Below are 113,262 nucleotides of genomic sequence, written 5' to 3'. Positions count from 1 at the left end.
CCGTCCTGCCCCTCCCCACTCCAGGAAGCAGCCCTGCCACACATGTGGCGGATGTTTCGTGTCGCGCACGGGCGACACCGTGGTCCGGCCGTCCGAAGCGGCCGGACCCACGTGGGACGGATCAGGCGTGCCGTCAGAGGCCGACCACCCGGCAGCTCAGTTCGGCGAAGGCGCCCGAGTGGCGCTTCACCGGGGCCGAGTTCGCACGGGCGGCGGAGGTGTGGAAGAACCCGGACTACGTCGACGTGGTGATCCACAGCTACCGGCACCGGCTGGTCGCTGCCCCCGGTGACCCCCGGTACGCGGCGGTGCTCGAGGCCGACCGCATGGGATGACCGGCCACCCCATCAACACCGCTCACACCAGATACGTGTGCCATTCGATAGAGGCACGTGTGAGTTTAGGCGGACCCGGTAGTAGGCTTGAGCGACACGGCGGCTCGGACCCGCTCACCGTGGGTCCTCGCAGCGCCGCGACATCGAAAGTGCCCGGTTTCACGGGCGCGTGCGGCACAGCCGCGTGAGGTGGAAGGGCCCACCATGGACTTGCGTTTGACCGGCCGCACCGCTCTCGTCACCGGGGCTTCCCGGGGTATCGGGGCGGCGATCGCCGAGGTGCTTGCCGAGGAACACTGCGACCTCCACCTCGCCGCCCGCAGCGGTCCGCTCCTCGAAGAGACGGCCGCACGGCTCCGCTCCGCGCACCACGTCAAAGTGACCACCAGCGTCGTGGACCTCAGGGATCCCGGTGATCTGGCCGGGCTGGCGGCGAAGACCGCAGACGTCGACATCCTCGTGAACAACGCCGGAGACATCCCGGGCGGCACGCTCGACGCCACCACCGAGGAGAGCTGGCGTCATGGGTGGGAACTCAAGGTGTACGGCTACATCAACCTGACCCGCCTGCTGTACGCGGAGATGAAGCGGCGCGGCAGGGGCGCCGTCATCAACGTCATCGGCAACGCTGGGGAGAGCGTCGACAGCCGCTACCTGGCGGGAAGCACCGGGAACGCCGCCCTCATGGCGTTCTCACGCGCTCTCGGAGGAACCAGTCTCGCCGACGGCGTCCGCGTGGTGGGAGTCAATCCGGGCCCGGTGGCCACGGAAAGGATGGTCCAGCACCTGAAGAACGCGGCGCGGGCCACGCTGTCGGACGAGAGCAAGTACACCGAACTCACCGCCCACTACCCGCTCGGCAGGCCGGCGGAGCCGCGGGAGATCGCCGATCTCGTCGCCTTCCTGGCCTCGGACCGCTCCAGCTACACCAGTGGGACCGTCTTCACCGTGGACGGAGGGGCCACATCTGCCACGTCGCTCTACTGAGGGCGCGGGTACATACCCGGAGCTCTCAACCTTCCCGCGCTCTTTCCCGTTTGACAGGTGTCGAGCGAATAGGCGAATCATGTACGCGCAGCCGCGCGTGTGTCACACGTGTGCCGCTCGTCCGACGCGACGGCGGTCGGCCGACCTCCAGCTCCGAATATCGCGCACTGGTATGACGCTCCCCGCCGGCTGGCGCGACGTCTCTGCCTGACGCCCCTGCCGTCACCTGTCCGGAAATTGCAGTGCCGTCCGGGCGCGCGTCATCCTGATAGTCGAGGGCAGGTGCTGACGTGCACACCAGCGACGAGATCTACCACCGGGTGCTCTGGGACCCGCGCTTCGACCCCGGGCGGTTCGTGATGGGGATCGCAGAGCGCGGGGCCCCGCCGAAGCGGGTCCTGCTCGGCGACTTCGTACCGGGCGGGGAGATCCCCTGGCACCGGGTGGTGTTCTTCGAGGCGGACGGCAAGGTCGTCTGGGACCGTGCCTCCGGCATCGACCGGCTGGACGAGACCCTCGCCGGGCAGGCCGGTCCCGTGCCGGCCCCGGCACCCGGCGACATCCTCGCCGTCCCGTCGACGAACCGCACCGCCGTCGCCTGGCTGCCGCCGGCGGAGTTGTGGCCGCCGATCCAGCACATCCGCCGCGAACACGACCGCCAGATCCACCGCTGGCCGCCCCACGTCAACGTACTCTTCGGTTTCGTCCCCGAGGCCGAGTTCGCCCGGGCCCTGCCGCTGGTCACCGCGGCACTCGCCGAGACGCCGCCGTTCACCGCCCGCCTGGCAGGCGTCCACTGGTTCGGACACCGCGAGGACGCCACCGTCTGGCTCGACCCGGCCGCCGCCGACCACGAGCCCTGGGCACGGCTGCGGGAATCCCTGGAGCTCCGCTTCCCGCTCTGCGGATCGCACTCGCACGGCTTCACCCCGCACCTGTCCCTCGGCCGTACCCCGGACCCGCACGCCCTCGCCCGCAAGGCGGAGGCCCTCCTCGGCCCCATGACGGCCCGGGTCGACGAGCTTGTCCTGCTCTCCCGGCGCGGCGACGAGCCGATGCGGGTCCGGGCCCGCGTCCTGCTCGGCAGCGGGGACGTACGGACCCCGGAGAAGCCGACCCTTCCGGGCAACTCTCCGCCGTCACCGCCCGTCTAGTCAGACGCCGCACGGCGCTCGGCCAGCCCGGCCATCATGCGGAGACGTCACGAGTACGCACCCACGCCTTTCCTAGCGACGCGGGCCGAGAAGCGCTCGCCGACCCTGCCGGGGACAAGCGGGCCGCCATCGCTGGTGGTGCGCCGCCTCCTCAAAGCAGGTGACACCGTTCCCCTTCACAGTCGGCCGAACCGCTGACCAGCGAAGACGCACCTATTTTGCCCGTGAGAGGGAGGAGTTCGGGGCCGACTTCGGCACGTTGGCCCCGTCCGCGATTCAACGACGGCGCCGGACGGTTCTGGCGGGCTACGTTCGACGTCCCCGAGGGCTCCACCGAGGTCACCTGGTTCCGCGAGAAGACCATGCGCGGCATGCACCGCCGTTTCCCGGGGGCATCCCCGAGGACCGCCTAAAGCAGGCCGAGTACGAAATGGAGGAGCAGGAACCGGGCACCGTCACCATCCCCAGCACCACAGGACCATCCCCCGCACGAACGGGGAGCGGGGGGCGAGGTCTGGTCTGGTCTGGTCTGGTCTGGTCTGGTCTGGTCTGGTCTGGTCTGGTCTGGTCTGGCTAGAACATCGTGTTGTCGTTCTTGGATGTGGGTGGGATGACCTGGAGGACGTCCCAGTGCTCGACGATCTTGCCGTTTGCGTCGAAGCGGAAGATGTCAATCCCCGCGTACTCCTCGTCTGGCCAGATCTGGCGACAGTGAAGGATGACGTGGTCACCCTCGGCAAAGGCGCGCTTGTACTCGACGCGCTTGCCCGGGTACTCGGCGGCCATGCGCTCGAAGTAGTCGATGAACGCCTGCTTGCCGTCGCCGACGTGCGGGTTGTGCTGGATGTAGGTGGCGCCGGCGTACTGGTCGATGGCCTCGGCGGGGCGGCACCGGTTGAACATCAGGTCGTAGAACGCCTTGGCCGTGGCCTTGTTCTTCTCCGGGTCACTCATGACGCCACATTAGGTCTGGGGGCCGGGGGCGGCACGGTGAGTGGGTCGAGCAGGTGGTCGGAGCAGGCGGGGACGAGCAGGGCCCGGTCGGCGACCTCGGTGGGGGCATTCGGAACACTCCGGGGTCACCCGGACGAGGTGCGCGGCAGGGAAGTGGCTTGTGAGGTGTTCACCGGGCCATCGAATCACGCCCCACCACCATGATCACCGCCCCCACATCGCCGACCGTACCCGTGGCGTCACCACCGTCAGGGCCGCAGCCGCCACGTGGCACCGGAAGGCCCCTTGGCAGCACGCCGCCCAGCCGCGGAGGGGACGTCCGGTGCAGGTACGCCGCTGTCTGTTGGGCCACGGGACCTTCCCCGCTCGGGCGGGAGCAGGTCCGCCTCGGTTCCGTCGACGGTGATGCGAACTCACGACGCGCTCTCCGGCCTCGTCAAACCCCGGAGCCGGCCACTTCTTCGTCCACCTCATCTCTGTGAGGGCGCTGGCTGCACGCCTCGCCCAGGAGAAGAGAGCTCACCAGCAAGAAGTAGCAAGGCTCCGGCCCTGGAGGATGCCGAGGGCGAGTACCTCCTCCTACGCAGACGCCTGACCGTTCCGCAGCCGACTGAGCCGCTGCGTATCCAGATGCCGAGATCTCCCTCACTCACTCTCGAGAGCTTCCTGGACCTGACGGTGACCGACCTCGTCCCGCGACCAGATGCGCACGTGACGACGTGGATTCTCACGGTCCCAGCTTTCGCTGTCGAAGACTGCGACGGACTTCGACAGCCGCCATCGCGAGCCCTCCCACGAGGCTTCCGGTACTTCGACGAGTCCGTCAAGAACCTGGGCGGCCGAGGCGTCAGCAGAGCCGCCCGGCCAGGGCTTCCAGGCGGAGACGGCATCGGTGAGCGCATGGGACTCGATCAAATGAGTGATCGAGGGGGCGACGGGAAGATACGGGCTGCCGCCGTCCACATCAGTGCCGACGCTTCCATCGGTATGAATCAAGTCCCGGCACGGCTTCGACACACGCTCTCCGCACCACTCGAAATACCAGCCGCCTCGCACGGGATCCTGCCAGGCCGGCGTCTTCACGTCGAAGTGGTCATATTCCCAGCCGTAGGAGGTCTCACATCGATCCCCATCCAGAGTCCAGCTGCGCCGCACCTGGTAGCGCAAGCCGCCAAACCTCTGCTCGAAACCCAGGCATCGGATGATGAGTTCCATGGGGGCCGGCACGAGACGGCCCGCGCGGTCGTGCACTTGCCACATCTCTATCGGTACGTCGAACCCAACTGGACTCTCACGTCGGCCTGTACGGCGGAGGAGATCCTGAGCACGCTCCGACAGTTCGGAGGGATCGTCCAGGATGTGCATCCTGCACTTCTCTCCAGAGGTAGCGATCTTCAGCAAGATCGACACCTTATCGTGTTCGTTTCTGCGTACTGGGATCCACTGCCCATACCTGTCCCAGGAGCTGGGCTCGGGTCCATGATGACCTGCTGGCGGCGTCCGGCCGCGTGGAACGAGGCCGGTGTCTGGGAGCAGCTGTACATGGTGCTGCTGAGGAAGCTGCGGATCGCGAAGGCGCTGGACGAGTCGCGGGCCGTGATCGACTCCTCGCACGTCAGGGCCGCGCGGCAGGGCCCAAAAGCGGTCCCAGCCCCGTCGACCGCGCACGGCCGGGCAGCAAGCACCATCGTCGACGGCCAGGGCATTCCCGATTGCGGTGTCGTTGACCGACGGAAACCGCTCACTCACTCAGCTGATGCCGCTGCTGCGGAAGATCCCGCCGGTCACGGGCCTTGTCGGCCGGCCATGCCGACAACCCGAACCCCCTCTGGCCGCCAGCGGCTGCGACCACGACAAGTACCGCCGCCCGGTGTGGGCCCAGATCCGGCACAGCACCTTGCCGGGCGACCTGCCGCCCGTCGATGGGCGTGGCGGGACCGCGGGCATGCCCCGTTGGTGCTCGTCGGTGGGCGACGGTTCGCGGGACGTCTCGGCTGCGGCGCCGGCTGCCGTTCAGCTCGCCTTGACGTCCTGCGGCAAGGGGTGGTCGCGCCTCCCCTAGTGGTAGCGGTGCCAGGGGAACGGGGCGAGGTCGGGCTCGACCCAGCTGGTCCTGGCCTGGTCGCCGGCCAGCGTCGAGGACCGGTAGAAGCGGGTGAGCAGCCTCTTGTCGAGGAGCGCGGGGTTGTGGTCGGCGAAGGCGTCGAAGTCGGCGGTGCCGTGGTGCGCGACGTGGTGGCCGACGAGTTCGACCCAGGCGCGGCTGACGGTGGTGTTGTACTTCTGCGGGACACCCGCATAGCGGGCCGTCTCCCGGATGCCGTCGCTGATCAGGTCCACGGCTGCGGTGGTGCCGTAGCGCCGTACCGCGAGCCAGGTCAGGTGGACGTGTTGCCGGTGTCCGAAACGCTCGGCATCGGCCATTGCCTCCCCCATCAGTTCCGCGAACGGTGTGGACTGCTCCTTGGCCATCTCGGTCACGAGCCCTCCTCGATCAGTGCGTCCAGTACCGCGTGGAAACCGGCGACCGCTTCACGCGGCAGGCCGTTGAGCGCGCGGTTCTCCAGATCGGCCAAGGTCTGCCTGATCAGAGCGGCTGCCGCACGCCCGGATTCGGTGAGTTCGATGAGCACCGAGCGGCGGTCACCTGCTCGCGTGCCTCGTGTGATGTGGCCGCGGCGTTCCAGCCGATCGAGCACGCTGGTCAGCGTCGTGGGACGACTGCCCACGGCGGCGCCTAGCTGGGAGACAGTGCGGCCTCGCCCGTCGGCGAGGTTGGCGAGGGCGTTGATCTCGGAGGCGGACAGGTCGAGATCGACGAGTTCGGTGGCGATCAGTTGCAGGGTGGCGTGTGTCGCGCGCTGCAGGGCCAGCAGCGCCGACTGCACGGGCGGCACGAATTCGGACTTCACGATTTCGGATACTACGAAATCGCTACGTCTGAGGCAAACTCGCGCCGGCGACCCCAGCACGCGAGTCGGAACCGGTCGCAGCCCTGTCCTCCAGATCCTCATCAACTGCGAGCAGTTGATGCGCGAAGACCACCCGCTCACCAGGGCCGTCAGAGAGAACTTCACTCACACCATCGCCCAACGCGACGGCGGCACCAGGTCGACGTGACGTCTTCCGGCCGTCCATCACAGGCTGCCTGCTCCACGCCGCCCTGCGGCCTCCCCAGCGGTCACTGCCTGCGCAGATAGACCTGTACCGGGCTGTGCACATTCACGCGTACGCCGACAGCTGGAGGTGTTCTGTACTGCGTATGGGCTCTCCTCGGTATCCGGCATGGTCGACGCCGTCATTGACAGGCAACAGGACAACATCGAACTCGTCCGCCGACTGGCCGGGGAGGGCCACGAACCCCAGGCGACCTGGGTCGCTGAGGGACTGCTCCAGGAACTCGACGACAGGGTCGCTTGGATCCGGGCGAACCGCTTGCTGTTCGACCGCTGACTCCCGTCCGGCCACCCAGCCGACGAATTGCATCAGCCGATTGCCTGGTGTTCAGTGCGTGCTCAGGTCGTGGCAAGGGCCCTGCCAAGGCCGGATAACCTGCTTAACAGCTGCCTCGCCAGCAGCTTGCCGCCCCAGAAAGGCACAGACGACAATGGAGGGCAGAACCGCTGAAGAAGGGGGCGAAGCTGTGAGGCACGGGCTGAACTTATGGCGTCAAGGGCTCGGAGAGGTGCCAGAGTCCGTCTGGCAGCGAACCGAGCTCCGCGTGTTGATCCTCGCGGAGAACGGAATCACGACCCTCTCGCCGAAGATCGGAAAACTAGAGCGACTGAGCACGTTGGATCTGGGCCACAACGCGCTCGCTGCGGTGCCTGACGAACTGGGGGACCTGTCGGGGCTCTGCGACTGCCTCTACCTGCACGACAACCGCTTGACACAGCTTCCGCAGTCTCTGGGACATCTGACTCAACTGCGTTACCTCAACGTCGGCGAGAACCCCCTCGCTGCCCTGCCTGAAGCCATCGGCGGGATGATCAGCCTCATCGAGCTGAGAGCGCAGCACAACCGGCTGACCTCGTTGCCCGACTCGATCGGCCAGCTCCGCAAAATGCGCGAGCTCTGGCTACGCGGGAACGCCATCGAGCACCTGCCGCCATCGGCTGCTGAACTCCAGGAACTGCGTCACCTGGACCTTCGGGAGAACGCCGTCGCTGAGCTTCCCGAGGCTCTGGCCGGCCTTCCGCTCCTGCGGCAGATCGACCTGCGGAGCAATCGACTCAGCCACCTGCCGGACTGGCTCGTTCAGATGCCATCACTGGAGAAGCTGGATCTGCGGTGGAACGAGATCGATCCCTCCCTGCCAGTGCTGACCGAACTGGAGCGACAGGGATGCGTGGTCTTGACGTGAACGCGGTCCAACGCGCCAGAGCGCCGTCATTTCGCATCAACATCCACGGGCGAGTTGATCACCAACCACTGCTGAAACCCGTCAACAAACACTGTCACTGGAGATGAACGAAGCCAGGACCAACCCCACGGATGAGGGAAACAGCAGGAGTGAGCTCTCCAATTGGAGAGCTCCGTGGGGTTCACTCCCCCAACGGGTCGCCCCTGGAGTGGGACCATCCCCGCGGGCACAGGGAGCAGTTCTCCTCCGAGGAGCTCCTCGCCGCCTCGGCGGCCCCGTCCCCACGCCCGTATTCTCTACGGAGACACCGCAGGCCCCGCGTGCGCGGGCAGCGCACACCGCACATCTGGTGCCAGTAGTCCGGGTTGCCGCTGCGTGACGACACCCCACGTCGGCTCACAGAGCCTGCGGGAAGTCGAAAACCCTGCCCGGGTCGTAACGCCTCTTCAGCTCAGCCAGCCGGTGAGCTGCCGAGCCGTAGTACGCGGAGCGCCAGTTACTCAGATTTGCGTCCGCGTAGTTCTGATATGCCGCGCCCGAGGCGTACCGGCGCATCGCGGTGTGCGTGCCGTCCAGCCAGGCCGTCGCCGCCCCGGGGGCATGACCGGCGGGCCAGGATGCGGTGTACTGCGCCAGAAAGCGCGAGTTGCGGTGTATGAAGGCGGTCGCCTGTGGGGAAACGCGGTTGACGGCGCCGCCCAAGGCGGTGAGCGCGATGGAGACGGCGCCGCTGTTGCTGCTGCGTCCGTGGCGTTCGACCTGGTCCAGCAGTGACCGGATGCCGGCGGTACTCAGTGAGCGGTTGAAGAAGTCCGAGCGTGCCGCGTACGTCTCTCGCTGGAGTACGCCGGTGGGCAGCCGCCCTGGGGTTGTGCCGGGCAGGTGGCACTGGGTGGTGGGCTTCGTCGCGCAGCCGGCGTACATTCGCATGGTGTCGAGGTAGCCGCGGCGCCGCATGGTGATGCGGGAGGCGGGGCCGGGGCCGCCGGCGCGGTCCGCCAGCCGGTCGACGGCGTTCTGCAGATCGCCGTACGTGCCGAGTGAGAAGCAGCTGATGGAGACGGTGGGGGTCCGGCCGGCGACGGCGGACAGGTGCAGCGCTGACCAGATCTCGTCGGGCTGGGCGGGGCCCCACTCCTGCCAGGAGCGGAGTGCGGCGGCGGCCTTGGACCAGGGCCAGGTCATGTGCGCGGTGACGCCGTCGGCGGCCTTGTGGGTGCGGAACCGGAGTTCGGTGACGACGCCGAAATTTCCGTTTCCTGCGCCACGCAGTGCCCAGAACAGGTCGGTCTCCCGGTCCTTGGACACGTCGAGGGTCCTGCCGTCGGCGGTGACGATGCGGGCGCCGGTGAGGTTGTCGGATGTGAGCCCATAGGCACGCGAGACCACACCGTGGCCGCCCCCGAGCGCCAGGCCGGAGACGCCGACCGTGGGACAAGATCCGCCGGGAATGGTGACGCCTCGTGCGCCGAGCTGGGTGTAGACGTCGATGAGTTTGGCGCCAGCCCCGATGACGGCACTGCCGGAGCCACTACGAATGGACTTCAGCGCAGAGACGTCGATGACCAGGCGTCCGTTGCCGCTGGACCAACCGGCGTAGGAGTGCCCGCCGTTGCGGATGGCGACGGGGGTACCGTGGCGGCGTGCGAAGGCCAGGCACTCCGCGATGTCCGCGGTGTTGGCCACGTAGGCGACGGCGGCGGGGCGCAGACCGTCGAAGCGGGTGTTGTACAGCTGGCGGGCGGTGGCGTAGTCGGCATCGCCCGGACGTATCAGACCGCCCTGGAGGCCCCTGTCGAGCGCAGACCAGTCAGCGGCGCGGGGCGCGACCGCGTGGCTGCCGACTGCGGCGGATGCGGAGCCCAGGGGCCGCTGCCCGCCGGCAGCAGGGGCAGAACCGCCGCCGGGCACGGCCCTCACCTGACCACTACCCCAGCCCACCGTCCAGGCGACGGCCGCCGCATAGCCGGTACCCGCTGCAAGCAGTGCGCGCCGGTTCATGGCGGCCTCCGTTCACGATGCTCTGCTGTCGCTTAAGCAGAGTGCGAATGGGGGGTAGTGGTTCCGCTCGGTGGGCATGTGCGCTCCGGGAGTTCACGCGCAGCCTGACCGTGCTGTCTCGTAGACCCAACCGGTGCTCGCACCGGCGAGGAACCCGGTCGAGGCGGGCGAGCCGGAGCGCGGGGAGCAGGCGCTCGGGTTGTCTCCGGCGACGGGCCGCTCCCTGCGGGTGCGTAGAGCAGGACACCCCCGAGTTCCACGGTTCTTGGACCGGGGACCATCCCCGCGAGCGCAGGGAGGAGAAATGGGCGTCCCCCACACTCACCACCCCCTCACAGCACCGCGAACGAGCACTCCGCCGCCTCGAAGATGTCGGTGTCGGGCCAGAAGGCGATGGTGGTCCCCCTTGTGGTGGCCGGTCCTGCGCTGGTGGGTGCGGTGAGCGCGACGCCGCGCGCGTACTCCTGAACCCATTGCCCCCCTCGCGCCGCACCTCGGCTGTCAGCCGGCTCAACAAGGCATTGATGACACAGGGCCCGACGCCGAAGAGGATCACGGCCGCAGCGTGGCTGCCGTCTGGCTCCGCACCGGGGTGCATTTGGGTCAGTAGGGCTTCAAGGCCGGGACGGCCAGTGTCCCCGGCGGCCTCAACGGGGACACCTGGTCCGTCGTCGGCGACACGAAAACCACCGTCGGACGTGAGCGTGACATCGACGGTCGCTGGCACGCCGGGCCAGTACTTCGTTCACTTGCCCGTCCGACGATTTCGCTGCCGTTCAGGAAGCGCGGCTGGGTCGGTCCCTTGAATGCGCCGCCAGCCGCAGGGAATTCTCCGGGGCGATGAGGCGGGGTCGCCTTCGTACGCGTGCTGTTTGCCAGGGCCCTGGGATTCCTCGGCACGTCGAGCGGGCCCGGGCGCATCCGCCCCGGCCCGCTCGATTTCTATCGGGTTGGTGTCAGGCGATGTGCTGGACGGTGGCCCAGGTGGTTCCGCCCCATACGTACCGGTGTGGATGTGGAGGCTGCCGTCGGCCCAGATGGCGGTGAGGTCGGCGACCAGCGGACTACGCAGCGGAGGCCACCAAGCGGGCTTGCGTTTGATCGAAACGCACGCACCTACACTCTGAGCGTCGATACCCTGCACACCTGCTACGTGCTGGCAGGGACCACGCCGGTCTTGGTCCACAATGCAAGCTGCCGTTTAGGGTTCACGGATCTCGGTGCGGAGATCGATTCCAGTCCCCAGTTGGACTCGTATACGGACCAGGCTCTGCACACGGTCACCGCATACCGCACGTGATGTAGCACGCGCATCCAGACGCATCGAAACCCACACACAGTGTTTTCACCGAAACCGATCAGGCAAACGTTCTCGGATTGATCGACGAGGGGTGGAAGAAGCGAGGCGCTCCCGACCCCAGCGACCGCGCGAGGTATGTCGTACCCATGGGCAGAGCAATCGGGACCGCTGGCGAGAAGAATCTCCGAATAGTGGTCGTCCCGGGAACTACCAGAGCGATTACCGCATTCCCGCAGATGTGATCACCGTCATTCTGAAGTCCTGAGGGAGTAGAGAATTGATCTGGCGCCCAAGGTCTGAACAGGGATGGGTAGTAGAGTGTCGCGTCCAGGGAGAGAAGAAATCCTTCCTGGTGTGCGAGGAATGCGACACCGTCTGGGTGGACAGGAAGCCCACAAGTGATCCTCCATTCCAAATCCTCGAAGAGTACATGGCCCGATACAACGTGAGTCCGCTCTGGGCCAACCTTGAGCGCATCGAAGTCGATTCAAAAGGCCAGTGACGCGGCTCCTCTAGAAGATTAGCCCGGTTCGATCATCGAACCGGGCAAGGGGGTCAGAAACCACAGCAAGGGGCACCGGCGAACGTGGTTCACCGGTGCCCCTTGCTGTTCACGCGCTGCGTCTGACGATCTCCTCGTAGATGTGCTCGGTCTCGGGTTCGATGCTGACGTCGAGTCGGCGGTTGAGGGTGAGGAGAGCTTCGTAGGCGATGTGGACGGCTCCCCGGTTACCGGCCTGGTTCTCGACGAGCATCCAGTCCTGATAGAGAAGTTCGGCGCTGTCGTCGATGTCGAGGCCCTGCCAGATGACGCGACGGGCTGCGTCGAGGTCGGGGCGGGCTCCCTGGCGGTGCCAGATGGCGAGGGTGTGGACAGTGTCGGTGATGCGGACGAGCATCCGACCGACGACCCCGAAGTGGTGATCGCCGAGTTCGACTATGAGGGCCTGTACCCCGCCACCGGCCGCACCTTTCGTACCGCCAACATCCAGGTCCTGCTCGGGACGGCCTGATCGCCAAAACCCGCGGCTACCACGACCACCTCACCTTCGCCGCGGCGGACGGACGCGCGAGCCAGCTGCTCGCCGCGCTGGACCAGCATGCCTGACGCATGCATGACGAGAGGTCAGGCCGCCGCCGACAGAAAGCATGCAGTCCGCAATCACGCTGGGACGGCAGCCCGGCGACGACAGGGACCTAGACCTGCCCGGGATCGGGCCTTGGGGCACCGCCGCCGCCGTTCTCCAACCCCGGGCCGCTGTGGAGTGCATATCGGCGGGAGAAAATACGGTGCGCGCCGACCGCGCAGTGGCCAGACTCGCGGGCATGGCTGCGATCACGCGAATCAACCCCGAGCAGTTGCACAAGACGCCCGGCTACCACCACATCACCGTGGTGGAGGCCGGCCGAACGGCGTACCTGGCGGGGCAGTGCCCACTTGACCGGAACGGTGACCTCGTCGGCCCCGGTTCCCTCGAGGCGCAGGTCGACCAGGTTGTCGCGAATGCGATCGCCGCACTGACAGCGGTGAGTGCCCAGCCGCAGCACGTGGTGCGGTCAGTGATCTACGTACAGAGCGGCGACAGAGATGTTCTGGGAGCCGCGTGGCGTCGGCTGACCGAGTCTTCACTCGGCCCCGCGTTCACCACCGCCAGCACGCTCCTGGGCGTCGCACAGTTGGGCTTCTCAGGGCAGCTCATCGAGGTGGATCTCACCGTTGCACTACCCGACTGAGTCTCCACGCCCACATACCGAACAGCACGGAGCAATGCGCGCGCCGGCCACGTACGCACTGCCCGCCCGGGCGGCCGTCCAGTAGGCACGCTGGGACCACGCCCGCGCGAGCAGGGAGCAGGGAGCAGGGAGCAGCAACTTCTTCCAGCTCCGTGGGGAGACCTCTCCCTCCTGGTGTCAAACCGTGCTGCAGGCGCTGCGCAGTACCCTTGCGCTTGCGGCGGCGGTGGGGCCTGAGCAGCCTGGTGCCGAGGGTAGCCGCGTCGGTGATCGTGAGTGTCTTGCCGACGGCGGCTTTGGCGCCGGATTCCTTCCATGCCTTGCAGTCGCTTCGGTTTGCGGTGAGGGGCCAGCCGACAACGACCACCAGCGGTGCGTCTGTCGTGCCGACAAGCAGTGACCTCCGACTTCCGTCCGGGCCGGACCGCGGAAACCCAGAGCAGGCGGCCTCTGTCGTCGGTGAGCGCGATCACGAGCAGGCCGTGGCATGTGTGCTTGCGGAGTAGTTCTTCCCGTTCGCTGTTCCGATGCGCCGCCGGGTGCGTATCAGGGAGCCGTCCAGCAGCATGATTCCGCCACGCTTCCGGGCAATCTTCTTCAGCGCGCGATCCAGGCGGGGGCCCGGGCGGCCAGCGGCCGACGACCTCCCGCACCCAGCGGGTGACGGTGGTGCGGTGCACCCCGATTCCGTCGATCAGATCGCCGGGCCGCTGGTCGCAGCGCAGCACCGCCAGCGCGATCCCCGCGATCCTTCCTGCGGGCAGGGGGCCCGCCACCGCAAGCCGATCTTCTCGCAGTGACTGCTTTCAGGGTGGCGAGATAGTTCATAGTGGCGCTCGATAGCGGCAGGCCGGCGGTGCAGACAAGGTCGTCAGTTCCCTCGGCGGAACTGTTGTTCTTCTTTACACCAAACTCAACTGCCCCTGAGAGACCGCCGGTTGCGGCCGACCGCCTCAATCCCAACGTGACTACCGGCGAGCCGTGATCCGCTCCCGTTCGGACATCCCCGCTCGCTCCCCGTGATCTGGTGGCGTATCCACACGGCCACGGATCGTAAGCGGACCGTCGTGACAGGCGCAGCAGAACCCGAGAAGGCCTCGGGGGGCGCTCGACGAGGAGATCCGGGCGCCGGGATCAGGTGCGGCGGCCGGCAAAGAGTTCGAGGTGTGCGCAGTTGGGGCAGCGGTAGGCGTCGATCTGCCAGGCGGGCTTGCCCATGCGCTTGGCGCCGCCGAAGGGGCCTCGTTCGAGGGCGCCTTGTATCCAGCGAGCGTAGCCACGGGAGCTCTGGCCGGCATCCTCGACGAAGCCGGGCTCGAGGCCGACGGTGCCGCAGTGAGTGCACCGGAAGGAGTTCGTCACGACCGGAGCTTAAGCCCGCACTGCGCACCTTCGGCAGCCAGGGGCACTGGTTCTTGGCGGCCTTGCGCTGGAGGTACGAGGCGACGGCGCAGCCGGTCGAGGCCGACGGGCACCTGGGAGAAGGTCTTCACCGCCCTGCTCGCCCAGGCCGACGATGCGGGCGACCTCAACCGGGTCGTCGCGGTCGACTCCACCATCGTCCGAGCCCACCAGCACGCCGCCGGAGCCCGTCAACCGGGCCCCGTCCGGCGAGCCGGACGACCATGCCCTCGGACGCTCCCGCGGTGGACTGACCACCAAGATCCACCTGGCTGCGGGCAGCCACTGCCGTCCGCTTGCCTTCGTCATCAGGCTCGACCAGGCAAGTGACGCACCCGCCTTCCCCCCCCGTTACCGTCTTCGTGGCCCGCGATGGGGCTACCGGCCTTCGGGTCCGGCATGACTTCCCCCCTGTTGCGGTTGAGGATCCGGGGGGGGTGTCACCGGGCCCGGAGGCATCGACGGACCGCTGATGAGGGGCTTGAGCACCGGCTTCACCCGAGCCGGAAGAGCTCTCCGTAACGTGGATGTGGCAGCTCGATGCCGAGGCAAGGCCGGACGAAAGCGTGATGGAGGGGCCTGCACGTCATCGACACCGGCGACATCGACGTCTTCCTCGGCCTGGACGTCGGCAAGGGCGAACACCACTCCACCGCCGTCACCCCGGCCGGCAAGAAAGCCTTCGACAAGCGCCTGGCCAATACCGAACCCAAGCTCCGCGAGCTGTTCGCGAAACTCCAGGCCAAGCACGGAACGGTGCTGGTCGTGGTCGACCAGCCGGCCTCGATCGGAGCCCTGCCGCTGGTCGTCGCCCGGGACATGGGCTGCCCCGGCGCCTACCTACCGGGGCTGACGATGCGGCGGATCGCCGACCTCTACCCAGGCGAGGCCAAGACCGACGCGAAGGACGCGTTCATCATCGCGAACGCCGCCCGGGCGATGCCACACACGCTGCGAGCGATCGACGGCGAGGACGAGACGATCGCCGAGCTGGAGATGATCGTCGGCTTCGACGACGACCTCGCTGGCGAGGCCACCCGGGTCGCGAACCGGCTGCACGGCCTGCTGACCCAGATCCATCCCTCGCTGGAACGAGTCCTGGGACCGCGGTTGCAGCACCCGGCCGTCCTCACGCTGCTCGAGCGGTTCGGGTCACCGGCCCAGATCCGCAAGGCCGGACGACGACGCCTGGTCACCCTGCTGCGGCCGAAGGCGCCAAGGATGGCCGAACGGCTGGTCGAGGAGATCTTCGCCGCCCTGGACGAGCAGACCGTGACGGCCCCGGGGTCGGAGGCGGCCGCGCTGATCGTCCCGAGCCTGGCCGCTTCGCTGACGGCCGTGCTTGACCCGCGGAAGCTGCTGGCCGGGCGGATCGAGGAACTACTGGAGGACCACCCTCTTTCGAAGGTCCTGACCTCGATGCCGGGAGTCGGAGTCAGGACCGGAGCCCGCATCCTGATCGAGGTCGGCGACGGCAGCACCTTCCCGACCGCCGGCCACCTGGCCGCCTACGCCGCACTCGCCCCCGCCACCCGCAGCTCGAGCTCATCGATCCGCGGTGAACAACCGTCCCGGAGGGGAAGCAAGCAGGTCAAACGGGCTTTCTCCCTCTCCGCGTTCGCCGCCCTGGGCGACCCGGCATCGCGGGCCTACTACGACGAGAAGATCGCCCAGGGAAAGCACCACACCCAGGCCCTGCTCTGCCTCGCCCGGCGCCGGGCCGACGTCCTGTTCGCGATGCTCCGCGACGGAACCTTCTACGAACCGCAGCCCGTTCGGGCCGTTGCCCCGCCGACCTAGACCATGGTCAGGAGGTGATCCGTGGGGACATAGTCGATCTTCCAGTCGGCATAGACCCCGCAGAACCCGTCCTTGGTGCATCGCAGGCCCACGGTCACCCAGCGGACCGATCCGTCGTCGCCGAGCGAGAACGCGACCGCGGCCTCGAACTCCTCGCGCCCGCACGGGCAGCCAGCCGCACCAGGCTCGTCATCCTCCCAGGACTCCTCATTCCAGTACTCCTCGCTGTCCGCGATGAAAGCGCGGCTCCCACAGGCAGAACACTCCCGTTCCGCTCCGGACGCATTGACCAGCATGAAGAACACTCGGCCGCCGCAGCCCTCTCAGACGGAAGGAGCAATCCTCACCGGGCGGCCGTCGACCGCATTCCGTAGGAACGTCGCGAGCTCCGCGGGGACACCCTCGCCAACCTGATCATCAGCATGCACGGACACATCGTTCCAGACGCCCCGAACCCACACCCGACCTGCTTGACCAAAGACATAGGGGCACCCCCCAGGCGTGGCCCGCCTGCGGGTACCCCGGGGGGCGCCGGCCCAGAACTGCAACGGCGATGGTCCTGGCCGACAAGGCGCATTCGTCCTGCGCGATCCGCACCCGTCTCCGTCGGCGCGGGATCCGGGCGGTGATCCCACAGCCCGCCGACCAGGCCGCCCATCGCAAACGGCTCGGCAGGCTGGGAGGCCGTCCACCACCCGCGGGTGCGGAGAGCGTGTTGACAGCTGGTTCGCCGGGGTAGCGGGCGGAGCCAGCTCCAGCCCGGCGACGTCAGCCCTCGGCCGCAGGGGCCAGGGGCCTCGCCGCATGCGAGTTCATCTTCAAGGTGCTCTGCCTGGGGGCGGGACCACACGGATCAAACGCCCGTCATACGGCCGCGCCTCGTTCCCGCTGCTGCGGATCCTCGTCCTCGCACAGCCACCGTGATCCGTCCTCAGCTGAACCAGAGCAAAGCCAGCCACACGGCTTCGGCGGATTCGGCTCTCTGATCAGAAATCCGCATCAACTCCGTAGGTGCGGACAGCCAGCACACGGTCAATGGGATCCACCAGCTCCTGGTGGGCGATGGCCAGGAGCTGGGGCGGTACTTCGCCCGCGAGTAGCCCGGTTACATACGCGAGGGCATTCGTCGGGGAGAGCCTGGCCACCCTCCGGCGAAGGGCACGGACAGCGGCCATGCGCCCGCCCGCCGCTTCAGCTGCCATCCGTAGCTCGTCATGGAGATCATCCACTGCAGTGCGGACGGGCAGCCCTCGGATACGACCACGGTAGTCGTCCTGCCACGCCCCCTCGACCTCGGCAAGGACTCCAATCGAGTGCAGCCCGCCGTCGACGCGGTCGACCAGATAAGGACCGTGTCCCACGAGCATCGCCGCTGCATCGCGCGTTCGCACGTACTCCTCGGACTGCACATAGACCTTCCAGACGAGCTCGTGCTCGTCTACGCGCACGACCACGCTGCGCGGGAACTGCTCGACACCAGCGGCAACCCGCGCCTGATGGCCACGCTCCAGTTCATCCTCAACGATGCGCACCGCGTCATCCCGTTCGATCACAACCGCAGCATCGCCCAGCACGTCAGCCCGCCACCAGCGGATTTCCCCACCACTCTGCTCTCTCACGCGCAGGAGCCGAGAATGAGTTCGTCCTACGGAGATTGAACTCGTGGTGTCGTTGCCTTGATCTCAGTGAAGGTGGACCGTTCTCACCGAAGATTGCCTGCTGTGGTGTTGTCTCGACGAAGCCTGATCGAGATATCCGGCTGGGAGCCTGGTGCCGTGGAAGACTCCATAGACCAAGCGCCTCGTCAATCGATCGCTGACGCCGGCTCTCCGGCCTGGCACGTGAGGGCAGCTGCAGGGCGACGGCTGGCGGCGGTGCCTCGGATCGAGAGTGTCGCCGGTGTCCTGCACCGTCTCCTCCTGGACGCTCAGGACACCGGAGTGACCTCTGATACTGCTGCGGCTCTGTTGGCTCGGAGGGATCTGGCCGGCCTACGTGCTGTGCTCGCGGCCCGTGCAGTGGCGTCTGACGACGGGACGGCTGATCAGCTCGCTGCGGAGCTTGACTGTGACCCGCGCTGGGCGACCGGAGAGAGCCGCGTCGAGCTGATCACGCAACTCCGAACGCTGACGTCGGATACAGACTCAGATGTCCGCAACGAGGCCCTGTGGCGGCTTTCGTGTCTGCGCTGATCAGGCGGGTGGGCACTGGCCAATCTTGGTCAACGACGTTCGATGAGACAGGGCAGTCGTGCCGTTGCTCATCTGGGTCTGATGGTCAGGCCCGTCTCGGTGAGGCGGCCATCCATGAGGATGAGGTGTTCGGGGGTGGTGAAGGCGACGTTGGAGAGCCGGCCGCGTCGCAGATGGGACCAGATCCCTTCGACGGGGTTGAGGTCGGGCGCGTAGGGCGGCAGGTAGTAGATGGTAGCCAGTCCCGCGAGTCGGCGAACTTCCCCAGGCCGACCCCTTGTTGACGTTGAGGGTTGCCCCAGGTGAGTACGATCGGGCCGCCGAGCTGCTGGTGGGCTTCGCGTCCCGCCACCGTCGGGGTCAGGGATTCCCTCAAAGGTGCTGCACTCTTGTCGTTTCGTTGGATGGACGTGGTGTTGTGGCTGTCGGCGCGGAAGGAGAGCGCAGGAGGTCACGCCAGTCGGCAGGCCAATTGGCCAGCGCGAGGATGCCCATGATGAGCAGGTGGGTCGGCGCGGCCCAGCTCTCCACCGCCGGGTCATGGTTGACGATGTGAGTAGTCGCCGCGCCGGTGAGCACGAACATCAGCGTCGTGGCACTCAGGAAGCGTGCTCTCCGGTTGGGGATCACGAGCAGGACGGCGGCGACACCTTCCAGGGCTCCGACCACGAAGCGCATCCAGGACGGGTAACCCCAGTCGACGAACTTCGCGGAGTACGCCGAGCTGAATACCGTGTCGCCTGGCCAGTACTTGGTCACGGCGCCCAGCGCGAACTCAAAGGCCAGGAACCAGTACAGACCGGCCATGAGGCGTTTCTGCATTTCTTCTCCTTCAGGGGGTGGGCAGGGTGATCCCTCCTCACGGCGATTGCGCTGCCGCCGGAGTCGTGCTTTCGGGGGTCAGCCCCGCAGGGTGGCGATTGCCTTCTCGATGCGTCGTCGGCGCGTCTCGGGCTTCTTCGCGCTCTCGATGGCGTGCACATGCTCGCGCTTGCGGCTGTACGCGAGATTGTCGTAGGCGGCGCGGGCGACCGGGTCGTCGTCCAGCGCCTGGGCGAAGTCCGCAGGCTCGACGACAACGCGCGGCTCGGTGTCGAGCTCCACTTCGACCTCGACCTCGTCGCCGATCGCCACACCCGCGGCCTGCCGGTTGGCATTGCTGAGGCCGAGCAAGTGGCGGCCGCGCAGCAGGGCGACCCGGCTCTTCCAGGAATGCCCGTTGACGGTGATCGTCACCGGGGGCCGCGCGCCTCCGCCGAGTGCTGCTACCACCTCGGAGGGAACTTCCAGACCCCGCATGGGCTCGGGGGGGCTCAACGTTGGCCAGAAACTTCATGATCTTCTCCTGTTCGTCCTGCCGGTTCACCTTGGATCCCGCCCGCCCGGCTCGGATCTCGGCTACTCCGCGTAGGGCTGGTCGGTTCCCTGGGCGCTGTAGCCGAGACTCCAGATGTAGCCTTCCGGGTCGGCGAAGGTGCCGCCGTACCCGCCCCACGGCAGAGCACCGGCGGGCTTGAGGACCGTGGCGCCGGCCTTCTGGGCTTCCGCCATGATCTCGTCGACCCGCGTCTCGCTGCGTACGACGTAGGTCAGAACCAGTCCGCTGAAGCCGCTGCCCTCCTGGTCCGTGCCCACCTGGTCGGCCAGGCCTTCGCGGCTGTAGAAGCCGACGGGCGAGGCGCCGTCCGATGCGAAGAACACCGAGATACCGAAGTCGCTCCGGATCTTCCAGCCGAGCCCCTCGGTGTAGAACTGCTTGACCCGGTCCATGTCCCGGACGCCAAGAAGGATCGAGCTGACGTGCGCTTTCATGCCTTGCTCCCTGCACTGGAGATGGAGACGTTGCCGGACATTCGGGCCGATGCCCGGATGTCACATCGGCGAGTGCTCGCCGGTCACACGGGATGGCAGGGGCGGGGTCAGGACAGCGTGGGGGCGGGCGACGCGACAGCCTCCCAGGCGAAACCGTCCGGGTCGGTGAAGGTGTCGCCAGTGCTCCCGAGGACGATGCGGTGCGAGCCGGTGCCGTCGACGGGGACGCCGAGGTCCTTGGCCAGGGCGCGGCGCTTGTACAGCGCCAGCTTGACGGGGCTGGACTGGCCGGCTGCGAACTCGACGTACTTGCTGCCGACGCCCTTGGACACGGTCAGGCCCCGGTCGACGTAGAACTGCTTGGTGGCCTTCACGGCCTCGACGCCGAGCAGCAGGACGATCTCGTCGATCGTGCGGGTGTCGGGGCCGTTGTTCCTCTTCGCCGAGGTCGCGATCTTCCAGATCGTCCCGTCCGGGGCCTGGACGACGCCGCCGTAGCCCCACAGCGACTTCGCGGCGGGCTTCAGGACCGTGGCACCGGCGGCCACGGCGGCGCCGACGAAGCCGTCGACGGTGGCCGGCCCGGACACCGTGAGGCCCAGAGTGAAGCCACGGAATCCGGTGGTGTGCGCCTCGGACGCCCGCAGGCGGATGTACGTGTCGACGCCGAAGGCGCTGTAGAAGCGGCGGGCGACCTCGGGGTCGGCCACCTCGAGGGTGACGGACGCGAGGGACATGTGGGCTGCGGTGGAAGTGGTGGTTGCCATGACCATCACGCTAGGGGCCTCGCGGCGGCCGGTGCTTCTCGATTCCTGATCGGTCTCGCGGGACATGCTTCGCCACGCACGCCGCCATGCCCCTCATCGTGATCGCCGACCCGGCATCGCGGGCCGTACCCGCGGCATCAACCATCGTCAGGCGCCGCAGCCGCGATCTGGCGCCGGGAGGCGGCAGCGGGTCCATTGCTCCTACTGGCGCACGCTGGCCGAACGCCCTTTGAATGAGCGTAAGTTGGTTATACGCCCACAGGTTCGCCGTTTCTTCTGTGACCGACCGCGGTGCCGCAGGCGGACCTTCGTAGAGCAGGTTCGGGGTCTGAGCGAGCGTCACCGTCGCGCCAGCCTCGGGCTGAAGCAGTGGCTGCGGGCGGTCCCGGTCGAGCTCGGAGGTCGGGCCGGCGAACGCCTGTGCCGCGCGATCAACGTACGGGCCGGACGCACCCGTCTGCTCGGACTGCTGGAGGCTCCGACGGTGCCAGCGAGGGCGCCACGGGTTCTCGGGGTGGACGAGTTCGCCTTCCGCAGGGGCAGGAACTACGGCACAGTGCTGGTGGACATCGAGGCCGGCCGTGTGGTGGACGTGCTGCCGGACCGCACCTCGGCGACCCTCGCCGCCTGGCTGCGCGAGCACCCGGGAGTAGAGGTCGTCTGCCGGGACCGAGCCAGCGCCCACACCAAGGCGGTCGAGGAGGCCGCGCCGAACGCCATCGAGGTCGCGGATCGTTGGCATCTGCTGCAAAACCTGGCCACCGCAGTCGAGAAGACCTGCCATCAGCACCGCTCCTGCCTGCGCAAACACGTCGATCAGGAGGAACCGGCCCCCGAGCCCCCGGCGATCGACATGCCCGCTCCCGCGCTGCCCCGGACCCCGATCGTCGAGCGCACCCGGGACCGCCACGCCGACGTCCACCGGCTGCTGGAGCGCGGATGGACGATCAGCGCCATCGCACGTCACCTCGGCCTCGCCCGGAAGACCGTCCGCCGCTTCAAGACCACCCCACTGGACGAGCTACTCGCCTCCGCAAGGGACTTCGGAGTCCACAAGGGCAGACTCTTGGAGCCGTTCAAGGCCTACCTGAGCAGCAGGTTCACCGCCGGCTGCACCAGCGGCACCCAGCTGTTCCGGGAGGTCCGCGATCGCGGGTACGGTGGCAACGTCCAGGCCGTACGGCGCCACGTGGCCAAGCTCCGTGAGGGAACGGCCGAACCGGTCCGCTCCGACCTCCCCAGCCCCCGCCGGATCACCTCGTGGATCATGCGTCCGCGCGAGACGCTCACGGATCAGGAGATGGACAGACTACTGGACGTCAAGATCGCCTGTCCGGACATCGCCCGTGCCTGTGACCTGGCCCGATGCTTCCATGATCTCCTCGGTAAACGCCGCGGCAAGCTCCTGCTGGAGTGGATCCGCCAGGCCGAGTAGGACGGCCCCGCACCGGTGCGCTCCTTCGCCGGCTTCCTCCGCCAGGACCTCGCTGCCGTCACCGCCGGCCTCACCCTGGAATGGAGCTCCGGGAAGGTCGAGGGCAACGTCAACCGCATCAAAACGGTCAAGAGAGCCATGCACGGCCGAGCGTCATTCCGGTCCTCCGGATACGCGTCCCTACCCGGTCGTGATCTCCGTTGTCAGAGCACCGCTCTCAGGCTCCATCCGTGAAACTGTGGCAGTGGACGCGACCGAAGAGACCTCCAGCCAACAGCTGCCCCTGCCTCCAAGACCTGTTCTGCCGGACATGGCCGCAGCACGCAGTCGCGGGCTGACCGAGGCCGTCGAGGCAGGCTGGGAGTCCCTACGACTCAGCCGGCGGTGGAGGCAGGCAGTACATCAGGTCCGCTCGCCCGGGCGCCCGTATCCGGGCATCGTCCCACTGATGGAGGCTGCTGCCGCCCAACCACGACTCCGGCGGCTGTACCCGTTCACCAGCCATTTCACCCTGCTCTTCAGCAGCTCCATCAGCTACCCCTGGAGCGTGCAGGCCGGATCGATCGAGCCCCTGCACAACGGACGCTTCAAGGTTCGCCGACGCTCTTCCTCCGCCGTGATCGGCGAGGTCGACACCGCCGAAGAGGCCGTGACCCTTGTGCTTGAACTCCTGCCCGACGACTCCGATCCTGCCGTCAGTGCATCCGCAGACGAACACGCGTGACGACGCGCGGCCATAGCCGTCGACACCAGCGCCCGAGGTCATTCACGGAACTGCGGTCAGAGCCGTTCAAGGCTCTGACCGCGATTCCGTGAAGGGCTCGGCGTGACAAAAGTCTTGACCGGCTACTGGATCATGGCTAGATGGGGAGACCGAAGGCCAGTCTACGAACGGGGTGGGGATGGGCGTCAGCGATCTGGTGCGCGCCGAGCTGGCGCGGCACGACTGGACCGCGCTGAGCTGCGCCTGCGGTGACTCGGCAGAGCACTTGCCGCTGGTGTTCGAGACGCTTCTGACCGCCGAGAGCCCCCAGGACGCTCGCGGCTACGACCTGTCCGGGCATGTCGAGTACAGCTGCATCATCGCCGAGTGCACCGGTCCAGCGATCGGTGTCATCCTTGCGGCACTGGCGGGTGAGGTTTCGCCGGCGGTCAAGAGTGAGTTCCTGGAGACGCTGCTGTGTGCAGCCTACGGTTCGGGTTACGCCGACGCGTCGCCTTCGGCGCGTGCGAAGGACGAGTTCCGGGCGATGGTGCGGGAGGGCTTCTGGCTACTCATGCAGGCCGGTCTCACCGGCAGTGCGCAGGATGCCGAGACGGTGGCCGACCTCTGCGAGTATTACGACCTCGGTGATCAGAAGTCGGCGCACTACCAGGCGCTGCTGCGAGAGCGCGTACGAGCGAAGACCAAGCGCCGAGTGGCGCGCCGATAGCGGGGCGGGTCAGTTCCGGAGCAGGACGCGGATGTGCGGAGCAGTCGGAACGAGGCCCGGCCGTACATGGCTCTCTTGATCGTTTTGGCCCGGTTGACGTTGCCCTCGACCTTCCCGGAGCTCCATTCGAGAGTGAGGCCGGCAGTCACGGCGTTGAAGTCTTGGCGGAGGAAGCCGGCGAACGAGCGGACCGGGGCCGAAGACGCCGGGCAAGTCGGAGCGCGGGGCGCAGAACCAGGCGACGGCGTCGGACGAGATCAGGGCCGTGGTCTGGAGGTCTCCAGCCATTCCGTGGTCGGAGCTGGGCGGATTACGCCCCATGGCGCCCATGGTTCAAGCACCCCGCCCCGTCGTCGTGGGCGTATGACTTCAGGACTCCGGCAGCACGGCAGTGCCCACCACGAAGGCTGGGCCGTCCGGGTGTGGCTGTGTGGCGGCTCCGACCCAGGGGTCGATCGGAGCCGCCACAGAGCGCCCGCGATAAACGCGGTGCGGACCGTCGAGACATCGGGGCCGTCTGAGGAGGAGGGGGCGACCTTCGATGTTCTGTTCGGGCCCGGCGGGGCTCCTTCAGTAAATATATATACCGTCGAGTAAGCAAGGGCATGAAAATTTTCATGCCAAACGATCACGCAGAGACCGGAACCCTGCCCAGCCGTCTCGGTCGGTTCAGTGGGTCTCAGTCGGTCTCAGTCGTCCAGGAAGAAATCGTGCTGCTCAGCCGCGTGCTCGTACTTCTCCAGCCGAGTCTGCGTACGCTCCGGGTCCGCGTCCGCCATGGCCTGGAGGATGCCCGCCGACAGCAGCCCCGGTGCCGCGTACGAGTCGAAGACGAGCCGCGAGCCCGTGCCCGCGGTGAACACCTCGTCGGCCTCGTCGGCCAGCGGCCCGAGCCCGAGGTCCGTGATCAGCGCGACGCGCAGTCCGACACCGCGGGCGGCACGCACGACGGCGAGGGTCTCCTTGGCGTGTCGCGGCATCGCGAAGGCCAGTACCCACGTGCCGCCCGCCTCGCGTGCCTGGAGCAGCCCGTCGTACGCGACGCTGCCACCCCGCGTCACCACCCGGACGTCGGGGTGGATGCGCCGCGCGGCGTACGCGAAGTACTCGGCGAGGGAGACCGAGATCCGCAGGCCGACGACCGTCAGGGGGACGGACCGGGCCAGCTCTCGGCCCATGGCCACGATCCGGTCGGGATCGGCGAGGGTGCGCCGCAGGGACGTCAGGTTCTCGATCTCGGCGTCGATCGCGGACTGGAGCTCATTACGGTGCTGCTCCTCCCCCTCGCCGGGCGCACCGGCGACCGCGCTGAGCGCGATGGGCTGGAGGGCCTCCCGGAGGGCGGGGTAACCGCTGAATCCCAGCGAGGAGGCGAACCGGGTCACGGACGGCTGGCTGACCCCCACGCGCTCCGCGAGCTCGGTGATGGACAGGAACGCCGCCTCGGTGAGGTGATCGGTCAAGAACTGGGCGATACGCCGCTGCGCGGGAGACAGCCGGTGCCCGCCGAACAGCGCCCGCACCCGCTCGGCGGGAGAGGCCGCCTCGGCCTCGGACGCGCGCCTGCCAGGCGTGATCGCGGCTGCCTGTGCGCGCGCCTGCTGCCCGGATGCCACGGGGTGTCTCCTTCTCATCTCGCTGCCACCCAAGATAGTTCACCCGCGCCTCGCCCCCACGAGCCCGAAGCACCGGCCCGCCGGCACCGCGCCGTGACGCGACAGCAAGACCCCGGCACGCGCGTCCAGGAACACATCCCCGGACTCCGAACTCCTTGCGGTCCAGCCTCTAAAGCGGACAGTTGGTCCGAAAGACTGATCACCGACGACAGCGGAGACCCGGCACGACGTTCCGTGACATCGGCTGCAAGGCGCTCCGCATCAAGGGCCGGACCCGAAGGCCTGTGTTCTAAGGACGGTCCAGGCGGCTGAAGCCCGCCTGGAGAGTGTGGAAGGTGACGGACGCACCGCCGAGGTACTCGGCCTTCTCGCGGAGCTGGTCGACGACCTCTGGGCTCGGCTGCCCGTACACGTCGATCGAGCGCATCCGGACCAGCGCGCCGAACGCGCGGAACTTCGGCCCACCGAGCTCCAGGTGCCGCGCCATCGACGCGGAGTCGGGATGCACGGCGACGACACTCATCACGGACTCGGCCTCGTCGAGATAGAAGTGGTACGCCATGAGTTGCGGCTGGCACTCCGCCACGAACGCCGCCAGGTCCCGCATGCCGTCCCTGGCCTCTTCGATCCTGCCTTCCAGGATCGAAGAACGGTCGATGTAGAAGAGGGGTTCCGTCATGGCCCGAAGCTAGCGCGCGGTCTTCTCCCGGCCCGCGCGACGCGCTCCGCACCCTTGTGATCGATTCGCCTGCCCCGTCCGCGGCGCCGCACGAGCAGCTGAGTCGAGCGGACGAGCTCGTCAGCCGGCGCGTCGGTTCGCGGAGAGCAGCCACATCCAGCGGCGGCGCTCCGTGACCACGGTCGCGGCGGCCAGTACGGTCACGAGCACTGATGCCCAAGCGGGCCAGACGGACCAGGAGCAGATGACGGCAACGACCAGCTGGAGCAGCACCAGCAGGATCGTGACCCATCCCGGCACAGCGACGATCACTTGGGCCTTGTCCCCCGGGGTGGACAGGAGAGTCGGAAGGCCGATCAGAACCACCACGGACAGGGCGGCGAGCAGCCATGACTGCTCGGCCAGCGCCCAGGGTGCGGCCACCCAGGCGATGAGTTCGGTGGCGAACCTCAGGGCAGACGCGGTGCGGTCATCGGGTCGTCCCGCGTCCGCGCCTCCGTCGGCGACGTTCTCATTCGTCATCACCTGCGGACGATCTCATGCCACCTCCCCTACTGGACAAGGGGGTTTCGTCAACCGGGGCGGCCGTCAGCGCAAGGCACCACGGGTGAGCACCCGGCTCGACAGTCCGGGCGAGATGTGTGCGGCGGTTTGTCGGCTTCTGGGGGCCGTCCCAGCTCGGATTTCCCGTCGACGCCCAGCGGCCTTGCCGGACGAGTGTGCGGCCGGGCCGGTGCGGCCTGGTGAACCCGCCCGCCCGCGGACCATACTGAGCAGGCCCCTGATCACCCCAATGAACGGTTCCATGGCCAAGAACAGCATTCCATCGACCACGGCCCCCGTCACCGCATGGCTCGGGCGCGGGCGTCATCTCGGGCCCGAGGCGGAGCGGGACGTCCGGCGTAACCTGATCGCGCTCAAGGCGGCCCGGGTCATCGACGACTTCCTGGACCTCGACCCCGTCGAGGCGGCCCGCTCCACCGATCTGTTCCCTCGGGACGAGTCCGCCGACCCCGGCCCGTCGGCCCGCCGCCTCTTCGAGGCCCGCTGGCGCGTGGCCGAGGGCGTCACCGTACGCGCTCAGCTGACCACGTACGAGGCCGAGTCCCGTCGTACCGAGCGCGACGGCACCCCCTGGGTCCTCGCCGCCGAGGCGGAGCAGGCATGGGAAGCGGGCTGGCCCTCACCCGTCACCATGTTCTGGCCCGACAGCGACCAGATCCCCTGGGACCACGGGAAGGTGCCCGGCGTGCGTCTGCGGACGGCGAACCACCTGCCCAAGGACGACGGCGAGTTGCGGCGCCTGCTGCGGGACTGCACGCAGCAGAGCTGGTTCATCCATGTCGTGGTGCACGAGGCGATGACGCCGGACGTACTGGGGAGGCAACCGGTCACGTCGTTTCTGCCACCGAGCCTCAAGCACCGGGTCGTCGAGCACCGGGCGACGCCGGATCAGGCGCTGATCGCCGACTTCGCGATGAAGCGTGAGCTGGGCGTGGGGCTACCGCGTGGCGGTGCCGTCATCCTGCCCCCGACGCCGCAGATGCCGGAGTACGACGCGGAGCGCTTCACCGTTCGCGATGTGTTCCTGGACGGCACGGAGCCGACCGAACTCCTCTCAAAGATCATGGAGTTCAGCTCGCTGCCACGGCAGCTGCCGACCGACGCCGAGCGGGCCCTGACACGGCTGCGCCAAGGCTGGCACCTGCTCACCCAGGACGAGGAGCTGGTCCACGCACGGGCCATGGTCACCCAGTACGCCAAGGCGCTTGAAGCCATGACGGCGTCCTGCAACCTGTATCAGGAGGCGGCCGAGGCGGCGCTCGCCGCGCTGGCCGAAGCAACCGGCGGCGACCATCCGCCCCGGACGGCCACACCGACGGCAGCCAAGGAGGACGCCTCCCCCATCAAGAGCCTCACGAAGACACTGAATGTCTTCCGGCGCCCGAACCGATAGAGCCGGCGGGGAGATCCGGTGGCGTCCGCTGACCCGGCCCGTGGGGTTTGCGGGTGGGCGAGCGGCACGACGACGGCCAGGCACGCGAGCGCAGTCGCACGACGCGCCGGGCCGGTGATACGTGCCCGCTGCCCTCAGCGCGCCGCCGGTCCGGACTCCTCGGTCAGAAGTGCGAGCCGGCTCGCTGTGCGGTCGACGTCGGTGGGAAGGCCGTCGCCGCCGAGGGCCTCGGCCAGCGACGTACGGCCGATCAGCGTGAGGTGGACATCGCGGTCGCACAGCACGTCGACGAGGTTGGCGAAGCGCTGGGCGGCGTCACGACCGGCCTCGGTGAGGCGGGGCAGCCCTGAGAGCACCCAGCGCGGATGGGCCTCGGCGAGCGTGAGGTAGTCGATAGTCGAGTTCGGCCGGTCACACAGGTCGGTGAAGTCGAACCAGACCAAGTCGTCCCGTACGGCGAGGGCCTCGACGGTCCCATGGCTGACCGGCACCGGCCGCCGCTCCTCCGGCCGCGGCGGGGCCGGCGTCAGAGTCGGCGTCGGCGTCGGCGTCGGCGTCGGTGAAGGCGTCGGCGTCGGCGAAGGCACCGGGGCCGCGCCGAGCGCCTTGAGGTCACCGCTGTGCCGGAGGTACCGGCCCGCGGCGAATCCGGTGCGCCCGCGGGAGGCAGCCCCGGCGATGCGGTAGTCGGGGCCGCTGGTGAGGCCGACGATGTCCAGGGAGCGTTCGAGGAGCGCGATGGTCGGCTCGAACAGCGGGTGGAACACCGGGTTGGGCAGCAGGCCGGACGGCGGGTAGTTGGAGGTGGCCAGCAGCGTCGTGCCGCGCTCCATGAGCGAGCTGACCACCCGGCCCATCAGCATGGCGTCACCCGCGTCGTGCACGTGGAACTCGTCGAAGTACAGGAACCGGCAGTCCCCGAGCAGTTCGGCCACCGCGAGCTCGCCCGCCCGCGACTCGTCGCGATGCCGGGCGTAGGCGGCGTGGAACTGGCGGAAGAACTCGTGGAAGTGCAGCCGTCGCTTCTCCTCGACGCGGACGGTCTCGAACAGTGTGTCGGACAGCCAGCTCTTGCCGCGGCCGACCGATCCCCACAGGTACACCCCGCGCACCGGCTCGGTCGCGGCCCGGCCGAACCAGCGCCGTCGGCCGCCACGCTCCAGCGCCTCGCCCATCTCGGCGAGGCGTGTGGCGACCGCCCGCTGTCCGGCGTCCAGCACCAGGCCGTCTCGTTCCGCCGCCTGCTCGAACCGCTCCACCACGCCCCGCCCCCTGGCACGATCACTCCCGTTGTCGGCAGATCATCATGTCCATGATCCACTCGGCCACACTACGCCCCTCTTGATCATCTTGATCGATAGGAGGACGAACGGCCCGGGATACGGAATGAGTTGGGTGATGGCGCTCGACAACCAGGCGGCCGGTGCCCCGCACGTATTCTGGGCCGGCCAGTCAGGGGCGCCCTGCACCAGCGGGCCTACGCCGCGGCCGCACCATCTCACACCGCGAGGCATCGGCGAACATGCGGACGGCCGAACACCGGGCACGTGTCCTCACGGGAGGAAGGTGACTGCAGGGAAGGCCGGGGACGGTCCGTCGAGCAGGTGCCTGTGGCGGTGGCGCAGGTGCTCGTCGAAGAACGCGAGAGGGTAGGCCTGCTGGATCTTGACCGCCTGGTCGGGATCGAGGGTGCCGATCACGCCCTGGAGCTTCTGGCCGCTCCAGCCGAACAGCTTCGCCACCTGCGGAAACAGCGCCTCGTCGTCGCCGTAGGAGATGTGGGCGGCGCCCTGGGCCTGGAGGTTCAGACGCCAGCCCCGCAAGTGCGACCAGAACGCGGCGACCTGCGGATGGGTGGTGCGGGTGAACTCGGCGGACATCATCATGAACGGCCTGTCCAGGTCGCCGGTCAGCGGCGGGTTCATCTGCATCGGGCCGTCGAGGCTCAGCCCGGCCCGGATGCGCTCGTCGGCGAGCGTGGCGCAGGCGGTGGCCGTCCCGCCCTTCGACCAGCCGAACGCTCCCATGCGCCGGGGGTCGAGGGAGCCGAGCAGCCCGGTCGGCAGTTCCCGCCGGTCGGCATCCGGGTTGCATCCGGCGGCGAGCTGTTCGACGCAGTCGAGAACGAAGCGCAGGTCCGCCGCGAAGTCCCCGGGCAGTGTCGGTGCCTTCCGGTCGTAGAGCGGTACGGTGACCCGGCCGTCCGGGAAGACGGTGTACGTGTCGTACGGGTGAGCGACCGTCACCACCGCGTATCCATGGCTGGCGAGCTCCTGGACCACGATGGTGTGGTCGCCCTGGTGGCTGTGCGCACCGTGCGAGAACACGACGACGGGCAGCCGCCGGTTCGACCGCCGCACCGGAGCGCCCACGTGGCCGGAGGTGAACGGCGCCCGAGGGGCCAGGGCGCTGAACCCCACGTCGGCGAGGAACGCCTCAAGGGCACCGGCCGGCATCCAGGGCGCCACCGGGTACCGCTCGACGTCCCGGGCGGGGTACCAGACGGTGGCCATCAGCTCGCGGAAGCGGCCGGGACCCGCGATGTCGTCCGGCCGTGCCCCGTCGACGAGGCGCAGTTCGACCCTGCCCACCGGGTACGGTCCGGTCGGCGCGGGCAGCACGAGCCGCGTCGAGGCGGCGTCCGCGGCCGGTTGCGCCCAGGCGGGGCCGGCAACTGCGGCCAGTGGCACGGCGGCCCCGGCGGCCAGCGCAGCCCCCAGCATGCGACGGCGCGTCATGCCCTTCCGGCTGATGAACGGTGTGATGGTCATGGCCCTCCCTGGCTCAACGGATCGTCAACCACGCTGTGACGACCGGTCCGTGAATGCACCAGAACGGTTCCACGAGCCCCTCCCCCACGGCATCAGCCCACCGGATACACCTTCAGGACGGGCATCAACCCACGGGTCTACTACCCGGGTCGCACGACCAGGGAGGGATGGCTTCCCCAGGATGTCCGGCGCTGCTGAGCGCCTGCGAAACCGTCGGAGCCGCCACGAGCCCGTGCCACACACCCGGTGCGGGGAGAGGGTGCCCGCGCCCGTACGGTGGCCGTCATGACGATCAACCGTCCGGGACTGCCGGAGGACCTTCCGCCCGCCGAGCGGCTGTGGGCCCGCTGGGCCCTGCTCGCCGCGCTCGGGGCGACCACCGCCGACGAACGCCGCCCCAGCGCGCACTGCACCGGTCGCTGGATCGACGACGACGGGCTCCACTGGGACGACGCCGGCTGCACCTGGTGGGTGATGTCGAGCATGGGCGAAGGCCGTTACGTGCTGTACGGCGAGGACGAGTCGAGCGGCGTGAAATGGCACGAGCCGCCGGTCGACATGCTCGCCGGTGGCCCGGCGTGGCTGCCGTGGGACGAGCTGCGCGACCGGCTGTCCGGCTACGAGCTCGGCTGCGTCTACTGGTACGAGAACGGGATCTGGGCCCGCGCGCCCTACCCGGACACCCTCGACGACGACGGCCTGGATTGTGGAATGGGCGCGCTGGCCGACCGTGCGGAGGCGGTGGAGCTGCTGGCCGAGCGCCTCGCGCCGGTGGACGGCGGGCCCGACGCCGACTCTTTCCTCGCCCAGGCGGAGGCCGGCCGGCTCCTGGACATGGACGCGCTCCTGGCGCAGGTGCGCGACCCGGACGACGAAGAGCCGGACACGTCCGCCGTGGCCCGCGCCCTCGTTCGCTCCGGCCTGGCGGGCGAGAGTATCACCGGCTGACCCGGAACCGGCGCCGTCGGCCCCGTTGGCACCGCGGGCGCCACACGTGCCGTGCCGGCCGGCGAAGCGTCGCTCCGAGCATGGCCTCGTGCCCTTCATGCTCCACGGGCCGGGAACTCGGGTGTGACCGGGACCGGGGTGGAGCTAGCGTGGCGGCCTCGTACATCGTGGATAAGGGGGGTGCGGTGCTGGTCATGCCCGGTCGGCGGACGTCGACGATGGAATTGTTGGCCGGTGAGGCGGCGCGGCGGGGGATGGAAGTCGTGGCGGCGGAGGAGACCGGTACGGCGGTGGGACCGGCGTACTGGTACGGCGGTCCGGTCGCGGGGGCACGGTTGGCCGGTCGGCTCGGGTTCGCGTTGCTCGAACCGGCGGACGACTGGCTCCCCCGGCTGCCGGAGGAGTTCACCGGGCGGGAGGTCCGTGCGGCGACCCTCGCGGACGCGTGGGCGGTCGATCGGCCGACGTTCGTCAAGCCGCCGAGGGACAAGTCCTTCGCGGCGGACGTCTACGCCGATGGCTCCCGGTTGCCCACCGATCTGGACCCGGCGACGCCGGTGCTGCTCTCCGAGGTGGTGACGTTCGCTGCCGAGTACCGACTGTTCCTGCTGGACGGGCGGGTCGCCGCGGGCAGTCGGTACGCGGTGTTCGGCCGGCTTGACCCCCGCCCGCTCGACAGGCACGGGGCGGTCGCCGGGGAGATCGCCGAGTTCGTCGACCGCCTGCTCGCCGGGGCCGGACCCGCCCTGCCGAGCGCCGTCGTCGTGGACGTAGGACAGGTGGTCGATCCGTACCGTCCGGGCCACCGGTGGGCCGTGGTGGAGGCCAACATGGCGTGGTTCTCCCACGCGTACGCCGCCGACCCGGCGCGCGTGCTGGACGTGGTGCTGCGGGCGGCGGGGCCGCGTGGGGCGGTGCAACCGGAGGATCTGCCCTTCGTGCGGCACGGCGCCCCCTCGATGACCTGAGTCGGAGGGCAGTGCGCCGGGCTCCCGCGGGATCGTCACGCGTGATCGCTCGTCCGCCGGACGTCAGGCTCGAGCCTGCGGGGCGGACGGGTCCCGGCGCCTGGCGTGTCCGCGACGCGCGACGGTCACCGGGCGCCGGCGGGACGCGGTCGCGGCAGGGCCCTCGTGTGGTCGTCGGCGGGGTAAGGCCCGGGCCTCGCATGATCGTCGGCCGGGATGGGGTGGGGCCTCGCCCGATCGTCGGCCGGGGTGAGGTGGGGCCTCGTGTTGCGCCGTACCGGCGGTCCGGGCGGACAGCGGTCAAGGCGGCGGGGCGAGCTCCTCGCGGGAGGGAAGGGCGCCCATCGCCCAGCGGATCGTCCCCGTCAATGCCTGCCCGGACAGGCGTACGAGATCCTCCGGGAGGTACGGAGCCACCTGCAGGCCCAGCATCGAGCGGGCCCACGGCGGCAGCAGACGGACCGCGTTCGTGGCGAGTACGGCGTAGGGCCCACGGGCGACCCAGGGAAGCGGAGGCTCGCGGAGTACGAAGCGGGCCGCGTCCCGGGCCTGGGGCGTGGCCCGCAGTTCGGGCCGGTAGAGCGCCAGCCGGGCCGCGAGGGCCGCGCGGTCGCGGGGCGGATCGGGAACGCCCAGGGCGCGGGCGACCAGAGCCGTGTCGGCGATGTACGCGTCGCAGCCGGCGCCGTCCAGGGGGCGGGCCCCGAAGCGCTGGTGTGCGCGCAGGAAGCTGTCGACCTCCGCCACGTGCACCCAGCACAGCAGGTGCGGGTCGGCGGCATGGTAGGGCTCCCCGGCGGGGGTGGTGCCCCTGATCCGCTCGTGCACCTCGCGGACGTGGTCCACGGCGCGCTGGGCGTCCTCGGCGGTGCCGTAGGTGGTGAAGGCGAGGAAGGTACTGGTGCGCTGCAGGCGGCCCCAGGGATCGCCCCGGAAACCGGAGTGGGCGGCGACCGCGGCCATCGCGCGCGGGTGCAAGGACTGCAGGAGGAGCGCGCTCAGGCCGCCGATGAACATCGACGCGTCCCCGTGGACGGTGCGGATCGGCCGCTCGGGGCCGAACCAGCGCGGACCGGGGGCGCCGTGAATACGGGCCCGGTTCTGCGCTCCCGCGGGCCCGGCGACGTGGCTGAACAGGCTGGAGCCGACCCGCTCACGCAGGCCGTGGCCCGACTTCTCGGACATGCTCATGCTTCCATCCTGCCGCGCGGCCCGGGCGGGACGGGAGTCCCCGGTCCGCGGGGGGGGCGCGGCACGGGGTGGTGCAGCGGTGACCGGGCGCCCCACGAGCGGGTCGGCGGTGCCCTCGACCGGCACGATGCATCCTGGACCTATGGACAGCGCCCCGATAGTCGTCCACCAGCCCTCCCCCACGGGAGGCCGGCGCGTCACCGCACGCGGGGAGATCCTGGGCCTGGCGTACAGCGATGAGGACGTCATCGAGTTCCGGCGCGCCGGCCTCCCGGACGCCGAATATCTCCTCGACGACCCGGCCTGGGTGACATGGCGGGGCGGCCGGGCGCACGAGTACGAGGCAGCGTGAACGCCACCGGCGCGGAGCGCGAGCGCATGGGCCGCCGCCTCACCGCGGGCCACCGGCAGCTGATCTCTGCGGCCCTCGCGGGCTGGTGGACCGAGCGGAATGGGCCTGGGCGGCGCGCCGGACCCTGCCCAAGACGCAGTCCATGCCGAGCACGCGTGAAGCGCTCCGTTCGCGGCCGCGCGGCGGTGCTCAGTACGAGTGGTCGACCGTGATGTCGGCCGGCAGGCGCAGAATGCCTTCATGCAGATCCGGATCGAAGCCACCGACCTTCCGGGCCGTACTTGTGGTGCCGCCCCGAACTTCCCCGGCTACAGCAACATCCACGTCGCCGTCGCACCGCGCGACCGTGGAGGAGAGCTGCTCGATCCGCACCCCGGCGACGCCGTGTCGGCGACGTGGACGCTGGACTGCACGGCGACGGCGACCGACGCGGGCGTGGACATCAAGGGGCCGTACATCCAGGGCGACCCAGGAGCTCGCTTCGTCTACCTGTCCTGGGGCACCGTGGACGAAGCGGGGACCTTCACCATGTTCCGCCGGGCCAAGCTCATGCTCGACGCGATCGCCCCGGACACCGCCACCGCCGCGATGAGCTCCGGGCGACTCCTGGCACGCCTCCGTCTCACCGACGGCCGCGGCCAACCTCTGTGCGCGCGGGTCCTGCCACCACACATCGACTGGTCCGCCGCGTCGGCGGTCTGAGCTGCCGGATTCTCGCGGGCACGCCGACCACCGTCGCCGGTGGCACGGGCAGACGGGGCAGCCCGTCTTGCGTTCACCGGCCCCCGACGATTACCGACTCCTGGAGTCGAGCAGGAGGTCGGACGGTGCGAGGGTACGCACGACGTCGAACTCGTTCCCCTCGGGATCGGCCATGACCACCCAGCTCCGGCCGGAACCCTGCCCCACGTCCACCGTCGTGGCGCCGAGACCGACCAGTCTGTCCACCTCTTGGTCGGTGGTGCCGTCGATCGGGCTGACGTCGAGGTGAAGCCGGTTCTTGACGGTCTTTCCCTCGGGTACCTGGATGAACACCACAGTGGGCGGCATCTGGCGGGCTCGGACCTTCTCGACCGTCGGCACCCAAGAGCCGATCTCGACTTGTCCCTCCGCCCGCTCGATCACCTCGAAGTCCAGGACTTCACACCAGAAGGCCGCGAGACCCTCGGGGTCGTGGCAGTCGACGACCAACTCGGTGAACCTGCTTGTCATGTCTCTCCTCGGAGTTGTCCCGTAATTGATCTCGCCGGATGAGTGAACGGATGGGTGAACGGTCCGGAAGCGCGCGCGAACGGGTGGGAATCGAGAGTCGTCATGGCAGTGACGGCTCAGCACCGATGCCGTCGATCACAGTGGAGACCGGGGTGTGCAGGATGCCGTCGAACGCGTCCAGGACGGGGGTGTGCAGGAAGGTGTTCTGCAGCCGGATGCGGCCGGGGGCCGATTCCGCGGCCTTCGTGCACGCCTGTCGAAGCCCGGTGACACTGAGCCCGAGGCCGGCCGCGGCGAAGGCGGCTTCGACGCTGCCCGGTTCGGGCGGCTGCAGTGCGGTGGGCTCGATGGTGAAGCCGAAGCGCGCCTGCTCGTCACGGGCCATGTCCGCAGTGTGTCCGCCGGAGCTGGTCAGGCCGAGGGCGAAGTAGTCGTCGCCGAGGACGCCGCTCAGGTGCTGCCCCATCGGGAAGCCGGTGAGGTGGCCGCCGAAGGAGATCGGCGCTTTCTGGATGTGGGCGTTGTGGGCCACCAGCACCATGCGTGTTCCGGGCTCGGCGAGCTCCAGGTGCCACAGGACGGACTCGGCCATGTAGACGTCCCGGGCAGAGGTGTCGGCGGTCAGCCCGTTCCCGGCGAACAGGCCGGCCATGGCCCGGAATCCGTAGTCGGCCCGGCAGGCGCCTTCGAGGCGGTGCAGGGCGATGTCATAGCTGCACCCGTCGCCTCGGGCGACGTACAGCGGTTCGACCGCTCGGAATCGGATGAGCAGGCGTGTCAGGGTCGAGGTGAGGGCGTCCTGATCGGCGGCGGGCAGGCGGGTCCACGCGGGAGCGGCAGCAGCCGCGGAGGCGCCGGCGAACGATGCGGCGATCCGCATCGCCTCCTGGACGAGCGGCAGGGTGTCGGGGTCGACCTCACGCAGATAGTCGGCGACCGGGGCCAGGGCGGGCAGCAGGGATCCACCGGCGGCCGGTACGTCGATGCCGGCGAAGCGAACTGGTGCCGAGGCGGTGTGGTTGTGCCGACGGATCCAGCGCAGCGGTCCGTCGACGCCCACGGGGATCGCCGCGGCGAGGTGAGACTTCAGTTCGTCTTCCGTACCCTCGCCCTGGCCCCAGGCATCGAGTGGGAAGCCTTCGCTGAACCCGTATTCGAAGGCCAGGACGGTGAAGCCGCAGCGCTCGACCAGGAACCGCACGAGGCGCTGACGCAGGCGGACGAACTCGTCGATGAAATGGGAGTGTTCGCCGATCGCGACGACACGCGCACCGCCGATGACGCCGCGCAGCGGCTCAAGGTCGTCGAGCGGTGCCTCCGCATCGAGGTGGGTGAGCGGGATCGCATGGTCGCCGAGCCACTCGGCGAACGGGTCGGAGCGGGTCTCAGCCGGCATGCCGATGACTCGATTCTCTTGTCGGGAAGGTGAAGTGATGGGTCGATGGAGGGGATGGGCGTGAGCGGCACCTTGTGCAGGGGGCAACCACCTGAGTACGGCGGCCGAGCGGCTGGTACCACGTGAGCCGTTGGCCGCCCCCTATTCCTGTGCGGGGACCGCCTTCTCCAGGTCGTCGATGCTGCCGGACATGAGAGTGCGGATGTGGGCGGAGATGTGCTCCGCGGGCCAGTCCCACCAGGCCACCGCCAGCAGCCGGGCGATGTCCTCGTCGCGGTAGCGCGTGCGGATGAGACGGGCGGGGTTTCCGCCGACGATGCCGTAGTCGGGTACGTCCGAGGTGACCACGGCGCCCGTGGCGATGATCGCGCCGTGGCCGATGCGTACGCCCGGCATCACCGTGGCGCCGTGGCCGAACCAGACGTCATTGCCGACGACGGTGTCGCCGCGGTCGGGCAGGCCGGTCAGCAGGTCGAAGTGCTCGGACCACGCACCGCCCATGGTGGGGAAGGGGAAGGTCGAAGGTCCGTCCATGCGGTGGTTGGCGCCGTTCATGATGAACCGCACCCCGGTGCCGAGCGCGCAGAACCTCCCGATGACCAGCTTCTCCGGACCGTAGTGGTAGAGCACGTTGCGCGTCTCGAACGCGGTCGGGTCGTCCGGGTCGTCGTAGTACGAGTACTCCCCGACCTCGATCAGGGGCGAGGTGACCAGCGGTTTCAGCTGGACCACCCGCGGCTGGCCCGGCAGGGGATGCAGCACGGTCGGGTCGGCGGGAACGAGTGCCTTCACGGATGTCTCCTCGTCGAATGGCTGCCGGATGGGCCCACAGGCGAGCCTGGCGGGAACGTCAGGGCGGGACGGCGGACGCCCGTACGGCCTGAACGTTCTCCTTCCCGACGTGCCCAGCCTGGTCGCAGGCGGGCACCGGCGACAACGGCCGGTCGAGTAATGTGCGTTAACCTCTCGCTTAACCACGAAGAGAGCACGCGGAGCGAGCGTGCGGAGAGAGCGAGCGGGCGTGGAGCTGCGCGACATCGAGATCTTCCTGACCTTGGCCGAGGAACTGCATTTCGGCCGGACCGCAGAGCGGCTGCACGTGACGCCCGCCCGCGTCAGTCAGGCGATCAAGAAGCAGGAACGCCGTATCGGCGCCGACCTGTTCGTGCGCAACAACCGGTCCGTGACGATGACGCCGATCGGCCGGCAGCTCTCCACAGAACTGCTGCCGATGTACCGCGGCCTGCACGAAGCCGTGGAGCGCGCCATCCGCGCGGCCGGCGGAAGGACCGAAGTGCTGCGCCTGGGCATGCTCTCCAGCAACGTCCAGGATTTCCGGCCGCTGCTCGACGCGTTCGCCGACCGGCACCCCACGTGCGACGTCCAGGTCCGCTACGTCGGATTCGGTGACCCGTTCGGTCCGCTGCGCGCCGGCGAGGTCGATGTCCAGATCGCGTGGCTGCCGGTCAGGGAGGCCGATCTCACCGTCGGGCCGGTCGTCAGGGTCGAGCCCGTCGTTCTCGCCGTCGGAGCCGGGCACCGGCTGGCACGGCGGGAGAAGGTGTCGTACGAGGACCTGGCCGGCGAAGTCGTCATCGGCGGAGGCAAACCCGACTACTGGCGCGAGGCCCTCACGCCCAGCCACACCCCCAGCGGGCGTCCGATCCGGGTGGGCCCGACCGTCGCCACCGAGACCGCGATGATTCCCATCCTGTCCCATGGCGAGGCCGTCGCGTTCGTGCACTCCCACGCCAGCCGGTCCTACTCCCGTGCCGACCTCGTGTACGTCCCCGTCCACGACGCTCCTCTGGCCCGTTGGGCGCTGCTGTGGCGTACCGCCACCGAAACCGAGCTGATTCGCTCCTTCGCACACGTCGGCCGACTGGTCGGACCGAGCGGTCCCTGACGACCGCGCTCTCCCCCGACCGACCTCGCTGGCGAGTTGCTGGGCACGCTCACCGAGCGGCCGACCCCGAGGTGGGTCAGCGGGCGATGAAAGGCTCGGTCAGGTGCGGTGTCGCGAGGTAGAGGGTGTCGGCGTTCCTGCGGCGAAGCACGTGCTCCCTCGACGCCCGTGCCTGCGCGGGGTTCGTCTCGTGGGCGTAGGCCAGTTCCGGGTGGAGCAGCTGGATCGCGTGCACGAGCAGGTCACCGGTGACGGCGACCAGTTCTCGCCCGTACTCGACGAGCACGCTCTGGTGCCCGGGCGTGTGACCGGGCGTGGCGAGCACGCGCTCGCCGCTGCGCAGTGAGGTCTCACCGTCGAGGAGCCGTAGCTGATCGGTCTTGCGGAGCGGGTCGATCACGCTGGATCGCAGCTGCGGGTTGACCTTCTCGATCGCGTCGAGCTCGGCTTGCTGCAGCAGGTATGCGGCGTTCGGGAAGAAGGGGCGCGCCTGCTCGCCGCCGACGACAGCCCAGCCGACGTGGTCGGTGTGGAGGTGGGTGAGCACCACGGTGTCCACTTCGGACGGTTCGATACCTGCGGCGGCCAGCGAAGCCGGGAGCGCTCCGGGTACGGGCGCCCAGGAGGCCGCCGGGCCGTCGGCCGGGCCGATTCCCGCGTCGACCAGCGTGACGCCCCGGTCGCCGCGGATCGCGAACGCACGGAACTGGAGCCACCAGCGCCCGTCGGGGTCGAGCGCCGCGGGATCGAGCTCATCGGCCGCCGCCCACTGCTCGGTGGTGGCGTCGGGGAACGCCTCCGACCTGGAGGAGAAGAAGGGGCCCGCACCGTCGGCGAGCGCAATGACGGTGTAGGGGCCGACGTGGAGGGAAGGGGGCACCCCGCCGATCGTGCCACCGGCGGACGCCCCCGACCAGAAGGGGGACCGTACCGTTTCTGCGCGGGACGGGAATCTCGCGGGGGTACGCATCGAAATGGGCCAGTCACCGAACAACTGATCCGCCGACGGAGCGAGTTGCGGGATGACCGTCCGTCACCGGCTACCGCCGCCGTACGGGAACGAGGCGCAGGAACGCGTGAAGGACGGCGTCGGTCGTGTCCTGCGCCGGCTCGTCGCTCACATGGGTCAGGAGGCGGGCCAGGACCCTCAACAGCTGCGGTGAGGCCATCACCCGGGGGTGGAGGATCGGACGGTAGCCGAACCGGGAGAAGACCAGATCGCCCGCGAGGTTCCCCAGGCGGTAGTAGCGCGCCCACCGGCGCCGGATCTCGGCCGGGTACTGGTGCAACGCGTGCTCCCGGCGCGGCCCGGCCGGCCGGGCCAGAGCCAGGGCGATGATCTCCGCAGCCACCTCGGCGGCCTCCATCGCCTGGGCGATGCCCTCGCCGCTCCACGGGCTGACCATGCCGGCACTGTCACCCACGAGGAGCAGGCCCCGACGGTACTGCGGATGCCGGTTCAGTCCCATCGGCAGCGGCGCGCTGCGCAGCGGGGAATCGGCGCTCCCTTCGTGCAGGCCCCACTCCTCGGGGAGGCGGGGCAGCCAGTGTTCCAGCGTCGCCCGCAGGTCCACGGGGCGGCGTCGCCGCTGCTGCGGCAGGGCGCCGAGGCCCACGTTGACGCGGCCGTCCCCCAGGGGGAACACCCATCCGTAACCGGGCAGATCGAGTCCGGTGCCGGGACTGCGCAGGTCGGCCCACAGCTCCAGGTATGGGTCGTGGGTGCGGGTCTCGCTGCGGTAGTACCGGCGGGCGGCAGCCGCCACAGGCCGCTTCGCGTCCCGTTCGAACCCGAGGCCGAGGGCCGTGCGGGCCGAGGCACCGTCGGCCGCGACCACCAACGGGGCCAGGTAGCGGACCGGTTCCGCCTCGGGCCCGCGGGTGGCGGTCACGCCGATGACGTGCCCGGCCCGGTCCGTCAGCGGGCCCGTCACTTTGACGTGCGTGCGCAGGCGCGCCCCGGTGGCGCTCGCGTGCGTGGCGAGGAGGTCGTCGAAGTCGTGCCGACTCCGGGTGAGCCCGAAGTCGGGGAGGGCGCCCAGGCGTGGCCAGTCCAGCTCCGCCTGGTGTCCGTCGCAGACCCAGCGCATCCCTTTGTTCCGCATCCAGCCCGGCGCGTCGATGTCGATGCCCAGGCGCACCAACTGGTGCACGGCGCGCGGGGTCAGCCCGTCGCCGCACACCTTCTCCCGGGGGAAGCCGCTCTTCTCCAGGAGCAGCACGTCCACACCGGCCCGCGCCAGGTGCACGGCGGCGGCGGAGCCCGCCGGCCCCGCCCCCACCACGATGACCTGCGCCTCCTCGTCCCTCACGCCTTCAGATCCCCCACGGCCGTCGTCACGGCCGCCACCCTCGTCACTGTTGGTGATCACTCCCCTACTATGCCCCTCGACGGGCATCGGCAGTCCGTGCCGCGCGGCCGAGACGGCCGCCGGCTCGCTTCGGCGAGCGGGGGCGCACGCTCGGACTCCGGCGCGGGACGGGCGGGATCTCGGAGGCGCGTCGTCGAGGAGACGTGGAGTGCCGGGTCAGGCGGTGGGCGGTGAGACGAAGACCCGTTCCAGCAGGTCGTGCAGGGTGTCCCGGTCCTGGCTGTCGAGTCTGTCCAGGCCCTCTTGCGTGGTGCGCATCTTCGCGCGGATCGCGTCGGTGACGCGCTCGCCCTCGGCCGTGAGGGTGACGTACTTGACGCGCCGGTCGGCGGCGCCGGCCTCGCGGCGCACCAGGCCGCGCTTCTCCAGCCGGTCGATGATCCCGGTCATGTTGGAGGCGTCGCAGGTCATGGTCTCGGCCAGGGCGCGCATCGCGGCGGGTCCCCGGCGCAGCACGGTCAGGGCCTTGCCCTGGCTCGCCGTGAGGTTCTCACTCGCCGCCGCGACGGTGAAATCGCCGTAGTAGACGCCGAGCGACACGGAGAGCAGCTCCATGAGCTGGGCCGTGTCGGCGCGGGGAGCTTCTGTCATGTGGACCACTCTAACCGGAGATACTTGACTACCTCAAGCAATGCCCTCTACGGTCCTGTCATTGCATGAAGTTCTCAAGCATCTAGGTTGTCAAGCAGTTGCCCCGAGGAGCATCCCAGTGACCGTCACCGAGTCCCCCGCCTCCCGCGCGGCCGAGATCCTCTCCCGGCCCGTCGCGCTGAATGGCCTGACCGTCCCGAACCGCATCGCGATGGCTCCCATGACGCGCATGTTCTCCCCCGGCGGCGTGCCCGGCGAGGACGTGCGGTCGTACTACGCCCGCCGCGCCGCCGCCGGCGTGGGCCTCATCGTCACCGAGGGCACCTACGTCGGCCACGAGTCGGCCGGGCAGAGCGACCGTGTTCCGCGCTTCCACGGCGAGGAGCAGCTGGCGGGATGGGCGAAGGTCGCCGAGGCCGTGCACGCCGCGGGCGGCACGATCGTGCCGCAGCTGTGGCACATCGGCATGGTCCGCGAGCAGGGCCAGGCCCCCTACCCCGACGCCCCGGCGATGGGCCCCTCCGGCATCCGCACCGACGGCACCGAGGGCACGGGCAAGGCCATGACCCAGAGCGATCTGGACGACGTCATCGGCGCCTTCGCCGAGGCCGCCGCGGCCGCCGAGCGCATCGGCTTCGACGGCATCGAACTGCACGGTGCCCACGGCTACCTCCTCGACCAGTTCCTGTGGGCGGGGACGAATCGCCGTACCGACGCCTACGGCGGCGACCCCGTGGCCCGTACGAAGTTCGCGGCCGAGATCGTGGCCGCGGTCCGCGAGTCGGTCTCGCCCGAGTTCCCGGTCATCTTCCGCTACTCGCAGTGGAAGCAGGACGCCTACGACGCGCGGCTCGCCGAGACCCCGGAGGAGCTGGAGGCGATCCTGACCCCGCTGGCCTCGGCCGGCGTCGACGCGTTCCACGCCTCCACCCGCCGCCACTGGATACCCGAGTTCGAAGGGTCCGACCTCAACCTGGCGGGCTGGACCAAGAAGCTCACCGGCAGGCCCACGATCACCGTCGGCTCGGTCGGCCTCGACGGCGACTTCATCCACGCGTTCGCCGGCCAGGGCGCCCCTGTCCAGAGCATCGACGACCTCCTCGACCGCCTGGAGCGCGACGAGTTCGACATGGTCGCCGTCGGCCGTGCGCTGCTCCAGGACCCGGAGTGGGCGGCGAAGGTCCTGGCGGGGCGTACCGACGAGCTCAAGCCGTACGACGCGGCTGCCGTGAAGACGCTCAGCTAGCCTCGAACCCTCGATTCGGATTCGGTTCGCCGACGGAGCCGGCGAACCGAATCGCTTTCCGCGCAGGCGGCGGAGCACACCGTGTCCTGGCTGACAACGGCCGGGAGACGCCCCCGTCACCCAGCGGATGGCAGTCGTGACTGCCGGCAATTGCTTCTGGTGGCCGGGCGTCAGGTGCCTCTGGTCGGTGGTGTCTACCTCGTCCCCCGGATGCCCGCCGAAGAACTCGACCGGCTTCTCGCGACCGATCCGTATGTCCTCAAGGGTGTCGCCACGCACAGCGTTGTGGAGTTCACCCCGCTGCTGGTCGCGGCCGGCTTGGAGGACCTCAAGTCCCAGGAGTGAGCGCATTCATGGCCCGCTCCACTGTGTTGCGCTCCCTTTAGGAGACCCCGTCCATGACCGGCTCGGACCTGTGCTTTCCCTCAGTACTCGAACCCGCGCCGACAGCGGGTGGCAGGCGAACATGCCACACTGGGAAAAGGTGCGGCACACGGCCATTCCCGTAATCCGGGCACCGTTTCGTCCAAGCCGCCGCTGCTTCGCACCTCCTACGAAGTGCACAGCGACACTCACGGCTTCCCCTAAATCGCCGCGCGAGTCGGAACGTCTCCTCCTCCCATGCCCGCTGTCGCCCGCGCATTCCTCTTCCGGCTCGCTCGAAGGAGGTGCGTTCCATGTCCAGGACCATGCGATTCCGCCGACTGGTGGCAGGTGCCGCCGCGTCCGGCCTGCTGGCGGGCGGTGCCGCGCTCGGGATGTCCGGCTCGGCAGCGGCCGCTCCCGCCCCGGCGTCCGTCGCCACGACTGTCGTAACCGGTGACCACGGCGACGGGCACGGCCATCACGACCGGTGCGAGTGGAAGAAGGGCCACTGGGAGAAGACGTGGGTCAAGGGTCACTGGGAGAAGAAGCGGGTCAGGCACGACGCCTGGCACCAGGACCGGCACGACCACCACGGTAAGTCGCACCACGGCCACTGGGAGCACACCAAGGCCTACAAGTGGGTCTATGTTCCCGGGCACTGGGAGCACGTCTGGGTGAAGGGCCACTGGGACTGCCACCACCGGTGACACGGTTGCCGACAGGGGCCCTGCCGACGGCGGCCGGTTCGGTGGTTGGGTCGTCGCTGAAGTGGGACGCTGAAGAGAAGGGTCTGCCGACGAGTCTCGGGAGGGCCACATGGGACGCGACGTCCCGGCGCTGGAGTTCACCCGTGACGACCGTCGCCGGTTCCGGAACAAGATGCACACGTGCCTCGACGTGTTCGCTCAGATGCTGAGGGAGTCACGGTTCGACTTCGAGCGGCCGCAGGTCGGGTTGGAGATCGAACTGAACCTCGTGGACGAAGCGGCGGAGCCCGCCATGCGCAGCTCTGACGTCCTCGAGGCGCTGGCCGACCCGTCCTGGTCGACCGAGCTGGGGCAGTTCAATCTGGAGATCAACATCGATCCGCGACAGCTCACCGCAGGCGGCCCCGGATCCTGGGAAGAGGAGATCCGGAACGCGCTCAACCACGCCGAGGAGAAAGCTGCGGCGATCGGGGCGCATCTGGTCATGATCGGAATTCTGCCGACGCTGGAACTGAAGGACGTGGGTGCGGCGGCGCTTTCCGAGAATCCGCGGTACCACCTGCTGAATGAGCAGATCTTCGCCGCACGCGGCGAGGACCTGTTGATCTCGGTGGACGGCGTGGAGAGGTTGCGCACCTACGCGGACACGATCACGCCGGAGGCGGCGTGTACCAGCACTCAGTTCCACCTGCAGGTGTCGCCGGACGAATTCGCGGACTACTGGAACGCCGCGCAGGCCGTCGCCGGGGTACAGGTGGCCCTGGCCGCGAACTCCCCGTTCCTGTTCTCCAAGGAACTGTGGCGCGAGACCCGCATTCCGCTCTTCGAGCAGGCCACCGACACTCGGCCGGAAGAGATCAAGGTGCAGGGAGTCCGCCCCCGGGTGTGGTTCGGCGAGAGGTGGATCACCAGTGTCTTCGATCTCTTCGAGGAGAATGCGCGGTACTTCCCGGCATTGCTGCCGCTCTGCGAGGACGAGGACCCCCAGGAGACGCTCGACCAGGGAGGGATTCCCGATCTTGCCGAGCTCACCCTCCACAACGGGACGGTCTACCGATGGAACCGCCCCGTCTATGCCGTCGTCGACGGCGTACCGCACTTGCGGGTGGAGAACCGCGTACTGCCCGCAGGTCCCACGGTGGCCGACGTGCTGTCGAACGGCGCCTTCTACTACGGCCTGGTCCGCGCCCTGGTCGACGAGGACCGACCGGTCTGGTCGCGGATGTCGTTCTCGGCGGCCGAGGACAATCTGTACGCCGCGGCCCGGCACGGAATCGACGCGCAGCTGTACTGGCCAGGGATGGGTGAGGTCCCCGCGACCGAACTGGTACTGCGCCGTCTGCTGCCGCTTGCGGAACGTGGGCTGGAGCGGTGGGGTATGGACAGCACCTGGCGAGAGCCGCTCCTGGGGATCATCGAGCAGCGCTGCGTCAGCGGCCGGAACGGCGCGGTATGGCAGTCGGAGATGTTCCACCACATCCAGGACATCGACCACCTGAACCGGCATCAGGCGCTGCGGCGGATGACGCAGCAGTACCTCGACTACATGCACATGAACGCTCCCGCGCACACATGGCCGGTGGACTGAGCAGGGCGCCCATCCTCGGACAGCGGTACGGCCGGACACCACGAGCGGTGTCCGGCCGTACCCGCGGGTTTCAGGGCTCGGTCAGTGGTGGGTCGCCAGGCTGTGCGCGATGCCCGCCGCGACCGTGATCACGTTGGTCAGAGGCTCCGCACAGGGGTTGGGGCGACGTCCCGAGCAGACCTGGACCGGGATGCTGCGGTCGGCCGTCGAGCCGTCGCCGACCTGCCCGTTGGCGTTGGAGCCCCAGCCGAGGGCCGTGAGGTCCGATGCCACGGCGAGGGTGTGCTCGCTGCCGGCGGCGATGTCGAACACGCCGGTGAGGAGGCTGGTGCAGGGTGCGGTCTGGCCGAGGGCGCAGGCCCGTACGGGGATCGGGTTCTGCTGGTGGTTGAAGGTGCCGTCGCCGAGCTGACCCTTGCGGTTGTCACCCCAGCCGACGACCCCTTCCTGGCTCTGGAGCGACAGGAGCGCGACGCTGTGGTCGCCGCCCGCGGCGATCTGGTTCACGCCGGTGAGGAAGGTGCCGCAGGGGGCGGTCTGACCCGGTGCGCACACCTGGACGGGCGTGTTGGTGCCGGTCGCCGTGCCGTCGCCGAGCTGGCCGAAGAAGTTGTGGCCCCAGCCGCGAACCGTTCCGTCGGTCAGCAGCGCGAGGCTGTGGCTGCCGCCGCCCGCCACGCTCCCGGCCGTGCCGGTGAGGGCGACCTGGACGGGGATCGACTTCTGGAAGTCGTCACTGCCGTCGCCGAGCTGGCCGGAGGAGTTCAGACCCCAGCTGCTGACGGTCCCGCCGGAGTGCACGGCCAGGCTGTGCCAGGAGCCGCCGTCGAGGCTGGTGACGCCGGTGAGGAAGGTGGAGCAGGGCGCGCTCTGGGCCCGGGCACACACCTGGACGGGCGTGTTCCGGTTGGTCGTGGTGCCGTCGCCGAGCTGGCCGTACTCGTTGTCGCCCCAGGCGACGACGCTTCCGTCGGCGCGCAGCGCCAGGTTGTGGAATGCGCCGGAAGCAACCGCGACGACGTCGGTGAGGAAGGCCGTGCAGGGGGCGGTCCGGCCGGGTGCACAGACCTGGACAGGCCGGGTGCTGCCGGTGTTCGTACCGTCCCCGAGCTGACCGTCACTGTTGAGCCCCCACGTCCACACCGTGCCGTCGGCGCGCAGCGCCACGCTGTGGTTGACGCCGCCGTCGATGCCGATCACCCGCCGGATGCGTGCGGTGCGGACCGGGAAGGAGCTGTCGGTGGTGTTCCCGTCGCCCAACTGTCCTGTGTTGTCGGCGCCCCAGCCGACGACGGGGCCGGGGATGATGGCGGCCTGGGCGTCCGCCATCAGGCCCGTGGTCATCAGGAGCGCGGCGCCGCAGACGGTCGCGGCGCGTCTGAGTGCGGATGTACTGGGGCGTGGGAATCGCATCGACCGTCCTCGGGTGTGGGTGTCACGGCCCCCCGGCCCACGAGCATGACCCGGCGCTCCGGAGTCTCACGCCCGACACGCGCCCACCTGCGCCCGACGTCACCTGGCCGGTCGCGCCGGCCCACTCCACCACCCGCGTACTCACTGTGGTCCGCAAGACGTCCGGGCACACACCCGGGTCCCGTCACGCGTCCCGAACCTCGCACGCGCGCGGGCACCCTCCTGGCCGGAGGGTGCCCGCACATGCCGTTCGGAGTGGCTCAGCCGGAGATCTCGGCCGGCTCCACCTTGGCCGCCTCGGCGGCCGTGGCGTCGCCGTCCGTGGTCGGCACCGGCTGCCGGTCCGTGCCGGCCCGGCGGCGGACGGCCAGGACGTAGACCACGGTGAGCAGGGCCAGCCAGACCACGCCGACCTCGAGCGCCACGCGGGTGCTCTCGTGAACGCCGAGCAGGACCAGCACCGCCGCCATGAAGACCAGCGTGATGATCTGGCCGTAGGGCCAGAACGGGGCCGGGAACTTCAGGGCCGCGGTCTCCTCGGCGGACATCCCGCGACGGGCCTTGACGTGGGTCAGCATGATCATCACCCAGACGAAGACCGTGGCGAACGTGGCGATCGAGGAGATGATCAGGAAGATCTCGCCGGGCACGACCGCGTTCATCACGACGCCGAGGAGCAGGGCGCCGATCATGACGAGGGTGGTCACCCAGGGCACGCCGTTCGGGGTGGTGCGGCGCATGGCGGCGGGGCCGTGGCCGCGCTCGGCGAGCCCGTACATGGTGCGGCCCGCGGCGAAGATGTCGCTGTTGATGGCGGACAGGGCCGCGGTGAGGACGACGACGTTGAGGACCGCGGCCGCGGACTTGAGGCCGACGCCGGCGAAGATCTGCACGAACGGGCTGCCCGAGTCGCTGATCTGCTGCCACGGGGTGATCGACATGATCACGGCGAGCGTCAGGACGTAGAACAGGATGATGCGCAGCGGGATGGAGTTCACGGCGCCCGGGATGGTCTTCTCCGGGGACTCCGCCTCGCCCGCCGTGACGCCGATGATCTCGGTGCCGCCGAAGGCGAACATGACGATGGCGAACGAGATCACGAAGCCGTCGATGCCGCCGGCGAAGAATCCGCCGTTGGCCCACAGGTTGTCGATGCCGACGTGGCCGTGGCCGCTGCCGAAGCCGAACGCGATGACCACGATGCCGACGATGATCATCGCGACGATGGCGACGATCTTCACGAGCGAGAGCCAGAACTCCAGCTCACCGAAGACCTTGACGCTGACGAGGTTGAGCGTGCCGACGATGAGGACGGCGGCCAACACCCAGATCCAGCGGGGCACGTCGGGGAACCAGAAGCCCATGTACACACCGATGGCGGTGACGTCGGCGACAGCCACGATGACCATCTCGAAGGCGTACGTCCAGCCCGTGACGAAGCCGGCGAGCGGGCCGAGGTACCGGCTCGCGTACTCGCCGAAGGAGCCGGCGCAGGGGGACGCCACCGCCATCTCGCCGAGCGACCTGAGGACCAGGAAGACGGCCGCGCCGCCGATCAGGTAGGCGAGCAGGACGGCCGGGCCACCCGCCTGGATGGACCCCGAGGAGCCGTAGAAAAGCCCGGTGCCGATCGCTGATCCGAGCGCGATGAAGCGGATGTGCCGTGAGTTGAGCCCGCGGCTCAGGCCGGCTTTTTCGGTACGCAAACGAGTTCTCCCTCTGGGGCGGGGGGCCGGAGGACGTGCCGGAGGATCTTGTGGGGTGGGTCGCCTCGCGGCGCCGACCTGCCGTCGAAGCTGTCGACGGCGATCGCCAGCTTGTATATTCCTGTCTATACAGGTGCGTCAAGAGGTGGTCCGATGAACGAACACAAGCCGTCGCCCCGAACGTCCTCCAGCGCCTCCCCCGCCGTCGGCCGGGCGCTCGACATTCTGGTATACCTTGCCGGTCGGCCCGGACTCGTACAGGCCGCCACCCTCGCCCGTGACCTGGGCATTCCCCGCTCGTCCGCCTACCACATCCTGACCGTCCTCGCGGACCGCGGCTTCGTCACGTACGTACCGTCGGAGCAGGCGTACGGGCTCGGGGTGTCCTCCTTCGAGGTCGGCTCGGCGTACCTGCGCCACGAGCCCCTGGAGCGGCTCGCCCGGCCGATCCTGCGCTCCGTCGCGAGCCGTCTGGGCCAGACCGTGCACCTCGGGATCCTGCACGGCGCCGAGACGGTATACCTGCTCAAGGAGCGGCCCCCGGCCCGGGCCGGGGACATCGACATCGCACTCGTGACGGATGTCGGCGTGCGGCTTCCCGCCCATCTGACCGCCAACGGGCGCGCCATCCTCGCCCACACCTCCGAGGCCCAGCTGCGGGCGCTGTTCTCCCGCCCGGGCGATCTGACCACCCGTACCGGCCGGGGCCCGCGCTCGCTTCCGGAACTCACCGGCGAGCTGGCCCGGGAGCGGGAGCGGGGCTGGTCGCAGGAGATCGAGATGGTCTCGCAGGGGTTCTGCTCGATGGGGGTGGCGGCGTTCGACCACAACGAGCGGCCCGTCGCCGCGATCAGCACCACCTGGCGCCGCCATCACGGCCGGCACGACACCGAGGAGGTGCGGGAGGCGCTGGCGCAGGGGGCGGCGCGGCTGACGGCGGCGGTGTCGGGGCACACGCCGACCACGGCGACGGGCGCGGCCACGGGGGCGGGCGGGGCCACAGCGACGGGCAGGACCACTGGGACGGGCACGGCCACAGCGACGGGCGCGGCCACAGCGACGGGCGCGGCCACAGCGACGGGCGCGGCCACAGCGACGGGCGCGGCCACCGGGACGGGCACAGCCACAGCGACGGGCGCAGCCACGGGGACACAGCCCGCCGGCTGAGCCGGGTCAGTGAGTGGCGAAGGCGCCTTCCAGGCGGTAGCGCGAGCCCGGGTGCAGCAGGCGGGCGATGCTCACGAGCACGTCGCGCGACCACGTGCGGCGCTGGATCAGCAGGCACGGCTCGCCGGGCGCGACGTCGAGGATCGCGCACTCCTCCGGTGACGCCAGGACGGCCTCGACGATGTGCTCGCCCCGGCCGAGCGGCGCGACCTTCGACAGGAAGGTGTACGGGGTCTGCAGCGTGAAGTCCTGGTCCAGGTAGCCGGGGGCGAAGGCCGGGTTCACGTAACGGTCCTCCAGCTGGAGCGGCACCCCGTCCTCCAGGTGCACGACCTGGGAGCGGAAGACCGGCTCCCCCTCGCCGAGCCCCAGGTGCGCCGCGATGCGGTTGTCGGCCGGCTCCTCGCCCAGGGACAGCACACGGGCCCCGTAGCGGTGGCCGCGGCTCTGCACCTCGTCGGCGATGTTGTGGACCTCGAGCAGCGCGGAGCTGGCCTTCTGCTGCGCGACGAAGCTGCCCACGCCCATGACGCGCCGGATGACGCCCTCGGCGGCGAGCTCGCGCAGCGCGCGGTTGACGGTCATGCGGGACAGGCCGAGGGCGTCGACGAACTGGCTCTCGGAGGGCAGGGCGTCGTCCGGGTTCCAGTGGCCGTTCCTGATCTGGCGCTCGACCAGCTCCTTGACGCGCTGGTACGCGGGGGCGGATCCGCCCGCGCCCTGCGCGTACCACCGGGCCAGCTCCGCCGGGTCCACGGCCACGCCACCCACCGTCCTCGCCATCCACTCCCCCTGCGTCAGCCCGCTCCTGCCTGCTCCTGCCTGCATCGAAATCCTATGGCAGGGGTTTTCCGCGCGTACGGGCCGATGGTCCCTCGTCGGGTCCTTCACCGGGAAGCGTCTCGGATCCGAGAAATGCCGGCGCCGCCGCTGGTTCGGGGGCCGGCGGTCGCGTGTCATGACGGTGCACAACCGCTCGATCCCCCTGAGGAGCAGACATGACCAGCCCTTCCCACGAAACGCCGGGCGTCGTCCGGGCCCCGCGCGGCACCGAGCTCAACACCCTCGGCTGGCAGCAGGAGGGCGCCCTTCGGATGCTCATGAACAATCTCGACCCCGAGGTCGCCGAGCACCCCGAGGACCTCGTCGTCTACGGCGGCACCGGGAAGGCCGCCCGCAACCACGAGGCGTACGCAGCGATCGTGCGCACGCTCAAGACCCTGAAGGACGACGAGACCCTCCTCGTGCAGTCCGGCAAGCCGGTCGGTGTGATGCGCACGAACGAGTGGGCGCCCCGTGTGCTCCTCGCCAACTCCAACCTCGTGGGCGACTGGGCCAACTGGGAGGAGTTCCGCAAGCTGGAGGCCGAGGGCCTGACCATGTACGGCCAGATGACGGCCGGTTCGTGGATCTACATCGGTTCGCAGGGCATTCTGCAGGGCACGTACGAGACCTTCGGCGCCGTCGCCCGCAAGAAGTTCGACGGCACGCTCGCGGGCACCATCACGCTGACGGCCGGCATGGGCGGCATGGGTGGCGCCCAGCCGCTGGCCGTGACGATGAACGACGGTGTCGCGATCTGCGTCGACGTCGACGAGACGCGCATCGACCGCCGTATCGGCACCCGCTACCTGGACGTCAAGGCCGACAACCTCGACCACGCCCTGGAGCTGGCCGTCCAGGCCCGCGACGAGCGTCGCGGCCTGTCCATCGGTGTCGTCGGCAACGCCGCCGAGATCTTCCCGGAGCTGCTCCGTCGCGAGGCCCCGATCGACATCGTGACCGACCAGACGTCGGCGCACGACCCGCTGGCCTACCTGCCCGTCGGCATCTCGGTCGAGGACTGGCACAAGGAGCGCGAGGCGGACCCGGCCGGCTTCACCGAGAAGTCCCGCCGGTCGATGCGCCTGCACGTCGAGGCCATGGTCGGCTTCCTGGACAAGGGCGCCGAGGTCTTCGACTACGGCAACTCGATCCGCGACGAGGCCCGCAAGGCCGGCTACGACCGTGCCTTCGCCTTCCCCGGCTTCGTCCCGGCGCACATCCGTCCCCTGTTCGAGGAGGGCCTCGGCCCGTTCCGCTGGGCCGCCCTGTCCGGCGACCCCGAGGACATCGCGAAGACGGACAAGGCGATCAAGGAGCTGTTCCCGGAGAACAAGCACCTGCACCGCTGGCTGGACATGGCCGGCGAGCGCGTCTCGTTCGAGGGCCTGCCCGCGCGCATCTGCTGGCTCGGCTACGGCGAGCGTCACCTGGCCGGCCTCAAGTTCAACGAGATGGTCGCGAGCGGCGAGCTCTCCGCCCCGGTCGCCATCGGGCGCGACCACCTGGACTCCGGCTCGGTCGCCTCCCCGTACCGCGAGACCGAGTCGATGCTCGACGGCTCGGACGCGATCGCCGACTGGCCGCTGCTCAACGCCCTCGTGAACACCTCCTCGGGTGCCTCCTGGGTCTCCATCCACCACGGCGGCGGCGTCGGCATGGGCCGCTCCATCCACGCCGGCCAGGTCTGCATCGCGGACGGCACCGAGCTGGCCGCGAAGAAGCTCGAGCGCGTCCTGACGAACGACCCCGGTATGGGCGTCATCCGCCACGTGGACGCCGGTTACGAGTACGCCGCCTCGGTCGCCAAGGAGCGCGGTGTGCGTGTCCCCATGACGGAGTCCGAGGGCCACTCGGCATGAGCACGTATCCGGAGACCGCTCCTGCGGTCACCGTCGTCCCGGCCCGGCCCTGGTCGGGCCGGGACGACGGGCCCGGCGCGGAGAACCTGCGCTGGCACCATGCCGTCGAGCTCGATCCCGAGCTGACGGAGCCGGGTGACCTCGCCTTCGTGGGGTTCGCCAGTGACGAGGGTGTACGACGTAACAAGGGGCGTCCGGGCGCCGCGCAGGGTCCTGCCGCCCTGCGCCGGGCCCTCGCCTCGATGGCGCTGCCCAAGCCGCTGCGGGCGCTGGACGCCGGTGACGTGACCGTCGCCGGGGACGCTCTGGAGGCCGGTCAGGAGCGCCTCGGCGCGGCGGTCGCGCAGCTCGTCGACCGGGGGCACCCGGTGGTCGTGCTCGGCGGCGGTCACGAGGTCGCCTTCGGCACGTACAGCGGTCTGGAGCAGACGCGGGCCGTGCGGGCCGGCGGGCGGCTCGGGGTGCTGAACCTCGACGCGCACTTCGATCTGCGCGAGGACGTGCGGCCCAGTTCGGGCACGCCGTTCCTGCAGATGGCGCAGAGCGAGGCGCGGCACGGCCGTGACCTCAACTACTGGGTGCTCGGCATCAGTCAGGCCGGAAACACCCAGGCGCTGTTCCACACCGCCGAGTCGCTCGGGGTGCGGTACCTGCAGGACAGCGAGTGCGGTCTGCTGGACGTGGCGCGGGTCGATTCGTTCGTCGAGGAGTTCCTCGCGAGCTGCGATCTCGTCCATCTGACGATCGACCTCGACGTGCTGCCGGCGGCCGTGGCCCCCGGGGTCAGCGCGCCCGCCGCGTACGGTATGCCGATGGAGGTCGTCGAGCGGGTGTGCGCGCGGGTCGCGCGCAGCGGCAAGCTCGTGGTCGTCGATGTCGCCGAGCTCAATCCGGAGTTCGACGTCGACCAGCGCACGGCGCGGGCCGGTGCCCGTCTCGTGCACCGGATGGCCACCACCTGGGCGTGACGCCCACCCCCCGAACAGGCCGCCAGGTCGCCCGGCATGCGAAAGCCGCGGCCTGGCGGCCGCGGCTTTCCCGCCGTGATCGGATCAGCGCAGGTCCGTGAGGGCGACCACCGCGAGAACCCCGTCGACCGCGATGTCGGCGGGGTCCTCGTCGTCGTGGAGCAGGACCGCGTCGAGCCGGTCGAGCCGGACCGACTCCTGGTCCAGGGTCGCGGAGCCGTCGAGGACGATCGCGAACACACGCGTCCCGGGCACCGGGTGCAGCACTGTGCGGCCGCGCTCGATGGACACCTCGGCCTTCGCGTCGGTGCGGCGGACCATCACGTTGAAGTCGACGATGGGGCCGTCGAGCAGCCGGCAGTCGGTGGTGGCGTCGCCGGAGAAGGCCAGGGGCGTGTAGCGGGTGTCGACGACGTGTTCCGTGCCGTCGACGGTGAGAGCCATGCCGGGTCCCTCCACGACGGTGATGACGCGGTCGACGCCGTCGAACGCGGAGAAGGGGCCGCTGGTCGCGACGTCGGCGACGCTGATGCGCCAGACGAAGTCGTCGGTGCCGGCCCCCTGCGGGTGGGCCAGGACCTCGGTGGTGATGCCGCCGCCGTTCTTCCACGGTGCGGGGGTCCGCTCGTGTGCGCGCAGGATCTGAGGTGCCATGAGAGGGAGGTGGTCCTTCCTGTTCCGGGTGGGTGGGTGCGGTGGGGGAAAGCACCGTAGGGGAAGACGCGGTGGGAAAACGCGATCTCCTCCCCCGCGGCCGAGAGGCTGCGGGAGAGGAGGGTGTCACGTCTTCGGGCCGGGCTAGCGCTCGGGGGTGTGGCGTGTTTCGAGGGCGGCCTCGGTGAAGACCCGGTATCCGGCCTCGGGGTCGTAGCCGTGGATCTCGCGGGTGTCGAGGGCGGCCATGTAGGCCAGGACGTCCTTGCTGACGACCTGTCCGGGGACGAGCACGGGGAAGCCGGGCGGGTAGGGGGTGACGAACGTCGCGGAGACGACCGTGCGGCCCTGGGCCATCGCGTCGGTGATCTCCTGTGTGGACAGGTGCTCGCACTCGGTGTCGTCGTAGGCGAGGAAGAACGCGGAGCGCATGTCGCCCTCGGGGGTGTGCGGGCTCGGCCGGAACACCGGGTGGAACGCGCTGAAGTCGGGCAGCGCCGCGGAGCCCGTGCCGAGTCCGGAGACGACGCCGTGGTGCACGGCGAGGTCGTGCGGGCTCATCTCGCCGACGCGCTCCTCCAGGTCCTCGGCGATGCGCACGAGCACCTCGATGAGGTAGGCGACGGAGCTGCGGGTGGTGCCGATGTTCGTCATGAACAGCAGCGTGTTGCGGGTCGTCTTGTTGACCTGCACGCCGTGGCGGTCCATCAGGAGGTCGTGCTTGAAGGTGTCGCCGTCGATGCCGGTGCGCCCGATGTGCAGGGTGGCGCGGGTGGGATCGAGGACGAACTCGTCCTCCTCCCAGGCCCGTTCCATCCGGGCGAGCCCGGCCGGGAGCGGCTGTTCGATGCCGGAGGAGCGGAAGCGCGGCGGGATCAGCTCGGGCGTGGTGAGGATGTGCAGGTAGCGGCTGAGCAGCGGGTGCTGGTCGACGGCGTCGCGGAGCACCCCGGCCTGTTCGAGCTGCTTCTGGACCAGGGCGTAGCCCTCCAGGACGGCCTGACGGCGTCCGAGGTCCATGGAGGCGAGGATCTGGTAGTTCGGCGAGGTCGAGGTGTGCGTCATGTACGCCTCGTGGAACACCTCGGCGACCTTGTGCCGGAAGTCCTGGTCGAAGACGTGGACCATGGAGCCCTGGCGCAGCGAGGTGAGCGTCTTGTGCGTGGACTGCGTGGCGTAGACGCGGACGCGGACCTGCTCGGGGTCGGGCATGAGCCGGGTGGTGGCGAGGGTCTCGTCGTCCGGGTCGTCGCCGAGGCTCGCGCGGTGGGCGGCGTACGTGTCGGCGTACGCGGGGTCGCGGTAGCGGTCGGTGAGGGTGCGGGCGGAGGCCATCGCGGTGCGCCGGCGGTAGACGGGGTGGAAGCGCGCGAAGGCGAACCACGCCTCGTCCCACAGGAACGCCAGATCCGGCTTGAGGGCCAGGCACTCCTCCATCACGCGCGAGGGGTTGTAGACGATGCCGTCGAAGGTGCAGTTGGTGAGCATCAGCAGCTTGACGCGGTGCAGGACGCCCTCGCGCTGGAGCATCAGCAGCTTGCGCTTGATCTCCTCGACGGGGACGGCGCCGTACATGCCGTACTCGTCGAGGGGGTAGGCGTCGAGGTAGACGACGTGGGCGCCGGCGAGCACGAGTCCGTAGTGGTGGGACTTGTGGCAGTTGCGGTCCACGAGCACGATGTCGCCGGGGCGCACCATCGCCTGCACGACGATCTTGTTGGCGGTCGAGGTGCCGTTGGTGACGAAGTAGGTCTGGCGGGCGCCGAAGGCCTCGGCGGCCAGGTCCTGGGCCTTGCGCAGCGGGCCTGTGGGGGCGAGCAGGGAGTCCAGGCCGCCGGAGGTGGCGGAGGTCTCGGCGAGGAAGATGTTGAGGCCGTAGAAGTCGGCGATCTCCGGGATCCAGGGCGAGTTGAGCACCGAGGCGCCGCGCGAGATGGGCAGGGCGTGGAAGACGCCGGTGGGCTTGCGACTGTGGGCGCGCAGCGCGGTGAAGAACGGGGCGCGGTGGCGCTCGGTGATGCCGTGCAGGATCGACAGGTGCAGTTCGAGCAGGCCCTCGCGGGCGTGGAAGACGCGCCGGAAGCGGCGGCTGAGGCGGCCCGCGGTGGACTCGACGGCCCGCTCGGACACGAGGTAGAGGTCGAGTTCGGGGCGCAGGGCCAGGAGGCGGTCGCCGAGGGCGCGGACCTGGTCGTCGCTGTCGCCGGGGGTGGCGGCGGGGGCGTCGGCGGACTCGTCGAAGAAGCGGCGTACGACGCTGAGGTCGTGGCGGGAGCGGTCGGTGAACCGGTCGCGGATGACGACGGCCTGGAGGCTGGAGTTGACCAGCGAGGTGATGACCGCGTCCTCGAAGCTGGGGGCGACGACGATCTCGTAGACGAACTCGTCGTCGGGGCGGCGCAGTCGGCGCAGTTCGGCGCGGAGCGCCTGCTCCTCGGCGGCGTCGAGATCGCCGACGACGAGGACCTCGAAGTACGGGGTGGAGGGCGCGGGTGTGGTGTACGGCGCCTCGGGGCTCTCGTCGGCGCAGCCGCTCGGGGTGGCGGCGGTGTGCGGGGCGGTGCCGCGGTGCCGGTGGCCCGCCAGGGCGCGGTCGAGTTCGTCGGCGCGCTGGGCGAGGTGCCGGTACTCCCCCTGGTCGTGGAGTGTGCCGAGTTCCTTCAGGGCGGCTGTGCCGGGGAAGGCCCAGCAGTGCTCGATGGGAGTCAGGAGGCGGATGAGCTCCTGGAGGCCCGCGGTGGTGTGCGGGCGGTTCCCGCTCTGCGTGGCGAGGCGGTGGGTGAGGTCTGTCAGTGAGCTCCAGGCGTCGGCGCGCAGTTGCCCGACGCTGTTGTGCACCGTGGCGGTCGGCAGGTCATTCACCGGGAAAGGGCTCCTTCTGAGGGCTGCCCGGCCCGCCGCGGACGGGGAGGGCACAAGGGGCGAGGCGTGCGCGGCAGCGGTCTGCCTCACCTCCCGGGTCCCGCGGGACCCGGGAGGTGTACGGGACGGGCGTCCGGGTCAGACGAGGGCGCCGGTCACGGACTCGGCGGCGGCCAGGGCGCGGCCGGAGGCCACGTACTGGACGGCCTCCTCGATCTCCGGGGCGAGCCAGCGGTCGGTGCCGGGGCCCTCGACGGTCGCACGCAGACCGTCGCGCACGGCCGCGGTGGCCGGGGCGGGGGTCAGCGGGGCTCGCAGGTCCAGGGCGCGGGCGGCGGTGTAGAGCTCGACGGCCAGGACGCGGCCGAGGCCGTCGATGGAGCGGCGCAGCTTGCGGGCGGCCGCCCAGCCCATGGACACGTGGTCCTCCTGCATGGCGCTGGAGGGGATCGAGTCCACGGAGGCCGGGGCGGCGAGCCGCTTCAGCTCGGAGACGATCGCGGCCTGGGTGTACTGGGCGATCATGTGGCCGGAGTCCACGCCCGGGTCGTCGGCCAGGAAGGCGTTCAGACCGCGGTTGCGGGCCGGGTCGAGGAAGCGGTCGGTGCGGCGCTCGGAGATCGAGGCGACGTCGGCGACCGTGATCGCGAGGAAGTCGAGCACCGCGGCGACGGGGGCGCCGTGGAAGTTGCCGTTGCTCTCGACGCGGCCGTCGAGGGTGACGACCGGGTTGTCGACGGCGCTGGCCAGCTCGCGGGAGGCGATGAGCTCGGCGTGGGTGAGGGTGTCACGGGCGGTGCCGTGGACCTGCGGGGTGCAGCGCAGCGAGTAGGCGTCCTGGACGTAGGTGCAGTCCGGGCCGGCGTGGCTGGCGATGATCGCCGAGTCGGCGAGCAGGGAGCGCAGGTTGCCGGCGCTGTCGCCCTGGCCGGGGTGCGGGCGCATGGCCTGCAGGTCGGCGGCGAACACGGCGTCGGTGCCGAGCTGGCCCTCGACGCTCATGGCGGCGGCGATGTCGGCGGTGCGCAGCAGGCGGCGCAGGTCGTGGGCGGCGAGAACGAGCATGCCGAGCATGCCGTCGGTGCCGTTGATGAGGGCGAGGCCCTCCTTCTCCTCCAGGACGACCGGGGTGATGCCGGCGGCGGCGAGGGCCTCGGCGGCGGGCTTGCGCTCACCGTCGGCGGTGCGGACGACGCCCTCGCCCATGACGGCGAGCGCGCAGTGCGCGAGGGGGGCCAGGTCGCCGGAGCAGCCGAGCGAGCCGTACTCGTGGACGACCGGGGTGATGCCGGCGTTCAGGAGCGCGGCGTAGGCCTCGGCGGTCTCGGTGCGGACGCCGGTGCGGCCGGTGGCGAGGGTGGACAGGCGCAGCAGCATGAGGGCGCGGACGACCTCGCGCTCGACCTCGGGGCCGGAGCCTGCGGCGTGCGAGCGCACGAGGCTGCGCTGGAGCTGCGTGCGCAGCTCGTTGGGGATGTGGCGGGTGGCCAGGGCACCGAAGCCGGTGGAGACGCCGTAGTGGGGCTTGACGTCGTCGGCGAGGGCCTGGATGACCTCGCGACTGCGAGCGATCTCCTTGAGGGCCTCGGGCGAGAGGGTCACCTGGGCACCGTGACGGGCAACGGACACAACTTCGTCGGCGGAGAGGGCACCGACTCCAACAACAACTGTCATGTACCTATGAAGCCGCAGGCAGAGGGCGTTCGTCAGCCCTGGGACAGGTGTTGTGTCTGGGATCCAAGACGTCGAGTCTGTGATCCCAGACAGATGGTTTGAGCCATGTCTGGTCTAGTCTCGGCCCATGAGCATCGTCCCGGCCGCCGCCCAGGTCCTGGCCGTCCTGCGTTATCTGGCCCGCCAGGCCGCGCCCGTGCCCGCGGCCGCCATCAGCCGTGACGTGGGGCTGCCGCGCTCGACGACGTACCACCTGCTCGACACGCTCGCGGCGGACGGTTTTGTGGTGCATCTGCCGGAGGAGCGGCGCTACGGCCTCGGGGTGAGCGCCTTCGAGCTCGCGTCCGGGTACGAGCGGCAGGCGCCCTTCCAGCGGCTCGCGCGCGCCCCGCTCGCCTCGCTCGTGGACCGCACGGGGCACAACGCGAACCTGGCGGTGCTGCACGGACGCGAGGTCATCTACGTGATCGAGGAGCGCGCCCCCGGCCGTCCGCCCCTGGTCAGTGAGGTCGGCGTGCGGCTGCCGGCCACTCTGACGGCGAGCGGCCGGGCCGTCCTCGCGCTGCTTCCGCCCGCCCAGGTACGGGCGCTCTTCCCCGACCGGTCGGCGTTCGTGCAGCGGCACGGCGCGGGTCCCGCGACGCTGACCGCGCTACGCGCTCTGCTGACCCAGGCGCGGCGGCGCGGGTACGCGACGGAGGAGGGCGAGGTGACGCCCGGCCTGTCCTCGATCGCCGCGCCCGTGCTCGACCACCACGCGCATCCGATCGCAGGTGTCTCGGTGACCTTCCCGGACGAGGCGGTCGACGAGACGGAGCGGCAGCGGATCGCGGGTCACGTGGCGCAGACGGCCCGGGAGCTGACCCGCCGGGTGGGCGGCGCCGCGCCCGCGCCGGGTGGGCCAGCGCCGGGTGCGCCAGCGCCGGGTGCGCCAGCGCCGGGTGCGCCCGCCATGTAGGTCGGCGAGCTGGTGGCGGACGCGGTGCGGGCGGGTGCGGGCTACGAGGTGGGGACGCCGACCTGTGCCCATGCCTTGAGTACCGCCTGGATCTCGTCGCCTTCGCCGTACAGAGAGCGCGCGGTCGCTGCGGTGAGGCGGGCGAAGTCCGCGAACTGGGCGTCCACGGCGAGTTCGCCGCCGGACAGGGTGGCGTACCAGATCTGCCCGGCCCGCTCCCAGGCGTTCCCGCCGAGAGCCGTGGCCGCCAGGTAGAAGGCGCGGTTGGGGATGCCGGAGTTGATGTGTACGCCGCCGTTGTCCCGGCTGGTACGCACGTACTGGTCCATGGTGGCCGGCTGCGGGTCCTTGCCGAGCAGGTCGTCGTCGTACGCCGTACCGGGGGCCTTCAGGGAACGCAGGGCCTCGCCACTGACACCTGGCCCGAACAGTCCGGCGCCGACGAGCCAGTCGGCCTGGTCGGCGCTCTGGCCCAGCGCGTACTGCTTCACCAGGGACCCGAACACGTCGGAGACCGACTCGTTCAGGGCTCCGGACTGACCGAAGTACTCCAGGTTGGCGGTGTACTGCGTGACGCCGTGGGTCAGTTCGTGGCCGATGACGTCGACGGAGACGGTGAAGTCGAGGAAGAGCTCGCCGTCACCGTCACCGAAGACCATCCGCTCGCCGTTCCAGAAGGCGTTGTCGTACTTGTCGCCGTAGTGCACGGTCGCGTCCAGGGGCAGCCCGGAGTCGTCGATCGAGTGCCTCCCGAACGCCTTCAGGTACAGCTCGAACGTCGCACCGAGACCGGCATGCGCACGGTTGACGGTGGCGTCGCTGGAGGACGGGTCGCTCTCCGCGTGAACCTTGACGCCGGGAAGCGTCACGGTGTGCCGGGCGTCGTAGATGGTGCGGTCAGGCTTCTCGGAGGGCGTGCCGGCGGGGGCTTCAGCGCCGCGGACCGCGGTGATGCGGCGCCGGGTGCGCATCATGCCGTCGTGCTCCAGAGTGCGCCGCGCGGGCTCGTACACCATGGGGTCTTCGGCTTGCGCGAGCCTGTCGAGGATGTAGGGCGGCACGATGGTGCAGAACACCGATGGATTCTTCATGGACCCAAGTTGGCACACCGTAATCGACTGATAGCGCATCGTAGTCCTGTTGGCGATTTGGCGTCGCCCTCCGGCCGGGAACCGATGAGCGGGTGCCTGCAACTCGCGGCAAGGCACAGCCGAAGCCCGGCATGCGCCCTGCCCCGCTCGGCCTGGACGCCCGACCACCGGGCAGGCGGGGGGAAAGGAAAGGATTGAAGAAATATGTAGATCGGTCTACCGTTCCCTCATGGGACTGAAGGGCGCCGAGACGCGGGACCGAATGCTGGACGCGACACAGGAGTTGCTCGAGACCGGGGGCTACCTCGGCGCCGGACTCAACCAGGTGATCGCGGCCAGCGGCACGCCTCGCGGCTCGTTGTACTTCCACTTCCCCGGCGGCAAGGACCAGTTGGTCGGCGAGTCCGTCCGGCGCGCAGGACGCATGATCGGCGACGCCCTGGAGGGTTTGGCCGATTCCAGCACGTCGGTGGCGGAGTTCGTCGACGCCGTGCTGCGGCAGTTGGGCGACCGGCTGGAGGAGTCGGGGTGGCACAAGGGGTGCCCGGTGGCCACCGTCGCGCTGGAGACGGCCTCCACCAACGACCCATTGCAGGAAGCCTGCTCCGAGGTCTACAGCTCATGGGCGGCGACCCTGCGCGCACGACTGGCGGGCCGCCCGGACGCCGACGACCTCGCAGTCATGATCCTCGCCCTCGTGGAGGGGGCACTCCTGCTGGCCCGGACGCACCGCAGCAGGGAGCCTCTGGACAGGGTCGCCCGCCAAATCGGCGCCCTGCTGAGCTGACATGGCCCGCCGCAACCGGCGGGCTCTTTACTGGCCCAAAAATATGTAGACCGATCTATTTAGGAGTGCCCATGGATGCGATCGTCTTCGGCGCAACCGGCTTCATCGGCCGCGCCCTCGTCGCCGAGCTGCTCACTCGTGGGCAGCGGGTGGCAGCGGCCGTACGGAACGACACCCTCACCCCCTGGCTGACCTCCCGGGGCGTTGACACCGGCGGGCTCGACATCGTCGCCGCCGACATCACACGACCGCTGGCGGGACTGCCCGAGGTCCGCGACGTCTACAACGCCGCCGGTCGCTTCGCCTTCGGGCTGGGCGAGCAGGAGGCGCGAGCGACCAACGTCACCGGGGCGCTCAACGTGCTCGAATGGGCTGCCACACTGCCCCGGCTGCGGCGGCTGGTACACATCAGCGGGTACCGGGTGAGCGGGGGCGACGCCCACCCCGACTACGCCAGGCTGGGAGCCTACGAGGCGTCGAAGCACGAGGGTGATCTCGCGGTACGCGCCCGGGCGCAAGCACTGTCGGTCCCGCTGACCATCGCCAATCCCAGCACCGTGATCGGGGCGGGCCAGCACATCGGCCTGGCCGCCCTTGTCGAGGACCTGTGGAACGGTCGGCTCCCCGCGCTGCCCGGGGGCCCCGACACCTTCCTGCCCGTCGTCACGCTCGACTACTTCGTGCGGTTTCTTGCGGAGACCCCCGCATCGCCCGCGGGTGAGCACTACTGGGTGCTGGACGACACCACCCCCCTCCTGCCCGAGCTGATCGGCACGATCGCCGACCACATGGGCGTGCGGGCACCTCGCCGGACTGTTCCCGCCGGCCTGATCCGGCGTCTGCCGCGCAGGTTGACCGGCGCCGACCCCGAGACCCTGTCGTTCCTGTCGGCCGACCGCTACCCGACAGCCTCCGCCCACGCCTTCGCGTCGAGCGCCGGCCTGGAGATGCCGCCGGCCGCCGATGCTCTGCGCGCGTGGGCCGACGACCTGGTGGCCGCCCGCTTCGGTGCCGCATCGCCCTGGCTCAGCCCGTACGGCTTCCACGACGTGTCCGGCAGCCCGACCTGGGTGACCGGAGATCGGCACAGCCCCACCCACGTCCTGCTGCACGGATTGCCGATGAACGCCGACCTCTGGGCGCCCCTCGCCGCCGACCTCCCCGGCCCGATCCTGGCCCCCGACCTGCCGGGCCTGGGGCGCTCGGCCGCCACGACCCAGCCGGTTGACGCGTGGCTGGCCGACCTGCTGAGGCCGGTGCAGACCCGCCCCGCACTGGTCGCACACTCCCTGGCCTGCGGACCCGCGCTCCGCTTCGCCGTCGACCATCCGGACCGCATCAGCAGACTCGTCCTCATTGCGCCGTCATTCCTGCAAGCACCCGCCCCGCGTCTGGCCCGCTCGGTCCTGGCCGCACCGATCATGCGCCGCATGCCCGCCGCACGACTGGCTCAGTCGCTCGGCGTCCCCGAAGGGCCAGAAGTCCAGAGCGCCGCAGCGGACCTGCGTCGCCCCGGGGTGGCCCGCCGGGTGGCCACGGCCCTACGCACGGACGCCGCCGACCGCCGGCAGTTGCGGGAACTGCTGGACCGGGTGAACGTCCCGGTCCAGATCGTCGTGGGCTCGACCGACCCGCTGGTCACGGCCGTTGACTTCCCGGTGGCCGAGATCGCCGGGGCGGGGCACTATCCCCAGCTGACGCATCCCGCACAGGTCGCGCACCTCCTCGACGCTGCCTCCGCTCCCACCGGCGGATGACTCCAGCGCGGGGACGCAGTATCAACAGCCGACTCCCCTGGCTGAGTACGCGCCCTCTCACAATCACCCCTCCCCGGGAGCACATTCCAGATCGGCCCGAAGACTCCGTCGGCACCGGGTAGCCCTCTGGCTTGTCGAACGGCGCGGCAATCGCAGCGGTGCCCGCCAGGGCGCCGCTCGTCTCGTCCCGGGCGATCCGGCAGTCAGCCGTTCTGAGGCGGTGCTGTGTGTGTCCTCGGCAGATTGGTTAACAGGGTCGCCGCCGACTGCTGGGAGCGGCAGCGCAGGTGCGCCTTGCAGTAGTCACTGTGCGCGCATCCAGGGGCCTCATGAACCTGCATCGGCAGCCATCCGCTCCACCCACTCGCGCACGGTCACGGCACGCTCTATGCGGTTGACGATGTCCTTCTTGAAGGCAGTGTCCAAGGTCTCCGGAAGTTCGTCGAAGGTGTCGGGAAGGACATCGAGCAGACCCCGGATCTGTTCGCCGGTCCTGACTGTCAGCAGCTGCTGGCACCTCCACTGCAGTGGCACCTCGGGACGGTGCGTGAGCCGCTGCACGATCGTAGGAAACAAGTAATGGGTCGCCTCTGCGGCAAGGTGCTCTTGGAGCCAGTCGACCGGGAGGCGCTGGCTGAAGCCGTGCAGGGCGGCCTCTTGGGCCAGGCCCAGGAGTTGAGCGGTGTCGACGGCTCGGACGGTGCGGGGAAGGGTAGGAGTCACGTCGAGATGATCCCAGGAAGCCTCTGTGGGGCCGAGAGGTCACCTGGGCCGACCGGAAGGCGATCCAGCGAAGGGCAGGACCCAGACTGCCTCGAACGCCTCAGAAGGTAAGTCCCTCGGGGTCATGGCCTTCGCATTCCGAGACGGGCACCTCGGCTGTGATCCCGAAGCAGCTGTCATCAAAGCGGTCTGCGCAGCGAGCCCGCTGTCACTCGGCGAGGGAGGCACCGGCGATCGGGGTCAGCTCAGGCCCTTCGAGCTCGACCAGCCGGACCACCCAGCCGTCGGCGTCGACCTCGAAGTGGAACCAGATGGCTTCCTCGTCCTGGAGGCAGCGTGTGGACGTCACGTAATTCCGCTCTGCCGGGCATGTTGTGATGGCGGAACCCGTACGTGGTGTACGGCTGCGGCCTAGGGTCATGGCCATGGAGTCCCTTCCACCGAACCCGATACGCACCCAGACGCTCCGCAGGCCGGGACAACGGGTAGCCCTGTTCATGGTGGGGAGTCTTTTTGCGCTGTTGAGTGCTGGGGCGCTGATCAGCGGGGCCGTTGCCGCGGATCCCGTCGGCATGGTGATGTACACCGCGATCAGCGCAGGTGGTGTCTGGATTGCGTTGCGCGGCTGCGTCATGGGCGTGCGGATCGACTCCACGGGTCTCACCGAGCGTGGCCTGGGACGCTCGAAGGTCGTTCCATGGTGTGTGATCGGCGCGGTCGGCACCGGTGATGGCCCTGGACTCGCTCCGGCACAGGCTCCCGGATTGGTCCTCAAGAACGGCAAGCGGGTGGGACTGGGTGCCCTCGCTTCGTACTCCAGCCGTACGGTCGATGCCGACTTCGCCCTGATCAAGTCCCTGCACGCCCTGCACGTCACCGGCTGCCCCAACTGTGCGTGATTGCTGCGCAGGGCGTCGTACCGCCGGTACCTAGCCATAGTCGCGTGTACGAAGGTTGAGCGGCCGCAGCCGCACGGAGTTCAGGAACCGGTCCGATGCTCGTAGGAGGATCCGGGTGCGGAGTAGATCGAGTCTGACTCTGTCGCAGCCAGCACGCTTGAGGAGTTTGCCTCTGGTGACCTGGCCTCCACCCCAGCCTGAACTCCAGCTGCTCGAGGGGTATCGCCGAGGTAAGCCCAAAAGGGGCCATGGAATATGATCTTGAAGCCGTGCCGACGCGACGCGTCACCCGTTCGGCTCGGGTTCGTTGATGGCGATGGTTGTCGTCTGGAGCCCGGGGTGGCTAGGGCTAGTGACATCGATCGAGCGAACGGCGTATCCGCCATTCCAACGGCTGATCACCGCGCACGAGCTGCATCTGTTCTTCTCGCCGACTCGCGATGAGCTGGAGTGGGCCGCCGACCGTACGGACAGCGGTGATCATCTGCTGGCTCTGCTGCTGATGCTGATGCTGATGCTGATGCTGATGCTGATGCTGATGCTGATGCTGATGCTGAAGGCATATCAGCGGATGGGGTGCTGTGCGAAGGTGGGGGACATTCCGGAGGCCGTGTCGGAGTTCGTGCGGCGGGCGGTGGAGCTGCCGGAGGGCACGCCGGCGGCGTGCCGGGCGGCGAAGACCATGAAGAACCCCGGGGCCTGGTCCGGCAGCGGGTTGGCGTGGCCTACGACCAGAGCAGGGCCCGGCGGATCGCCGAGGAGTCGATCCGCAAGGAGGCCGAGTCGAAGAACCGGCGACAGCACGACGCTGTTCAACCGGCTCAAGAAGCCTGCCCAGGGCCCGACCTGGTCCCGCTTCAAGAGCCTGGCTAAGCGGCTGGAATGGGTGGACGGGCTCGGCGATACGGGCGTGTGGACGGACGGTATCGCGGCGGGGTAGATCACCAACTTCGCCGGGAAGGCGGACGCGACCGACGTGTCGGAGCTGCGGGACTACGAGCCCGTCAAGCGCCTCGCTCTGGTGGCGTGCCTGGCGCACAAGGCGCGGATGCGGGTCCGTGACGACCTGGCGACGATGTTCTGACCGCCGAGGTCCGGATGGTCTTGGAGGGCCTGGACAACAGGCGACGGCCGACGAGGTCGTGCGGCGGCTGGAGGGCAGGGTTTCCCCGGCGTTCCTCGCCCTGGCCAGGGCCCAGGCGGTGCAGGCGGGTGGCCTGGGCACGGTCACCAAGGCCGTGGAGGGCTTCGGTGGTTTCGCGGGGCAGTACGAGCAGATCGAGAAGGTCTCCGCCCATCACGCCAACATCTGGGAGGTGCTGCTGTACGGGCAGATCGGCCAGGACCGGGCGGTGATGTTCGACCTGGCCGGGGGAGCTGGAATGCAAAGCCACATCGGAGGACGCACGTCCTGGCCGCGCTCGCGCACGCCCGGCGGCACCAGAGGGCTCGCGGCGCGTACGTCAGCGCCCTGGGCTAGGACGGCCGTGCCGTGGACGTCTCCTTCGCCACGCAGAACTGGCAGAAGGACGTGGCCGACAAGACGCGGCCGGGGACAGTTCGTCCGCAAGCACTTCGAGGCGATGCTCTCACCGCCCTCGCGGAGGAGCTGTGGACCGGCGACGTGGCCGTGGCGGGCTCGGAGGAATACGCGGACTGGTCCCAGCAGCTGCCGACCTGGGAGACCGCACAGGAGAAGCTGGACGCCTGCCTGGTGGAAGTCGGCCTGTGCGGGGAGGGCGAGGCCGACGGGTTCGACGCGTAGTTCTTCCACCGGCAGCTGGAGGACAGGCTGCGCGATGCCGCCGCGGCGTCGGATGCCGGCTACCCGGACAACGAGGGCCTCGTCATCGACACCGAGACGGGCATCCCGTCGCTCAAGGCGCACCGGGCGGACGCGCAGCGGCCGTCCGCGAAGCGGCTGGAGGAGGAGATCAAGGCCCGGATGCCGGCACGGTCCCTGATGGGGATCGTGGCCCGGACCGCGTACTGGAGTGGTGGCGCCGTTCGAGATCGTGCGGCAGCTGCTCGACGGGGGCTGGACGATCGAGCCGGAGGACTTGGCCCACATCTCTCCGTACCTGACCGAGCACATCAACCGGTTCGGCGAGTACTCCACCCACGAACTCGCCGTCCAGCCCGACGCCTACGACCCGAAGCTCGACGTCGACCTCACCCCGCTGCGCGAGCAGGACCTCACCACCGCCGCTCTCGGCCGGGCCGCCTGAACAGCGCGGCCCCGGCTGGCGAGATCAGGAGGAGATGTGGGCGCACCCGACACGTCAGGCCGTTCGTTGCGCCCACGGGCCGGGCGTTGGCGCCCGCAGGTCACCAGGGGATGACGCCGTCGTCTTCGAAGAATGAGCCGGTCGGGCCGTCGTCGGGAAGCGTGGCGAGCCGGATCGCGGTGGCTGCGCCCTGCTCGGGGGTGCGGGATCCGTAGAAGCCGGTGAAGTCGGTCGCGACCAGGCCCGGGCAGGCGGCGTTGATCAGGATGTTCGTACCGGCGAACTGCCGGGCGTACTGCACGGTGATGGCGTTGAGGTACGACTTCGACGGTGCGTAGGCCGCCATGATGGGGCCGATCTCGATGTTCGGGTCCGCCTGCCGGGTCAGGGAGGCGACGCCGCTGGAGACGTTGACGATACGCGGCGACGTGGAGCGCCGCAGCAGCGGCAGCAGCGCGTTGGTCACCCGGATGACGCCGAGGACGTTGGTCTCCAAGACCCTGCGGACCACGTCGAGGTCGAGCGCGGTCGGGTCCTGCACCCACCCCGGGCCGGACTCTCCCGAGATCCCGGCGTTGTTGACCAGGACGTCCAGGCGCCCGGCCTGCCGTTCGATCAGTTCCGCGGCATCGGTGACACTGTGGTCGCTGGTCACCTCCAGCGGCACCCCGAACGCGTCCACCCCGGCGGCGCGCAGCTTCTCCACGGCGGTCTCGAGCCGGGCCTCGTCCCGGGCTCCCACGCCCACGCGGTATCCGAGGGCACCCAGACCGCTCGCGATCTCGTACCCGATTCCCTTGTTCGCGCCGGTCACCAGCGCAATCTTCGTTTCGCTCACGGATTGATGCTCACTCACCCGACGGCAATGCGGCCAACACCGATAGGGCATCCAGTGATACTCGTGGGGTATCACCGGGGAGTACGCTCCGGGCATGGACACCCTGGAGACCCGCGAGCTGAGGTACTTCGTGGCCGTCGCCGAGGAACTGCACTTCGGCCGCGCCGCAGAGCGGCTCGGCATCGCCCAGCCACCGCTGTCCCGGGCGATCCAGCAGCTCGAACGGCGCCTCGGCGTCTCGCTACTGGACCGCAACCGCCGCGGAGTCTCGCTGACCGGCGCCGGAGAGGTCCTGCTGCACGAGGGTCGCGCCGCCCTGCACGCGACCACCGCCGCCGTACGCCGCACCCGTCGCGCCGGTGGCGCCGATCATCCGGGTGACGCACGCGATCGCCTGGTGCTGGCGGTCAAGGCCGCCGCGTCTCAAGAACTGCTGCGGAAGCTTCTCGACGCCTACGCGGCCCAGCCCGACGCCGCCGAGATCGAAGTGCTGCCATGCGGTATCGGCGAACAGGAAATACTGCTGCGCGACGGCCGCGCCGACGTGGCACTCATGCAGACGCCGTTCAACTCCCTCGCCGGGTTCGACAGCGAGGAACTACTGACCGAGGGACGGATTGCCGTCCTGCCCGCCGTGCACCCTCTCGCCAGGCACAAGACCTTGTCCCTGGCCGACGTCACCGACATCCCTGATCTTCCGCTCGCCCGCTGGCCCCGCAACGGCGCCTACGCTCCCGGCCCCGGCCCCGAGATCCGCGACCAGACCCAACTGGCCCAGCTGATCGCCCTCGGACGCACCGCGGCCATCTGCCCCGAGTCGTCCCACACCTGGCTGTGGGCCGAACACGCCGCCGTCCCCCTCACCGACGCGCCCCCCGTCATCACCCACATAGCCTGGCCCCCGCACAGCCGCTCCCGCGCCCTCGCCCAGCTGATCCGCACGGCCACCCAGCTATGACCCCGGGGAGTAGACCTGCACACACGGAAGGGCAGCCTGCACCTGATTGAGCGGGGCATCGACACCCCGGCACCTTGAGCGCCTTGGCGAGGCGGGGCGCGAGGCGGAAGCGGGCGGTGTGGTACTGGACGGCCACTTTGCCCTTGCTGGTCCGGCACGGTGAGCCCGCGGGGGGGGGTGCCGCAGGCGGACATCGGGCGACGGAAGCGGTACGGCGAGACCTTCGGTCGACGTGATTCGCTCAGCCGGTTTCGGATGTCTTTCGAGGGCGGGTGGAGTAGATCTTGTGCCAGTACTCGGCCGAGCGGACCAGGTCGTCCATGACGTGGAGGAGGAACTGGCTCGTGTTTTCCAGTCGAGCGCCGGCGGGGGTGGTGGCGCCGAGTTTCTGGGCACCGGTTGCGCAAGCCTCGGCGATCTGGGTCTGGTTGTGCGCGCTGGCCATGATGGATTGGAACACCACGTCGTCTTCGATGGCATAGCGTTCGGCACGACTGTGGGGGTCGCGTTCGCGTTGGACGAGTGCCTGGTTCTCCAGGTAGCCGATGGCCTTGGAGATGGAGGCGGGGCTGACGTGCAGGCGTCGCACGAGTTCCGCGGAGGTGAGGCTGCCGCTGTCGGTGGTGAAGAGCGCGGCGAGCACCTTGGCCATCATCTGCGGGAGCCCGGCCTGAATCATCAGTTCTACGCTCTGCGCGCCCACCTCGTCCACGAGTCGTGGATCGCGCCCGCCGAGGTCGGTCCTGCCCGGTGACGTCGTCGGCGCAGTGGTCCTGCCCTGACGCGCGTGCCGTGTGCCGGCTTGGTGGGCCGCCTCGGCGTGGTAGCCGCGCGGCCCGCCGTTGCGCACCACCTCGCGGGTGACGGTCGAGGTCGGCCGGCCGATGCGGCGGCCGATCGCGGCGTAGGTCAGCCCCTCGCGCAGGCCCGCGGCGATCTGCCGCCGGTCCTGGAGGGTGAGTCTGTCACCAGGCATCGGGCGTCCTCCGCTCTTGTCGTCGGAGCCAGCTTAATGCAACGCGACACGTTGCATTAGCTGACACACGCCATGCAACGATTTACTCCATCTACCTGCGAATACTCCGTTGCTTCACGCCAGAGTGATTGACGCTCTAATGCATGCAACGTAATTTTTGCAGAACTGTGAAGGCCAGGAGTTCATCGACGGAAGCGAAACCCATGCCTACCGACCTCGATCACCCCGCGCTCACGGCGACCGCCGTACGCAAGGCGTACGGCGACCACGCGGTGCTGAGCGGCATCGACCTCGACATCCCTGCGGGATCGGTCTTCGCGCTACTCGGCCCCAATGGCGCGGGCAAGACCACCATGGTGCAGATCCTGTCCACACTCATCCGCGCCGACGCCGGGGAGATGCGGGTCGCCGGCCACGACGTGGTCCGCGATCCGGACGCGGTCCGCGCCGCGATCGGAGTCACCGGCCAGTTCTCCGCGGTCGACGGCTTCCTCACCGGCGAGGAGAACCTGCTACTGATGGCCGACCTGCACCATCTGCCCCGCCAGGAACGGCGGCAGTGCGCCACCGACCTGCTCGCGCGGTTCGACCTGGTGGACGCGGCCCGCAAGCCGGCGGTGACGTACTCCGGCGGGATGCGCCGACGCCTGGACCTCGCGATGACGCTGGTCGGCCGGCCCCGGGTGATCTTCCTCGACGAGCCGACCACCGGGCTCGACCCGCGCAGCAGGCGGACCATGTGGGAGATCATCCGCGGGCTGGTGACCGACGAAGGCGTCACGATCTTCCTCACCACCCAGTACCTCGAGGAGGCCGACCAGCTCGCCGACCGGATCGCGGTGTTGCACCGGGGAAAGATCGTCGCCCAAGGCACGGCAGAGGAGCTCAAGCAACAGGTCGGCGGCGGTCACATCACCCTGCGGTTCACCGACGCACGCGGCCACGACTACGCGGCCCAGGCCCTGGACGTGGTGTCCCGCGACGATGAGGCACTCACCCTGCAGGTCGCCGGCCAGGGCGACGTCCGGTCTTTGCGCGCACTCCTTGACTGGCTCGACCGCGCCTCACTCACCGTGGAAGAACTCCAGGTCCACACCCCCGACCTCGACGACGTCTTCTTCGCACTGACGGGCAACCCCGTCGCGGAACAGGAGATCGCCCGATGAGCACCGCCACCCACGCCTTCACCGACTCGGCAACCATGCTGCGCCGCCAGTTGCGGCACATGCTGCGCTACCCGACGCTCACCCTCACCGCCGCCGGAGTCCCGGTGGTCTTCCTGCTGCTCTTCGTCTACGTCCTCGGCGGCATCCTCGGCAGCGGCCTCGGCGGGCCGTCGGGCGGCCGGGACACCTACGTGAACTACGTCGTCCCCGGCGTCATCCTGATGACCGCGGCCACCGCGGCCCAGGGCACCGCGATCTCGGTGGCCATCGACATGACCGAGGGCATCGTCGCCCGGTTCCGCACCATGGCCATCGCCCGGGTCTCGGTGCTCACCGGCCACGTGCTGGGCAGCCTGGCCCAGACCCTGCTGAGCATGACCATCGTCACCGGCGTCGCACTCCTGGTGGGCTTCGAGCCCACCGCGGACTTCGGTGAATGGCTCGCCGTGATCGGCATGCTCGTACTGATCATCTTCGCGCTCACCTGGCTGGCGGTCGCGCTGGCCATGGCGGCCAAGAGCGTCGCGGCCGCGAGCAACATGCTGACGCCACTGATGATCCTGCCGATGATGGGCAGCGGGTTCGTCCCCACCGACTCGATGCCCGCCGGGCTCAAATGGTTCGCCGACTACCAGCCGTTCACCCCGTTCATCGAGACCCTGCGCGGGCTGCTGATGGGCACCCCGATCGGCAACAACGCGGTTCTCAGCATCGGCTGGTGCGCCCTGATCGCCCTGGGCGGCTACCTGTGGGCCAAGAAGCTCTACAACCGCGAGCCCACCCAGTGAGCGGCGCAGTTGCCGGTGACCAGCAGCAGCTCTCCTCGGCCGCGGCGGCCGAGCGGTCTGCACGCCGTCACGAGCATCCTTTGATGGTCACGGGCCACCGAGATCTGCGACGCGGCGCCAGTTTCTCCATACGTGAATCAGACCATTACGGTGCCGGCTCGGGGTCGGATGCTCGGTCGATGAAACCCGGAAGTCCTCATCGTGTCTGCGTGCGTGATCGGTCGGCGGCGCCGGCAGATGCGCGGGGATGGGGCACGACGACCACCAGTTCCAGGTCGAGCCGGGCGTCCACTCCGACCGCACGCACGCCCCTTTGACTTCGATCACTGGATCAGACCACGACGATGCCCAGGGCAGGGAAACGGGACGCGTCCAACTACCCGGGACCTACTTTGCGGCTGGTGTCTGAGCCAGGACACCGGGGACGACAACGCCACGAACACGCGGAGGGCTGAACCCACAGGTCCAGCCCTCCGCCATGACAGGGGCGAGGCCCTGGCTGCAACTTGTCAGGGAGGCGACCCGGGCCCGCCCCGACAAGCTACCGACACCCCCACGCCAGGCCCCTTGGACACTCCGCCCAGACCCACCAGGTCACCCAATCAATGGTTCCCAGTCTCGCCGGAGAACACCGGCCACGGTCGAGTACGTCACCGCCACGAACGAAATACATCCGGCTCCCGTTCATACCGGAGCAGTGGCTCTCGTATGACCCGAAGAAATCAGGCGGCCTGACCTGCGGTTAGATCGCTACTTTGCGGCTCGCCGTGGCTTCGGTAGCCCCAGGCCGTAAACAGCAGCATCATCCCGGCCAGCAGCCCGAACGCCCCACCAATGACCAGTCCCGACTCCGGGGCGAACACCGCGTACGGGACGCCTTCCTCGTCGATCAACGGGGTACCGCCGGCCCACCGCTGGTCGTTGACGGTCAGGCCCACCGTCGCGGCAATCACGTGCTCACGGCCCCGGTGGTCCACCGCCTCCCGTACGCCCCGTCGGGCCAGCAGCCGCGTCTACCAGTCTTCCCCGGCCGGACCACCCAGCCGCAGGTGCGCGCCCTCCGAAGCCGTAACCCGCTCCAGCGCGGCCTGGCGGGAGACGGCGTTCTTCGCGTCGATCTCGGCCCCGATTCTTCGCCACCTTGGCCGTGGCGCGGGCCCGCCGTTCCTCCAGCTCGCGATCCTGCTTCTCCTTCTCCACCAGGAAGACGTCCTCGGCGGCGGCGTACTGCGGTGCCGTCCACACCTGCTCCAGCTGCCGCAGCAGCGGGTAGCGGAGCCTGGTGCGCAGGGTGTGCGGGGCGACCTTGGCGGTGAACACCCCTCGACCACCCGTACCCCGTTGTCCGTCGTGGCCAGCCGTAAGGAGGGCACCGTGCCCGACCACGGTGGGCGGGGCTGGTCGCTGAACCAGCAGGACGTGCCGTCCTCGCGCATACGCATGGTGCGGGCGGTGATGTCGGCCACTGAGATCGGGGAGAGCTGGGCCTCCAGCGCCATCCGCCAGACCCCGGCCGGGTCGGTGGCCAGTACGTCCGCCGTCGAGGGGCTCATGCGCGACCAGCTGGCCGCGTACCGGGTCGCGGAAGGGGACCAGCCGTCCGGTGCCCGTACCTCCAGCTCGGCATGGGCGCCCGCGTCGTGACGGACCCTCAAGCCGCACTCGCGTCCGAAGCCGACGACGTCGAGCGCCACTCCTGCCGCGCTGTCACGCATCGTCAGGTTCACACTGCCTCTCGCGCTCCGGCGCGGTCGCAGGGACTTATCACACCGGCCGGTTCACGAAGGTGCCCCGGTTCGCGAAACTCCTGCGCGTGCCCACCCCCTCCGACCGCGACCCCGGCCAGCCGTGGCGGCCCGGCACCCCAGTGCCTGCACCCATCGACCCGGACACCCCGACCGCGGACATCCACATCGGGTACGCAAGATAGCTTGGCATGAGACGTGTCCACGCGTGATTGTCTCGCCCCGACTGGGGCCGAGTGTCGCGAGGTCATCTTTGGTGAGGGGACCGTGTCTCATTCAGAATCGGGGTTTTCTGCCGACAGATTGTCGCTTCCCTGTTCATCCTGGGTCGCGAGGGCGTCAATGGCCCGGGCGATCGTCTCATCGAACTCGCTCTGGCGCTCGGCGACTTCCTGCAAGTCGATCCCGTTGCGCACATCCTCGGCAGGTCTGCGGGTCGGTGCGTCCAGCCGCAACTCCGCCGGGAACGGTGGCAGTCCGGCCAGCAGCGTCGCCAAGCCCGGGTCCTCCAAAGTGGCGAGTGACTCCAACTCCATCGTCTTGGCGAGAATCCGCCGCAGCTCGATCTCAATGACCCCCAGGTCGAGGGTCTCGCCGGCTACCTCGACGACCCAGGAGCCGCTGTCAACTCTCCGCATCGGCGGTTGTGGAAAGGGTGTCAGCCCACCGGCTTCCATTTCTTCGGCCGTGAAGCGGGGCTGCTCGCCCGTCCACGCGTCAAGGCGCTCGTCGAAGTGTTCGCTGGCGTCCCGGACCTTCCGGTCCAGGAGAGGTGATGCGTCGTCCACACCCAGTAGAACGCGCAGACACTCCCAGCGGTACTTGCGCCGGTCGTAGGCATCCTGTTTGGGCCCGGCCTTCTTCGGCCGGTCGTTGTCCAGTCCGACGGGCTTGAGCATCTTCGAGACCTTGGCACTGAACATCAGGAAGGTCTCCAGCGGGATCCAGACCAATGGGTCCGGCGGCGTTTGGCCTGCCCGCATTCGGATCTCCAGCAGCGCGACCTGCGCGTATCGGATGTCTCGCGCCAGCCAGGTCAGGTAAACCCGCTGTGCCCATTCGTCCCAGATCAACTTCTCAGTCACAGCGACCATCCTCCACTCGTTCAGTGCGCGGCGGCATTCGATTTGCGTCGCCGGACGCTGCAGGTCTATCTGCTTGGCAGCACGCGGACCCTGGTCTCCGTGGTGGACGTCAGTTCCCGCCGCAAGGCGGTGATCTCGTCGTGCTGGGCGGCGAGGCGGGAGAGCGCTTGTGCTCGGAAGTTTCGGAGATCACCGACTTCGGCGTTCCTCCTGCCAAGGCGTTCGCGCAGGCTGGCGACCTCGGCCTTGAGCCCCTCGATCTGGGCGAGCCGCGGGTCGGGGCGATGTCCGGCATCCTGGGCAGCGGTCCGCTGGCGGTCGAACTCGGCTTTCAGATGCGGATAGGCGCGGTAGAGGGTCGCTCGTGGCACTCCCGCGAGGGTGCACAGGCTCTTGACGTCGCACTTCAGGCCTTCTGGGACGGGTCCGGCAAGGAGCTGTTGCATTGCTGCCCGAATCCTGGCCTCGGCTTCGTTCTGGCGTTCCTGCGTCATCGGGCGGGGTCCTCCTCAGCGTGTCCGGCGGTGTCGATCTCGGCGACGATGCGGGTGGCACGGTCGAACGCGGCCTGGGCTCGTGCCCGTTCGGGCTTGGAGAGTCTGGGGTTGCCCAGGAAGACGGCTTGGGTGTTCTTGGCATGGTCGGCCCAGATCTGCCGGTGCTGGGGGTGGTGGGTGGCCTGCGGGCAGCGCGCCGAGTCACACATCCCCATGAGGGGTTCGTCGGCGTCCGGGGTGCTGGCGAGTTTCAGGCACAACGCCTTCCCCGGGTCGGAGAACCAGCAGTAGTTACCGATGCCCATGTGCAGAGTCTTCGCCTTCGCCTTGAGGACACGCTCGACGCGGCGGTCGTCGATGACGGTGACCGGCCCGGCGTCGTGCCGTTCCAGGATCTGGTCGACGGTCTTGAAGGCGACGATGAGGTCGCGGGCACCCTGGCCGCTGGGCAGGATCCCGCGCTGGTAGTCCTCGTAAGCGGCGACGGTCAGCCGTAGATGTTCGGCTTCTTCCTCGGTGGCGACTTCGGCGGCGAAGGCAGCCTGGTGTCCGCCAGGGCGGGCGGCATAGCCCTCGGCCGTGGCGACACTGACATGCTTGAGGTGCAGTTTCACGGCCATCAGTCCGTGCGGGCGCTGGGCGATGGACATCGCGAGCGTGCGCCGCAGAGCTCGGGGGTTGACCGGGCCGTCGGGGATGGGCTCCAGGCCGAGCCGCTGTCCGTACTCGCCGTTCACCCATGCGCGCAGGGCGGTATAGCGGCTGTTGCTGTTGTTGGATGCCTTGGCGAACAGCCGCTCACCCGGGGCGGCGCCAGTGAGGGCTTCGGCGGTGGCGATGGCCCGGTGCACGTCTTCGGTGACCACCCACGCGTCCTCGGTCCCGCCGAATGCCTCGCCCTTGATGCGGCGGGAGACCAAGCGGTAGCGGGTGCCGCCGCCGGGCCGCTGTTCCTGCTGGCGGCAGCCGCTCGTCAGTTCCGCCAGCTCCGAGGAACGCATCCCGGAAAGCGCCGAGGTGAGGAAGTAGGCAGCCGAGGTGACGGCATGGACCGTGGCGTCCAGTTGGTGCCGGGCCATCGGCAGGGCCCAGGGCACCAGTGTGCCGTCATCGTGCCGGGACACCAGGGCCGCATCGCGGCACCAGGGCTGTTCAAGGCCGCACTCACTCACCCACCGTTCCAGTTCGGGACGGAGCCTCTCCAGGTCCCTGCGGTGCCCCATGGCCCCCGCCGCCTGAACGACGAGCGGATGCCACGACATGTGCAGGAGCGGGTCGCCCGGGTCCCATCCACGCTTCAAGCGCTGAGTGACGGTCGCTTCAGCGGCCCGTGCAGCGGGAAGCCCGGTCTCTCGCCGTCGCTCGATGACCTCGCGCAGGCCATCGACCTCAGTGACCAGCAGGCCCCGCCGCGAGGCGGCCTCATGCTGGTCGGCGGCGCGGGCCGCGGCCGCCTCGGCCACCAGCTGTGGGCCGATTGTCTCCAGCAAGTACAGACAGTTCGCCAGCAGAGGTCGCAGCAGGTTGTCCGGGACCGGCGGCACCCGGTTCTCGTCGCTGCGTACATATCCCGTGACCTCGTCCGCGCTGCGGCCCGGCCACGGGGCGAAGCCCGGCTGGTAGCAATCGCTGAGGATCTCTGCATAGAGGACGAGGAACTGCGGGATGCGGACCATCGCCACCGTGGTCGCAGGCGACAGCAGCCGGTCAGGGTCGGTGGCACTGCGCGAGGCAGCCGCGAGATGGGCGTCGCAGTGATGCTGGCGGACCTTCGACAGCGAGGTGACGCCAGCCGCGGTGAGGTGGTTGAACCACAGGGCCAGGTGCTTGAGTTCGGACCAGACAGAGTTCGGGTTCAGTGGAGTGCGGAACGCCTGCGGCAAGACGGCCACGTCCGGATGGAGCGGGGCCATCCGCGCCATCAGGTACTCGCGGGCAACCTGCCGCCAGCGGGGGTTGATGATGGCGGTGAAGTCCAGGATCTTGCGGTGTGCGGTCATCACCACCGGGGCGTCGGCGAGGCCGGTCAGGTCCCAGACATCCTGGTCGAATACGGGCCGGGGGCTGCCGGGCTCGCGCCGCAGGCCGGCGGTCTCGATGACCGGCAGACCGTGGAAGGGGCGCCGCCCGGCCAGGGCCGGGGAAGCGGCATGGGCGGTGGTCACTGGGGCTGTTCCTCCAGGTGCAGCGGCAAGAAGGCGTCGGTCTCGGCGCTCTGCCGGGTGGCGGCCTCGATGGCGGCCGGGCCGAACCGGGGCAGGACGTCCTCGTCCAGGCGGGCCGTGTATGGACCGAAGATCCGCAGGAACTGCGCGGTGGTCATCTGCTGGGCCTGCCGGGAGAAGTACTCCTTGAGCCGGAGCAGGTTGGGCAGGTGGCGGGGTGCGAACGCGGCGAGCGGACACAGCAGACACACCCAGGGCCGGGCCGGACACAAGGTTCCCGCCGGGGCGTGCGGACCGTTGAGCGGGCTGGCGCACGCGGCGACGAACATGTCCTGCTCACCGGAGAGCAGAGCCTTGATGGCCGCCGCGTCCAGACCGGCGTCCTCGACCAGGCTCGGGAAGTCTGCGGCGAACGCGGCAGCGTCCTCACTGCTGATCACGACCGGCGGGGCGGCCTTGCGGCGCACATCGCCCTGGGCCTGTTCGATAACGCCCTCCAGCGCGTCCAACTGGGCCGGGGTGTGAGAGCTGAGGTAGTGATCTCCCTCGACGCGGGCGCTGTGGTTGGGGTCGATCGTCGTGCGTCCGGTCCAGGCCGCGCGGTCGCGCCGGTGGTGGCAGGTAGCCCTGACCCGGCCGCCGTGCACCGGAAGGGGCTGCCCGTCGTCACCGAGTACGCCCGAGGACTCCATCCAGACCCGGCGCTGGCGCTGGCCGCGAGGGCGGTCGAAGATCCTGCCCTGCCCTCTCCCGAGCCCGTCACAGCCCACATAGATCCACAGACGACCAGCCAAATCCCCGGCGTGCTCACGTAGTTGGGCCGAGTGCTCCAGCCAGCGGTCCAGCAACCGCACGGCATCACGGGACAGGTTGAGCGCCTCGTTCCCGGTGCGCCCCTTGCGGTAGGAGAGCAGGACCGTGTTCGCCGAAGTCCGGGTGATGTCGTCGAGTCGCAGGGCATCGATGCCGTCAGGGACGATGCCCGTGCGCATCGCGAACAGCGTGAGGTAGGCGAACGCCGTCTCCGAGGCCGGGAACAGCGCCGCCTCGACCGCCGCGCACTGGGCCCGGTCAACACCGGCGCCTCTGCCGAACCGCTCGACGGCCCTTCTCGCCTCCGCGGGGCCCGCGTGGAGCCAGAGCCAGGCGAGGTTGTCGAAGGTGACGCCGTGTACGGACGGATCGGCGCCCCGGCCGGCTGCCTCCAGCGCCTGACGGTGGGCGCGGCGGGCCGCCGCGATCTGATTGGTGCAGGAGGCTTCAAGCCGCCGCCATTCACCGTCGCTGTAGGGCTGGTTGGGTCGGCTTTTCTCCACCTTGTTGATCCGCCGCCCGGCCAGGTGACGGCCGATCCCCGGGTCCAGTCCTCCAGCTGTCTCCTGGAAGGCGTTCAGCACCACGCGGATGCGCCGCTCGCGGTGGTAGTCGCAGGTCAGCCAGTACTGGACCAGCGTGGCCGGGGTCAGATCGGCAAGACCGCCCGTGACTCCCAAGGCGTCGAGGTCGCGCGCCATCCGGCGCATCGTCGTCATGTACTGCCTGGCCACCGAGCGGGTCCGGATTGGCCCGTGCGGATGCGTGGCCGCCACCAGCCCGACGGCCAGGTCCGCGGCCAGCTGCTGGTTCGGCAGATCGTGCAGGACACCGTGGTGGATGACGCCGTCCGGCAAAGTGAAGAGCACCGCCAAGGGCTGCTGGATCTCGGCCGGCATCAGACCTCGCCCTCGAACTCGGCGACCGCGTCGGCATCCACACCCAAGGCTCCTCCGGCAGCCGCGTAGGCGTCCCGGTAGATCCGCTGGGTGTCGAGCAGATGCAAATACGCCTGAGTGGTGGCGGCACTCGTATGCCCCAACAAATCACGCAGCACCAGCAGCGGATCGGCCTTGGTCAGATAGAGCGCCAGGGCGTCGTCGCCCGTGTCCACGACGAGCTGGGCAGCCTGCTGGTAGTAGCCGCGCACCAGCCGCTCCAAGGTGGCCATCGCGAAGGTGTGCCTGGTGACATGGGGATGGACATGTGGGAAAGAAGGCTCAAAGCGGTCCCGGATCCGCTGCGCGGTCCGGCGCAGAACGGTCGCCCAGTCGACGAATGGCTTCCCGCCGGCCTGCACCGCCAGCAGCGCACTGCCTCCGCCGGGTGCCACCAGCCGCAGCCGCTCGGCCGGGGTGAGGCTGTGCCAGCGCCGTCGCATTCCGTTGATCAGCGCGCCGTCGTGAGTCGGCGCCTCGACGAACAGCGGATCACGAGGCCGCCACCACGAACCCTCCGCCGCCGCGGCCCGCTCCCAGCCGATGTAGTCGTGAACCCGGGCCAGATCGTCGTAGTCGATCCACGTGGAGCGGCCCTTTCTGCCCTTCGCCGTCGGCGGGGCGAGCACCAGCGGCACCGGCACCGCCGTGCGGCGGCGCGGCAGCGGCGGCACCTCGTAGACCGTCAGATGCGTGAACTCCTGCGACCGCAGTCCACTGGACAGCGCCAGGCCGATCACGGCCGCGTTGCGACCGGTCTCCCGTCCCCGGAACGAGACGTCCCGCTCGCCCGCCGGGTCGTTGCCCGCCAGGGCATGCATCAGCAGGTCCGCGTACGGCTTCTCCAGGTATTTGCGCGTCGCATGCGCGTTGCCCGTACGCACCGTCGCCAAATTCCTGGTGACCTCCACGCGCGCACCATCCGGGCGGGTCATCGACTGCCGCGCGTAGGAGAACGGGACCGTCGGCGCGTACCCCTCCGCCGCCGCCCACTGATAGAAGGACGAGAGCGTCTTGACCGCCAGATTCCAGCTCGCCGGGCTCAGCCGCACCTCCAGCGGCCCGGACAGCCGGTACTCGGCGTACATCGACAACGCATCCCGAAGCCGCTGCCGGTCGGCGAAGACCGGAATCCTGCGAGCGTCGAGGAACTCCGCCCAGCCTTTGAGAGCCTGGGCGTACGTCCTCCACGACTTCGGTGACGGCGCCCCGCTGACCGGTAACTCCCGGAGCCAGAGGTTCATCACCGTCGTCGGCCGCGGCCCCGCAGAGTCCTCGAAGCAAAGGTCCTCGTCAATGAGGACGGGCATGGCCTCCCGGATGAGCGGCCGGTCGCACAGGCCCCACTCTTCCCACCCGGCGGAACTGAAGTAATGAAGGATCACGGATCGAACCTGGAGTGAGACACGAGACAGAGCAAGAGCTAACACTCATACGAGGGACGGAACTTCACCCTCACGAGACACGCTCAAAGCGCAGAGCTAACGCAAGGGGTTCCAGCCTCACCCAGGAGCTCCAGTCGCAGCTCGACGCGCTCGCCGGACACGGCATCCTCCGGGACAAGATCTTCTCCGAGAAGATCAGCCCACGCGTGCGGGTACGCACACAGTTCAAAGCCGCGCTCGCCGCCGCGAGGGAGATCAAGGCCCACGCCCCGCACCGCCGGGTGATCTTCACGGTGAACGAAATGAAGAGGCTGGGGCGCGGACGCCGCAGAGCCGACCGCTCTCGCCAACCACCTGACCGCCCACGGCCTGGTCCTGGAGATGCTCACCGGGCCTCTCCAGGGGATGTACGCCCCCAGCGGGCCGGGACGCCTGCTGTTCGGGTTCTTCGCCGCGATGACGGAGCCCGAGCGGGAGAACATCTGGGAATCCACCCCCGAAGGGCTCGACGCCGCAGCCCCGTCGAGGCGGCGCACGCCGACTTCGCCGCTCCAGCAGCTTGACCGCAGCACCGTGTAGACACTCAGCCCTTCACACCACCAGGGCGACCACGAGAACCCGGCCTTCACGGCTTCGAGATCATTCCATGGCCCCTTTTGGGCTTCCCTCGGCGATACCCCATCGACAGGCCGGCGACGACAGCGTCCCGGTCGCCGGAGCCCCTGCCCTCTCGGGTGAAGTGAGCCTTCCGGCGCCCTCACACGGTGGGCGCCGGAAGGCAGTGGGGCATCTCTTGTGTGGCCTTCGGGTCAGCGGAAGGTGACGGAGGCGCCGCCCGCCGGGGTGGTGACGGAGGCCGGGCAGAGGAAGCTGCCCGAGGTGCGGGTGGCGGTGAAGGCACGGTTGACGTACTTGCGGGTCGTTCCGTCACGGTCCCAGACCAGGGAAGTGGCCCGGTAGCGGCAGCTGATGAACGACTGCTGGCCGGTGATGTCGATCATGTCGGTGCGCGCGGTGGCGGTGGCGTCGTCGAAGGTGAAGGCGGGGTTGTTGTTGAGGGTGGCGGTGATCCCGCCGTCGCAGGTGAGGTTGCCGCCGGGGCGGTTGACGGTGGCCCGGTCGACAGTCAGGGCGCTGGGCGGGGCGGCGCTGGTGTTCGCGCCGGTCCACGTACAGGTGCTGCCGGCGACCACGATGACGCCGTCGGCCTTGAGTTCGGCGGTCGGGCCAGTCGTGGTAGCGGTGGCGGTGACCGTGCCCGCGACGACCGTCGCGAGGGTCAGGGCAGCGATGCCGGTGTAGCGGGAGATGTGCCTCATGTCGCTCCTCCTTGCCACGTCCTTGTGGCGTATGGGGGGCAAGGCCGGGAAGCCTCGCGGGAGAAGTGCGGGAGAGATCTCGTACGGCGACACGTCCGGCGGCAGGCGGTTTCCCCCGGGGATCGCGACGCGCAAGGAGCGTGCCATGGGGGTCTTGAAATGTCATGACCACGCCAATCATTTGCCGGATTCCGGCGCGGCGCCGGAACCCGTACACGGGATCCGCGATCCCTCGCCTCCGAGCCGGCGCCACAGGACGTCCTGTGCCGGCTGGACGATGACCCGAGTCGGCAGCTGCAAACACGCCGGGGAGCACAGGAGCGGATCCAAGCCATCGCTCAGCGGCAAGACTCACCGAACAGACACGTCATCACTTATGACGGCCGCATTGCCACCCGATCACCTTGACCAAAGACATAGGGGCACCCCCCGGCACGTCGCGCTCGCGTCGCGTCGCGTCGAGCAGGGGAAGAAGCCCATGTCGGTCGTGGTGACGGCAGGGCAGCGTGGGGATTCGCCGCAGTTCGAGCCGGTGCTGGAGAAGGTCCGCGTGCCTCGTATTGGGCCGGGCCGGCCACGCGTCCGCCCCGATCGCGTGCGGGCGGACAAGGCGTACGCCTCGCACCGGCATCGTGCCTACCTGCGCCGCCGCGGGATCCGCTGCACCATCCCGGACAAGGCCGATCGGGCACGCAACCGCCGAAAGCTCGGTTCCCGCGACGGCCGGCCACCGCGTTTCGACCGGGCCGACTACCGCGAGCGCCATGCGGTCGAGTGCGGGATCAACCGCTCAAAAGACATCGCGCCGTCGCCACGCGATACGACAAGCTCGCCGTCCGCTACGAGGCGACCGTGCTGGTCGCAGCTCTCAACGAATGGCTTTGATCGGAGGTGGCCTTCCCGTACTCGTTCACCAGTCCCGGCCGGAGGTCAGCTCCTCCGCATCCGCGGACGTGAACCCGTATGCCGACGCGACGAAGCAGAACTCGTCACAGATCCACTCACGCGCAACCGTCTCGATCTCGCTCCCGGCCGCCACGAACTCCCTTTCCAGCAGGTTGAACTCCTCCGTCGAAGCCTGGGTGAGTGCATACAGGCTCTCCAGATCCGACGGCTGCTCGGCCTTCCTGACCCGCGCGGCCGCGTTCTTCCACAGCCACGGCATCGACCGCATCGAGCGGGTTCTGACCGACAACGCCTGGGCCTACCGCAAGGGCCTGGCCTGGAAGGCAGTCCTGGCCGACCTCGGCGCCACGGGCAAGCTGACCCGCGCCTACCGGCCGCAGACCAACGGCAAGGTCGAACGCTTCAACCGCACCCTGCTCGACGAATGGGCCTACCTACGGCCCTACAGCAGTAACGCCGAGCGCAGCGAGGCCCTGGCAGACTTCCTCCACACCTACAACCACCACCGCTGCCACACCGCACTCGACGGCCACCCGCCCATCAGCCGCGTCAACAACGCTGCGGGTCAATACACCTAGCGCCCGAGCAGACGGTTCCAGAGGCCGGGCTTCTTCTCCTCCGCGGGGCGGGCGGGCCGGACTTCGAGCGACCAGTCGCCGTCCCCTTTGACGACCGCCAGGACCAGGGGCCCCTCGGGGAGCACCCGTGCGTCTTTCGGGTGCCGGCCCGTCTCGCTCGCCAGCGTGTCCGGGTACGGGGCGGGGGCTCCGGGGCGACGCGGCTTGTGGCCCTCGATGCGCAGCCACCCGACCCCCTCCGCCGAGCGAATTCGGGAGACCAGCTCGCCCGCGGGCCCGGTGTGGAGCAGGACGTCGGAGCCCCGCCCGGTGGCCCCCTCGCCGAGCGCGCGCACCATGCTGAGGGGCCGGATCACGACCACCCACTCGTCCCGGCTGTCGCACTGGACGCGGAAGCGCAGGGGGTACAGGCTGTCGCACCACATCACCCTCCGGTCGAACCGGTGGGGCGGGAAGCTTCTGCCGAGGTGGACGGCCTCCCTGCCGTTCCAGTCGAGGGAGTCCATCCAGAAGATGCCCGAGCCCGTCCTGGCGACGTCGACCAGGACGTAACCGGGCGGAGGCGTCTCCTCCATGGCGAACTTGGCGTCGCCCCTGCCGACGTACACGATGTCCTCGAACTCCCCGCCGAGGATCCCTGCGGCCGCGGCCGTCCCGGCGGACAGGGCCGTTCCGGCGGACGGAGCGGGTGAGGGGGCGATCAGCCCCGCCCACCGTCCGTCGTCCGCGAGGTCGATCCGGCGCGGGGGCCGGGCGCGGTCCTCCCCCCGCGCGTCGGCCCCGGACCCGGCCGACGCGCCGTCCGAGGCGGAGCCCGTACCCCTGCCCGAACCCCGGTGCGTACCCGTATGCGTGCCCGAACCCGAATCGGGTCCCGCACCGGCGTCCGGCCCCGTGCCCGGACTCGACCCCGAACCTGTGTCCGGCCCCGGGCCCGACGACTTGCCGACGGCTCCGTGCGGGATCTCCAGCGGGACCGGTCCGGTCTGCCCTGACTGTCCGGGGGCCGGCAGGTCCTCCCCCTTGCTGATCTGCGTCACGGCGTCATGCTGGCACGCGCCGCCCGGCCTGCCCAGGGCTTTCGACACACGCCCTGAGACCCCTTTCGAGATACGTCTTCACACGTTCGTACTCGCGTATCCGGGCGCGGACCGACAGGCGACCCGAGGAGACGTCCGCCACCGCGCCGCTACCGTCGCGCACCCGCCACCGCTGGCGGGTTCCCCCCTGCGGCCGGGCAAGCCGCACGCGAACCGACCGCTTCCGTGCTTTCCCTTTCCCCGGGATGGCAGCATGCACCGAAGCGCTCTCCCGGCTGGGTGGGATCGTTTCGTAGGGAACAGGGATCAGGAAACAGGGAACAGGGGGCACGATGAACGCGCAGACCGGGCCGTCCGCTCCTACCCCGGCCCGGGACGAACAGGCCACGCCTCCGCTCGACGCCTCCCTGCGCGGTGTACTGCCGGCGGATCCCGGCCTCCTCGGCCGCAGTCCCGAACTGCGTGCCCTGAAGGACTTCCTGGTCGAGGGGGCGGCCCACGGAGCGACCCGCGTGGTGTGCGGGGAGGCCGGTGCCGGCAAGTCGACATTGCTGGAAGCCACCGTGCGCGCGGCGACGGCCACCGGTATGCGCGTGCTGCGCTGTGCCGGCACCCGGGGCGCGACCCCGCCCGACCTGTCCGGCCTGCTCCAGATCGTCTGGCCGGTGCTGGCGGCCCCGCTCCGGTCACCGGCCGCCGCGCCGCTCGACGCCGTGGAGAAGGTGCTGGTCGACGGTGCCCCCGCGCCGGGCGGGCGGGCGTGGCTGTCCTTCGCCGTTCTCGACGTACTGGTGTCGGTCAGCCGCGCGGGGCAGCCCCTCCTGGTCGCCGTCGACGACTGGGACGCGCTGGACGAACCCAGCCGGGAGGTGCTGACGTTCGTCGCCAGGCGGACCGGCGGTCATCCGCTGGCCCTGCTGATCACGGCCCGTCCGCACCGCTTGCCCCCGGCCCCCCTGGCGGGCCTTCCCACGCTGCCGCTCGGCCCACTCCCCCCGGCCGAATCCGCCCTGCTGCTGGCGTCGCGGCGTCCCGGCCTGGACGCGCAGACCGTGCGCGAACTGCTGGCGACCGCGGCCGGCAATCCCTTGGCGCTGCTGGAACTCCCCCTCCCGTCCGAGGACTCGACGCCCGCCACGCCCGCCTCGTCCGACCGGCTGGCCGCCGCCCTGGCCCCCGGAGCCGCGCGACTGCCCCAGGAGACCCGGGACCTGCTGCTGGTGGCCGCGCTGCACCCTGCGGGAGACCTCCCGCTGCTCCTGTCGGCCGCGTCGCGGATCGGAGGCACCGCGCCGGACTTCACGGCTCTGGAGCCCGCGGAACACGCGGGTCTCGTGGCGGTCGACGACGGCATGCGGCTGCGCTTCAGCCACCCTGCGACGGCGGGCGCTGTCGTCCACGGGACCGACCCGTGGCGCTGCCGAGCCGCGCACTCGGCCCTGGCGGACGTCCTGGCCCCCGGCTCGGTGCCGATGCTGTGGCACCGGTCCCAGGCGGTGCAGGGGTACGACGCGGAGCTGGCCGGCCGTCTGGAAGCGGTGCACGGCCAGGCGCTGGAACAGTGCGAGCCACCGCTGGCCGTCCGACTGCTGCGACGGGCGGCCGAGCTGCATCCGGCGCCCGCGGACCGGGGTCGCTGTGCCCTGCGGGCCGCCCAGCTCGCAGAGGTCCTCGGGTTGGATTGCGTGGCACGGGCGATGGCGCACCGCGCGCTGCGCCAGCCGCTGGGCCCCCTGGGCACCCTGTGCGCCGAGGCCCTGACACGGACCGGGAAAGGCGACGGGCAGCCGTCGGCCGACCCGGCAACCTGGCCCGCTCCCAGCGGTGCCGCCGAGCAGGAGAACGCACTGGAGCTCGCCCGGATCTCGGAGGCCGCGGTCGCGGGCGACGACGAGCGCGCCGCGGCACTGCTGGCCTTCCTCGACGGGATGCCGGACCGCACGGACGACCCCAGGCTGCTGCACGCGATGGCCACGGTGGGCTCGGTCCGCCGGGCCGCGACCGTCCTCGCGGGCGTGTCGGCCGTCCGGCACCTGGCCGACATGCCCGTACGCGACCTCGAACGCCTCGGTGAGGCCGCGCTGCAGGCGGGGGACCCGCTGCGGGCGCTTGACCTGTTCCGGCAGGCGGAGCGTCGCCATCGCTTCCACGGCCTGGCCGGCGAGCTGCCCCGGGTGCTGCTGAGGCTGGGGCTCGCGCACCTGGCCAGGGGCGAATGGGGTCAGGGCGAGCACGCGTTCCGGCGGTGCGCGGAGCTCGCCGAGGGGGTGTACGGCCAGGACCACCATGATGCGGCCGCCCGTCTTCTGGAGGATCTCGTACGGGCTCTGCGTAGCGGTGGCACAGTCCGCCCGGGCGATCCCGGTGATCTGGCGGCGGCCAGGCGCTCGATGCGTTCGATCGACGCGGTTCTCGCGGTCGGCAGGGCCTGGGCCCTGGTGGAGTGCGGCAGGTCCGCGGCCGCGCTTACGGCGTTGTCGGCGCTCCTCACGGACCCACGCACCCGCGCGACCGCCCTGTTCGCGCTGGTGCCGTTCGCGGAGGCCGCCGAGGCCGAGAACGCCTCCGAGGAGGCGCTCGCGACGCTCGACCGGCTCGAAGCGGAGCTGGGCGCGCAGTGCCCGGCTGTGGTCGCCCTCCGGTTCGCGGTGGCCCGGGCCGTCCTCGCGGACGACCAGGACGCCCACGCACTGTTCGAGCGGGCCTTCACCGAGGACCTGTCCCGCCAGCCGTTCCTGGAGGCGCCACTCCGGCTGGCCCACGGCCGGTGGCTGCGGCGCCGGCGGCAGTTCGCCGACTCCCGTGCCACCCTGCGCCAGGCGGCGGCCGGCTACACCATGCTGGGTGCCGAGGCACGCGCTCCGCGGATCGTCGCGGAGCTGCGGGCCTCCGGGGAGCGAACCGAGGACGGTGCCCCGGGCGCGCCTCGGCAGGATGCGGCCCGCGCCCTGCTCTCCGCACGGGAACTGCGGATCGCCGAGCTCGCGGGTCGCGGCCTGTCCAACCGTGAGATCGGCGAACAGCTCGGTCTCGCGTCGCGGACCATCGGGGCGTACCTCTACCGCATCTTCCCCAGGCTGGGCGTGACAGGGCGGGCGCAGCTCGCCGAGGTGCTGAGGACCGTCATGCGCGCTGAGTGACCGTCATGAGCGCTGAGTGACCGTCATGAGCGCTGAGTGACCGTCACGCGCACTGAGGAAGCGTCACGCGCCCTGACGGAGGCGACCGGCCGGACCCTCCCGTCAGTCGGTGCCGATCCTCGCGGCGAGCTGTGCGCGGGAGGAGACGTCCAGTTTCGGGAAGATCTGGTAGAGGTGAGAGGCGACCGTACGGGGTGACAGGCGCAGCTGTTCCCCGATGGCCCTGTTGGTCAGGCCGCGGGCGGCCAGGCGCGCGATGGCGAGCTGCTGCGGTGTCAGCACGCGGGAGATGTCGTCCCCGGCGGAGTGCTCGTCCGCCGACCGGCCCGTCGCCCTCAGTTCGGAGGCCGACTGTTCCGCGCGGGACAGGGCTCCCAGGGACCGGAAGACCGACTCGGCCGTGGCCAGCGGAGTGCGGGACTCTGTGACGCGCCGACGGCGCCTGAGCCAGGCTCCGTAGGCGAACTGGGTCATGCCGTGCAGCAGCGGCCAGACCTCGGCCCCGGGCCCCAGCGCGCGGCGGTAGCGGGCCTCCGCCTCGTCGTCCGGTGCGAGGACCGCGTCGGCGTACGCCAGAATCCGTTCCGGCAATGGGGCGCACCCCGCCTCCGTCAGGGACGCGACGTGGTCGACGACGGTCCTGGCATCGGCCTGCTCCCCGGCAGGCAGTGCCGCCTCCGCCAGGAAGGCCAGTCCCCAGAACTGCTCGAAGGCGTACGGCGTCGTCGGGTCGGCGAACAGGGAGCGGAGCCGGGCGTACGCCTCGGCGTACCGGCCCGTCCCCGACGCAGAGACCGCACGAGCCAGGACGGCCAGGCTCAACTGCCGGTTCTGGCCGAGGCCCAGGGAGGACTCCTCGACCTCAGCGGCGTACTCCAGAGCCCTGTCGTGGTCGTCTCGCAGCGCCGCGACGATGCCCAGCATTCCGGTGGCCCGCGCCACCCAGTCGGGCTGCGCCGTCCGCTCGGCGATCCTCCGGCTCTCCTCGGCCAGCGACTGGGCCGTGTGCCACTCGGTACCGAGCCAGATCTGGCACATCGTCCTCGGTACGAGCGTCAGCGGCAGCTGTCCGTACCGGCCCGCGGCGCGGAACGCCGCCTCAACCTCTTCGAGGAGCGGCTCCGCCCGGTCGAACTCGGAGGTGAGGGTGGTCACCTGGGAGAGCAGGCTCCGCTCCTCGAGGTCGGACCGTCCGGGGACCGGGTGCGGAACCGTCAGGTGGGGCACCTTCAGAGGGTCGATCAGCGCCATCACGGTGAGATACCACGCGTCCCGGGGGCCGGCCCGCAGGTCCTCGACCGCCCGTACGACCAGGCGGCGTTCGCCGGGCCCGACCTGCTGCCACCGGCATCTGCGCGCCGCCGCGAGCAGCAGTTTCTGGGCGAGTGCGGAATCCTGCGCGGCGACCTCGCGTGCCGCCTCGCACAGTTCGGCGATCCGCTCCCGGCCGGCCGCGCTGCTGCCCGGCAGCAGATCGTGCACCCGCAACAGCAGGGCACGTCCGAACGCGCCCAGTTCGGTCGGGTCGACCCCTCGCACGTATCGCAGCGCCTGGTCCACCAGACCGTGGTCGCCGGCGAGTTCGGCAGCCTGCAGCAGCCGTGCGGCCCGGCGTTCCGGGTCCGGGGAGAGACGGGCCGCGCTTTCCAGAGCGGCAAGGGCCACGAGCACAGCGCTGCCCGAACGGGGGCCGGCCGCCAACGGCTCAAGCCGCCGCGCGAGTTCTTCGTCGGGACCCGCCGCACACTGGGCCGCGTGCCAGGCCGCGTGGGGGGAACTGGTGAGACTCCGCCCGAGCGCGGCGTGTGCGGCCATGCGCCGGGCCGCCGACTCGAGACGCAGTACGGCCGGACGTATCAGCGGCTCGGGGAAGCGGAGGCGGTGCTCTTCCTCGGAGGCTTCGGCGGACTCAGGGGCTGCGGTGGGCGCAGGGGCTGCGGCGGGCTCGGCGGTTCGGCTGGCTTCGGGAACTGTGGCGCGGTCGTCCGCGGCTCGGCCGGCTCCGGGAACTGTGGCGGGCTCGTCGCCACCTCGGCCGACTCCGGGACCCGTGGCGGGCTCGCCGGCGGCTTGGCGGGCTTCGGGACCTGTGGTGCGCTCGTCGGCGGCTCGGCGGGCTTCGGGACCTGTGGTGCGCTCGTCGGCGGCTCGGCGGGCTTCGGGACCTTTGGCGCGGTCGTCCGCAGCTCGGCCGACTCCGGAACCCGTGGCGGGCTCGTCGGCGCCGCCTCGGCCAGCTCCGGGACCCGCGGCGCTCTCAAGGGACTCAACGGCTCCAGTGAACTCAAGAGTCTCATCTGCTCCGACCGCTCCGGCGGCCTCCACGACCAGCCCGCGGGCCGCCGCCTCGGCCAGCCCGGCGCGGGCCGCGTCGGCGCTGCCGAGCAGCAGCGTGCTCACGCTCAGAATGTCCCGGGTCACCGGCGAGACGCTCAGCGCCGCAGTGAGCAGCACGGTGCGGGCGGGAGCCGACAGCGCCTCCCAGTCCTCCGCGTACGCCTCGGCCAGACGAGGCGTCGCGGGCAGCATGCCGAAGCCCGCCGCCTCCCCGAGATGGCCTCCGTCCAGGGATAGCTCGACGAGCGCTAGCGGGTTTCCTCGCGCCACGGTGAGAACAAGCTGTTCCTCGGCGTGTGCCGTGACCCGTCCGGTGCGTGCGACGAGAGCGCGGGCCTGGGGATCGGGCAGGCTCCCGAGCGTCACCGGCTGCGCGTGCGGACTCGGCCGGACGCCGGGTCTGGCGCGCTCGGCGACGATCAGCCCCACCTGTGTCCCGCCGCAGAGCCCGGCCAGGGCTCGCAGAGTGTCACCGCTCGCGGTATCCAGCCGGTCGAGGTCGTCCACGCACAACAGAACCGGCTGCGGCATCGCAGTCAGCAGGCGCAGCACCGCTGCGGCCAGCTCTACGGGTGCCGGCGTGGGCAGGCAGCCTCCGAACCCGGTTTCCAGTACGGCACGTTCGCGGTCCGGCAGGTCGCTGAGGCGGGGCAGGACGGGGCGCAGGAGGTGGTGCAGCGCGGCAAGCGGCAGACCCCGCTCGGCGGGTGCCCACACCGTCGACAGCACGCCTACGCCCTGCCGCGCGGCCTCTGTCGCGGCGAAGCGCAGGAGGGTGGACCTGCCCGTGCCGGGAGCGCCGCTCAGGTGGAGCGCGCGCCCCCCGTCGCGGGACAGGGCCTCCAGCATTGCGGCCACCAGGATCCGTTCCCGCTCACGGCCGACCAGGACGACGTCGTCCGGACCAACGCCGACCGAGCCGGTGTGCGCTCTCATTCCGTGCCCCCTGGTGCCGACTCGCGTCCCACGCGTGCGCCGACCATCGGCGCACCTGCTCATCTTCTCCCCCGCTCAGCCGTCCGTTCGCTCGTCCGGGATCCGGTGCTCATACCGGCGGCCTCGCAGAGGTCGCGGACACTGATGTCGGCTCCGAAGCGCAGGCGGCTGAAGACCCAGTCGATCGGGTGGCACTCCCGCGCATCGGACAGCTCCACGACGGGGGGCGCGGTCGTGGGGTGTCCTGCATCGGCGAGCCGCCAGGCTCCGCCGAGGTGGCGCGTCAGGATCTCGCCGACGTAGCAGCCGAAGGCGACGAGGGATTCCGCCATGTCCTCGCCGGTCACACCTTCGGCCCGAAAGCCGTCGACGATGTCCTCCACCAGATCGATGCTTTCGGGACTGTAGTCCAGCTCCGCACCGCTGATGTCGGCCGCGGCCGCGACGATGGCGGCGGCGCGTCGGGGCGCGTCACCGGGCTCCAGAGGGGGGTTCAGGTGCACCTGCATGTCGGTCCTCGGGCTGTTGCCGTCAATGGTGTCGAGGCTAACCGCACAACCCCGGCCCGGGCATGTCTCTGCACATGTCGATACGCAACCCGATCGCACACGGCCGGGGCGAAGGCCGCCCATGACATGTGTGTGCAGTCGATCGGCTGATGCTGCCGGGCGGCCACTCTGTCAGGTCCGGACGTTCCCGGAACCGGCTCGGGCCACGCTTCCGCTCCCTCCATGTTCAGCTCGCCGAAGTGGCCACCCCGACACGCCATTCCGCCGACACGGTGGCCGAGGACAACGGCCCGGCGGACGCCGATTCGCTCAGCGGCAACAGCCCATGAGCCTGCTGGGGGTGCCACCGAAGTCGAGGGTGAGCGCCTCACGGGAACACATGTCTCACCACCGGATCTCCCTGACAAGTGTCCGGGCAGCCTCGCGCGAGTCACCGCCTTGACAGGTGACGCACGCCCGTGTCAATCTCGCGTCACCGGTCAGAGCAGTTACTTCTCGTTAAGGAAACCCCATGGCAGTCGTACGGTTCCACCTCGTCTCCGCGCTCAGCCCGAAGGACGTACTGGGGGTGCTGACCGACTTCAGCCCCGCACGCGCCCAGGCCTGGCCCACGATCGACGCCGAGCACTTCGAGGTCCACGAGCTGGGTGACACCTGGGCCGAGGTCACCGAGGGCACCGCCGCCGCATGGGAGCGCGCGCGCTACGAGTGGGAGCCGGACGGCGACACGGTCACCATCACCACCCTCGACTCCAAGCTGTTCGGAGCCGGCGGCGGCTGGGTCTTCCGGATGACCCCCGAGGGCGACGGCACCCGAGTCGATGTCGAGCTGACGCGGGAACCGAGCACAGTCAAGGGCAAGATGCTCGCCGCACTGCTCCCCCTCGCCGCTCCCGCTTCCCTGCGCAAGTCCTTCGCGGGCCCCCTGCAGGCGAAGTGACGCGCTCCCGGCTCCTGATCCGCCGAGGAGGCGGGACGTAGAGCACCTCGACGGCCGGCATGGCTGGAGCGCACAGTCCGTTCGGCACGGCTCGCACCTCAAGGACGATGGAACCCGGAGTTCGCAGGGTGCGGGCGAACAGCAACGGCAGTTCCGTCCAGTACCGTTCGGCCGCCGGGTTGTAGAAGGCGGTGCCGGACTGGGTACAGCCGTGGCGCGCACCCCCGTAGACCTCGCACCGATGCCCGATCCCGGCGGCGGCGAGCGCCCGCCGCAGGCGCCGGACCCACTTCATCGGCTATCGAAGGGGCCACGTCGGCGTGCGCGAGGTAGAGCTCGGTCGGTGATCCGGTCGGCGAGCAGGTGCGGGGGTCAGGCGCCTCGCCGGTCAGCCGACCACCGTGGAAGCCCACCACGCGGCCACCCCGGCCCGGAAGCGTGCCGGCCGCGTGCAGCGAGCCGGGTCCCATGCAGTACCTGGTGACGCCCACAGCCCGATCCGCGACCAGCAGCGATTCGGCGCACCACGCGAGCCAGGCCCCCGACGTCACGCCCCGCGAGCTCGGGTGAGGGACTCGGGCAGCGGGACGACCTCCCCACAGTGTCGGGGCGGCCCTCCATGTCGATGAACTCAGGCTGCTCCACCACCGGCGTGCGCCCGTGCCGGTAGAAGATGTTCGGGACAAGAACGGCGTAGCCGGAGACCGCCGACCGGTCGGCTATCGCCTTGAGATGCGAGCGCACCCGTACCCGTACTGGACATGAGCACTCCTCCTCACACCCCGAGGACGAGACTGACGTGAACGACTTCCGCCCTTGACGCCGAAGCCGTCTGAGGTGCTCGGGCTGGGCCCGACCGCGAGCACCGCTGCCCAGCAGGCCGCCCTCAAACTGGTCACAGCCCACGAGGGCGCGATCACCAAGCTGAGCGACGACGTCTGGCACCACGCGGAGTTGTCGCTGCGCGAGTGACAGGCCGCCTCGCCGAAGGCGGCTACGACGCCCTCGCCCCTTCGTGGACTGACGCTCCTTCAACATCACGGTGCCGTTCTGGAACACCACCGGGCGTTGAGCCACCTTGAGGTCGACTTACCGACCCAGCTGACCCGCTTGCGCGCCCCCGGGGGCCCCGTAGAGCGACGGAACCGGCCACCGACACCGCCGGCATCAGCCTGCGGGCTCCGACCGCCGCACTGCCGTCCGCCGGCCGGCTTTCTCAAGACGACCGGGCAGAGCTGGCCACCAAAGGGCGTGACCCGGCCGATGGCCCCAGTGGTGGCGACCGAGCAGCTGGGCAGGCACCACAGGCCCCGCTCTCCCGCCCGCGACCTGATACCAGGGCTCGTCCCTCCGGCAGCTCCCCCGTATCCGTGGACGTGATCCCCAGGTCCACGGATGCGGGGGATTTCGCGGTGCCGGAGGTTTCCGCGTTCCGCCCCGCGCGTGCGGATCCCGTATCGGTGACGCCGGCCGAACCACAGGTGCTACAGGAGGGCCACTCGCAGGGGTGGCGCCCGGCAGCACCGGCAGCACATTGGCTTACGTCACACGCTCCGTGGCCCGTGCAGCGCATCGCAGCGCCGTCGAATGCCCGCCCCTCGCCCCCACCTCTGACCGTCAAGTGACCGATGTGCGGGTTCCGTCCCTGGCGAAGAGTGGAAGGCGCAGACTTCGTAGCACGGAGGGGAACTCCTGTCATGTATCATGATCAGTCGTCACTGCGGGCGCGTCCGCTACCCGAGCACGTGCCTTCGCTGCTCCTGGACATCGACCAGATGCTCGACGAATTCACTCGGCTGCCCATGCAGGCGGAGTTCCGGTTCGACCCGGACATGCCCGCGGTGATCACCGTCGAGTTCCTGGCGGAACGAGGGCCGAGTCTCAGCTGGCGTATCGGCCGCGAACTGCTGTACCGCGGCCTGACGGCGATGAGCGGTTGCGGCGATGTGCGGATGTGGCCGACGCTGCCCGGCGAACGGCCGTCGTCCTGGCTTCTCCTCGAATCGCAGGAGGTGGAGGCCCTGTTCGAACTGCCCACCACGCCGCTCGCGAAGTGGCTCGACTCCACCTACCGGGTCACGTCGGCCGAGGCGGAGATGGACGGCCTGAACTGGGACGGGTTCCTCCTGGAGCTGCTCGACAGTCCGGGGACGACACCGTCCGAATGAGTCTGGGCGGGCAGGGAGTTACGACTTGCCTCCCTCGGCGTCACCTGTCAGAGTGGTGACGCATAGGGTTACCGTTGCCGGATCGGTGCGCGGCGTCATCACACGTGTGCGACCGCTCCCGATGACAAACGCTGTGCGAGCAGGCCGCGCGTGCGGCGGACGAAGAGGAATGACGTGAAGAGCAGCAACCCGATCTTCTCCCGCTGGGGCGCCGCCCGGGACGCCGCCTCCACACGCCACCCGGTGGGCGCCACGGCCGCAGGCCGGCCCGGGAACGACTACCTGACCAACCCTTACGCCCCCGGCACCGGACCGGACACGGACGCGCGAGTCGTCCAGACCACGATGACGTTGGACGATGTCGTCGTCCGCACCGCGACGACGCTCGGCACCGTGGCCCTGACGGCCGTACTGTCCTGGCTCCTGCTGCCGGTGGACGAGGCGAACATCGGCCGTTCGTACGGCATCGCGTTGGGCGCCGCCGTCGTCGCCTTCGCCCTGTCGATGATCCAGGCCTTCAGGCGGACGCCGTCACCGGCGCTGATCCTCGGGTACGCGGCGTTCGAGGGTGTCTTCCTCGGTGTGATCTCCAGCGCGACCTCGACGTACATCGCACCGGGCGTGGTTGTTCAGGCGGTTCTCGGCACCTTCGCCGTGTCCGCCGGGGTGCTCGTCGCCTACCGGATGCGCTGGATCCGGGTCGACCGGAGGTTCGTCGGGTTCGTCGCCGCCGCGGCGGCGGGATTCCTGCTCCTCCTGGCCGCCGACCTCCTCTTCTCCGCCTTCGGCGCAGGGAACGGCCTCGGCTTCCACAGCGGCGGCCTCGGCATCGTCTTCGGCGGGATCGGGGTCCTGCTCGGCGCGTGCTTCCTCGCCCTGGACTTCAAGCAGGTGGAGGACGCCGTCGCCTACGGAGCACCCCGCGAGGAGGCGTGGCTGGCCGCCTTCGGTCTCACCGCAACGCTGGTGTGGATCTACCTGGAAGTGCTGCGGGTGCTGACCATCTTCAGCAGCGACAACTGAGTTCTCCGGCGTCGGAGGGGGCGTGCGCGGATGCGCATGCCCCCTCCGACGTGTGTCCTTCCGTGGACCCGCCGGACTGAACCCCGCACTCCCTGCTGCGACACCGAGCGGCTACCGCCCGGACGGGACTGCCAGCATCGCCCGCGACTTCTTCTGCGACCGCTGCGGCTTTGAAGGGCTCCTGCTCGTCGGGCGCCTTTGCGAACGCTGCACACTCGCCGACACGCTCGCCTGTCTCCTCGATGACGGCACTGGTCACGTCGCTGCTTCCCTGAAACCACTGGCCACCTCCCCGATGCGGCTGGACCGGCCCAAGAGCTGACCGATCTGGCTTCGCAACCCCAACCCCAACGTCGTCCGTTTCCTCCAAGTTCTGGCCACAGGCAAGATCCGCTCACCCACGATGGGCTGCGCCAGGAAGCGCCCAGGAGAACCGTCGCTCACTTGCGTGATCTGCTAATGGACAGCGGCGTCCTGCCACGCGTCGACCGGCAGCTCGTGCTCTACCAGCGCTGGCTGACCAAACGGCTCGCCGTCACCGAGGGCCCCGAACAGCGCGTCGGCCCCTTCAGCGCTTCGCCACTTGCCACCAGATGCGATGCCTGCGCAGCAAGGCGGAGAAGGGGCCTCCAGGACGCTCCCAGACCAACCAGACAAAACAGGAGATCGCCCAGGCCGGTGCCTTCCTCACCTGGCTCACCGACCGGGCCTGCACCATCGAACACGGTCAGCAGGCCGACCTCGACGCCTGGCACACCGAATAGCCGGCCACCCGGCGCCCGGCCCAGACGTTCCAGCGCTGGTGCATGCAGACGGTCCGGATGCCCCGCCTGACCCTGCCGTCCCGGGTCATCAACCAGGACCAAGCGCCTCTGCACTAGCACCACCGACTCGCCATTCTCCGGCGGGTCCTCAACAACGACTCCCGGCCCCTGCGGGCCCGGGCCGTCGCCGCGCTCGTTCTCCTCTACGCGCAGCCCGTCACTCCCCGCATCGTCCGCCTCACCGTCGACGACGTCACCGACGGCAATGGGTGGCGGGCGGGCGTGCGTCGCCACGTCCCTGTCCCGCATCAGGCCGCCAGCCGCCCCGCCCCGGCAATCAGTACGGCAAGCAGACGCTGACATTCCTCGGGGCAGCACGTGTACCGAGAGGACCCTCACGATGGCGCGGAACCACCACTCCCCCCATCGGACCACCACCCGCACCCGTCGCGGCCGTTTCCTGCACCTGAACGACGGGGCCGTTCAAGAGCTCGGCCACCGCCTCACGCGCGATGACCAGCCGCTCCGGACCGGCTTGCGCCTCACCGAGCTCGGTCAGGATCCGATCAGCGGAAACCCAACGATTCCGTTCGATAGGACAACGGGTTCTCAGAGGCCCCGTGTCGTTGAGGGTCGGGTGGTGATGCGGAGCCGGGGCCGCCCGCTCATGGAGTGCGCGGGCCGTGCCGAGCGGTCGAGGGCGCCTGCGGCGACGCTTCGCTGTGCCGCGTACTCAAGGCGCCCGCATTCCCGTGGTCGGAATCTGCGAGCGTGCGTCTGTTCAGAGGAGTTCTGCGAGGCCGAAGCTGAGCAGCCCCGCGGCAAAGGATCCGAGAAAGGTCCAGAATGCGGTCCGGCCGAACGGGAGGGCTCGGACCGCGACATTGAATTGCTGGCTCTTCTCTATCCCCCCGGGGGAAGGGCGTCGCCCGGTGATGAGGATCAGCCCTCCGCCCACAAACATGCCGAGAGCGATGAAATTGATGGCGGCGCCCCCTGCCCACGACGCGGCATTCGACTCCATGTAGATGGTGCCATTGTCCCGGACCTCTATCCGGTCACCTGGCTGCGCCTCGTCGCTGGCGAGCTCGTGCTCCGGGTCGAAGTCCGAGCCGTCGGCGGCGCTGAATTCTCCCCAGCACCGTCGGATCTCGTGCCGGTCGTCGGCTTCACGGTCACGGTCGCTGTACGAGACGTCCACCCGGCAGTCGGCTACGGTCAGGGTTCCTCCCGTACCGGCCAGGCCCACCGCAGTGGCGAGGGTCTGGACCCCATACACGCCTATGAGTACGCCAAAGAGGGCCATGGCCAGACCTATGGCACGGGTGGTGATTCGAGACATGGTGCAGGAGAATACAGCGCGCGCAAGGAAGCGGAACCACCGCCTCCGCCCGTCTCACCTGCGCATAGGGCGCTGGCCGAGCCAGAGGGGTGCCGGTGTCGCCGCGGTTGACAGGCTTGCCCACGGGCCCTGAGCTGCGCGAACGGGACATGTCCGGTTTGGGGGCCCTACCTCCCGCAGGACTTGCGGTGCACCCCTCGATCCACCGGTTCAGGCAACGCTTCAGCCGCCCTGCAGTGCAACCCGCCTCCGGCTCTGCAGGCGAGGGGCGCTGGTCGGTCAGGTGGGTAGTTCCCACACAGCCGCTTCGAGTCTGGCCTGGCCGCCGTTTCCGGTGCCGGGTGTGAGAACCCGACTCGGCCAGCGGCGACGTCTGCGTGCGTTGTCCGAGGTTTGCGTTCAGGAGGTCGACGCACTTTTGGCGGTCGGGAGCCCCTGGACCGTTGAACGCGACGATCGTATTGCCGACGTAGGTCCTGGGATCGCAGCTGAGCCGGCAGGCCAGTCCGAGGTCCCCCAGCGGTGCCCGCTGCGGCAGGAGAGGATCCAGGAACCAGCCCGTCGTCGGGCTCCTGCTTTTAGGCGCGAGATCGCGAGCTCAACTCGCTTTGAACATCAGTCAGTCGGCGAAGGTGCCGACCAGCCGCTGCGGGGTGATCCTGACGACCACCCGCACCACCTCCGGCGGCAATTCCAGGTACTCCTCGCCGGCGCCGGGCCCCTCGTACTGCTCGGCCAGGGCGACGGCCAGCTTCCGGCCCAGGTCCTCGACCACCGTCGCGGCACCGCGTACCTCCAGGTATCGCAGCGGGTCAGCCCGGTCGTAGACCGTCAGGCTGACCCGCGCGTCGCGCTCCACGTTGGTGACCTTGCGGCGGCCGGCGGCCGAAGAGAGCAGCAGGTCATCGCCGTCCCGGGCGACCCAGACCACCGAGGTCTGCGGGCTGCCATCGGGGTTAACGGTGGCCAGCACCGCGGGATTCACATCGTCAAGAAGCCTGCAGGCGGCATCGTTCAACTTGATCGTCACGCCCGCGACCCTAGCCAGGCCGCCAAGCGGTGTCGACCAAGATATCCCGTGCCGATGCGCACGCTGGACACCCCTACCGACCAAGATCGCGAACCGCAAGACCCAGGCTCATCTCATTCCGAAACGATCAGTTATTGGTTGTTGTCGTTCCGATCTTGAGGGGCGCGCGTCGAACGGGAGTCTCGATCGGGTGATCGCTGCTGGCCACGGGCATGAAGGCAGGGCCTCTTAGTAGCTCGGGGTTGCTCAGTCAACCGAGATCCAGGAGACGCGTCGATGACCCTGCTCATGACGCGCCGCCTTGCCCCGCCACACCCTGGGCGGAGGTGACCTGGCCCGGCTGCCGCTCGGCCGGCTGGCCCCGTGCCAGTCGGCACTCGCTGCTGGCCGACCTGGTCGCGGACCCGCACCAGTGTCCCGGAGACCTCCTGCTGTCCGCCCTGGCCGTCGTACGTGACGAGGTGGGAACCGGCCCTCCGAGGAGGACATGGTGGGCACGGCCTTGATGCTGGTTGCCCCGGGCCACGCCTCCTGTGCGACGCGATGCCCGGCCGGGCGCCCGCCCTATGACCTTCGGACACGGCATTCACCAACCGTCTCGCCGCCACACCGGCCCACCTGGAGGCGACCGTCACCTACGGCGCCTGCTCCCCCGCATCCGCGAGCTGGAACTCGCCCGCCGGGTGGACTCGTTGGAGTGGATCAGCTCCGGCATCATCCGCGGCATGCCCTTCTTTCGCCCCGTTACCGCGTCGGCTGGCGGGAACCATCGCGCGCAAAAGCGTCCCGGCCCGCGCCACAGGGCGCGGACCGGGACGGAATGGAGGGATAGACGCGTCAGACGGTCCGGGTACTCATGGTGGTGCGGCCTTTCTCAGGTCAGACGTCGTCGCCGCCCCGGTCAGTGCCGGGACGGGGAGACGCAGCGGAAGCTGGAGGCGGCGGCCGGGTCGCCGAGGCCGGTGTAGCGGGACACCTTGGGGTAGCTGCACAGGTCGCGGGTGACCTGCTCGCCTTCGGCGTTGATCAGGGTGGCGGGCAGCGTCTTGGGGGCCTTGCCCTGCTCGACCCAGGCGGTCAGGGCGCCCAGGTCGTCGGTCGTGCCGTCGCCCTGGTTCAGGCCGCAGTGGACCGTGCCCGGGGCAAGGAAGAGACGGTAGAAGTCGTCGACCCGCTTGACTCCGCCCATCTCCCGCTCAACCCGCTGGCGGTACTGGACGGTGCCCTGGGCGGGGATGAACTGGTCGGCCTGGCCGTGCCAGGTCAGCAGCTTGCCGCCGGACCTGCGGAAGGCGGACAGGTCGGGCTCGTCCGTGCCGATGATCTCGCCGTACTCGGCCTCGGACTGCTTGAAGAGCTGCGCGAACTGGCTGTAGGTGACCTTCGAGAGGTCGAAGGACGGATCCTTCGCCACCCAGAGCCTGACCCAGTCGGCGGGCACCGGGAACGGCGCTCCCGTCACGTTGCCGTCGGCGTCGGGCGTGTTGATGCCCGCCAGACCCGCCAGGTCGGCTCCGATCGGGACGCCGGGCCACAGCTTCTCGCCGGAGGTGGTGCGCGGGCCGTCCCAGATCTTGCGCACCACGGCCGCGTCGGCCGCCGTGATCGTCAGCTCCCTGCCTTCGCACACGACCTTGGTGCCGATCAGGCGGCGGGGGTCGAAGTCGCAGCGGGCCGGGTCGTTGACCAGGCCGTCCTTGACGCCGTCGAGCGGGTCGCACGCCTTGACGGCGGCGCCGGTGAAGGCGGCGAACTCGCAGCCGGTCGGGTAGGTCTTCTCGTTGTTCATGACCACCTGCGGCCACAGAGTGGCGACCTCGTACTCGGCCCAGCTGATGGCGGGCGCCTTGGCGAGAATGCCGTCGTAGTCGTCGGGGTAGCGCTGGGCTTCCATGTAGCCCTGGCGCCCACCGGTGGAGCAGCCGTTGAAGTACGAGTAGGAGGCGCGCCTGCCGTAGACCCCGTCGACGACCGCCTTGCCGACGACCGCCGCCTCGTGCTGGGAGCGGGAGGCGAAGTTCTTCAGCAGTGCGGTGTTGACCTGCCCTTCGCCGTTCAGCGCCCAGCTCGTGTCGAGGACGTCGCCGACACCGCCGTCCGTCGTGGTCACCGCGTAGCCGTTCTTGACCGCGGTCCCCATACCGACACCGTTGTCCCCGACGCTGTACGCGGCGCCGCCGAGCGCCTGGAAACGGCCGTTCCAGCCCTTCTCGGGCAGCCAGGTCTGCACCTTCGCCCGGTCGCCGTCACCCGGGTGAGTGAGGGTGACCGTCACCTCGCAGAAGGCCGGTACATCGGTGACCGTACCCCCCAGGATCCCGGTGCCGTGGATGGTGCCGCCCGCCTGGCGGACTGCCGTCACGGACTCCACCTTCGTGCCGGCCGGGGCCTTCACGGAAGGCGTCGAGCAGGCGAGCGGCTCGGCGGCGGGGCTGGTCGGGGTCTCCGCCGAGGCAGTCGGCAGGTACACCGCCGCGGCGAGCGGCACACCGGCCGCGAGGACAGTCAGAAGTTTCTTCATTGTTTTCCCACCCGAGAAGTAGATACGTGCCCAGAAGGAGGTGTGTGCATGGCTTCGGTAACACATGCGCACGACGCATAGCGGGGATAGCGGCTGTACATTGACACCGCTCAAGCAGGTGACGAAAGGAGATTCATCGCCTTCAGGCTTCCGATGGGACACTCGCCCTCGGCCTGGTGCCACTCTGCTCGGGGTGCACACACACCCACAACAGTCACGTGACGGTCCGCTCCGGGAGTCCTCGGCCGGGCCGCGGACAGGACGTGCTAGGTCATTCGACGGTGCCGGGGTCCCGGCGGCGAGGTGGGCGCAGTGCACCGGCACGAGCATCGACATCGGCACTGGCGCCGGCGCCAGCACCCCCAGCCCCAGCCCCAGCCCCAGCCCCAGCACGCTCCTCCCCGAGCCACCGGGAATGGTGCCGATCCGCCCACGACCGGCTGACATAGCCGGTGCGCATGCCCAGTCTCGCCTCCGGGTCCTCGAACGCCCTGCGCATGTGCCCGAGCACGACGAAGGTGATCGCCCAGGCCACGAGGTCGTGGACGAAGATCGCGCTGGTGCGGGAGATGAACGGCAGCAGTCCCATGAACCACATCAGCAGGCCGGTGAACATCATCACCAGCACCGCGCCCGCGATCCAGCCCGCGTAGAGCTTCTGACCCGCGTTGAACTTGCCCGCCGGGCGCGCCTCCGGCGAGGTCCGACGTCGGCGCACGGCCCGCATCCACTGCCGGTCGTACGCCGCGAAGCGGTTCAGCCTGCGCAGGTCCGCACGGAACTCGGCGGAGAGGAGCCCGAGCAGGAAGGGCAGCGGCAGCGAGATGCCCGACCACTCGTGGACCGTGACCATCAGGTGGCGCCGGCCGACGAGCAGGGCCAGTGGACCGAAGTACAGGCAGGCGGCGGAGAGCAGGCAGGCCAGCATCAGATAGCCGGTGGCCCGGTGGACCAGGCGTTCGGCGGTACTGAAGCGGCGTACTCGCCCGGAGGGGTCAGGCCGCGTCGCTGTGTCGGCCTTCGCCGTCGAGCCAGCCGTCGACCGCATAGCCACGCTCCTCCCAGTAGCCGGGGACGACCGCGTCGGTGACCGAGATGCCGGACAGCCACTTGGCCGACTTGTAGAAGTACATGGGGGCCACGAACAGGCGGACCGGTCCGCCGTGCGCGTGGGTGATGGGTTTGTCCTGCATGTCCAGTGCCACCAGGACGTCCGAGCGGCGGGCCTGTTCCAGAGTGAGGCTCTCGGTGTAGGCGCCGTCGAAGCAGGTGAAGCGGATGGCCGCGCCCGGGGAACGTACTCCGGCGGCGTCGAGGATGTCCGCCAGCCTCACGCCCTCGAAGGGCGTCCGGTCCACGCGCCACCCGTCGGTGCACACGACGTCGTGGACGACCCGGGTCTGGGGCATCGCGCGCAGTTCGTCGAGCGTGTAGGTCCTGGGGCGCTCCACGAGTCCGTCGACCCGCAGTTCGTAGTTCGTCCGGTCCTTGTGCGGGACCGAGCCGACGACGCTGTAGTACCGGAAGCCGCTCGGGTCGGGCAGCAGACCTGTCAGGCCTGTCGGGTCGACCTGGGAGGCGCCGGCCACAGCCTTCTCCCAGCCGCGCTGGAGAGAGGGCGCGACCGCGAGCCCCGCGGCGCCTGCGGCGAGCATGCCGAGCATCGCCCGGCGCCCCACCGGTGCACCCTCGGCACTCCGTTTCGGCTTTTCTGTCATGGCCAGTGCGCTCCTTCAGTCCACATTCACAATCCAGGTCCACGGTCCACGGTCCACACGTGTGAACAGCGCCGAACCATCATGACATCGTCACCCGTTTAACTGGTGACGATGGTGGCATGCGACACCTGTCGTGTCAACGAAGCACAGGCGGGCAACACCATGAGGAACTGCGAGACACACACACCTCGGTCACGACCTCCGGGGAGGCGACCTGCTACGCTGCGAGTGACGTTGACCGTGTATCGAGGAGTCGCAGACGTGGTGGGTGACGACGACATCTCCGGGTGAGACCCGGATGTGACGGCCACCGGCCGGTGCTCAGGAGCGCCGCCGAAGTGGTCCGTTTCGTCGTACCCCCTTTTCCCACGTCTGCCCGGGGCAGAGGTCCATGCTCTCTGCCCTCAGTTCCTTCGAGGTGCCCCATGTCCGACACCGCCATCGTCTGCTCGAACCTCTCCTTCACCTGGCCGGACGACACCCCGGTCTTCGCCGACCTGTCCTTCACCATGGCCACCGGCCGTACGGGCCTCGTCGCCCCCAACGGCTCCGGCAAGAGCACGCTGCTCAAGCTGATCGCCGGTGAACTCAAGCCCACCACAGGCTCGGTGTCGGTCGGCGGCACGCTCGGCTACCTCCCGCAGACCCTCCCCTTGACCGCTGACCTCACGGTCGCCGAGGTGCTCGGCATCGCCGAGGTGATCCGCGCCCTGGACGCCGTGGAGTCCGGCGATGTCGGCGAGGAGCACTTCACCACCATCGGCGACGACTGGGACATCGAGGAGCGCACGCGCGCACAGCTCGACCGGCTGGGTCTCGCCGGCCTCGCCCTGGACCGCAGCCTGAGCACGCTCAGCGGCGGCCAGGTCGTCTCGCTCGGCCTCGCCGCGCAACTGCTCAAGCGCCCCGCCGTCCTGCTGCTCGACGAGCCCACCAACAACCTCGACCTCCAGGCCCGGCACAAGCTGTACGACGTACTGGGGGACTTCAACGGCACGTTGCTCCTCGTCAGCCACGACCGTGCGCTGCTCGACCGCATGGAGCGGATCGCCGAGCTCGGGAGCGATGAACTCCGTTTCTACGGGGGCAACTTCACCGAGTACGAGGAGGCCGTGCGAGCCGAGCAGGAGGTCGCGGAGAAAAACGTCCGCAACGCCGAGCAGGAGCTGAAGCGGGAGAAGCGGGAGATGCAGCAGGCCCGTGAACGTGCTGATCGCCGCGCGAGCAACGCCGCCAAGAACCTCAAGAACGCCGGGCTGCCCCGTATCTTCGCCGGCAACATGAAGCGCGGCGCGCAGGAGGCCGCGGGCCGGGCCGGCCAGATGCACTCGGCTCGGGTCAGCGAGGCGAAGGCGCGTCTCGACGAGGCCGGACGTGCCCTGCGCAACGAGCAGCGCCTCACCCTGGACCTGCCCGACACCCAGGTGCCCGCCGGACGCAACCTCTTCCTCGGCGAGGGGATGCAGGTCCGCCTCGGCGACAGTCCGGTGTTCGCGGAGGGCGGCGTCGACCTGACCGTCCGGGGCCCCGAACGCATTGCGCTGACCGGTCCCAACGGCGCCGGCAAGACCACCCTGATGCGTCTGATCACCGGCGAACTCGCCCCGGACGGCGGGGAGATCAAGCGCAGCGACGGCCGGATCGCCTACCTCTCGCAGCGCCTGGACACGCTGGACCTGGACCGCAGCGTGGCGGAGAACTTCGCCGCGTTCGCCCCCGAGCGGCCCGAGGCGGAGCGGATGAACCTGCTCGCCCGTTTCCTCTTCCGGGGCGCCCGGGCACACCTGCCCGTCGGCGTACTCTCCGGCGGCGAACGCCTCCGCGCCACTCTGGCCTGCGTCCTGTGCGCCGAGCCGGCCCCCCATCTGCTGCTCCTCGACGAGCCGACCAACAACCTCGACCTGATCAGCGCGGGCCAGCTGGAGAGCGCCCTCAACTCCTACCAGGGCGCGTTCATGGTGGTCAGCCACGACGAGCGGTTCCTCGCCGAGATCGGGGTGAACCGCTGGCTGCGGCTGGCCGACGGCACACTCAAGGAGACGGGAGCCCCTGGGGTGTGAGCCGCCGGCGTGTGAAGCGGCCCGCGCCGAGGCGACCCCGCCCCGCGGGCCGACCATCGATCACGTTGGACGGTCCCCCATGCCCCAGCCCGCTCTCCTCGCCCACGATCTCGTACGCGATCTGGGCGGCCGTCGCGTCCTCGACGGCATCTCCCTGACCGCCTCCCCCGGCCACCGCATCGGCCTGATCGGGGAGAACGGCGTCGGCAAGTCCACCCTGCTGCGGGTGCTCGCCGGCGTGGACGAACCCGACGCGGGAAGCGTCACCCGCCCCGCCGACCTGGGCTTCCTCCACCAGGAGATGCCGTACGACTCCGATTCGACCATCGCCGCAGTGCTGGACGAGGCGTTGCGCGAGGCTCGCGAGGACCTCGCCGAGCTGGACCGGCTCGGCGAGGAACTCTCCCGCGTCCCGGACGGCGGCCCCGGCCATCAGGAACTCCTCGACGCCTACGGCAGGCGCCTTGAGCTGGCCCAGGATCGGGAGTCCTGGGACGCCGACCGCCGGGCGGCCCTCGTGCTTGACGGGCTGGGTCTGGGCGCGTTCGGACACCACCGCACGCTCGGCTCGCTGTCCGGCGGGCAGCGCGGCCGACTGTCCCTTGCCGCCCTGCTCGTACGACGCCCGTCGGCGCTGCTCCTCGACGAACCGACCAACCACCTCGACGACGGCGCCGCCGCCTTCCTGGAGGACCAAGTCCGCGGCCTGCCCGGGACCGTGGTGATCGCCAGCCACGACCGGGCCTTCCTCGACTCCGTCTGCACCGACCTGATCGGCCTCGACCCGGCGGTGGACGGCCCGGTCCGCTACGGGGGCAACTACAGCGCCTATCTCGGTGAGAAGCGCGCCGAGCGGGAACGCTGGGAACGGCGATACGCCGAGGAGCAGCAGGAGCTGGAGGAACTTCGTACCTCGGCCGGCATGACCGCGCACCGGGTCGCACCGGACCGGGGCCGCACCGACAACGAGAAGATGGGCTACGGGCACCGGGCGGGCCGGGTGCAGAACCAGATCTCCCGCCGGGTACGCAACGCCACGCGGCGACTGGAGGAGCTGGAACGCACCCGGGTCGCCGAGCCGCCGCGCCCACTGCGGTTCGCGGCCGGGGAGCTGGCGGCGTGTGCGGAGGAGGACGGGCAGCCCTTGGTGTCCCTGCGGGAGGTACGGGTGCCCGGCCGGCTCGCTCTCGACGCGCTGGAGGTGTCGGCGGCCGACCGGCTGCTGGTCACGGGCGGCAACGGAGCAGGCAAGTCCACGCTGCTCGCCGTACTCGCCGGGGGTCTCGCCGCCGAGGGCGAGGTGCGCAGGCGGCGCGGACTGACGGTGGGCCTGCTGACCCAGGACACCGTGTTCGGCCGGCCTGACCGCACGGTCCGTGACACGTACGAGCTGTCGCTGGGCCCGGCGCGGGCCGAGAAGGTGCCGCTGGGCTCGCTCGGGCTGCTGGGCGAGGCGGACCTGGACAAGGCCGTCGGCCGACTGTCCGTCGGGCAGCGCCGGCGGCTCGCGCTGGCCCTCCTGGTCGCCCGCCCGCCGCAACTGCTGCTGCTCGACGAACCCACCAACCACCTCTCCCCCGCCCTCTGCGACGAACTGGAGGCCGCCCTCGGCACTGGACCCGGCGCGATCGTCCTCGCGAGCCACGACCGGTGGCTGCGCCGACGGTGGCAGGGCCGCGAGGTCCGCCTTGACGCAGCGATCCGCCTTGACGCAGGACACGGACAAGGGGAGGACACTACGGCGGCCCGTTCCCTGCCCTGACCCCAACGGACCGGGTGTGACCACGCCTGACCAGGCAACACCGCCTGAAATGGTGACGATCCTTGCACTCCCCGTCAGTCACCTGTCAAGATGGTGATGTGAACCTTGATCATGTTTTCGTATGCGGGCACCCGGTCCTCGATTTCGCGGCCACCCTCCGCGCGCGGCGCTCGACCCGGTTCGAGATGTTCGTGACGCCGGAGCGGCTGAACGCCTGGTACCTGGAATCCGGACTCGTGGACACGATCACGCCCGGCGACGAGGACGACGTCCGGGCCGCGACCACCGTCCGCGAGGCCGTCTACCGGCTGGTCACCAACCGCCGTCTCGACGAGGAGTTCGACCGCGAGGCGCTCGCCGTGGTCAACGGCGCCGCGCGCAAGACACCGGTGACACCGCAGCTCACCATGGCCGGTCGGCACAACGAGGGGACCCCCGAGCAGGCCCTGGCGACCGTCGCACGGCAGGCCGTCGAACTGCTCAGCGGCCCCGACGTCCCCCTGCTGAAGGAGTGCGGCAACCCGGAGTGCACGCGGGTCTACATCGACCGTTCCCGGGGCATGCGGCGGCAGTGGTGCGGCATGGAGTCCTGCGGCAACAAGATCAAGGCTGCCGCCTACCGCGCCCGGAAGAAGACCGCGCCCGCCGCGCCCGTGCGATGACCCTCTGACCCCGGCAACGGCTGCCGGGGTCTCGGAGGTACGTGGCTCGATGGCCGCGGTGGGCGAACATGTCGCCCGAGCTCGGATGGCCACGACGTCCTCGCAGAGGCACGGGTGGTCCGTCTCCGTGTCGGCCGGCAGCGTCACGGACACCCCCTGCCCCTGGGTCATGGCTCGCCGCAGAGCGGCCAGAAGCCGTTGCGGGGGCGGTAGCGGCAGGACCTCCATGACGCGCCGGAGTCGTGGCTCCAGCCACCACAACTGGTGCCCGACATGTTCCACACGGAGCGTCATCCGGCAGTCCGTTCGGCGGGAACCTCGCTGCGCAGACACATCGGCGCCTATCGTGAAGGGTGAACATGCCCGGCGGACCGTCCGGCGTCGACACCTATCTACACGGGACCCTCGGCATGGGTAGCATGCGCAACGTCATCCATTTCGAGGGAGTGAACGGTTGTGACCAGCCAATCAGCCTCCACGCTCCGGTCGCGGTACGTGGAACAAGCCGCGTCGGACCTGGAGGAGAACCGCCGGCGACAGCAACAGCTGGCGGAACAGCTCGAGAGGTTGAAGCAGGAGGAAGCCCTCCTGTCGGACATCCTGCACCTCGCCGAGCGGTACGAGGGCTTCGCGGACGCGTCACGCCTGCCCGAGCAGTTGCAGGACGAGCCCGTGGCCGCAAAGGCTCCCTCCGAGGCCCGTTCGCGCCGCTCGGCACCGGCCAAGACCGCTTCATCGGGCGGCACGGCGAAGGCCGCCGCGAAGGGGAAGTCGCACCAGCCGCTGCTCGGTGACCTCCTGTCCGGTCTGCTCGCCGGCCACGAGGAGCCGCGCCCGGCGAAGGAGCTGCGGGACGAGCTCCTGGCGAAGTACCCGGACCGCAACCCGACACCGCAGGTGGTGCGGAACACCCTCGAAGCCCTCGTGGCCAAGGGACGCATCCGGCGTCACAAGCAGGAGCGTTCGGTCATGTACACCCTCGTGGAGCCGGGTACGGCGGGCCGCACCGACTGATCCGTCCGACGAGTTCGGCCGGCGCCTAGATCCTGGAAGGCCTCACCCGTCGCCCGTACGGCCCCGACTCCCCCGCTCATCTCGCGGCAGCCCGCACACGGGCAGCATCCGGCGGGCGGGCGGCATCGGCGTGGACGTCGGCGCAGACTTCAGTGGACGTCGGCGCAGACTTCGGCGCGGGCGTCGGCGCAGACGTCGGCGCGGTCGAGATCCTCGTCGCCCGGAGCGACACGGGCAGAGGGCGACGAGATGCGGCGTACCCGCGCAGCTCGCCCGGCCGCGGCAGCCAGGCGAGCGCGACAGCGTCCACGACACCCGGGGAGCACACCCCGTAGACATGGACCGGCCGAGCAGGCCGTTCGCTTCACTCACATGTGTACCGCGCGCCCGCTCAGTCCCGCCACATGTTGTCGAACGCGGCGTCCTCGATGTCCCGCCGCAGCCGCACGGCCTCCAGTCGCGTCACCGCGTCGCCGACGGCTGCCACCACCGTCGTGACCGATTCCCCGGTGGGGCTTTCACAGGCTTCCGGCCGCGCGTCCCCGATCCTCGCGGCCGCCATCAGTGCGGCGAGGACGGGCTCGCCGGAAGCCCGGCGTTCCTCTGCGCGGGTGCGGTGCGGCGAGTCCGCCGGCGCGGTCCGCCCGGAAAGCAGGTGGAAGCCATGGCGCCGGGGGCTCGCGAGGAGCCCGGCCCGCCCGAGGTCGTCGGCATAGGCCGCGGCGAGCTCCCTGCCGCGGCGCCACAGCCACTGCTCCACCGTCTCGTGCGGTTCCCGTCGGGCCAGCGAGGCGACCGCCTGGTCCAGCATCCGGTCGCCCGTCGCCACCCGAGGGCCGGGCACCATACGGTCGCCCTCCAAGGTCGCCGCCCCGCTCTCCAGGAGATCGATCGCCTCGGCCCCCGCGAGCGCGAGGGACAGGTCGCCCTGCTCCACTCCCTCGTCGGTCGGCAGTCCCAGGGCGATGAGGGCGAGATCGCGTGCGGTGGTCATGCGCGTCTCCCTTTCTCCAGCAGGCGCAGCCACACCTCGCTGATGGTGGGGAAGGCAGGCACGGCATGCCATAGGCGCTCGACGGGCACTTCCCCGGTGATGGCCACGGTGGCCGAGTACAGCAGTTCGCCGACGCCAGGGCCGACGAAGGTGGCGCCCACGACGACTCGGCGGTCCCGGTCGACGAGGATCCGGGCCTTGCCCCGGTAGTCGGGGCGGTGTTGGAGGGCGCCTGCGAGGTGGCCGATGTCGTAGTCGATGACGTCGACGGCGCGGCCGGTGCGCTCGGCCTCACGGACGGTCAGGCCCACGGAGGCGACCTCGGGGTCGGTGAACACGACACCCGCGACGGCCTCGACGTCGGCCGTACTGGTGTGCGGGGACCATCGACCGGTGTCGAGTTGCTCGCCCCGGGCACGGGCTGCGATCACGGCACCGGCGATACGGGCCTGGTACTTGCCCTGATGTGTGAACAGTGCCCGGCGGTTGACGTCGCCGACGGCGTACAGCCAGTTCCCCGGGACGGCGGTGACGGTCAGGCTGTCGTCGGTGGTGAGCCAGTCCCCGGGGGCGAGACCCACGGCGCCGAGCCCGATGTCTGCGGAGCGCGGGGCCCGGCCGGTAGCGAAGAGGATCTCGTCGGCGGTGAGTTCGTCGCCGTCCGACAGGGTGATCCTGACCTCGCCGCCGCGCACCCGCTCCGCGGCGACGACGGAGGCGTGGAAACGTACGTCCGCGCCGGCCTCCCGAAGACGCTGGCCGACCAGTTCTCCGGCGAAGGGTTCCATACGGGGCAGCAGTCCCTCCCCACGGGCGAGCAGGGTCACCCGGCTGCCCAGGGCCTGCCAGGCGGTGGCCATTTCGACGCCCACCGCGCCGGCGCCCACGATCACGAGGCGTCGCGGCGGCCGCTCGGCGCTGGTCGCCTCCCGACTGGTCCAGGGCCGCAGGACGTCGATTCCCGGCAGGTCGGGCAGAGCCGCGCGGCTGCCGGTGCAGACGGCGACGGCGTGCCGGGCCCTGAGACGGACGGTGTCGCCGCCCGGTGTCTCCACCGACACCTCACGGACCCCGACCAGGCGTCCGTGGCCGCGCAGCAGCTCGATGCCGGCCGACCTGACCCATGCGACCTGGTCGTCGTCCTTCCACTCGGCGGACATACGATCGCGGTGCGCCAGAACGGCCGCGGCGTCCAGCGGGTTCCCGACGGCGGGGTCGAGTCCCGGAACACTCATGGCGTCCGCGCGGAGCAGGGCGGGACGCAGCAGCGCCTTGCTGGGTTCACACGCCCAGTACGAGCACTCTCCGCCGACCAGTTCGCTCTCGACGATCACGGTGCTGAGGCCCGCGGCGGTGGTGCGGTCCGCGACGTTCTCGCCGACCGGACCGGCGCCGATCACGATGACGTCGTAGGTGCGAGGGTTCTCGGTCGTCAATGTGCCCTCCGGAGAATGGCTACCGGTCGAATGATGGGGTCAACTCCCGTGTCCAGCACCGAAAGCTCAGCGGTCGGAGACGCGGCGGGTGGCCACACGGAGGAACCACTCGATACCGTCGGAGTCCTTGAAGGCGGCGAAGGTGCCGTGGCCGGCGCGCCCGGGGCGCCGCAGGCCGGATGCTCGGTGGACGTCACCGGCATGACGGAAGGCTCCGGTCTCGTCGCGGAACGGGCCGGGATGTGTCCGAGGGCCCGAGGCCCTTGAGGCGGTCCCCCGCCGTCACAGAAAGCTCGAAGCCGACGGGCCGTACCCCGCCAGCGCCACGCTCGCCGCCCAGGCCCACACCTGCGCGCCGTCGGGCCATGCCCGCTCCTCTGCGCTTCCGGATGCCTGAGGCGGCCACTCATCGGCGGCGGCGACCAGGTCCGGGGCGGAACGGCGACACATGGCTGTCCCTGCGTATGTGTGGTTCACGGAGACCATGTCCTGCCCTCGATCTCGGTTCGGCTGGCGGGTGCGAGGAAGGGGGGTGCGGGCCCCGTGCCGGGGGATGCACGGGACCCGCGGTCACGGGGTCAGGCAGCGGCGCTGGCGTTGATCGCGACGGGGATGTTGTCGCGCGTGGCCTTGGAGTAGGGGCAGATCTGGTGCGCGGCGTGCGCGAGCTCCTCCGCGGTGACCTGGTCCACGCCGCCGAGGACGGGGCTGAGGACCGCGGAGAGGGAGAACTCGCCGTCGTCGCCGTGGGTGAGCGTGATCTCGGCGGTGATGGTGGTACTGGTGAGCCGGACCTTGCGAAGGGTGGCGGCCCGGCGCAGGGCACCGAGGAAGCAGGCGGCCCACCCGGCGGCCAGAAGCTGCTCCGGGTTGGTCGAGGTACCGGCACCGCCGAGCTCCTTGGGGAGCGCGAGGCCGGTCTCCAACAGACCGTCGGAGGAACGGACGCGGCCGCCGTTCCGGCCCTCTCCGTCGACATCGACAACGGCGGTGTAGCTGACTGCCATGACTTGCTCCCCATCTCGTCGAGAGTTCTGTGATCACCTCCGGGCCGGACACTTTCGCGTCACCGGTTGAGGTGGTGATGGAATCATGACACCTTCGCGCGTCACCAGTCAAGACGGTGACGCACACGTGTGGGGGGGCTCGCTCGCCAGGGTTGCTCGCACTGACGCCCGAAATAGCCGCCTGTCTCTTTCGACCGCTGCTCGACTTCCGGTAGGGCCGCCAGCGCTGGACCCGAGCGGGCCTTCCCACTCAGTGTGCTGCGGGACGCACCGTTCCCCCTAGGTCAGATGACTGGGCGATCGTCCGGGCCTACAGCTCGAGGTTCTGCAGGTCGAGGCGACCAAAGCGTCACGAGTCGATGCCGAGTTTGGGGAGGATCTCGTATAGGTGCGTCCCAATGGTCCGATGCAGCAGAAACGGGCGTTCGGCGATCTGCTTGTTGGTCAGTCCGGTGGCCGAAGGCGTGGCGATCTGCTGTACCTAGGCGGTCAGAGGCCCCTTGTACGGCTGCGCGGGTGCTGGTGTTCCCTGCCCAGCTCGCACGGCTGCGGTGTAGGCGGCTGCTCCGACGACCCGTCCGGTTCTGACGGCGGCCTCAACCAGGTCCAGGTGACGACCACGGCCTGCGGAAGGTAGGGCGACGGCCCCGGGCAGCCTCAGTGCGGTGGCGTGCCGGTAGGCGGCCGCGAAGGCGCCGGTGCCGAGGGCGGTCAGACTTCTCGTGCGGAATGCGAGCAACGGGGCACCGTGGGCGCCGCGGAGAGGGGCAGGCCAGCGGACGATGTCGTCGGACAGAGCGGCGCTCCTCTCCTGTGTGGCCGCCTGGCGCGACCACACACCCCTGCGCGCGCTGCAGTCTGCAGGCGAGGAAGCAGTAGCCGTGCTCCTCACGTAGGCCGAGTCCTTCAGTTGCCATTGGTACGGCTTCGTCCCAGCAGCCCACGGAGTACTGGTCCAGGCACACGTGCAGCTGGGCGGCCAGGTGCCGGTGAGCGGGTGCGGTGCCCACCCGGCCCTGTTCGACCAGGTGCAGGGACGCCTGCCGCACGTCCGCCGGCCGGTCCAGGTAGGGGCACAGCTGCCGACGCGGATGACACGGGTGGGGGCCTTGCCTGTGTCCGCCGGGAGTGCGTAAAGAGGAGCCTCGGGAAGGTCGGCCGTTCGTGCGAGGCCGCTTGGCTATCCGCCGCGGGCGAGGTTGTGCATCCGTGCGGTGCCCTGCATGGCTTGGTGGACGCCGTCGCCTTTGAGGCGGCAGTCGCGGAGGATTTTCCAGGTCTTCATGCAGGCGGAGATGTGCTCGACACGCGCGCGGACCTGTTTGTGGGACCGGTTGTGCTCTTCCTTCCAGTCCGGGAGGTCGGCCTGGCCGTGCTGGCAGCGGTGCGGGATCACCAGTCCGGTGCCCCGGTAGCCCCCGTCGGCGATCGTGGTGGTATTGCCGACGGCGGCCTTCGCGCCGGATTCCTCCCAGCCGCGGGAGTCGTGGCGGTTGCCGCTGAAGCGTGTTGCAGAAGGTGGTGTCCGGGCAGGTCAGGGCCGGGTTCGTGGCCGGTCTGGTCATGCGGCGAGGGCGAGGTTGTGCATGTGGGCGAC

General features: G+C 69.9%; 98 protein-coding genes and 9 pseudogenes. 46 read left to right on the top strand and 61 right to left on the bottom strand.

All coding sequences use genetic code 11. The features are described 5' to 3' along the window. The first annotated feature begins 539 nt into the window (after nt 1-539). Both AC07AW_RS34660 and AC07AW_RS34655 read left to right on the top strand, forming a co-directional pair. Nucleotides 540-1,322, top strand: a complete 783-nt coding sequence (locus AC07AW_RS34660) for an SDR family oxidoreductase (RefSeq protein WP_478819454.1) — start codon at nt 540-542, stop codon at nt 1,320-1,322. A 290-nt stretch (nt 1,323-1,612) separates the two neighbouring features. Further along, on the top strand, nt 1,613-2,476 hold the full coding sequence (locus tag AC07AW_RS34655; protein WP_478819453.1) for an RNA repair domain-containing protein: 864 nt from the start codon (nt 1,613-1,615) through the stop codon (nt 2,474-2,476). 573 nt (nt 2,477-3,049) lie between these two features. Here AC07AW_RS34655 and AC07AW_RS34650 read toward each other — a convergent pair. The 4 genes from AC07AW_RS34650 to AC07AW_RS34635 form a co-directional block, all read right to left on the bottom strand. Then, complete coding sequence (locus AC07AW_RS34650) at nt 3,050-3,430, bottom strand: nuclear transport factor 2 family protein (RefSeq protein WP_478819452.1); 381 nt, start codon at nt 3,428-3,430, stop codon at nt 3,050-3,052. Nucleotides 3,431-4,075: 645 nt separating this feature from the next. Then, nucleotides 4,076-4,831 carry a hypothetical protein gene (locus AC07AW_RS34645; RefSeq protein WP_478819451.1) on the bottom strand — a complete coding sequence of 252 codons (756 nt, stop codon included), beginning with the start codon at nt 4,829-4,831 and terminating at the stop codon, nt 4,076-4,078. A 657-nt stretch (nt 4,832-5,488) separates the two neighbouring features. After that, nucleotides 5,489-5,911, bottom strand: a complete 423-nt coding sequence (locus AC07AW_RS34640) for a hypothetical protein (protein ID WP_478819450.1) — start codon at nt 5,909-5,911, stop codon at nt 5,489-5,491. Beyond that, the gene (locus AC07AW_RS34635; RefSeq protein WP_478819449.1) at nt 5,908-6,342 is read right to left on the bottom strand and encodes a MarR family winged helix-turn-helix transcriptional regulator; all 435 of its coding nucleotides are present in this window, start codon (nt 6,340-6,342) and stop codon (nt 5,908-5,910) included. The genes AC07AW_RS34640 and AC07AW_RS34635 overlap by 4 nt, the downstream gene beginning before the upstream one ends. A 373-nt stretch (nt 6,343-6,715) precedes the next feature. Between AC07AW_RS34635 and AC07AW_RS34630 the strand changes: the two genes are divergently transcribed. After that, nucleotides 6,716-6,883, top strand: a complete 168-nt coding sequence (locus AC07AW_RS34630; RefSeq protein WP_478819448.1) for a hypothetical protein — start codon at nt 6,716-6,718, stop codon at nt 6,881-6,883. 268 nt (nt 6,884-7,151) lie between these two features. Continuing rightward, on the top strand, nt 7,152-7,793 hold the full coding sequence (locus tag AC07AW_RS34625; RefSeq protein WP_478819447.1) for a leucine-rich repeat domain-containing protein: 642 nt from the start codon (nt 7,152-7,154) through the stop codon (nt 7,791-7,793). 396 nt (nt 7,794-8,189) lie between these two features. Here AC07AW_RS34625 and AC07AW_RS34620 read toward each other — a convergent pair whose 3' ends face one another. Together AC07AW_RS34620 and AC07AW_RS34615 are read right to left on the bottom strand one after the other, a co-directional pair. Next, a complete protein-coding gene (locus tag AC07AW_RS34620; protein ID WP_478819446.1) occupies nt 8,190-9,794 on the bottom strand; it encodes an FAD-binding oxidoreductase in 1,605 nt (534 codons plus the stop codon). A gap of 1,911 nt (nt 9,795-11,705) precedes the next feature. Further along, a complete protein-coding gene (locus AC07AW_RS34615) occupies nt 11,706-11,993 on the bottom strand; it encodes a hypothetical protein (protein WP_478819445.1) in 288 nt (95 codons plus the stop codon). A 427-nt stretch (nt 11,994-12,420) separates the two neighbouring features. Between AC07AW_RS34615 and AC07AW_RS34610 the strand changes: the two genes are divergently transcribed. Further along, nucleotides 12,421-12,828, top strand: coding sequence for a RidA family protein (locus AC07AW_RS34610; RefSeq protein WP_478819444.1), 408 nt, complete (start codon nt 12,421-12,423; stop codon nt 12,826-12,828). Between the two features lie 214 nt (nt 12,829-13,042). On the opposite strand, the pseudogene AC07AW_RS34605 reads toward AC07AW_RS34610, so the two are convergent. Together AC07AW_RS34605 and AC07AW_RS34600 are read right to left on the bottom strand one after the other, a co-directional pair. Then, nucleotides 13,043-13,207: pseudogene (locus AC07AW_RS34605) on the bottom strand (IS5/IS1182 family transposase); the annotation flags it as partial. A 755-nt stretch (nt 13,208-13,962) separates the two neighbouring features. After that, the gene (locus AC07AW_RS34600) at nt 13,963-14,190 is read right to left on the bottom strand and encodes a hypothetical protein (protein WP_478819443.1); all 228 of its coding nucleotides are present in this window, start codon (nt 14,188-14,190) and stop codon (nt 13,963-13,965) included. A gap of 627 nt (nt 14,191-14,817) precedes the next feature. On the opposite strand from AC07AW_RS34600, the gene AC07AW_RS34595 reads away from it, so the two are divergent. Next, nucleotides 14,818-16,029: an IS110 family RNA-guided transposase gene (locus AC07AW_RS34595; protein ID WP_478819527.1), complete on the top strand. Its 1,212-nt coding sequence runs from the start codon at nt 14,818-14,820 to the stop codon at nt 16,027-16,029. Here the strand turns inward: AC07AW_RS34595 and AC07AW_RS34590 are convergent. Continuing rightward, the gene (locus AC07AW_RS34590) at nt 16,026-16,334 is read right to left on the bottom strand and encodes a hypothetical protein (RefSeq protein ID WP_478819442.1); all 309 of its coding nucleotides are present in this window, start codon (nt 16,332-16,334) and stop codon (nt 16,026-16,028) included. The genes AC07AW_RS34595 and AC07AW_RS34590 overlap by 4 nt on opposite strands. A 215-nt stretch (nt 16,335-16,549) precedes the next feature. Here AC07AW_RS34590 and AC07AW_RS34585 point away from each other — a divergent pair. Continuing rightward, a pseudogene (locus AC07AW_RS34585) lies at nt 16,550-16,720 on the top strand (IS5/IS1182 family transposase); the annotation flags it as partial. 295 nt (nt 16,721-17,015) lie between these two features. Here the strand turns inward: AC07AW_RS34585 and AC07AW_RS34580 are convergent. The 6 genes and pseudogenes from AC07AW_RS34580 to AC07AW_RS34555 all read right to left on the bottom strand — a co-directional run bounded on the left by AC07AW_RS34580 (nt 17,016) and on the right by AC07AW_RS34555 (nt 20,806). Next, nucleotides 17,016-17,648 (bottom strand): YrhB domain-containing protein, encoded by a 633-nt coding sequence (locus tag AC07AW_RS34580; protein ID WP_478819441.1) that lies wholly within the window; start codon nt 17,646-17,648, stop codon nt 17,016-17,018. A 641-nt stretch (nt 17,649-18,289) separates the two neighbouring features. Then, nucleotides 18,290-18,558, bottom strand: a pseudogene (locus tag AC07AW_RS34575) (transposase); the annotation flags it as partial. Nucleotides 18,559-18,593: 35 nt separating this feature from the next. Next, nucleotides 18,594-19,043, bottom strand: a complete 450-nt coding sequence (locus AC07AW_RS34570) for a DoxX family protein (RefSeq protein WP_478819440.1) — start codon at nt 19,041-19,043, stop codon at nt 18,594-18,596. Nucleotides 19,044-19,121: 78 nt separating this feature from the next. Continuing rightward, nucleotides 19,122-19,520, bottom strand: coding sequence for a YdeI/OmpD-associated family protein (locus tag AC07AW_RS34565; RefSeq protein WP_478819439.1), 399 nt, complete (start codon nt 19,518-19,520; stop codon nt 19,122-19,124). Nucleotides 19,521-19,619: 99 nt separating this feature from the next. Then, nucleotides 19,620-20,033, bottom strand: a complete 414-nt coding sequence (locus tag AC07AW_RS34560) for a VOC family protein (RefSeq protein WP_478819438.1) — start codon at nt 20,031-20,033, stop codon at nt 19,620-19,622. 107 nt (nt 20,034-20,140) lie between these two features. Then, nucleotides 20,141-20,806: a glyoxalase gene (locus AC07AW_RS34555; RefSeq protein WP_478819526.1), complete on the bottom strand. Its 666-nt coding sequence runs from the start codon at nt 20,804-20,806 to the stop codon at nt 20,141-20,143. A 58-nt stretch (nt 20,807-20,864) separates the two neighbouring features. Between AC07AW_RS34555 and AC07AW_RS34550 the strand changes: the two genes are divergently transcribed. The 3 genes from AC07AW_RS34550 (at nt 20,865) to AC07AW_RS34540 (ending at nt 23,668) form a co-directional block, all read left to right on the top strand. Continuing rightward, a complete protein-coding gene (locus tag AC07AW_RS34550) occupies nt 20,865-22,235 on the top strand; it encodes an ISL3 family transposase (RefSeq protein WP_478819437.1) in 1,371 nt (456 codons plus the stop codon). A 244-nt stretch (nt 22,236-22,479) separates the two neighbouring features. Then, nucleotides 22,480-22,959: a DUF6193 family natural product biosynthesis protein gene (locus AC07AW_RS34545; protein ID WP_478819436.1), complete on the top strand. Its 480-nt coding sequence runs from the start codon at nt 22,480-22,482 to the stop codon at nt 22,957-22,959. A gap of 178 nt (nt 22,960-23,137) precedes the next feature. After that, complete coding sequence (locus tag AC07AW_RS34540) at nt 23,138-23,668, top strand: hypothetical protein (protein ID WP_478819435.1); 531 nt, start codon at nt 23,138-23,140, stop codon at nt 23,666-23,668. Between the two features lie 689 nt (nt 23,669-24,357). Here the strand turns inward: AC07AW_RS34540 and AC07AW_RS34535 are convergent. The 3 genes from AC07AW_RS34535 to AC07AW_RS34525 form a co-directional block, all read right to left on the bottom strand. Beyond that, nucleotides 24,358-25,284: a MurR/RpiR family transcriptional regulator gene (locus AC07AW_RS34535; RefSeq protein ID WP_478819434.1), complete on the bottom strand. Its 927-nt coding sequence runs from the start codon at nt 25,282-25,284 to the stop codon at nt 24,358-24,360. A 289-nt stretch (nt 25,285-25,573) separates the two neighbouring features. Next, nucleotides 25,574-25,963: a hypothetical protein gene (locus AC07AW_RS34530; RefSeq protein WP_478819433.1), complete on the bottom strand. Its 390-nt coding sequence runs from the start codon at nt 25,961-25,963 to the stop codon at nt 25,574-25,576. A gap of 120 nt (nt 25,964-26,083) precedes the next feature. Beyond that, on the bottom strand, nt 26,084-26,485 hold the full coding sequence (locus AC07AW_RS34525) for a hypothetical protein (protein ID WP_478819432.1): 402 nt from the start codon (nt 26,483-26,485) through the stop codon (nt 26,084-26,086). Between the two features lie 283 nt (nt 26,486-26,768). On the opposite strand from AC07AW_RS34525, the gene AC07AW_RS34520 reads away from it, so the two are divergent. Further along, on the top strand, nt 26,769-27,920 hold the full coding sequence (locus AC07AW_RS34520; protein ID WP_478819431.1) for a hypothetical protein: 1,152 nt from the start codon (nt 26,769-26,771) through the stop codon (nt 27,918-27,920). A 134-nt stretch (nt 27,921-28,054) separates the two neighbouring features. On the opposite strand, the gene zapE is transcribed toward AC07AW_RS34520, so the two are convergent. Both zapE and AC07AW_RS34510 read right to left on the bottom strand, forming a co-directional pair. Continuing rightward, nucleotides 28,055-29,182 (bottom strand): cell division protein ZapE, encoded by a 1,128-nt coding sequence (gene zapE, locus AC07AW_RS34515; RefSeq protein WP_478819430.1) that lies wholly within the window; start codon nt 29,180-29,182, stop codon nt 28,055-28,057. Nucleotides 29,183-29,473: 291 nt separating this feature from the next. Then, nucleotides 29,474-30,691 carry an alpha/beta hydrolase family protein gene (locus AC07AW_RS34510; RefSeq protein WP_478819429.1) on the bottom strand — a complete coding sequence of 406 codons (1,218 nt, stop codon included), beginning with the start codon at nt 30,689-30,691 and terminating at the stop codon, nt 29,474-29,476. 285 nt (nt 30,692-30,976) lie between these two features. Here AC07AW_RS34510 and AC07AW_RS34505 point away from each other — a divergent pair, with 285 nt between their 5' ends. Beyond that, nucleotides 30,977-31,639 (top strand): hypothetical protein, encoded by a 663-nt coding sequence (locus tag AC07AW_RS34505; protein WP_478819428.1) that lies wholly within the window; start codon nt 30,977-30,979, stop codon nt 31,637-31,639. 218 nt (nt 31,640-31,857) lie between these two features. Then, nucleotides 31,858-32,607: an ATP-grasp domain-containing protein gene (locus AC07AW_RS34500; RefSeq protein ID WP_478819525.1), complete on the top strand. Its 750-nt coding sequence runs from the start codon at nt 31,858-31,860 to the stop codon at nt 32,605-32,607. 300 nt (nt 32,608-32,907) lie between these two features. On the opposite strand, the gene AC07AW_RS34495 is transcribed toward AC07AW_RS34500, so the two are convergent. Then, complete coding sequence (locus tag AC07AW_RS34495; RefSeq protein WP_478819427.1) at nt 32,908-33,798, bottom strand: oxygenase MpaB family protein; 891 nt, start codon at nt 33,796-33,798, stop codon at nt 32,908-32,910. A gap of 142 nt (nt 33,799-33,940) precedes the next feature. Between AC07AW_RS34495 and AC07AW_RS34490 the strand changes: the two genes are divergently transcribed. Then, nucleotides 33,941-34,150, top strand: coding sequence for a hypothetical protein (locus AC07AW_RS34490; RefSeq protein ID WP_478819426.1), 210 nt, complete (start codon nt 33,941-33,943; stop codon nt 34,148-34,150). Nucleotides 34,151-34,390: 240 nt separating this feature from the next. Beyond that, complete coding sequence (locus AC07AW_RS34485; RefSeq protein WP_478819425.1) at nt 34,391-34,852, top strand: DUF5990 family protein; 462 nt, start codon at nt 34,391-34,393, stop codon at nt 34,850-34,852. 90 nt (nt 34,853-34,942) lie between these two features. Here the strand turns inward: AC07AW_RS34485 and AC07AW_RS34480 are convergent, their stop codons facing one another. The 3 genes from AC07AW_RS34480 to AC07AW_RS34470 form a co-directional block, all read right to left on the bottom strand. After that, entirely contained in the window at nt 34,943-35,362 is a 420-nt protein-coding gene (locus tag AC07AW_RS34480; RefSeq protein ID WP_478819424.1) for a VOC family protein, read from the bottom strand. Nucleotides 35,363-35,462: 100 nt separating this feature from the next. After that, nucleotides 35,463-36,758, bottom strand: coding sequence for an erythromycin esterase family protein (locus AC07AW_RS34475; RefSeq protein WP_478819423.1), 1,296 nt, complete (start codon nt 36,756-36,758; stop codon nt 35,463-35,465). 141 nt (nt 36,759-36,899) lie between these two features. Then, nucleotides 36,900-37,520, bottom strand: a complete 621-nt coding sequence (locus AC07AW_RS34470) for a CatB-related O-acetyltransferase (protein ID WP_478819524.1) — start codon at nt 37,518-37,520, stop codon at nt 36,900-36,902. Nucleotides 37,521-37,779: 259 nt separating this feature from the next. Here AC07AW_RS34470 and AC07AW_RS34465 point away from each other — a divergent pair, with 259 nt between their 5' ends. Then, nucleotides 37,780-38,664 (top strand): LysR family transcriptional regulator, encoded by an 885-nt coding sequence (locus AC07AW_RS34465; protein ID WP_478819422.1) that lies wholly within the window; start codon nt 37,780-37,782, stop codon nt 38,662-38,664. Nucleotides 38,665-38,740: 76 nt separating this feature from the next. Here the strand turns inward: AC07AW_RS34465 and AC07AW_RS34460 are convergent, their stop codons facing one another. The 3 genes from AC07AW_RS34460 to AC07AW_RS34450 all read right to left on the bottom strand — a co-directional run bounded on the left by AC07AW_RS34460 (nt 38,741) and on the right by AC07AW_RS34450 (nt 41,627). After that, complete coding sequence (locus AC07AW_RS34460; RefSeq protein WP_478819421.1) at nt 38,741-39,544, bottom strand: MBL fold metallo-hydrolase; 804 nt, start codon at nt 39,542-39,544, stop codon at nt 38,741-38,743. Nucleotides 39,545-39,704: 160 nt separating this feature from the next. Further along, on the bottom strand, nt 39,705-41,063 hold the full coding sequence (locus AC07AW_RS34455; protein ID WP_478819420.1) for a geranylgeranyl reductase family protein: 1,359 nt from the start codon (nt 41,061-41,063) through the stop codon (nt 39,705-39,707). Between the two features lie 129 nt (nt 41,064-41,192). Further along, entirely contained in the window at nt 41,193-41,627 is a 435-nt protein-coding gene (locus tag AC07AW_RS34450) for a MarR family winged helix-turn-helix transcriptional regulator (protein WP_478819419.1), read from the bottom strand. A 118-nt stretch (nt 41,628-41,745) separates the two neighbouring features. Between AC07AW_RS34450 and AC07AW_RS34445 the strand changes: the two genes are divergently transcribed. From AC07AW_RS34445 to AC07AW_RS34430, 4 genes are all read left to right on the top strand, one after another. Next, on the top strand, nt 41,746-42,873 hold the full coding sequence (locus tag AC07AW_RS34445) for an NADH:flavin oxidoreductase (protein ID WP_478819418.1): 1,128 nt from the start codon (nt 41,746-41,748) through the stop codon (nt 42,871-42,873). Between the two features lie 210 nt (nt 42,874-43,083). Further along, complete coding sequence (locus AC07AW_RS34440) at nt 43,084-43,218, top strand: hypothetical protein (protein WP_478819417.1); 135 nt, start codon at nt 43,084-43,086, stop codon at nt 43,216-43,218. A 332-nt stretch (nt 43,219-43,550) separates the two neighbouring features. Beyond that, the gene (locus AC07AW_RS34435) at nt 43,551-43,946 is read left to right on the top strand and encodes a hypothetical protein (protein ID WP_478819416.1); all 396 of its coding nucleotides are present in this window, start codon (nt 43,551-43,553) and stop codon (nt 43,944-43,946) included. 109 nt (nt 43,947-44,055) lie between these two features. Continuing rightward, nucleotides 44,056-45,534, top strand: coding sequence for a glutamate-cysteine ligase family protein (locus AC07AW_RS34430; RefSeq protein WP_478819415.1), 1,479 nt, complete (start codon nt 44,056-44,058; stop codon nt 45,532-45,534). A gap of 81 nt (nt 45,535-45,615) precedes the next feature. On the opposite strand, the gene AC07AW_RS34425 is transcribed toward AC07AW_RS34430, so the two are convergent. Together AC07AW_RS34425 and AC07AW_RS34420 are read right to left on the bottom strand one after the other, a co-directional pair. Further along, nucleotides 45,616-46,947, bottom strand: a complete 1,332-nt coding sequence (locus AC07AW_RS34425; RefSeq protein WP_478819414.1) for an RCC1-like domain-containing protein — start codon at nt 46,945-46,947, stop codon at nt 45,616-45,618. Nucleotides 46,948-47,207: 260 nt separating this feature from the next. Then, the gene (locus AC07AW_RS34420) at nt 47,208-48,653 is read right to left on the bottom strand and encodes an amino acid permease (RefSeq protein WP_478819413.1); all 1,446 of its coding nucleotides are present in this window, start codon (nt 48,651-48,653) and stop codon (nt 47,208-47,210) included. 153 nt (nt 48,654-48,806) lie between these two features. On the opposite strand from AC07AW_RS34420, the gene AC07AW_RS34415 reads away from it, so the two are divergent. Continuing rightward, nucleotides 48,807-49,820, top strand: a complete 1,014-nt coding sequence (locus tag AC07AW_RS34415; protein ID WP_478819412.1) for an IclR family transcriptional regulator — start codon at nt 48,807-48,809, stop codon at nt 49,818-49,820. A gap of 6 nt (nt 49,821-49,826) precedes the next feature. Here AC07AW_RS34415 and hutC read toward each other — a convergent pair whose 3' ends face one another. Beyond that, entirely contained in the window at nt 49,827-50,603 is a 777-nt protein-coding gene (gene hutC / locus AC07AW_RS34410; protein ID WP_478819411.1) for a histidine utilization repressor, read from the bottom strand. Between the two features lie 215 nt (nt 50,604-50,818). Here hutC and hutU point away from each other — a divergent pair, with 215 nt between their 5' ends. Both hutU and hutG read left to right on the top strand, forming a co-directional pair. Continuing rightward, the gene (gene hutU / locus AC07AW_RS34405) at nt 50,819-52,504 is read left to right on the top strand and encodes a urocanate hydratase (RefSeq protein WP_478819410.1); all 1,686 of its coding nucleotides are present in this window, start codon (nt 50,819-50,821) and stop codon (nt 52,502-52,504) included. Further along, nucleotides 52,501-53,472: a formimidoylglutamase gene (hutG, locus tag AC07AW_RS34400; RefSeq protein ID WP_478819409.1), complete on the top strand. Its 972-nt coding sequence runs from the start codon at nt 52,501-52,503 to the stop codon at nt 53,470-53,472. Before hutU ends, hutG begins: the two co-directional genes overlap by 4 nt. 84 nt (nt 53,473-53,556) lie before the next feature. Here the strand turns inward: hutG and AC07AW_RS34395 are convergent, their stop codons facing one another. From AC07AW_RS34395 to hutH, 3 genes are all read right to left on the bottom strand, one after another. Further along, nucleotides 53,557-54,126: a HutD/Ves family protein gene (locus AC07AW_RS34395; RefSeq protein WP_478819408.1), complete on the bottom strand. Its 570-nt coding sequence runs from the start codon at nt 54,124-54,126 to the stop codon at nt 53,557-53,559. 144 nt (nt 54,127-54,270) lie between these two features. Beyond that, nucleotides 54,271-56,988, bottom strand: a complete 2,718-nt coding sequence (locus AC07AW_RS34390) for an aminotransferase class I/II-fold pyridoxal phosphate-dependent enzyme (RefSeq protein ID WP_478819407.1) — start codon at nt 56,986-56,988, stop codon at nt 54,271-54,273. Nucleotides 56,989-57,126: 138 nt separating this feature from the next. Then, the gene (gene hutH, locus AC07AW_RS34385) at nt 57,127-58,662 is read right to left on the bottom strand and encodes a histidine ammonia-lyase (protein ID WP_478819406.1); all 1,536 of its coding nucleotides are present in this window, start codon (nt 58,660-58,662) and stop codon (nt 57,127-57,129) included. Between the two features lie 127 nt (nt 58,663-58,789). On the opposite strand from hutH, the gene AC07AW_RS34380 reads away from it, so the two are divergent. Continuing rightward, nucleotides 58,790-59,620, top strand: a complete 831-nt coding sequence (locus AC07AW_RS34380; protein ID WP_478819405.1) for an IclR family transcriptional regulator — start codon at nt 58,790-58,792, stop codon at nt 59,618-59,620. 41 nt (nt 59,621-59,661) lie between these two features. On the opposite strand, the gene AC07AW_RS34375 is transcribed toward AC07AW_RS34380, so the two are convergent. Beyond that, nucleotides 59,662-60,711, bottom strand: coding sequence for a M4 family metallopeptidase (locus AC07AW_RS34375; RefSeq protein WP_478819404.1), 1,050 nt, complete (start codon nt 60,709-60,711; stop codon nt 59,662-59,664). Between the two features lie 229 nt (nt 60,712-60,940). Here AC07AW_RS34375 and AC07AW_RS34370 point away from each other — a divergent pair, with 229 nt between their 5' ends. Next, complete coding sequence (locus AC07AW_RS34370; RefSeq protein WP_478819403.1) at nt 60,941-61,498, top strand: TetR/AcrR family transcriptional regulator; 558 nt, start codon at nt 60,941-60,943, stop codon at nt 61,496-61,498. A gap of 71 nt (nt 61,499-61,569) precedes the next feature. Then, a complete protein-coding gene (locus AC07AW_RS34365) occupies nt 61,570-63,255 on the top strand; it encodes an alpha/beta fold hydrolase (protein ID WP_478819402.1) in 1,686 nt (561 codons plus the stop codon). 327 nt (nt 63,256-63,582) lie between these two features. On the opposite strand, the gene AC07AW_RS34360 is transcribed toward AC07AW_RS34365, so the two are convergent. Together AC07AW_RS34360 and AC07AW_RS34355 are read right to left on the bottom strand one after the other, a co-directional pair. Beyond that, the gene (locus tag AC07AW_RS34360; RefSeq protein ID WP_478819401.1) at nt 63,583-63,978 is read right to left on the bottom strand and encodes a hypothetical protein; all 396 of its coding nucleotides are present in this window, start codon (nt 63,976-63,978) and stop codon (nt 63,583-63,585) included. A gap of 46 nt (nt 63,979-64,024) precedes the next feature. Beyond that, nucleotides 64,025-64,327 (bottom strand): annotated as a pseudogene (locus AC07AW_RS34355) (hypothetical protein); the annotation flags it as partial. 76 nt (nt 64,328-64,403) lie between these two features. Between AC07AW_RS34355 and AC07AW_RS34350 the strand changes: the two are divergent. The 4 genes from AC07AW_RS34350 (at nt 64,404) to AC07AW_RS34335 (ending at nt 67,105) form a co-directional block, all read left to right on the top strand. Next, on the top strand, nt 64,404-64,877 hold the full coding sequence (locus tag AC07AW_RS34350) for a hypothetical protein (protein ID WP_478819400.1): 474 nt from the start codon (nt 64,404-64,406) through the stop codon (nt 64,875-64,877). 352 nt (nt 64,878-65,229) lie between these two features. Beyond that, nucleotides 65,230-65,817, top strand: coding sequence for a hypothetical protein (locus tag AC07AW_RS34345; protein ID WP_478819399.1), 588 nt, complete (start codon nt 65,230-65,232; stop codon nt 65,815-65,817). A gap of 552 nt (nt 65,818-66,369) precedes the next feature. After that, nucleotides 66,370-66,642: a hypothetical protein gene (locus AC07AW_RS34340; protein ID WP_478819398.1), complete on the top strand. Its 273-nt coding sequence runs from the start codon at nt 66,370-66,372 to the stop codon at nt 66,640-66,642. A gap of 232 nt (nt 66,643-66,874) precedes the next feature. Then, nucleotides 66,875-67,105, top strand: a complete 231-nt coding sequence (locus tag AC07AW_RS34335) for a Tn3 family transposase (RefSeq protein ID WP_478819397.1) — start codon at nt 66,875-66,877, stop codon at nt 67,103-67,105. A 100-nt stretch (nt 67,106-67,205) separates the two neighbouring features. Here the strand turns inward: AC07AW_RS34335 and AC07AW_RS34330 are convergent, their stop codons facing one another. Next, nucleotides 67,206-67,943: an SDR family oxidoreductase gene (locus AC07AW_RS34330; protein ID WP_478819396.1), complete on the bottom strand. Its 738-nt coding sequence runs from the start codon at nt 67,941-67,943 to the stop codon at nt 67,206-67,208. A gap of 94 nt (nt 67,944-68,037) precedes the next feature. Here AC07AW_RS34330 and AC07AW_RS34325 point away from each other — a divergent pair, with 94 nt between their 5' ends. Next, on the top strand, nt 68,038-68,901 hold the full coding sequence (locus tag AC07AW_RS34325; protein WP_478819395.1) for a LysR family transcriptional regulator: 864 nt from the start codon (nt 68,038-68,040) through the stop codon (nt 68,899-68,901). Here the strand turns inward: AC07AW_RS34325 and AC07AW_RS34320 are convergent. Both AC07AW_RS34320 and AC07AW_RS34315 read right to left on the bottom strand, forming a co-directional pair. Continuing rightward, a pseudogene (locus tag AC07AW_RS34320) lies at nt 68,825-69,061 on the bottom strand (hypothetical protein); the annotation flags it as partial. The gene AC07AW_RS34325 and the pseudogene AC07AW_RS34320 overlap by 77 nt on opposite strands. An 81-nt stretch (nt 69,062-69,142) precedes the next feature. After that, entirely contained in the window at nt 69,143-69,877 is a 735-nt protein-coding gene (locus AC07AW_RS34315) for a GbsR/MarR family transcriptional regulator (protein WP_478819394.1), read from the bottom strand. A 203-nt stretch (nt 69,878-70,080) separates the two neighbouring features. Here AC07AW_RS34315 and AC07AW_RS34310 point away from each other — a divergent pair, with 203 nt between their 5' ends. Together AC07AW_RS34310 and AC07AW_RS34305 are read left to right on the top strand one after the other, a co-directional pair. Beyond that, nucleotides 70,081-71,043 carry an ATP-binding cassette domain-containing protein gene (locus AC07AW_RS34310; RefSeq protein WP_478819393.1) on the top strand — a complete coding sequence of 321 codons (963 nt, stop codon included), beginning with the start codon at nt 70,081-70,083 and terminating at the stop codon, nt 71,041-71,043. Continuing rightward, nucleotides 71,040-71,831: an ABC transporter permease gene (locus AC07AW_RS34305; protein ID WP_478819392.1), complete on the top strand. Its 792-nt coding sequence runs from the start codon at nt 71,040-71,042 to the stop codon at nt 71,829-71,831. The genes AC07AW_RS34310 and AC07AW_RS34305 overlap by 4 nt, the downstream gene beginning before the upstream one ends. 722 nt (nt 71,832-72,553) lie before the next feature. Here the strand turns inward: AC07AW_RS34305 and AC07AW_RS34300 are convergent. After that, a complete protein-coding gene (locus tag AC07AW_RS34300; protein WP_478819391.1) occupies nt 72,554-72,784 on the bottom strand; it encodes a hypothetical protein in 231 nt (76 codons plus the stop codon). Nucleotides 72,785-73,205: 421 nt separating this feature from the next. Between AC07AW_RS34300 and AC07AW_RS34295 the strand changes: the two genes are divergently transcribed. Continuing rightward, on the top strand, nt 73,206-73,475 hold the full coding sequence (locus AC07AW_RS34295) for a hypothetical protein (RefSeq protein WP_478819390.1): 270 nt from the start codon (nt 73,206-73,208) through the stop codon (nt 73,473-73,475). Between the two features lie 373 nt (nt 73,476-73,848). Here the strand turns inward: AC07AW_RS34295 and AC07AW_RS34290 are convergent, their stop codons facing one another. The 5 genes from AC07AW_RS34290 to AC07AW_RS34270 all read right to left on the bottom strand — a co-directional run bounded on the left by AC07AW_RS34290 (nt 73,849) and on the right by AC07AW_RS34270 (nt 80,459). Beyond that, nucleotides 73,849-74,661 (bottom strand): hypothetical protein, encoded by an 813-nt coding sequence (locus AC07AW_RS34290; protein WP_478819389.1) that lies wholly within the window; start codon nt 74,659-74,661, stop codon nt 73,849-73,851. A 65-nt stretch (nt 74,662-74,726) separates the two neighbouring features. Next, nucleotides 74,727-75,155: a hypothetical protein gene (locus AC07AW_RS34285; RefSeq protein ID WP_478819388.1), complete on the bottom strand. Its 429-nt coding sequence runs from the start codon at nt 75,153-75,155 to the stop codon at nt 74,727-74,729. After that, nucleotides 75,152-77,323: an integrase gene (locus tag AC07AW_RS34280; protein WP_478819387.1), complete on the bottom strand. Its 2,172-nt coding sequence runs from the start codon at nt 77,321-77,323 to the stop codon at nt 75,152-75,154. Before AC07AW_RS34280 ends, AC07AW_RS34285 begins: the two co-directional genes overlap by 4 nt. Then, a complete protein-coding gene (locus AC07AW_RS34275; protein WP_478819386.1) occupies nt 77,320-79,035 on the bottom strand; it encodes a hypothetical protein in 1,716 nt (571 codons plus the stop codon). The genes AC07AW_RS34280 and AC07AW_RS34275 overlap by 4 nt, the downstream gene beginning before the upstream one ends. After that, entirely contained in the window at nt 79,035-80,459 is a 1,425-nt protein-coding gene (locus tag AC07AW_RS34270; protein WP_478819385.1) for a tyrosine-type recombinase/integrase, read from the bottom strand. Before AC07AW_RS34270 ends, AC07AW_RS34275 begins: the two co-directional genes overlap by 1 nt. Nucleotides 80,460-80,840: 381 nt before the next feature. Here AC07AW_RS34270 and AC07AW_RS34265 point away from each other — a divergent pair, with 381 nt between their 5' ends. Further along, nucleotides 80,841-81,038 carry a hypothetical protein gene (locus tag AC07AW_RS34265; RefSeq protein ID WP_478819384.1) on the top strand — a complete coding sequence of 66 codons (198 nt, stop codon included), beginning with the start codon at nt 80,841-80,843 and terminating at the stop codon, nt 81,036-81,038. Nucleotides 81,039-81,268: 230 nt separating this feature from the next. Here AC07AW_RS34265 and AC07AW_RS34260 read toward each other — a convergent pair whose 3' ends face one another. Beyond that, nucleotides 81,269-81,778, bottom strand: a complete 510-nt coding sequence (locus AC07AW_RS34260; RefSeq protein WP_478819383.1) for a hypothetical protein — start codon at nt 81,776-81,778, stop codon at nt 81,269-81,271. Between AC07AW_RS34260 and AC07AW_RS34255 the strand changes: the two are divergent. After that, a pseudogene (locus AC07AW_RS34255) lies at nt 81,768-82,517 on the top strand (transposase); the annotation flags it as partial. The gene AC07AW_RS34260 and the pseudogene AC07AW_RS34255 overlap by 11 nt on opposite strands. A 171-nt stretch (nt 82,518-82,688) precedes the next feature. Here the strand turns inward: AC07AW_RS34255 and AC07AW_RS34250 are convergent. Further along, nucleotides 82,689-82,904 (bottom strand): annotated as a pseudogene (locus AC07AW_RS34250) (DUF5713 family protein); the annotation flags it as partial. Between AC07AW_RS34250 and AC07AW_RS34245 the strand changes: the two are divergent. After that, a pseudogene (locus tag AC07AW_RS34245) lies at nt 82,882-83,262 on the top strand (integrase core domain-containing protein); the annotation flags it as partial. The pseudogenes AC07AW_RS34250 and AC07AW_RS34245 overlap by 23 nt on opposite strands. Here AC07AW_RS34245 and AC07AW_RS34240 read toward each other — a convergent pair. Beyond that, a complete protein-coding gene (locus tag AC07AW_RS34240; protein WP_478819382.1) occupies nt 83,259-84,302 on the bottom strand; it encodes a hypothetical protein in 1,044 nt (347 codons plus the stop codon). The pseudogene AC07AW_RS34245 and the gene AC07AW_RS34240 sit on opposite strands and share 4 nt — an antisense overlap. A gap of 332 nt (nt 84,303-84,634) precedes the next feature. Between AC07AW_RS34240 and AC07AW_RS34235 the strand changes: the two genes are divergently transcribed. After that, nucleotides 84,635-87,442: an AAA family ATPase gene (locus AC07AW_RS34235; protein WP_478819381.1), complete on the top strand. Its 2,808-nt coding sequence runs from the start codon at nt 84,635-84,637 to the stop codon at nt 87,440-87,442. Nucleotides 87,443-87,544: 102 nt separating this feature from the next. Here AC07AW_RS34235 and AC07AW_RS34230 read toward each other — a convergent pair whose 3' ends face one another. Continuing rightward, complete coding sequence (locus AC07AW_RS34230) at nt 87,545-90,715, bottom strand: helix-turn-helix transcriptional regulator (RefSeq protein WP_478819380.1); 3,171 nt, start codon at nt 90,713-90,715, stop codon at nt 87,545-87,547. A 59-nt stretch (nt 90,716-90,774) separates the two neighbouring features. Beyond that, nucleotides 90,775-91,224: a hypothetical protein gene (locus AC07AW_RS34225; protein ID WP_478819379.1), complete on the bottom strand. Its 450-nt coding sequence runs from the start codon at nt 91,222-91,224 to the stop codon at nt 90,775-90,777. 511 nt (nt 91,225-91,735) lie between these two features. Here AC07AW_RS34225 and AC07AW_RS34220 point away from each other — a divergent pair. The 4 genes from AC07AW_RS34220 to AC07AW_RS34205 all read left to right on the top strand — a co-directional run bounded on the left by AC07AW_RS34220 (nt 91,736) and on the right by AC07AW_RS34205 (nt 95,355). Further along, complete coding sequence (locus AC07AW_RS34220; RefSeq protein ID WP_478819378.1) at nt 91,736-92,164, top strand: SRPBCC family protein; 429 nt, start codon at nt 91,736-91,738, stop codon at nt 92,162-92,164. Between the two features lie 837 nt (nt 92,165-93,001). After that, complete coding sequence (locus AC07AW_RS34215) at nt 93,002-93,136, top strand: hypothetical protein (RefSeq protein ID WP_478819377.1); 135 nt, start codon at nt 93,002-93,004, stop codon at nt 93,134-93,136. Nucleotides 93,137-93,861: 725 nt separating this feature from the next. Further along, entirely contained in the window at nt 93,862-94,332 is a 471-nt protein-coding gene (locus tag AC07AW_RS34210; protein ID WP_478819376.1) for an SsgA family sporulation/cell division regulator, read from the top strand. 174 nt (nt 94,333-94,506) lie between these two features. Further along, a complete protein-coding gene (locus AC07AW_RS34205) occupies nt 94,507-95,355 on the top strand; it encodes a Bax inhibitor-1/YccA family protein (protein ID WP_478819375.1) in 849 nt (282 codons plus the stop codon). 503 nt (nt 95,356-95,858) lie between these two features. Here AC07AW_RS34205 and AC07AW_RS34200 read toward each other — a convergent pair. The 6 genes from AC07AW_RS34200 to AC07AW_RS34175 all read right to left on the bottom strand — a co-directional run bounded on the left by AC07AW_RS34200 (nt 95,859) and on the right by AC07AW_RS34175 (nt 102,676). Beyond that, entirely contained in the window at nt 95,859-96,413 is a 555-nt protein-coding gene (locus AC07AW_RS34200) for a hypothetical protein (protein WP_478819374.1), read from the bottom strand. A gap of 487 nt (nt 96,414-96,900) precedes the next feature. Next, entirely contained in the window at nt 96,901-97,461 is a 561-nt protein-coding gene (locus AC07AW_RS34195) for a hypothetical protein (RefSeq protein WP_478819373.1), read from the bottom strand. A gap of 619 nt (nt 97,462-98,080) precedes the next feature. Beyond that, a complete protein-coding gene (locus AC07AW_RS34190) occupies nt 98,081-98,491 on the bottom strand; it encodes a PPOX class F420-dependent oxidoreductase (RefSeq protein WP_478819372.1) in 411 nt (136 codons plus the stop codon). A gap of 901 nt (nt 98,492-99,392) precedes the next feature. Continuing rightward, nucleotides 99,393-101,012 (bottom strand): tannase/feruloyl esterase family alpha/beta hydrolase, encoded by a 1,620-nt coding sequence (locus AC07AW_RS34185; protein ID WP_478819371.1) that lies wholly within the window; start codon nt 101,010-101,012, stop codon nt 99,393-99,395. 271 nt (nt 101,013-101,283) lie between these two features. Next, the gene (locus AC07AW_RS34180) at nt 101,284-102,060 is read right to left on the bottom strand and encodes a cytochrome b/b6 domain-containing protein (RefSeq protein WP_478819370.1); all 777 of its coding nucleotides are present in this window, start codon (nt 102,058-102,060) and stop codon (nt 101,284-101,286) included. Further along, a complete protein-coding gene (locus AC07AW_RS34175) occupies nt 102,008-102,676 on the bottom strand; it encodes a molybdopterin-dependent oxidoreductase (protein WP_478819523.1) in 669 nt (222 codons plus the stop codon). Before AC07AW_RS34175 ends, AC07AW_RS34180 begins: the two co-directional genes overlap by 53 nt. Nucleotides 102,677-103,155: 479 nt before the next feature. Between AC07AW_RS34175 and abc-f the strand changes: the two genes are divergently transcribed. From abc-f to AC07AW_RS34155, 4 genes are all read left to right on the top strand, one after another. Next, entirely contained in the window at nt 103,156-104,790 is a 1,635-nt protein-coding gene (gene abc-f, locus AC07AW_RS34170; RefSeq protein WP_478819369.1) for a ribosomal protection-like ABC-F family protein, read from the top strand. A gap of 79 nt (nt 104,791-104,869) precedes the next feature. Next, on the top strand, nt 104,870-106,552 hold the full coding sequence (locus tag AC07AW_RS34165; protein ID WP_478819368.1) for an ABC-F family ATP-binding cassette domain-containing protein: 1,683 nt from the start codon (nt 104,870-104,872) through the stop codon (nt 106,550-106,552). A gap of 98 nt (nt 106,553-106,650) precedes the next feature. Continuing rightward, entirely contained in the window at nt 106,651-107,214 is a 564-nt protein-coding gene (locus tag AC07AW_RS34160; RefSeq protein WP_478819367.1) for a CGNR zinc finger domain-containing protein, read from the top strand. Between the two features lie 456 nt (nt 107,215-107,670). Further along, nucleotides 107,671-108,228 carry a hypothetical protein gene (locus tag AC07AW_RS34155; RefSeq protein WP_478819366.1) on the top strand — a complete coding sequence of 186 codons (558 nt, stop codon included), beginning with the start codon at nt 107,671-107,673 and terminating at the stop codon, nt 108,226-108,228. A 391-nt stretch (nt 108,229-108,619) separates the two neighbouring features. On the opposite strand, the gene AC07AW_RS34150 is transcribed toward AC07AW_RS34155, so the two are convergent. From AC07AW_RS34150 to AC07AW_RS34130, 5 genes and pseudogenes are all read right to left on the bottom strand, one after another. Next, on the bottom strand, nt 108,620-109,222 hold the full coding sequence (locus AC07AW_RS34150) for a GPP34 family phosphoprotein (RefSeq protein WP_478819365.1): 603 nt from the start codon (nt 109,220-109,222) through the stop codon (nt 108,620-108,622). Continuing rightward, nucleotides 109,219-110,658, bottom strand: coding sequence for a dihydrolipoyl dehydrogenase family protein (locus AC07AW_RS34145; protein WP_478819364.1), 1,440 nt, complete (start codon nt 110,656-110,658; stop codon nt 109,219-109,221). Before AC07AW_RS34145 ends, AC07AW_RS34150 begins: the two co-directional genes overlap by 4 nt. Nucleotides 110,659-111,236: 578 nt before the next feature. After that, nucleotides 111,237-111,665 (bottom strand): Ohr family peroxiredoxin, encoded by a 429-nt coding sequence (locus AC07AW_RS34140; protein ID WP_478819363.1) that lies wholly within the window; start codon nt 111,663-111,665, stop codon nt 111,237-111,239. Nucleotides 111,666-112,014: 349 nt separating this feature from the next. Next, the gene (locus tag AC07AW_RS34135) at nt 112,015-112,137 is read right to left on the bottom strand and encodes a LuxR C-terminal-related transcriptional regulator (protein ID WP_478819522.1); all 123 of its coding nucleotides are present in this window, start codon (nt 112,135-112,137) and stop codon (nt 112,015-112,017) included. Nucleotides 112,138-112,845: 708 nt separating this feature from the next. Next, a pseudogene (locus AC07AW_RS34130) lies at nt 112,846-113,166 on the bottom strand (transposase); the annotation flags it as partial. Between the last annotated feature and the right edge of the window lie 96 nt (nt 113,167-113,262).

This window comes from Streptomyces sp. NPDC044003 (assembly GCF_056435185.1).
The sequence above is the reverse complement of the archived record's forward strand: the minus strand, read 5'-3'. Positions and strand labels throughout refer to the sequence as shown.

What these genes read in the sequence shown, in the direction of transcription:
- AC07AW_RS34540 (WP_478819435.1), top strand. Translation starts at nt 23,138, where the DNA reads ATGGGCGTCAGCGATCTGGTGCGCGCCGAGCTGGCGCGGCACGACTGG.
- AC07AW_RS34235 (WP_478819381.1), top strand. Translation starts at nt 84,635, where the DNA reads ATGAACGCGCAGACCGGGCCGTCCGCTCCTACCCCGGCCCGGGACGAA.
- hutG (WP_478819409.1), top strand. Translation starts at nt 52,501, where the DNA reads ATGAGCACGTATCCGGAGACCGCTCCTGCGGTCACCGTCGTCCCGGCC.
- AC07AW_RS34230 (WP_478819380.1), bottom strand. Translation starts at nt 90,715, where the DNA reads ATGAGAGCGCACACCGGCTCGGTCGGCGTTGGTCCGGACGACGTCGTC.
- AC07AW_RS34150 (WP_478819365.1), bottom strand. Translation starts at nt 109,222, where the DNA reads ATGACCACCGCACGCGATCTCGCCCTCATCGCCCTGGGACTGCCGACC.
- AC07AW_RS34180 (WP_478819370.1), bottom strand. Translation starts at nt 102,060, where the DNA reads ATGCGGTCGACGGCTGGCTCGACGGCGAAGGCCGACACAGCGACGCGG.
- AC07AW_RS34475 (WP_478819423.1), bottom strand. Translation starts at nt 36,758, where the DNA reads ATGCCGGCTGAGACCCGCTCCGACCCGTTCGCCGAGTGGCTCGGCGAC.
- abc-f (WP_478819369.1), top strand. Translation starts at nt 103,156, where the DNA reads ATGTCCGACACCGCCATCGTCTGCTCGAACCTCTCCTTCACCTGGCCG.
- AC07AW_RS34225 (WP_478819379.1), bottom strand. Translation starts at nt 91,224, where the DNA reads ATGCAGGTGCACCTGAACCCCCCTCTGGAGCCCGGTGACGCGCCCCGA.
- AC07AW_RS34450 (WP_478819419.1), bottom strand. Translation starts at nt 41,627, where the DNA reads ATGACAGAAGCTCCCCGCGCCGACACGGCCCAGCTCATGGAGCTGCTC.
- AC07AW_RS34365 (WP_478819402.1), top strand. Translation starts at nt 61,570, where the DNA reads ATGGATGCGATCGTCTTCGGCGCAACCGGCTTCATCGGCCGCGCCCTC.
- AC07AW_RS34370 (WP_478819403.1), top strand. Translation starts at nt 60,941, where the DNA reads ATGGGACTGAAGGGCGCCGAGACGCGGGACCGAATGCTGGACGCGACA.
- AC07AW_RS34480 (WP_478819424.1), bottom strand. Translation starts at nt 35,362, where the DNA reads ATGACAAGCAGGTTCACCGAGTTGGTCGTCGACTGCCACGACCCCGAG.
- AC07AW_RS34260 (WP_478819383.1), bottom strand. Translation starts at nt 81,778, where the DNA reads ATGAGGCACATCTCCCGCTACACCGGCATCGCTGCCCTGACCCTCGCG.
- AC07AW_RS34435 (WP_478819416.1), top strand. Translation starts at nt 43,551, where the DNA reads ATGTCCAGGACCATGCGATTCCGCCGACTGGTGGCAGGTGCCGCCGCG.
- AC07AW_RS34310 (WP_478819393.1), top strand. Translation starts at nt 70,081, where the DNA reads ATGCCTACCGACCTCGATCACCCCGCGCTCACGGCGACCGCCGTACGC.
- AC07AW_RS34395 (WP_478819408.1), bottom strand. Translation starts at nt 54,126, where the DNA reads ATGGCACCTCAGATCCTGCGCGCACACGAGCGGACCCCCGCACCGTGG.
- AC07AW_RS34430 (WP_478819415.1), top strand. Translation starts at nt 44,056, where the DNA reads ATGGGACGCGACGTCCCGGCGCTGGAGTTCACCCGTGACGACCGTCGC.
- AC07AW_RS34350 (WP_478819400.1), top strand. Translation starts at nt 64,404, where the DNA reads ATGGAGTCCCTTCCACCGAACCCGATACGCACCCAGACGCTCCGCAGG.
- AC07AW_RS34490 (WP_478819426.1), top strand. Translation starts at nt 33,941, where the DNA reads ATGGACAGCGCCCCGATAGTCGTCCACCAGCCCTCCCCCACGGGAGGC.
- AC07AW_RS34530 (WP_478819433.1), bottom strand. Translation starts at nt 25,963, where the DNA reads ATGACGGAACCCCTCTTCTACATCGACCGTTCTTCGATCCTGGAAGGC.
- AC07AW_RS34510 (WP_478819429.1), bottom strand. Translation starts at nt 30,691, where the DNA reads ATGACCATCACACCGTTCATCAGCCGGAAGGGCATGACGCGCCGTCGC.
- AC07AW_RS34660 (WP_478819454.1), top strand. Translation starts at nt 540, where the DNA reads ATGGACTTGCGTTTGACCGGCCGCACCGCTCTCGTCACCGGGGCTTCC.
- AC07AW_RS34630 (WP_478819448.1), top strand. Translation starts at nt 6,716, where the DNA reads ATGGTCGACGCCGTCATTGACAGGCAACAGGACAACATCGAACTCGTC.
- AC07AW_RS34195 (WP_478819373.1), bottom strand. Translation starts at nt 97,461, where the DNA reads ATGTCTCGAATCACCACCCGTGCCATAGGTCTGGCCATGGCCCTCTTT.
- AC07AW_RS34425 (WP_478819414.1), bottom strand. Translation starts at nt 46,947, where the DNA reads ATGCGATTCCCACGCCCCAGTACATCCGCACTCAGACGCGCCGCGACC.
- AC07AW_RS34165 (WP_478819368.1), top strand. Translation starts at nt 104,870, where the DNA reads ATGCCCCAGCCCGCTCTCCTCGCCCACGATCTCGTACGCGATCTGGGC.
- AC07AW_RS34315 (WP_478819394.1), bottom strand. Translation starts at nt 69,877, where the DNA reads ATGCCTGGTGACAGACTCACCCTCCAGGACCGGCGGCAGATCGCCGCG.
- AC07AW_RS34485 (WP_478819425.1), top strand. Translation starts at nt 34,391, where the DNA reads ATGCAGATCCGGATCGAAGCCACCGACCTTCCGGGCCGTACTTGTGGT.
- AC07AW_RS34570 (WP_478819440.1), bottom strand. Translation starts at nt 19,043, where the DNA reads ATGCAGAAACGCCTCATGGCCGGTCTGTACTGGTTCCTGGCCTTTGAG.
- AC07AW_RS34555 (WP_478819526.1), bottom strand. Translation starts at nt 20,806, where the DNA reads ATGGTCATGGCAACCACCACTTCCACCGCAGCCCACATGTCCCTCGCG.
- AC07AW_RS34140 (WP_478819363.1), bottom strand. Translation starts at nt 111,665, where the DNA reads ATGGCAGTCAGCTACACCGCCGTTGTCGATGTCGACGGAGAGGGCCGG.
- AC07AW_RS34525 (WP_478819432.1), bottom strand. Translation starts at nt 26,485, where the DNA reads ATGACGAATGAGAACGTCGCCGACGGAGGCGCGGACGCGGGACGACCC.
- AC07AW_RS34500 (WP_478819525.1), top strand. Translation starts at nt 31,858, where the DNA reads ATGGAATTGTTGGCCGGTGAGGCGGCGCGGCGGGGGATGGAAGTCGTG.
- AC07AW_RS34185 (WP_478819371.1), bottom strand. Translation starts at nt 101,012, where the DNA reads ATGAAGAAACTTCTGACTGTCCTCGCGGCCGGTGTGCCGCTCGCCGCG.
- AC07AW_RS34565 (WP_478819439.1), bottom strand. Translation starts at nt 19,520, where the DNA reads ATGCGGGGTCTGGAAGTTCCCTCCGAGGTGGTAGCAGCACTCGGCGGA.
- hutH (WP_478819406.1), bottom strand. Translation starts at nt 58,662, where the DNA reads ATGACAGTTGTTGTTGGAGTCGGTGCCCTCTCCGCCGACGAAGTTGTG.
- AC07AW_RS34275 (WP_478819386.1), bottom strand. Translation starts at nt 79,035, where the DNA reads ATGCCGGCCGAGATCCAGCAGCCCTTGGCGGTGCTCTTCACTTTGCCG.
- AC07AW_RS34610 (WP_478819444.1), top strand. Translation starts at nt 12,421, where the DNA reads ATGGCTGCGATCACGCGAATCAACCCCGAGCAGTTGCACAAGACGCCC.
- AC07AW_RS34650 (WP_478819452.1), bottom strand. Translation starts at nt 3,430, where the DNA reads ATGAGTGACCCGGAGAAGAACAAGGCCACGGCCAAGGCGTTCTACGAC.
- AC07AW_RS34620 (WP_478819446.1), bottom strand. Translation starts at nt 9,794, where the DNA reads ATGAACCGGCGCGCACTGCTTGCAGCGGGTACCGGCTATGCGGCGGCC.
- AC07AW_RS34325 (WP_478819395.1), top strand. Translation starts at nt 68,038, where the DNA reads ATGGACACCCTGGAGACCCGCGAGCTGAGGTACTTCGTGGCCGTCGCC.
- hutU (WP_478819410.1), top strand. Translation starts at nt 50,819, where the DNA reads ATGACCAGCCCTTCCCACGAAACGCCGGGCGTCGTCCGGGCCCCGCGC.
- AC07AW_RS34210 (WP_478819376.1), top strand. Translation starts at nt 93,862, where the DNA reads ATGTATCATGATCAGTCGTCACTGCGGGCGCGTCCGCTACCCGAGCAC.
- AC07AW_RS34550 (WP_478819437.1), top strand. Translation starts at nt 20,865, where the DNA reads ATGCTTCGCCACGCACGCCGCCATGCCCCTCATCGTGATCGCCGACCC.
- AC07AW_RS34380 (WP_478819405.1), top strand. Translation starts at nt 58,790, where the DNA reads ATGAGCATCGTCCCGGCCGCCGCCCAGGTCCTGGCCGTCCTGCGTTAT.
- AC07AW_RS34375 (WP_478819404.1), bottom strand. Translation starts at nt 60,711, where the DNA reads ATGAAGAATCCATCGGTGTTCTGCACCATCGTGCCGCCCTACATCCTC.
- AC07AW_RS34175 (WP_478819523.1), bottom strand. Translation starts at nt 102,676, where the DNA reads ATGCTCGGCATGCTCGCCGCAGGCGCCGCGGGGCTCGCGGTCGCGCCC.
- AC07AW_RS34560 (WP_478819438.1), bottom strand. Translation starts at nt 20,033, where the DNA reads ATGAAAGCGCACGTCAGCTCGATCCTTCTTGGCGTCCGGGACATGGAC.
- AC07AW_RS34415 (WP_478819412.1), top strand. Translation starts at nt 48,807, where the DNA reads ATGAACGAACACAAGCCGTCGCCCCGAACGTCCTCCAGCGCCTCCCCC.
- AC07AW_RS34440 (WP_478819417.1), top strand. Translation starts at nt 43,084, where the DNA reads ATGCCCGCCGAAGAACTCGACCGGCTTCTCGCGACCGATCCGTATGTC.
- AC07AW_RS34305 (WP_478819392.1), top strand. Translation starts at nt 71,040, where the DNA reads ATGAGCACCGCCACCCACGCCTTCACCGACTCGGCAACCATGCTGCGC.
- hutC (WP_478819411.1), bottom strand. Translation starts at nt 50,603, where the DNA reads ATGGCGAGGACGGTGGGTGGCGTGGCCGTGGACCCGGCGGAGCTGGCC.
- AC07AW_RS34495 (WP_478819427.1), bottom strand. Translation starts at nt 33,798, where the DNA reads ATGAGCATGTCCGAGAAGTCGGGCCACGGCCTGCGTGAGCGGGTCGGC.
- AC07AW_RS34285 (WP_478819388.1), bottom strand. Translation starts at nt 75,155, where the DNA reads ATGACGCAGGAACGCCAGAACGAAGCCGAGGCCAGGATTCGGGCAGCA.
- AC07AW_RS34615 (WP_478819445.1), bottom strand. Translation starts at nt 11,993, where the DNA reads ATGCTCGTCCGCATCACCGACACTGTCCACACCCTCGCCATCTGGCAC.
- AC07AW_RS34505 (WP_478819428.1), top strand. Translation starts at nt 30,977, where the DNA reads ATGACGATCAACCGTCCGGGACTGCCGGAGGACCTTCCGCCCGCCGAG.
- AC07AW_RS34455 (WP_478819420.1), bottom strand. Translation starts at nt 41,063, where the DNA reads ATGCCCGTCGAGGGGCATAGTAGGGGAGTGATCACCAACAGTGACGAG.
- AC07AW_RS34220 (WP_478819378.1), top strand. Translation starts at nt 91,736, where the DNA reads ATGGCAGTCGTACGGTTCCACCTCGTCTCCGCGCTCAGCCCGAAGGAC.
- AC07AW_RS34265 (WP_478819384.1), top strand. Translation starts at nt 80,841, where the DNA reads ATGCTCACCGGGCCTCTCCAGGGGATGTACGCCCCCAGCGGGCCGGGA.
- AC07AW_RS34520 (WP_478819431.1), top strand. Translation starts at nt 26,769, where the DNA reads ATGGCCAAGAACAGCATTCCATCGACCACGGCCCCCGTCACCGCATGG.